General features: G+C 73.6%; 89 protein-coding genes and 1 tRNA gene. 50 read left to right on the forward strand and 40 right to left on the reverse strand.

Going from position 1 to position 88,254, the window contains the following annotated elements; genetic code table 11:
• Positions 1 to 629: 629 nt before the first annotated feature.
• Both ACFQQJ_RS03430 and ACFQQJ_RS03435 read left to right on the forward strand, forming a co-directional pair.
• Complete coding sequence (locus ACFQQJ_RS03430; RefSeq protein ID WP_377104130.1) at positions 630 to 1,142, forward strand: PH domain-containing protein; 513 nt, start codon at positions 630 to 632, stop codon at positions 1,140 to 1,142.
• The gene (locus ACFQQJ_RS03435; protein ID WP_377104132.1) at positions 1,139 to 1,567 is read left to right on the forward strand and encodes a GtrA family protein; all 429 of its coding nucleotides are present in this window, start codon (positions 1,139 to 1,141) and stop codon (positions 1,565 to 1,567) included. Before ACFQQJ_RS03430 ends, ACFQQJ_RS03435 begins: the two co-directional genes overlap by 4 nt.
• A 13-nt stretch (positions 1,568 to 1,580) precedes the next feature.
• Here the strand turns inward: ACFQQJ_RS03435 and ACFQQJ_RS03440 are convergent, their stop codons facing one another.
• Entirely contained in the window at positions 1,581 to 2,903 is a 1,323-nt protein-coding gene (locus ACFQQJ_RS03440) for a hypothetical protein (protein WP_377104134.1), read from the reverse strand.
• Positions 2,904 to 3,079: 176 nt separating this feature from the next.
• On the opposite strand from ACFQQJ_RS03440, the gene ACFQQJ_RS03445 reads away from it, so the two are divergent.
• Positions 3,080 to 3,727 (forward strand): cation transporter, encoded by a 648-nt coding sequence (locus ACFQQJ_RS03445; RefSeq protein ID WP_377104136.1) that lies wholly within the window; start codon positions 3,080 to 3,082, stop codon positions 3,725 to 3,727.
• 35 nt (positions 3,728 to 3,762) lie between these two features.
• On the opposite strand, the gene ACFQQJ_RS03450 is transcribed toward ACFQQJ_RS03445, so the two are convergent.
• Positions 3,763 to 4,479 carry a Type 1 glutamine amidotransferase-like domain-containing protein gene (locus ACFQQJ_RS03450; protein ID WP_377104138.1) on the reverse strand — a complete coding sequence of 239 codons (717 nt, stop codon included), beginning with the start codon at positions 4,477 to 4,479 and terminating at the stop codon, positions 3,763 to 3,765.
• Here ACFQQJ_RS03450 and ACFQQJ_RS03455 point away from each other — a divergent pair.
• The gene (locus ACFQQJ_RS03455) at positions 4,478 to 5,686 is read left to right on the forward strand and encodes a 5-(carboxyamino)imidazole ribonucleotide synthase (protein ID WP_377104140.1); all 1,209 of its coding nucleotides are present in this window, start codon (positions 4,478 to 4,480) and stop codon (positions 5,684 to 5,686) included. The genes ACFQQJ_RS03450 and ACFQQJ_RS03455 overlap by 2 nt on opposite strands.
• A complete protein-coding gene (gene purE / locus ACFQQJ_RS03460; protein ID WP_377104142.1) occupies positions 5,679 to 6,170 on the forward strand; it encodes a 5-(carboxyamino)imidazole ribonucleotide mutase in 492 nt (163 codons plus the stop codon). Before ACFQQJ_RS03455 ends, purE begins: the two co-directional genes overlap by 8 nt.
• Positions 6,171 to 6,220: 50 nt before the next feature.
• On the opposite strand, the gene ACFQQJ_RS03465 is transcribed toward purE, so the two are convergent.
• Positions 6,221 to 6,649 (reverse strand): Lrp/AsnC family transcriptional regulator, encoded by a 429-nt coding sequence (locus ACFQQJ_RS03465; protein WP_377104144.1) that lies wholly within the window; start codon positions 6,647 to 6,649, stop codon positions 6,221 to 6,223.
• A 69-nt stretch (positions 6,650 to 6,718) separates the two neighbouring features.
• Between ACFQQJ_RS03465 and ACFQQJ_RS03470 the strand changes: the two genes are divergently transcribed.
• From ACFQQJ_RS03470 to ACFQQJ_RS03480, 3 genes are all read left to right on the forward strand, one after another.
• Complete coding sequence (locus ACFQQJ_RS03470; protein ID WP_377104146.1) at positions 6,719 to 7,345, forward strand: LysE family transporter; 627 nt, start codon at positions 6,719 to 6,721, stop codon at positions 7,343 to 7,345.
• Positions 7,346 to 7,470: 125 nt separating this feature from the next.
• Positions 7,471 to 9,222, forward strand: a complete 1,752-nt coding sequence (locus ACFQQJ_RS03475; protein WP_377104148.1) for a LamG domain-containing protein — start codon at positions 7,471 to 7,473, stop codon at positions 9,220 to 9,222.
• A gap of 151 nt (positions 9,223 to 9,373) precedes the next feature.
• Positions 9,374 to 10,318, forward strand: coding sequence for a M23 family metallopeptidase (locus ACFQQJ_RS03480; protein ID WP_377104150.1), 945 nt, complete (start codon positions 9,374 to 9,376; stop codon positions 10,316 to 10,318).
• 3 nt (positions 10,319 to 10,321) lie between these two features.
• On the opposite strand, the gene ACFQQJ_RS03485 is transcribed toward ACFQQJ_RS03480, so the two are convergent.
• Genes ACFQQJ_RS03485 through ACFQQJ_RS03550 form a run of 14 tightly spaced genes read right to left on the reverse strand, consistent with a single transcriptional unit; the run spans position 10,322 to position 22,874 of the window.
• Positions 10,322 to 11,089 carry a hypothetical protein gene (locus tag ACFQQJ_RS03485; protein WP_377104152.1) on the reverse strand — a complete coding sequence of 256 codons (768 nt, stop codon included), beginning with the start codon at positions 11,087 to 11,089 and terminating at the stop codon, positions 10,322 to 10,324.
• On the reverse strand, positions 11,089 to 11,550 hold the full coding sequence (locus tag ACFQQJ_RS03490) for a hypothetical protein (protein WP_377104154.1): 462 nt from the start codon (positions 11,548 to 11,550) through the stop codon (positions 11,089 to 11,091). The genes ACFQQJ_RS03485 and ACFQQJ_RS03490 overlap by 1 nt, the downstream gene beginning before the upstream one ends.
• Positions 11,551 to 11,603: 53 nt before the next feature.
• Complete coding sequence (locus ACFQQJ_RS03495; protein ID WP_377104156.1) at positions 11,604 to 12,380, reverse strand: hypothetical protein; 777 nt, start codon at positions 12,378 to 12,380, stop codon at positions 11,604 to 11,606.
• 3 nt (positions 12,381 to 12,383) lie between these two features.
• Complete coding sequence (locus ACFQQJ_RS03500) at positions 12,384 to 13,196, reverse strand: NEW3 domain-containing protein (protein WP_377104158.1); 813 nt, start codon at positions 13,194 to 13,196, stop codon at positions 12,384 to 12,386.
• Positions 13,193 to 13,879, reverse strand: a complete 687-nt coding sequence (locus ACFQQJ_RS03505; RefSeq protein WP_377104160.1) for a hypothetical protein — start codon at positions 13,877 to 13,879, stop codon at positions 13,193 to 13,195. Before ACFQQJ_RS03505 ends, ACFQQJ_RS03500 begins: the two co-directional genes overlap by 4 nt.
• Positions 13,872 to 16,448, reverse strand: a complete 2,577-nt coding sequence (locus ACFQQJ_RS03510; RefSeq protein ID WP_377104162.1) for a baseplate J/gp47 family protein — start codon at positions 16,446 to 16,448, stop codon at positions 13,872 to 13,874. The genes ACFQQJ_RS03505 and ACFQQJ_RS03510 overlap by 8 nt, the downstream gene beginning before the upstream one ends.
• Positions 16,445 to 16,873 (reverse strand): GPW/gp25 family protein, encoded by a 429-nt coding sequence (locus ACFQQJ_RS03515; protein ID WP_377104163.1) that lies wholly within the window; start codon positions 16,871 to 16,873, stop codon positions 16,445 to 16,447. The genes ACFQQJ_RS03510 and ACFQQJ_RS03515 overlap by 4 nt, the downstream gene beginning before the upstream one ends.
• Positions 16,870 to 17,202, reverse strand: a complete 333-nt coding sequence (locus ACFQQJ_RS03520; RefSeq protein WP_377104165.1) for a hypothetical protein — start codon at positions 17,200 to 17,202, stop codon at positions 16,870 to 16,872. The genes ACFQQJ_RS03515 and ACFQQJ_RS03520 overlap by 4 nt, the downstream gene beginning before the upstream one ends.
• Positions 17,199 to 18,755, reverse strand: a complete 1,557-nt coding sequence (locus ACFQQJ_RS03525) for a phage baseplate assembly protein V (protein ID WP_377104167.1) — start codon at positions 18,753 to 18,755, stop codon at positions 17,199 to 17,201. The genes ACFQQJ_RS03520 and ACFQQJ_RS03525 overlap by 4 nt, the downstream gene beginning before the upstream one ends.
• Positions 18,752 to 19,492, reverse strand: a complete 741-nt coding sequence (locus ACFQQJ_RS03530) for a hypothetical protein (protein WP_377104169.1) — start codon at positions 19,490 to 19,492, stop codon at positions 18,752 to 18,754. Before ACFQQJ_RS03530 ends, ACFQQJ_RS03525 begins: the two co-directional genes overlap by 4 nt.
• Position 19,493: 1 nt before the next feature.
• Positions 19,494 to 20,525 (reverse strand): hypothetical protein, encoded by a 1,032-nt coding sequence (locus tag ACFQQJ_RS03535; protein WP_377104171.1) that lies wholly within the window; start codon positions 20,523 to 20,525, stop codon positions 19,494 to 19,496.
• On the reverse strand, positions 20,500 to 21,012 hold the full coding sequence (locus tag ACFQQJ_RS03540; protein ID WP_377104173.1) for a phage tail protein: 513 nt from the start codon (positions 21,010 to 21,012) through the stop codon (positions 20,500 to 20,502). The genes ACFQQJ_RS03535 and ACFQQJ_RS03540 overlap by 26 nt, the downstream gene beginning before the upstream one ends.
• Positions 21,009 to 22,232: a phage tail sheath family protein gene (locus ACFQQJ_RS03545; protein ID WP_377104175.1), complete on the reverse strand. Its 1,224-nt coding sequence runs from the start codon at positions 22,230 to 22,232 to the stop codon at positions 21,009 to 21,011. Before ACFQQJ_RS03545 ends, ACFQQJ_RS03540 begins: the two co-directional genes overlap by 4 nt.
• Positions 22,233 to 22,235: 3 nt before the next feature.
• On the reverse strand, positions 22,236 to 22,874 hold the full coding sequence (locus tag ACFQQJ_RS03550; RefSeq protein WP_377104177.1) for a carboxypeptidase-like regulatory domain-containing protein: 639 nt from the start codon (positions 22,872 to 22,874) through the stop codon (positions 22,236 to 22,238).
• 250 nt (positions 22,875 to 23,124) lie between these two features.
• Here ACFQQJ_RS03550 and ACFQQJ_RS03555 point away from each other — a divergent pair, with 250 nt between their 5' ends.
• Positions 23,125 to 24,507, forward strand: a complete 1,383-nt coding sequence (locus tag ACFQQJ_RS03555; RefSeq protein WP_377104178.1) for a D-alanyl-D-alanine carboxypeptidase/D-alanyl-D-alanine-endopeptidase — start codon at positions 23,125 to 23,127, stop codon at positions 24,505 to 24,507.
• A gap of 40 nt (positions 24,508 to 24,547) precedes the next feature.
• On the opposite strand, the gene ACFQQJ_RS03560 is transcribed toward ACFQQJ_RS03555, so the two are convergent.
• On the reverse strand, positions 24,548 to 24,844 hold the full coding sequence (locus ACFQQJ_RS03560; protein ID WP_377104180.1) for a hypothetical protein: 297 nt from the start codon (positions 24,842 to 24,844) through the stop codon (positions 24,548 to 24,550).
• Positions 24,845 to 25,965: 1,121 nt separating this feature from the next.
• On the opposite strand from ACFQQJ_RS03560, the gene ACFQQJ_RS03565 reads away from it, so the two are divergent.
• The gene (locus ACFQQJ_RS03565) at positions 25,966 to 27,453 is read left to right on the forward strand and encodes an LCP family protein (protein ID WP_377104182.1); all 1,488 of its coding nucleotides are present in this window, start codon (positions 25,966 to 25,968) and stop codon (positions 27,451 to 27,453) included.
• A 36-nt stretch (positions 27,454 to 27,489) separates the two neighbouring features.
• On the opposite strand, the gene ACFQQJ_RS03570 is transcribed toward ACFQQJ_RS03565, so the two are convergent.
• Complete coding sequence (locus ACFQQJ_RS03570; protein WP_377104184.1) at positions 27,490 to 28,344, reverse strand: serine hydrolase; 855 nt, start codon at positions 28,342 to 28,344, stop codon at positions 27,490 to 27,492.
• Between the two features lie 35 nt (positions 28,345 to 28,379).
• On the reverse strand, positions 28,380 to 29,099 hold the full coding sequence (locus ACFQQJ_RS03575; RefSeq protein WP_377104186.1) for a TIGR03089 family protein: 720 nt from the start codon (positions 29,097 to 29,099) through the stop codon (positions 28,380 to 28,382).
• Between the two features lie 33 nt (positions 29,100 to 29,132).
• On the opposite strand from ACFQQJ_RS03575, the gene ACFQQJ_RS03580 reads away from it, so the two are divergent.
• From ACFQQJ_RS03580 to ACFQQJ_RS03600, 5 genes are all read left to right on the forward strand, one after another.
• Positions 29,133 to 30,209, forward strand: a complete 1,077-nt coding sequence (locus tag ACFQQJ_RS03580) for a mannose-1-phosphate guanylyltransferase (protein ID WP_377104188.1) — start codon at positions 29,133 to 29,135, stop codon at positions 30,207 to 30,209.
• An 87-nt stretch (positions 30,210 to 30,296) separates the two neighbouring features.
• The gene (locus ACFQQJ_RS03585) at positions 30,297 to 30,977 is read left to right on the forward strand and encodes a hypothetical protein (RefSeq protein WP_377104189.1); all 681 of its coding nucleotides are present in this window, start codon (positions 30,297 to 30,299) and stop codon (positions 30,975 to 30,977) included.
• Positions 30,978 to 31,125: 148 nt separating this feature from the next.
• Positions 31,126 to 31,386 (forward strand): WhiB family transcriptional regulator, encoded by a 261-nt coding sequence (locus tag ACFQQJ_RS03590; RefSeq protein WP_377104191.1) that lies wholly within the window; start codon positions 31,126 to 31,128, stop codon positions 31,384 to 31,386.
• Between the two features lie 76 nt (positions 31,387 to 31,462).
• Positions 31,463 to 34,411: a hypothetical protein gene (locus ACFQQJ_RS03595; RefSeq protein ID WP_377104193.1), complete on the forward strand. Its 2,949-nt coding sequence runs from the start codon at positions 31,463 to 31,465 to the stop codon at positions 34,409 to 34,411.
• Positions 34,408 to 35,775 (forward strand): DUF5719 family protein, encoded by a 1,368-nt coding sequence (locus ACFQQJ_RS03600; protein WP_377104195.1) that lies wholly within the window; start codon positions 34,408 to 34,410, stop codon positions 35,773 to 35,775. Before ACFQQJ_RS03595 ends, ACFQQJ_RS03600 begins: the two co-directional genes overlap by 4 nt.
• 21 nt (positions 35,776 to 35,796) lie before the next feature.
• Here the strand turns inward: ACFQQJ_RS03600 and ACFQQJ_RS03605 are convergent, their stop codons facing one another.
• Positions 35,797 to 36,237: a metallopeptidase family protein gene (locus ACFQQJ_RS03605; RefSeq protein WP_377104197.1), complete on the reverse strand. Its 441-nt coding sequence runs from the start codon at positions 36,235 to 36,237 to the stop codon at positions 35,797 to 35,799.
• A 99-nt stretch (positions 36,238 to 36,336) separates the two neighbouring features.
• Here ACFQQJ_RS03605 and ACFQQJ_RS03610 point away from each other — a divergent pair, with 99 nt between their 5' ends.
• From ACFQQJ_RS03610 to ahcY, 6 genes are all read left to right on the forward strand, one after another.
• The gene (locus ACFQQJ_RS03610) at positions 36,337 to 36,690 is read left to right on the forward strand and encodes a DUF3499 domain-containing protein (protein WP_377104199.1); all 354 of its coding nucleotides are present in this window, start codon (positions 36,337 to 36,339) and stop codon (positions 36,688 to 36,690) included.
• A gap of 70 nt (positions 36,691 to 36,760) precedes the next feature.
• The gene (gene manB / locus ACFQQJ_RS03615) at positions 36,761 to 38,116 is read left to right on the forward strand and encodes a phosphomannomutase/phosphoglucomutase (RefSeq protein WP_377104201.1); all 1,356 of its coding nucleotides are present in this window, start codon (positions 36,761 to 36,763) and stop codon (positions 38,114 to 38,116) included.
• Positions 38,113 to 38,301, forward strand: a complete 189-nt coding sequence (locus tag ACFQQJ_RS03620; RefSeq protein WP_377104204.1) for a Trm112 family protein — start codon at positions 38,113 to 38,115, stop codon at positions 38,299 to 38,301. Before manB ends, ACFQQJ_RS03620 begins: the two co-directional genes overlap by 4 nt.
• A 5-nt stretch (positions 38,302 to 38,306) precedes the next feature.
• A complete protein-coding gene (locus ACFQQJ_RS03625; RefSeq protein WP_377104206.1) occupies positions 38,307 to 39,317 on the forward strand; it encodes a hypothetical protein in 1,011 nt (336 codons plus the stop codon).
• Positions 39,318 to 39,389: 72 nt separating this feature from the next.
• On the forward strand, positions 39,390 to 40,367 hold the full coding sequence (locus ACFQQJ_RS03630) for a cation diffusion facilitator family transporter (RefSeq protein ID WP_377104208.1): 978 nt from the start codon (positions 39,390 to 39,392) through the stop codon (positions 40,365 to 40,367).
• Between the two features lie 66 nt (positions 40,368 to 40,433).
• Complete coding sequence (ahcY, locus tag ACFQQJ_RS03635; protein ID WP_377104210.1) at positions 40,434 to 41,849, forward strand: adenosylhomocysteinase; 1,416 nt, start codon at positions 40,434 to 40,436, stop codon at positions 41,847 to 41,849.
• Between the two features lie 9 nt (positions 41,850 to 41,858).
• On the opposite strand, the gene ACFQQJ_RS03640 is transcribed toward ahcY, so the two are convergent.
• Entirely contained in the window at positions 41,859 to 42,356 is a 498-nt protein-coding gene (locus ACFQQJ_RS03640; protein ID WP_377104212.1) for a SixA phosphatase family protein, read from the reverse strand.
• Positions 42,357 to 42,445: 89 nt separating this feature from the next.
• Here ACFQQJ_RS03640 and ACFQQJ_RS03645 point away from each other — a divergent pair, with 89 nt between their 5' ends.
• Positions 42,446 to 44,173 carry an NAD-dependent malic enzyme gene (locus ACFQQJ_RS03645; RefSeq protein ID WP_377104214.1) on the forward strand — a complete coding sequence of 576 codons (1,728 nt, stop codon included), beginning with the start codon at positions 42,446 to 42,448 and terminating at the stop codon, positions 44,171 to 44,173.
• Positions 44,174 to 44,179: 6 nt separating this feature from the next.
• On the opposite strand, the gene ACFQQJ_RS03650 is transcribed toward ACFQQJ_RS03645, so the two are convergent.
• On the reverse strand, positions 44,180 to 44,449 hold the full coding sequence (locus ACFQQJ_RS03650) for a DUF3039 domain-containing protein (RefSeq protein ID WP_377104216.1): 270 nt from the start codon (positions 44,447 to 44,449) through the stop codon (positions 44,180 to 44,182).
• A gap of 113 nt (positions 44,450 to 44,562) precedes the next feature.
• On the opposite strand from ACFQQJ_RS03650, the gene ACFQQJ_RS03655 reads away from it, so the two are divergent.
• The 3 genes from ACFQQJ_RS03655 (at position 44,563) to malQ (ending at position 48,727) form a co-directional block, all read left to right on the forward strand.
• Positions 44,563 to 45,945 (forward strand): MFS transporter, encoded by a 1,383-nt coding sequence (locus ACFQQJ_RS03655; RefSeq protein WP_377104298.1) that lies wholly within the window; start codon positions 44,563 to 44,565, stop codon positions 45,943 to 45,945.
• A gap of 66 nt (positions 45,946 to 46,011) precedes the next feature.
• Positions 46,012 to 46,503, forward strand: a complete 492-nt coding sequence (locus tag ACFQQJ_RS03660) for a MarR family winged helix-turn-helix transcriptional regulator (RefSeq protein ID WP_377104218.1) — start codon at positions 46,012 to 46,014, stop codon at positions 46,501 to 46,503.
• 58 nt (positions 46,504 to 46,561) lie between these two features.
• Positions 46,562 to 48,727 carry a 4-alpha-glucanotransferase gene (malQ, locus tag ACFQQJ_RS03665; RefSeq protein WP_377104220.1) on the forward strand — a complete coding sequence of 722 codons (2,166 nt, stop codon included), beginning with the start codon at positions 46,562 to 46,564 and terminating at the stop codon, positions 48,725 to 48,727.
• 175 nt (positions 48,728 to 48,902) lie between these two features.
• Here malQ and ACFQQJ_RS03670 read toward each other — a convergent pair whose 3' ends face one another.
• A complete protein-coding gene (locus tag ACFQQJ_RS03670; protein ID WP_377104222.1) occupies positions 48,903 to 49,493 on the reverse strand; it encodes a TetR/AcrR family transcriptional regulator in 591 nt (196 codons plus the stop codon).
• Positions 49,494 to 49,579: 86 nt separating this feature from the next.
• Between ACFQQJ_RS03670 and ACFQQJ_RS03675 the strand changes: the two genes are divergently transcribed.
• Positions 49,580 to 50,020: a DUF2871 domain-containing protein gene (locus ACFQQJ_RS03675; RefSeq protein ID WP_377104224.1), complete on the forward strand. Its 441-nt coding sequence runs from the start codon at positions 49,580 to 49,582 to the stop codon at positions 50,018 to 50,020.
• A gap of 16 nt (positions 50,021 to 50,036) precedes the next feature.
• Here ACFQQJ_RS03675 and ACFQQJ_RS03680 read toward each other — a convergent pair whose 3' ends face one another.
• Positions 50,037 to 50,447 carry a pilus assembly protein CpaE gene (locus tag ACFQQJ_RS03680; protein WP_377104226.1) on the reverse strand — a complete coding sequence of 137 codons (411 nt, stop codon included), beginning with the start codon at positions 50,445 to 50,447 and terminating at the stop codon, positions 50,037 to 50,039.
• 7 nt (positions 50,448 to 50,454) lie between these two features.
• On the reverse strand, positions 50,455 to 51,525 hold the full coding sequence (locus tag ACFQQJ_RS03685; RefSeq protein ID WP_377104228.1) for a glutamate--cysteine ligase: 1,071 nt from the start codon (positions 51,523 to 51,525) through the stop codon (positions 50,455 to 50,457).
• Positions 51,526 to 51,649: 124 nt separating this feature from the next.
• Between ACFQQJ_RS03685 and ACFQQJ_RS03690 the strand changes: the two genes are divergently transcribed.
• From ACFQQJ_RS03690 to ACFQQJ_RS03700, 3 genes are all read left to right on the forward strand, one after another.
• Positions 51,650 to 52,480 carry a hypothetical protein gene (locus tag ACFQQJ_RS03690; RefSeq protein WP_377104230.1) on the forward strand — a complete coding sequence of 277 codons (831 nt, stop codon included), beginning with the start codon at positions 51,650 to 51,652 and terminating at the stop codon, positions 52,478 to 52,480.
• 92 nt (positions 52,481 to 52,572) lie between these two features.
• Positions 52,573 to 52,929, forward strand: coding sequence for a VOC family protein (locus tag ACFQQJ_RS03695; RefSeq protein ID WP_377104232.1), 357 nt, complete (start codon positions 52,573 to 52,575; stop codon positions 52,927 to 52,929).
• A gap of 85 nt (positions 52,930 to 53,014) precedes the next feature.
• On the forward strand, positions 53,015 to 53,491 hold the full coding sequence (locus ACFQQJ_RS03700; protein ID WP_377104233.1) for a glutathione peroxidase: 477 nt from the start codon (positions 53,015 to 53,017) through the stop codon (positions 53,489 to 53,491).
• 28 nt (positions 53,492 to 53,519) lie between these two features.
• On the opposite strand, the gene ACFQQJ_RS03705 is transcribed toward ACFQQJ_RS03700, so the two are convergent.
• Positions 53,520 to 53,918, reverse strand: coding sequence for a VOC family protein (locus ACFQQJ_RS03705; RefSeq protein ID WP_377104235.1), 399 nt, complete (start codon positions 53,916 to 53,918; stop codon positions 53,520 to 53,522).
• Between the two features lie 175 nt (positions 53,919 to 54,093).
• Here ACFQQJ_RS03705 and ACFQQJ_RS03710 point away from each other — a divergent pair, with 175 nt between their 5' ends.
• Genes ACFQQJ_RS03710 through ACFQQJ_RS03720 form a run of 3 tightly spaced genes read left to right on the forward strand, consistent with a single transcriptional unit; the run spans position 54,094 to position 56,928 of the window.
• A complete protein-coding gene (locus tag ACFQQJ_RS03710) occupies positions 54,094 to 54,783 on the forward strand; it encodes an META domain-containing protein (protein ID WP_377104237.1) in 690 nt (229 codons plus the stop codon).
• A gap of 58 nt (positions 54,784 to 54,841) precedes the next feature.
• Entirely contained in the window at positions 54,842 to 56,164 is a 1,323-nt protein-coding gene (locus ACFQQJ_RS03715; RefSeq protein WP_377104239.1) for a GH25 family lysozyme, read from the forward strand.
• Between the two features lie 41 nt (positions 56,165 to 56,205).
• A complete protein-coding gene (locus ACFQQJ_RS03720) occupies positions 56,206 to 56,928 on the forward strand; it encodes a maleylpyruvate isomerase family mycothiol-dependent enzyme (protein WP_377104241.1) in 723 nt (240 codons plus the stop codon).
• A gap of 24 nt (positions 56,929 to 56,952) precedes the next feature.
• Here ACFQQJ_RS03720 and ACFQQJ_RS03725 read toward each other — a convergent pair whose 3' ends face one another.
• The 4 genes from ACFQQJ_RS03725 to ACFQQJ_RS03740 form a co-directional block, all read right to left on the reverse strand.
• Positions 56,953 to 58,092, reverse strand: coding sequence for an isochorismatase family protein (locus tag ACFQQJ_RS03725; protein ID WP_377104243.1), 1,140 nt, complete (start codon positions 58,090 to 58,092; stop codon positions 56,953 to 56,955).
• Between the two features lie 135 nt (positions 58,093 to 58,227).
• The gene (locus ACFQQJ_RS03730) at positions 58,228 to 58,671 is read right to left on the reverse strand and encodes a PTS sugar transporter subunit IIA (protein WP_377104245.1); all 444 of its coding nucleotides are present in this window, start codon (positions 58,669 to 58,671) and stop codon (positions 58,228 to 58,230) included.
• Between the two features lie 64 nt (positions 58,672 to 58,735).
• On the reverse strand, positions 58,736 to 60,241 hold the full coding sequence (locus tag ACFQQJ_RS03735) for a PTS mannitol transporter subunit IICB (RefSeq protein WP_377104247.1): 1,506 nt from the start codon (positions 60,239 to 60,241) through the stop codon (positions 58,736 to 58,738).
• Between the two features lie 87 nt (positions 60,242 to 60,328).
• Positions 60,329 to 60,643 carry a PTS sugar transporter subunit IIB gene (locus ACFQQJ_RS03740; protein ID WP_377104249.1) on the reverse strand — a complete coding sequence of 105 codons (315 nt, stop codon included), beginning with the start codon at positions 60,641 to 60,643 and terminating at the stop codon, positions 60,329 to 60,331.
• Between the two features lie 255 nt (positions 60,644 to 60,898).
• On the opposite strand from ACFQQJ_RS03740, the gene ACFQQJ_RS03745 reads away from it, so the two are divergent.
• Complete coding sequence (locus ACFQQJ_RS03745) at positions 60,899 to 62,824, forward strand: BglG family transcription antiterminator (RefSeq protein WP_377104251.1); 1,926 nt, start codon at positions 60,899 to 60,901, stop codon at positions 62,822 to 62,824.
• Positions 62,825 to 62,832: 8 nt separating this feature from the next.
• Here the strand turns inward: ACFQQJ_RS03745 and ACFQQJ_RS03750 are convergent, their stop codons facing one another.
• Positions 62,833 to 64,206 carry a nicotinate phosphoribosyltransferase gene (locus tag ACFQQJ_RS03750; RefSeq protein WP_377104253.1) on the reverse strand — a complete coding sequence of 458 codons (1,374 nt, stop codon included), beginning with the start codon at positions 64,204 to 64,206 and terminating at the stop codon, positions 62,833 to 62,835.
• Positions 64,207 to 64,317: 111 nt separating this feature from the next.
• Here ACFQQJ_RS03750 and clpS point away from each other — a divergent pair, with 111 nt between their 5' ends.
• The 5 genes from clpS to ACFQQJ_RS03775 all read left to right on the forward strand — a co-directional run bounded on the left by clpS (position 64,318) and on the right by ACFQQJ_RS03775 (position 67,763).
• Positions 64,318 to 64,575: an ATP-dependent Clp protease adapter ClpS gene (gene clpS, locus ACFQQJ_RS03755; RefSeq protein WP_377104300.1), complete on the forward strand. Its 258-nt coding sequence runs from the start codon at positions 64,318 to 64,320 to the stop codon at positions 64,573 to 64,575.
• Positions 64,575 to 65,132 (forward strand): DUF2017 family protein, encoded by a 558-nt coding sequence (locus ACFQQJ_RS03760; protein WP_377104255.1) that lies wholly within the window; start codon positions 64,575 to 64,577, stop codon positions 65,130 to 65,132. Before clpS ends, ACFQQJ_RS03760 begins: the two co-directional genes overlap by 1 nt.
• Before the next feature lie 62 nt (positions 65,133 to 65,194).
• Positions 65,195 to 65,431: a ferrous iron transport protein A gene (locus ACFQQJ_RS03765; RefSeq protein ID WP_377104257.1), complete on the forward strand. Its 237-nt coding sequence runs from the start codon at positions 65,195 to 65,197 to the stop codon at positions 65,429 to 65,431.
• A complete protein-coding gene (feoB, locus tag ACFQQJ_RS03770; RefSeq protein WP_377104259.1) occupies positions 65,431 to 67,464 on the forward strand; it encodes a ferrous iron transport protein B in 2,034 nt (677 codons plus the stop codon). The genes ACFQQJ_RS03765 and feoB overlap by 1 nt, the downstream gene beginning before the upstream one ends.
• Positions 67,461 to 67,763 carry a hypothetical protein gene (locus tag ACFQQJ_RS03775; protein ID WP_377104261.1) on the forward strand — a complete coding sequence of 101 codons (303 nt, stop codon included), beginning with the start codon at positions 67,461 to 67,463 and terminating at the stop codon, positions 67,761 to 67,763. Before feoB ends, ACFQQJ_RS03775 begins: the two co-directional genes overlap by 4 nt.
• 481 nt (positions 67,764 to 68,244) lie before the next feature.
• Here ACFQQJ_RS03775 and ACFQQJ_RS03780 read toward each other — a convergent pair whose 3' ends face one another.
• On the reverse strand, positions 68,245 to 68,412 hold the full coding sequence (locus tag ACFQQJ_RS03780; protein WP_377104263.1) for a hypothetical protein: 168 nt from the start codon (positions 68,410 to 68,412) through the stop codon (positions 68,245 to 68,247).
• A 194-nt stretch (positions 68,413 to 68,606) separates the two neighbouring features.
• Here ACFQQJ_RS03780 and murI point away from each other — a divergent pair, with 194 nt between their 5' ends.
• On the forward strand, positions 68,607 to 69,416 hold the full coding sequence (gene murI, locus ACFQQJ_RS03785) for a glutamate racemase (protein WP_377104265.1): 810 nt from the start codon (positions 68,607 to 68,609) through the stop codon (positions 69,414 to 69,416).
• Between the two features lie 43 nt (positions 69,417 to 69,459).
• Here the strand turns inward: murI and ACFQQJ_RS03790 are convergent, their stop codons facing one another.
• The 4 genes from ACFQQJ_RS03790 to ACFQQJ_RS03805 all read right to left on the reverse strand — a co-directional run bounded on the left by ACFQQJ_RS03790 (position 69,460) and on the right by ACFQQJ_RS03805 (position 72,692).
• A complete protein-coding gene (locus ACFQQJ_RS03790) occupies positions 69,460 to 69,891 on the reverse strand; it encodes a rhodanese-like domain-containing protein (RefSeq protein ID WP_377104266.1) in 432 nt (143 codons plus the stop codon).
• Positions 69,888 to 70,067, reverse strand: a complete 180-nt coding sequence (locus ACFQQJ_RS03795) for a hypothetical protein (protein WP_377104268.1) — start codon at positions 70,065 to 70,067, stop codon at positions 69,888 to 69,890. Before ACFQQJ_RS03795 ends, ACFQQJ_RS03790 begins: the two co-directional genes overlap by 4 nt.
• 103 nt (positions 70,068 to 70,170) lie before the next feature.
• Positions 70,171 to 71,532, reverse strand: coding sequence for an AAA family ATPase (locus ACFQQJ_RS03800; protein ID WP_377104270.1), 1,362 nt, complete (start codon positions 71,530 to 71,532; stop codon positions 70,171 to 70,173).
• Positions 71,529 to 72,692 carry an AAA family ATPase gene (locus ACFQQJ_RS03805; RefSeq protein WP_377104272.1) on the reverse strand — a complete coding sequence of 388 codons (1,164 nt, stop codon included), beginning with the start codon at positions 72,690 to 72,692 and terminating at the stop codon, positions 71,529 to 71,531. Before ACFQQJ_RS03805 ends, ACFQQJ_RS03800 begins: the two co-directional genes overlap by 4 nt.
• A gap of 112 nt (positions 72,693 to 72,804) precedes the next feature.
• On the opposite strand from ACFQQJ_RS03805, the gene rph reads away from it, so the two are divergent.
• From rph to ACFQQJ_RS03820, 3 genes are read left to right on the forward strand one after another with little or no spacing between them, the layout of a single operon-like run.
• On the forward strand, positions 72,805 to 73,539 hold the full coding sequence (gene rph / locus ACFQQJ_RS03810) for a ribonuclease PH (RefSeq protein WP_377104274.1): 735 nt from the start codon (positions 72,805 to 72,807) through the stop codon (positions 73,537 to 73,539).
• On the forward strand, positions 73,536 to 74,144 hold the full coding sequence (gene rdgB, locus ACFQQJ_RS03815) for an RdgB/HAM1 family non-canonical purine NTP pyrophosphatase (protein ID WP_377104277.1): 609 nt from the start codon (positions 73,536 to 73,538) through the stop codon (positions 74,142 to 74,144). The genes rph and rdgB overlap by 4 nt, the downstream gene beginning before the upstream one ends.
• On the forward strand, positions 74,144 to 74,938 hold the full coding sequence (locus ACFQQJ_RS03820) for a thymidylate synthase (protein WP_377104279.1): 795 nt from the start codon (positions 74,144 to 74,146) through the stop codon (positions 74,936 to 74,938). Before rdgB ends, ACFQQJ_RS03820 begins: the two co-directional genes overlap by 1 nt.
• A 2-nt stretch (positions 74,939 to 74,940) precedes the next feature.
• On the opposite strand, the gene ACFQQJ_RS03825 is transcribed toward ACFQQJ_RS03820, so the two are convergent.
• Complete coding sequence (locus tag ACFQQJ_RS03825) at positions 74,941 to 78,030, reverse strand: PKD domain-containing protein (protein ID WP_377104280.1); 3,090 nt, start codon at positions 78,028 to 78,030, stop codon at positions 74,941 to 74,943.
• Positions 78,031 to 78,203: 173 nt separating this feature from the next.
• On the opposite strand from ACFQQJ_RS03825, the gene ACFQQJ_RS03830 reads away from it, so the two are divergent.
• The 6 genes from ACFQQJ_RS03830 to ACFQQJ_RS03855 all read left to right on the forward strand — a co-directional run bounded on the left by ACFQQJ_RS03830 (position 78,204) and on the right by ACFQQJ_RS03855 (position 84,925).
• Positions 78,204 to 78,689: a dihydrofolate reductase gene (locus tag ACFQQJ_RS03830; RefSeq protein WP_377104281.1), complete on the forward strand. Its 486-nt coding sequence runs from the start codon at positions 78,204 to 78,206 to the stop codon at positions 78,687 to 78,689.
• Positions 78,689 to 79,312 carry a hypothetical protein gene (locus ACFQQJ_RS03835; protein WP_377104282.1) on the forward strand — a complete coding sequence of 208 codons (624 nt, stop codon included), beginning with the start codon at positions 78,689 to 78,691 and terminating at the stop codon, positions 79,310 to 79,312. Before ACFQQJ_RS03830 ends, ACFQQJ_RS03835 begins: the two co-directional genes overlap by 1 nt.
• 3 nt (positions 79,313 to 79,315) lie before the next feature.
• Positions 79,316 to 80,662 carry a DNA polymerase IV gene (locus tag ACFQQJ_RS03840; RefSeq protein WP_377104284.1) on the forward strand — a complete coding sequence of 449 codons (1,347 nt, stop codon included), beginning with the start codon at positions 79,316 to 79,318 and terminating at the stop codon, positions 80,660 to 80,662.
• 355 nt (positions 80,663 to 81,017) lie between these two features.
• Positions 81,018 to 81,099, forward strand: a tRNA-Leu gene (locus ACFQQJ_RS03845).
• 218 nt (positions 81,100 to 81,317) lie between these two features.
• Positions 81,318 to 82,703 (forward strand): FAD-binding oxidoreductase, encoded by a 1,386-nt coding sequence (locus ACFQQJ_RS03850; RefSeq protein ID WP_377104286.1) that lies wholly within the window; start codon positions 81,318 to 81,320, stop codon positions 82,701 to 82,703.
• A gap of 287 nt (positions 82,704 to 82,990) precedes the next feature.
• Entirely contained in the window at positions 82,991 to 84,925 is a 1,935-nt protein-coding gene (locus ACFQQJ_RS03855) for a response regulator transcription factor (RefSeq protein WP_377104288.1), read from the forward strand.
• Positions 84,926 to 84,941: 16 nt separating this feature from the next.
• Here ACFQQJ_RS03855 and ACFQQJ_RS03860 read toward each other — a convergent pair whose 3' ends face one another.
• Together ACFQQJ_RS03860 and ACFQQJ_RS03865 are read right to left on the reverse strand one after the other, a co-directional pair.
• Positions 84,942 to 86,216 (reverse strand): HAMP domain-containing protein, encoded by a 1,275-nt coding sequence (locus ACFQQJ_RS03860; RefSeq protein ID WP_377104290.1) that lies wholly within the window; start codon positions 86,214 to 86,216, stop codon positions 84,942 to 84,944.
• Entirely contained in the window at positions 86,216 to 86,908 is a 693-nt protein-coding gene (locus ACFQQJ_RS03865; protein ID WP_377104292.1) for a response regulator transcription factor, read from the reverse strand. Before ACFQQJ_RS03865 ends, ACFQQJ_RS03860 begins: the two co-directional genes overlap by 1 nt.
• Positions 86,909 to 86,957: 49 nt before the next feature.
• On the opposite strand from ACFQQJ_RS03865, the gene ACFQQJ_RS03870 reads away from it, so the two are divergent.
• The gene (locus ACFQQJ_RS03870) at positions 86,958 to 87,359 is read left to right on the forward strand and encodes a hypothetical protein (RefSeq protein WP_377104294.1); all 402 of its coding nucleotides are present in this window, start codon (positions 86,958 to 86,960) and stop codon (positions 87,357 to 87,359) included.
• A 68-nt stretch (positions 87,360 to 87,427) separates the two neighbouring features.
• Positions 87,428 to 88,237 carry a cytochrome b5 domain-containing protein gene (locus tag ACFQQJ_RS03875; RefSeq protein ID WP_377104296.1) on the forward strand — a complete coding sequence of 270 codons (810 nt, stop codon included), beginning with the start codon at positions 87,428 to 87,430 and terminating at the stop codon, positions 88,235 to 88,237.
• Positions 88,238 to 88,254 lie beyond the last annotated feature (17 nt).

Genomic DNA, 88,254 nt, shown 5'->3' on the forward strand with positions numbered 1-88,254 from the left:
CCCTCCCGCCGCCCCGCTCCGCCCCTCCCTTCCGTTCCTGCCCCCGATCGCAACTCTCGCTACCGGAATTCCGGTAGCGAGAGTTGCGATCGGCAGCGAACGCGGGTTGGGGGTGCCGCTGGCGGCCCTCTCCCCCGCCGGCGGGTCGTCCGTCCCGTTCCTCCGGCCTGACGGACGCCGCCGCCAGTACCTGTGGTTCCTGCCCCCGAGTGCAACGCCCGCTACCGGAATTCCGGTAGCGCGGGTTGCGATCGGCAGCGAACGCGGGGACGGGGTCCCGTGGGTGGCCGGCCGCGCGTCACGTCAGCGCCGGGCGGCGTCCCGACGGGCCCGTCGCCGTCCGCCGGGCGCTCGGGTGACCGTTCGTCCGGCGCCGGGTTCGCCCGCTCGTCGGCGCCGCGGTCCGCCCCGTCCTCCGGCACCGGATCGTGGCGCGTCCGCCCGTTCCCGTGGATCCCGCTGCCGAGTGCAACGCCTGCTACCGGAATTCCGGTAGCGGGAGTTGCGATCGGCAGCAAACGCGGGGGACGGGGCGGGACTCGGCGGGGGACGGGGCGAGCGGGGGGACCACGAGCGGCGAAGCGGGGACGTCCCGTCGACGCCACCGGTGGTGTGGGACCATGGATGCCATGGGTCTGGATCCGCAACTTCTGGGTGCCGGCGAGGTCGAGGTGCTGCACCTGCGCACCCACGGCAAGGCGCTCATCATGCCGGTCGTCTCGCTGCTGCTCATCGCGGTGGCCAGCGGGCTCGGCTACGCGCTGCCGCCGGCCTCCTGGCAGCCGGTCACGAACTGGATCGTCACCGTGCTCATGCTGATCGCGCTCGGCACGTGGGTGGTGGCGCCCTTCCTGCGCTGGATCTCGTCCACCTACACGTTCACCGACCGCCGGATCATCACCCGCCGCGGCATCATCACCCAGACCGGGCACGACCTGCCGCTCACCCGGATCGTCAACGTGGCCTACGAGCGGGGGGTCATCGACCGCATGCTCGGCTGCGGGACGCTCATCCTCACGACGGCCGCCGACCAGCCGGTGACGCTGGAGGACATCCCGGACGTGGAGCGCGTGCACGTGATGATGACCGAACTGCTGTTCGGCAAGGACGGCAAGGCGTCCGGCCCCGAGGCCACCGCTTGAGCGCGCAGGACGCCGGCGGCGTGCCGGAGCGGCTCGCGCTGCGCACCCAGCTGGTGCGGTTCGTCCTGACCGGTGGGCTGTCGGCCGTCGTCGACCTGGGACTGCTGGTCGTGCTGATGAACCTCGCCGGACTCGAGCACACCCCGGCCAAGGCCCTGTCGTTCGTCGCGGGCACCACCACCGCCTACCTGATCAACCGCCGCTGGACGTTCCGCTCAGACGGCTCGAAGCGCAAGTTCGCCGCCGTCATGCTGCTGTACGGGCTCACGTTCGTGCTCCAGGTGGGACTGTTCGCCGTGCTCTACCCCTGGATCCTCGCCGCTTCGGCGAGCCAGACCGTCGCGCAGGTGGTCGGCTTCGTGATCGCCCAGGGCGTGGCCACCACGGTGAACTTCGTGGTGCAGCGCCACCTGATCTTCCGCTGAACGGCGCCCGTCGCTAGTCGAGGAGCTCCCGGCCGAGCTGTCCGTTCGCGTCCTGCGCCGGCAGGAAGAGGTTGACCAGGTGCCTGTCCGTGCGGGCCAGGACGTGCAGGGTCGTGCCGCGCCGACAGGCGCTCGAGACGGCGTCCACGCCGGCGGCCAGGTAGCTCCAGTCGTTCCACCCGGGCTCCTTGCCGGCGACGGCGAACTCCTGCTCTTCAGCCTGCACGAGGTTCGCGCCGACGGCCTGGGCGAACAGGTGGAAGCGGCTTCCGTCGAACACCGCGGACAGGCTTCCCGAGTCGAGTTCCAGCAGAGGCGAGGGGGCGATGCCCACCGGGGACCAGCCCGACCATCCGGCGTCGGTGCGTCGGGCTCGCCAGACGGCCGAGTCGGACCGCACGGTGAACAGGTCGACGATGCCCGGCCCCGGTGAGGCGGCCGCGATCATGAGCGGGTTGGCCGCCGTGCCGAGCACGTCCAGGTGCGTCCACTGCGACCAGGCGCCGCGGGCATGTGCCAGGTGCACGATCGAACCGGCGTCGGTCACGGCGAGGACGTCGATGTCGCCGGTCCGGCTGGACGCAACCGCGAGCGGGCCGGCGAGGTCCTCGCCGCCCAGGTCGTCCCACCGTCCCCAGCCCGGCCCGCCTCCGTCGTACCAGACGTGCTCGAGGTGGCCGCCGGCGACGCCGAAGGCGTCCAGCCGGTCCGCTCCCCACGCAACGGCGTGCCAGCGCGGGACCAGGTGGGCGGCCTGCCGGCGCGTGGGCGGCATCGAGATCGTCTCCCAGCCCGACCAGCCCACGCCGTCCCGGTACCAGCGGTGGAGGAGGTCGGGGCTCCCGGTCGTCGAGACCAGATCGAGCCGGTCGGGCCCCCAGCTGGCACAACCCGGGCCGTGGTAGCCGGAGAAGCTTCCGCCGGGGGTCAGGGTGGCCGCGCTGTACGCCGGGTTGTCCACGACATTCACGACCCAGCGGGCATCATCGATCTTCCGGATATCCGCCGCGAACGGGCAGTCGTCCTCGCCGCCGCCGTGCAGCGCGCTGAAGAAGGCGTCGCACTCGTCCTCGCCGACAACGGGACAACTCCACTGGACCACGAGCTCCCTGGCCTCCCGCACGACGCCCTGCGACGGGTCGGTGCTCGTCGTCGTGCGGTAGCGGACCGTCCCGCTGGTGCCTGCCCAGTCGGTGACCCCCTCGAAGGAGCCCTGCTCGCCGGGAGTGAGCCGCCCCGGCGGCTGCCGTCCCCAGTTCCCCCAGTTCCGGTGCGCTTCGGTCAACTCCAGCGCCGACACCGTGAAGTTGTGGAGGATGACTGTCGCGGTTCCCATGGCAGGCTCGCTTCCGGCCGGTCGACGGTGTGCCGGCGTGGACACACCATGGCGCGGTCGCGACAGGCCCGCCCAGTCGGAGAATTGCGCCGCAGGGACGGTCCCGCGCCGCCGGCACGGGCCGGCCAGCCAGCCGTCCGCACGACCGCCGCGGTCGGAGGGTTAGGGTGTCGGCCGTGGCTGAGTCGGTGTCCGGTGTGCCCTCGCCCGCGGACGGGAGCGGTGCCGCGCGCCTGCGACGGGTCGTCCTCGTCGTGGCCGGGCTGAACCTCGCCTACTTCTTCGTCGAGTTCGTCGTCGCGCTCGGTGCCGGGTCGGTGGCGCTGCTCGCCGACAGCGTGGACTTCCTCGAGGACGCCGCGGTCAACCTGCTGATCTTCATCGCCCTGGGCTGGCCGCTGGTCCGGCGGGCGGTGGTGGGCAAGCTGATGGCGGCCGTTCTCCTGGGTCCAGCGGCGCTCGCGGGCTGGGAGGCGATCGAGCGGTTCTCGGCCCCGGTCCCGCCACGGGTGGTTCCGTTGGTGCTCGCCTCGATCGGCGCGATCGTGGTGAACGGGTTCAGCGCGTGGCTGCTGAACCGGGTGCGCCACCACGGCGGGTCGCTCAGCAGGGCGGCGTTCCTTTCGGCCCGCAACGACGTGCTGGTGAATCTGGCCATCATCGCGATGGGCATCGTGACCGCCTGGACCGGCTCTGGCTGGCCCGACCTGGTCCTGGGCTGCTTCATCATCGCGCTCGCCCTGCGCGCCGCCGCCGAGGTCTGGGAGGCGAGCGAGGAGGAGCGCCTCGCCGCGAAGGCCCTCGCCGGGGAGCCGCTCGACTGACGGCGGCGCCCGCGGGCCGGGTCAGGGGACGGCGCTCAGAGCACCGTCATCTGCTGCGGTTCCACGAGGACGCCGCTCGCGGTCGGCAGGTCGGACGGCATCACGCGGTAGACGCGCTGGCCGGTCGCCTCGGCGACGAAGTTCGTCGGCACCCCGTCGACGTAGTGGACGCCGGCGCCGTCGTCGGCGCCGTACCCGCCGGGCAGGTCACCGGTGGCGACCGCGTCGGTGTAGGACGGCGCACGCTCGGCCTCGCCGTCGAAGTGCGGGCAGAAGCTGCCGGGCACCAGGCCCAGCCCGCCCCGCCAGGGACGGAAGTCGCCGAAGGAGTCGGTGATGCAGCCGGTGTACCAGGCCGATCCGCCGGCCGAGACGCCGGCCAGCACCACGTCGCCGGCCGCGTACCGCGACCGGATCGCCGCGTCCACCCCGTGCGCCTGCCACAGCGCCATCAGGTTCACCGTGTGCCCGCCGCCGACCAGCAGCAGGTCCGCATCGGCGAGGCGGGCCACCGACCCGGCCGACCCGCCCTCCCACAGCGTCAGCACCATCGTGCGCACGCCGAGGGTTCCGTAGGCGAGCAGGAACTTGTTGATGTACTGCGGGTCGTCGGCCGACGCGGTGGGCGCGAAGCACACCAGCGGGGACGGCTTCCCGGTGAGCTCGACCAGGTAGCGGTCGAGGTTGGTGGGGGCTCCGAAGGGTGACATCGAGAAGCCGCCGCCACCCATCGCGACGATGTGCGCAGTCATGTCCCCATCTTGGCAGAACCCCGGGCCGGCGCGGCGGGCGGTTATCCTCACGCGGGTGAGGACTCCCGCAGCGACCATCGGCGTCATCGGCGGCGGCCAGCTGGCCCGCATGATGCACGCCGCGTCCATCGGGCTCGGGCTGCGGCTGCGGCTGCTGGCCGAGGGCCCGGACGTCTCCGCGGCCCAGGTCGTGCACGACGTGGCGGTCGGCGACTACACCGACCCCGGCACCGTCGCGGGGTTCGCGGCCGGCTGCGACGTGGTGACCTTCGACCACGAGCACGTACCGACCGCGATCCTGCACGACCTCGTCGACGCCGGCATCGCCGTCCGGCCCGGCCCCGAGGCCCTCGTCCACGCCCAGGACAAGGCGGTGATGCGCGCGCGCCTCGCCGCCCTCGGCGTCCCGTGCCCGCGCAACCGCGTGGTCGCCGGCCCGGACGACCTCGCCGCCGTCGCCGAGGAGCTCGGCTGGCCGGTGATCGCCAAGACCTCCCGTGGTGGCTACGACGGCAAGGGCGTGTGGAAGCTGGACGGACCCGAGCAGGCTGGCGTCCCCTTCGAGGGGCTCCGCGCCGACGCCGTCATCATCGCCGAGGAGTTCATCGACTTCACCCGCGAGCTCAGCGTCCTCGTGGTCCGGCGCCCCGGCGGCCAGGCCGTCGCCTACCCGGTGAGCGAGACCGCGCAGCGCGACGGCATCTGCGTCGCGACCGTCACCCCCGCGCCGGGGCTGCGTCCCGACCAGGTGCGCGACCTCCAGGCGATGGGCCTTCGGATCGCGGAGGAGCTGGGCGTCGTCGGTGTGCTCGCGGTCGAACTGATGGAGGCGGCCGACGGCACGGTGGTGGTCAACGAGCTGGCGATGCGGCCGCACAACACGGGGCACTGGAGCATCGACGGCGCGGTCACCAGCCAGTTCGAGAACCACCTGCGCGCGGTCGCCGATCTCCCGCTGGGTTCCACGGCGCCCGTCGCCCCGGTCACGGTCATGGTCAACGTGCTCGGCGGGAGCCGTACCGACCTGCTCGCCGGCCTCTCCGAGGTGATGGCCGCCGACCCGGGCCTGAAGGTGCAGCTCTACGGCAAGGACGTGGTGCCCGGGCGCAAGGTCGGCCACGTCACCGCCGTCGGAGACGACCTCGATGCGACGATGGGACGGGCGTGGCGCGCGGCCCGGCGCCTGAGGGGAGACACCGATGAGTGAGCAGCCGCTGGTCGGCATCGTGATGGGGTCGGACTCGGACTGGCCGGTGATGTCCGCGGCCGCCGACGCCTGCGCCGAGTTCGGCGTGCCCTACGAGGCGGACGTGGTCTCCGCCCACCGCATGCCCGAGGACATGGTGGCCTACGGCCGTGCCGCCCACACCCGGGGGCTGAAGGTGATCATCGCCGGCGCCGGCGGTGCCGCCCACCTGCCCGGCATGCTGGCCGCCCTCACCCCGCTCCCGGTGGTCGGCGTCCCGGTACCCCTGAAGTACCTCGACGGGATGGACTCACTGCTGTCGATCGTGCAGATGCCCGCGGGTGTGCCGGTGGCGACGGTGGCGATCGGCAACGCCCGCAATGCCGGCCTGCTGGCCGTGCGGATCCTGGCCGCCTCCGACCCGGTGCTCGCAGACAAGATGGTCGCCTTCCAGGAGGAGTTGCGCCGCTCGGCGCTGGCCAAGGGCGCCGCCGTCCGCGGCTGAGCCGCGGCGCCCGCGCGACGGGCGAGCCTGTGCGCCGACCGGGCAGGTGTTCAGCGTGGGGAGCGCAGTGCCAGCCGGGTCTGGCTCTGGCTCACGCCGCCGCCGGCCTTCAGGCGGCGCAGGAACCGGTCGAGTTCTGTCGTGTCCCGCACCACCACGCGCAGCAGGTAGTCGTACGGTCCGGTCACGTGGACGGCGTCCCGCACCGCCGGCTCCCTGCTCACCCAGCCCAGGAACGCCTCGGAGTCCTGCTCGGGGCGCAGGCGGACGTCGATGAACGTCTCGATCCCGGTGTCCCCGGACGGCGCCTCCGCGGCGAGCACCGCGCGGTAGCCCAGGATCACCCCCGCCGACTCCAGCTTGCGGACGCGGGCGGCCGCGGCGTTGGTGCTCAGCCCGACCCGGCGTCCCAGCTCACTGAAGGATGCGCGGCCGTCGCGGGACAGGATGTTCACGATCTGCTCGTCGAGGGCGTCCACACCGCCAATCTATCCGTCCGGAAGCGAGATTGGCAGCGCTGCGGCCCGGCGCATGGCAGGGTGCCTGCCGTGGACGTCCTCCCTGCCCTGGCCAGCGGGCTGCTCGCCGGCATCGGCATCGCCATGCCGCTGGGGGCGATCAGCGTGCTGCTGATCGGTGAGGGCATCGCCCGCGGGTTCCGCGGAGCGGCCCCCGGGGCCCTGGCCGTGGGCGTCGTGGACACCCTGTACTGCACGGCCGCGGTCGTCCTCGGCGCGGTGGCGGCGCCGGTCATCGTCGCCTGGGGCGCGTGGCCAGCCGTCGCCGGCGGGGTGGCCCTGGTGGCCATCGCCGCACTGGGGCTCCGGCGGGCGCTGGCGCGCCCGGTCGATGGGCAGGAGGCCACCGCCGTCGCCGGACGCGGTCGGCACCGGTTCGCGCTCTTCCTTGGTCTCACCGCGATCAACCCGGCGACGCTGGTCTACTTCGCCGCGATCACCGTCGGGCTCGGCGACGTACTGCACAGCGTGCCGGCAGCGATCGCCTTCGTGGCCGGCGTCGGCGCGGCGTCGCTGGCCTGGCAGCTGAGCCTGGTCGCAATTGCCGGCGCGGTCGGCCACCGCGCCACCCCGCGCGCTCGCAGGGCCACGGCCGTGGTGGGCAACCTGATCGTCGCTGGGCTGGGCCTGGCGATGCTCGCCCGAACGCTGTTCTAGGAGTCCTGCTGCGCATATCCGGCGAACCGCCTTGCCATCGCCACGTCTGTGAGTAGCATTAATGCCGAGCGATCTGCCGTGGAGCCACGGCGAGGGGGGTCGCGAACACACCTGGATCGGAACTCATGACCCCCCGCATGCTCCGGTGCCGGCTTCTCGCCGCCGGCATCCTGCCCCTCCTTCTCGTGCCCGCCGTCGGCGTGAACGCTTCGGCCACCAGCCTGTCCGGGACGGACTCCCGTCCCAGCACCCCGAGGATCTTCTCCCCGACCTCGCCGCTGTACCAGAAGCTGCCGGCCAAGACTCCGGCAGCGTCGAACTCGGCCAAGCTCGTCGCGAGCCTCAACAAGCAGGCCCACGAGTTCTACGGCACGAAGTCCATGGCCAACGTCGGCGTCAACACCAACCGCTTCACCCCGGCGCTCTACGTGGCGTACGACAGCGACCCCGCCTACGACGTCACCGGGTGGAACTGCCAGGGCAAGTGGCCCGGCTGGGACGCGGAGCTGAACCGCATGCTCCGTGGCGTCCACATTCCCGACGACCTCCAGCCCGACCCGTCCTCCGACGGCTCGGTGTCGATCTACAACGCCGACACCCAGGACGTCGTCGAGCTGTGGAAGGCGCGCAAGGTCGACGGGGCCTGGCAGGCGTGCTGGGGCGGACGGATCACCGACGCCGCCTCGGCGCGCGGCACCTTCCCGCACGGCTACGGCGCCTCCGCCAGCGGGCTGTCGCTGTGGGGCACCACGATCCGGCAGCAGGAACTGCTGGACGGCCACATCGACCACGTGATCAGCCTCGCCCTCCCGCGCACGAAGAAGGGGACGGTCTCCTGGCCCGCCAACCGCACGGACGGGTGGGCCTCCGGCACCCAGCTGGCGATCGGCCAGATGCTGCGGCTGCCCGCCTCCCTCGACCTGTCGAGGATGAAGCTCTCCCCGGCCGCCCGCACCATCGCCCGGGCCGCGCAGGAGTACGGGATCATCGTCGTCGACACGGCCGGCTCCGTCGTCTTCTCCGCCGAGAACCCGATCGCGCTCGCCGCCAACCGCTACGACGAGGTGTTCCGGGGACGGTGGCCCTTCCTGGAGATGCACGGCGACCGTGGGCGCGGTGAGGTGGCCTTCCCGCTCGACAAGCTGGTCGCTCTGCCGCTGAACTACCAGGTGCCGCCGGCTCCCGCCGTGGCGGCCGTGCCGAACACCGCCTACGCCGCAGCGGTGAAGAAGGCGAAGCCGAAGACCTACTGGCGGCTCGACGACACCGGCTCGACCGCCGTCGACAGCAGCGGCAGGAAGCGCGCGGGCACGCTGCGGGGGGTCACCCGGTACGTGGAGGGCGCCATCCCGGGCAGCCGCGCGATCGAGACCACCGGAGACGCGTCCTCAGGGGTGTACGCGTCCGCCAGGACGACGCCGGCGAAGAGCTTCACCGTCCAGGTCTGGTTCCGCACCGCCACCACGCGGGGTGGCAAGCTCCTCGGCTTCGAGAGCACCACGACCGGCAAGGGGGCCCGCGCGGACCGCTCGCTGTACCTCACCGACGACGGACGCCTGGTCTTCGGCACCTACAGCACCGTGATGCAGAAGGTGGTCAGCCCCGCGTCCTACAACGACGGCGCCTGGCACCGCGCGACGGTGACCCAGGGCCCCACCGGCACCCGGCTCTACGTGGACGGGGAACAGGTCGCCACCGGGACGGCGACGAAGGCCCAGGCGGGCTCGGGCTACTGGCGCCTCGGGGGCGGCAACCTGGACGCGTGGCCGCTCCAGCCGACCAGCGGCTGGGTCGCGGGAGCACTGGACGAGTTCGCCTACTACGAGTCCGTCCTCGCCCCGGAGGTGATCGCGGCACAATACCGGGCCGCGTCCTAGGGCGGGTGCGACGCCGGCGGGCCCCGTCCACGCGAGGCGGGCGCCGGTCCGGCTCGCGCAATTCTTCGCCTTGCCGGTCGTCGGCGCGCGTCGCTTGACTGGCCGTGGGCAGGCGCCCGGGCGGGCGCCCCCGGCCGGACGAGGTGGTGTGATGATCGCCGCGAACCTGATCCTGCTCGGCCTCGCCGTCGGCTTCCTCGTGGTGGCCGGCATCGGCCTGCGGGGGGCGTGGCCGATGATGCTGGCCGGCTTCCTCACCCTCGCCGCCTGGGTGGTGGTCGCGGTGTGGGCGGTGGTCAACCTGCTCCAGCTGTTCTCCGGCGACGACGCGGACGACGCGATCCGGAGCATGGTGGCCTACGTCATGGTGGCGGCGCCGGTGACCGGCCTCGGCCTGGCCTTCCTCGCCTTCGTGAAGTGCGGCCCGGTCGTCGTCCCCCGCGCCCTGCACGCGCTCGGGCTGACGACCCTGGTCGCCGGCGTGGTCGTGGTGGCCCTCGACTGGGAGGACGCGTCCCTGCTGGCGAAGGTGCTCGCCGTCGCGGTCCCTCCGCTGTGGGGCCTGGCCTGGCTGATCCCCTACCTCCTGCTGCGCGGCAGCGTGGACGAGGCCGCGTACGCCGCGGCCCCCACCGTCCTGCTCCCGTTCCCCGGGGGAGAGCGGACCTGGGTCATCCAGGGCAACGGCAGCGCGCTGAACCACAACACCGCCCACTTCACCCAGGCGTTCGCCTGGGACTTCCGCCGGCCCTGTGGCACGCCGGTCCTCGCCGCGCTGGGGGGACGGGTGGTCTCGGTCATCGACGCCAACGACGGCATCGGCGGGCCCAACAACGAGGTGGAGGTGGAGCACGCCGACGGATCGGTCGCGTCCTACCTGCACGTGCAGAAGGGCAGCGCACAGGTGGCGGTCGGGGCGACGGTCGCCCAGGGCGACCGGCTGGCGTCCGTGGGCAGCGTGGGCAACAGCCTCACCGGGCACATCCACTTCCAGGTGCGTTCGGGCGGCAGCACGGTGCCGGTGCGGTTCGCCGACGTCACCCGGCACGCGGGGATCCCACGGGGGTTCCGGTTCTACACCTCGGGGAACCGCTGAGGCTCACTGCTCCCGGGAGAACGACACCCGGATCGCGTTGACCACGGCCGGGATCGACCACACGAACGCCCAGACCGCCCCGAGCAGGCTGACGATGGCGAACACCAGCGCCAGCAGCTGGTCGCCCAGGCTCACCACCACGCCGGGCAGCCAGCCGTGGACGATGCCGAGCACGAGCTGGAGCACGAAGGACGTGGCGACGTGGATCATCAGCGCGACGGCCTTGAGGAACTTCTGCTGCGCGGCCACCAGCAGCACGAGGAACACGATCTTCAGCAGCAGCAGCAGGCCGAGGACGGCCGCGGACTCCCCGACGGGGAAGAACCCCCAGATCGCCAGGTAGGCGATGGTGCCGAAGGGCACGGAGACGAACAGGCCGAACATCACCATCAGCAGCACGAACGCGCCGAGGGCCATCACGAAGCTGAGGATGATCCAGCAGAAGGACACGACCAGCGTCACGATGCCCTGGACCCGCCCGTAGGCGCGCTGGCTGAGCAGGAAGCTGAGCGCGAGCATGACCACGGAGAACAGCAGGTAGCCGTCGACCAGCGCCAGGTACCCGATGCCGTTGCCGGGCGGGCTGTCCGCGTCCACCCCGTTCACCATGTCGGGCTCGACGCCGGGGATGCCGCCGGCCAGCGACGCGACCGGTCCGGCGCTGCCGCCCCCCAGTGCCAGCGACGAGCCGGTCTCGACCAGCACCGCAAGGAGCAGGGCGAACGCTGCCAGGAAGAAGAGCGGGCGGCGCACCTCGCCCAGGACGGGCATCAGGTGTCCTTGCGCAGGACGACGGCGCAGCCCGTGGCGGAGCCGCACTGCAGGACGAAGGTGCCGCCCTCCCGGGTGTAGGTGAGGCGGACGTCCTCGCCGGGGTCGAGCTCGTGGCTCAGGGTCCGCCCGGCGAGGGTGACCGTGAGGCCGACCGGTTGCGACCCGGTGGTGAGGATGGCGCGGCGGGTCGCGCGCTCCCAGCCGAAGCCGCCGGTGACCTCGCGCACGGCCACGGCGCAGGTGCCGGTGAAGGCGATCGTCGTGCCCTCCACGTCGCAGCCCGGGCCGCCGTCGAGGTCCGCGGCGGTGAGCGGGTCGCCGGCGGCCCGGTCCGGGGAGGCCCAGTCCGGCCACGACCCGCCGGATCCACCGCCGGGCCCGAGGACGCCGAGCAGGTACAGGAGCATGGCGGCCACCACGAGCGCGCCGAGGACCACCAGGGGCTTGCGGTCAGCCATCGGTCGGTCCTGTCACGGGTCGGGAGCGCAGCGGGGGGAGATAGGGGTGGGGCCTAGGGCGTCCCCTCCGGATGGCCCTGGTTCTCCCAGTAGCTGCGGGTGCGCGTGGAGCCGGGCACGCAGGTGGTGTCCCCGTCGAACGCCTCGCGCCACACGTAGCCCTGCACGCACGTCTCCGGGCCGTACGGGCCGGTCGGGTCCTTGCGCGCCTTCTGGAGCCCCGGGTCGTTGTCGGCTTTCGCCTCGGCCGCGCTGAGCACGGTGACGCAGGTGTTGTCGCCCGGCCGGGCCAGCCGCGGCACGTAGGGTGCCGGGCACGGGTTCGTGGGGGTCGGGGACGCGGTCGGCGTGGGCGAAGGGGAGGGCTCGGCGGGCGTCGGGCCCGGCCGCAGCAGGAACCACGCCACGACGCCGACCACGACGACCAGCGCAGCCGCGGCCACCCACACCCACCAGGGCAGTCCCGACGGCGCGGCCGCGGCCGGTGCGGCCGGCACGACCACCTCGAGGTGCTGCGCCTGGTCGCTGTACTCCTCCGGCGGCCGGTCGGCGTCGTAGGCGATGAACCGCACCGTGTACTGGCCGGCCGCCGTCCCCGGGGGTGGGGTGAGGGTCACCGTGTACTGCTCGGTGGTGCCCGGGGCGATCACCCGCAGGGGCTCGGCGATCTGCGCCCACGCCTTCGCGTCGGGCCCGGAGGCCGGGGCGAAGGCACCGAGCACGATCCGCGCGGGGACCGTCGCGGAGTTCGTCACCGCGGCGGTCACGGTGAGCGGGCCGCTGCCCGCGGTCAGCGTCGTGCTGGTCAGGGCCAGGGTGATGGCGCTCATCGGTCATCGCCTCTCGGTGAAGGTGTCGGGGTACTCGGAGTCGTTGAACATGTGCTCGGTGTAGCCGGGCTGGTTCTCGACGTGGGTGCGGTTGGCGGTGTCCTCCCACACGCAGACGAGGTCGTCGGGGAAGGCCAGGCGCGGCACGTAGGGGATCTGGCACTCCGTCGTGCCGGGGATCACCCGGTTGCGCTGCACGTCCGACCGGTTGTCCCACTGGGCCTCCTTCGCGCTGGCCGGCATCACGCAGGTCAGGTCGCCGGGACGGGCCAGCCGGGGGACGAACGGCTCGGGGCAGGGGTTGGACGGGGTGGGCGACGGCGTCGGCTCCGGAGGGGGGACGGGGGCGGGGCGCAGCAGCAGGAATGCCACCACGCCGACCGCCACCACCAGGACCGCGGCCACCGCGTACACCCACCACGGGATGCCCGTGGCGGGCGCCGGTGCCGGGGCCAGCACGACCCGCACCTGCTGGGCCTGGTCGCTGTACTCCTCGGGCGGCCGGTCGGCGTCGTACGCGATCAGTCGCACCACGTGGTCGCCGGCGGCGGCGTCGGCGGGCGGGGTGATCGTCACCGTGTACTGCTCGGTGGCCCCGCCGGCCAGTTCGCGCAGCGGGCGCTCGACGCTCGTCCACCCGGCGGCGCCCGTCGAGGCCGGCCCGGTGGCCACCGTGCCGGCGAGCGGGGGATAGGCGCCGAGGACGACCCGCGCGGGCACCGCCGCGGAGTTGGTGACCGAGGCGGTGAGGGTGCTCGCCATCGCCCGGGTGGCGCGGACGTCGGTGGCGGTGAGGGTGAGGGTGAGGACGCTCATGGTTGCCCTTCGGCTGCGGCGGGGGTGGGCGGGACGGATGGTGGAGCGGGTGGGGTCGCAGGGGGCGCGGGCGGGCCGGGATCCGGGCCGGCGGGCGCGCGGACCGCGGTCGCCCCGACCGGCGCGGACGCCGTCGGGCTCGGCGCCAGCGCGACCTCGCTGATGTCGGTGGCCGGCGCGCCCGCGGCCAGCACCTCCGCGGTGACGTGCGCGGGCTTGGTCGCGGCGACGATCCGCGCCACGGTGTCGGCCAGGTCCTCGCCGCCCTCGGGCAGCCGGACGCGCAGGTGGAAGCCGCCGGCGTCCTCCACGGCGAACCCCGTCCGCCGGGTGGCGACCTCGAGGAAGCGCACGATGCCGCCGACCGTCCCGCGGCGCGCGGCGAGGTCGGCGGACGCGCACAGCAGGTCGCGCAGCGGGGCCGCTCCGCCGGGCAGCGTGCTGCGCGCGCGGGTCGGCGACTCCGGCAGGGTCAGCCAGTCGAGGTCGACCCAGGAGGCGAGGTAGCAGACCATCGCGTCGGGCGCGCGCATCGGGTCGAACCACCCCTCCAGGTGGTCCAGCACGGCACCCACCGGCTGGTGCATGCCGTCGCCCGCAGCCAGGAGCGCCGGCAGGGGACCGGCGCCGGCGCCGGCCACGATCACCTGGGGCAGCGTGTCGCGCAGCGACGTCCTAGCCATGGGCGCGCACCACCTCGACGCGGTGCTCGCCCGAGCAGAACAGCCACGACGGCGGCAGGGTGACGACGTCGTCCACCACGCGCGCGGCGCAGGGACGCCAGCGTTCGCCACCGTCCACCGAGCGGTGGACGCCCGCGGCGCCGGCCGCGAGCACCAGCCGGTCGCCGTTGTCGAGCACGGTGCCGGACACCGAGGACAGCGCGGTGAACCGGCGCCGGTCGCGCAGCGGCAGGCCGCAGTTCACGTCGGGCGCCACCCAGGTGGGGTCGGCCGTCCCCAGTTCCAGGGCGAGGATGCCGCTGCTCTGGCTGGCGGCGAACGCCGTCGTGCCGATCACGCGCACCATCCAGCAACTGCCGCCCGTCCAGCCCTTGGAGAGCTCCTGCCACTGCCCGGACATCGTGGGCACGTCGACAGCGCCGAGCTCGTCGATCGGCAACCGGGCTGCCCCCGTCCCGTCCCCCTCCGGCGCCGCCCGCGGCGCCCACAGGAACACCCGCGGGCCGTCGTACTGCACCGACAGCGAGCGGATCTCCTCACCGGCGGGGCGGACCAGCCGGAACGAGTCCGGGGCGCCCGCGCTGGCCGACAGCCAGACCCCGCCGGCCGCCTCCGCTGCGAGCGCGACGCCCACGCGTCCGCGGACGTCGGTGAACGCTGCGACGGCGTGGAACCCCCGGTCGGGCTGCGTGGGGTCGACGAGGTTCGGTACAGGCACCGCCCCGGGCGCCATCGCGATCTCGTACAGGCCCTTCGTGCCCGCGGCGAGGATCGTCGGCGTGCCGCCGCGGTCGAGCCAGAGCATGTCGTTGATGCCGAAGCCGAGGTCGGCGACGGTGAGCCAGTTCGTGCCTAGGTCGGTGCTCACCCGGATCCGGCAGCCGTCACCGTGGTCGGTGGCGATCGCGACATGCCCGGGCAGGTTGCGCCCGCCCCCGCGCCCGGCGACCGCCTGCGGCCAGGTGGCGACAGAGCGGACGGTCTCCGCCCCGAACACCCCGCACGTCTCCCAGCCCTCGCCGTAGTTCGTGGTGCGGAACAGCCGGGGGCCCTGGGCGACGAACCACGTGCCGGGCTGGCCGTCGGCGCGGACGAGGTCGGTGGCGTCCGCGTCGGGCACCTCCGCGAGCTCCAGGCGGACGCGCTCCACGTACTGCACGCCGGGCTCGGCCTGTTCCAGCGACCGGTAGAGGTTGGACACCCGCAGCGGGCGTCCGAAGCCCGCCCCGGTGTCGTCCCCCGGCTCGGGGACGGGGGTGATCGTGCGGGCCAGGCGGGCGAGGATGCGTTCGCGCACCGCGTCGGCGTTCTCGTCGGGACGCACGACCACGCGGGCGTCCACGGAGACCTGCTTGTAGCTGCCCCAGGTGACGATCGGCACCGCTCCGATGGTGGCCCGCTCGGCCAGGTGGGCGGCCACCTCGCGGCGCACCTCCTCGCGCGCGTTGGCCTCGAGGGCCTCCCGGGTCACCCGTCCCTGGGGACGCTGGGCGTGGGGCACGTGCGGCACGAGCACCACCTCGACCTCGCCCGGCGCGGCGAACGCCCACGCCTCCCTCCGGGTCACGGCGTGCGCCCGCTCCACCCCGCCGTTGCGGGTGGCGAGCACCTCGTAGTCGCGGGCGGTGACGGCGCGGTCCCGCGCCTGGAAGTCGGCCGGGCCGCGGCGCAGGGCACTGCCCAGTTCCTCCGCGTCCCGCCCGCCGGTGGCGGCCTCGTGATTGGCCACCTTGGTGCCGTCGGGCAGCGCGTCCCGCAGCACGGTGAGCGTCCCCGGTCCCACGTTGCCGCGCTCCCCGCCACCGGTGCGGTAGGACGCGATCACGGCCATCCCCGCGCCGGGGACCACCGGCGGCGTCTCCTCCGACGGGTCGTACCAGGCGAAGCTCAGCGTCCCTGACGTCCGGTCCAGCCGGTACACGGCCTCACCCGGGCGGGCGTCGGCGAACACGGCCACCTCGCGACAGATCCGGAACGAGCGGTCGCCGACGACGACCGCCTCGCCGGAGGCCGTCCCCGCGGTGTCGGCGACCTGGATCCCGATGCGCACCCCGGGCCCGGCGACCAGCGGCGCGGACGGCAGGAGGAACGACTGCCCGGGGCCGCCGTTGCCCGTGCCGACCTCCACGTCGTCGTGCAGCAGCACGTCCGCGGCCTCCACCTGCGCGGTGGTCTGGTCGGCGGTGAGGCTCGCGTCGGCGAGCGTGACGAAGACGGGCGTCGGCGCCCCCGGCACCCCCGGCGGGCAGGTGACGCGGGTGCCGCGCGGGATCAGCATCGGTCGCCCGGGCTTGGGGCGCGTGAACTCCAGCACGGTCGAGGCCGCCCCGGGCGGGCCGAGGCTGGTGCCCAGCAGGTTCAGGAACGTGGCGTACAGGCGGTCGGGCACGCGGTTCAGCCGGTACAGCAGCACGTCGGTGAGGTGGGCGAAGGCCTCCACCAGCACGACGCCCGGGTCGTGAACGGTGAGGTCGGTCCAGGCGGGGTCGAGCTGGCGGATCCGGTCCACCGCCTCCGCGACGAGGTCGGTGAAGTTGCGGTCGTCGAGGTTGGGGACGGGGACGCTCATCGCCGTCCGCCCTGGGTCGGCACGGCGACGGCCACCGCGTCGGTGGCGAGCGTGGACTGGATCCGGTAGGTCATGCGAACCTCCAGCAGGGACGGGTCGTCCTCGGGCACCTGCGCGACCACCTCGAGGATCTTCACGCGCTTCTCCCAGGTCTCGACGGCCTGGGTGACGTAGTGGATGGCGAGTCCGGCGGTGGTGTCGTCCGCCCCCTCGAAGGCGAGCCGCCACAGGTGGCAGCCGTACGCCGGCCGGTTCACCCGCTCGCCCGGACGGGTGCTGAGCAGCAGCAGGAGCGCCTGCCGGATGGATGCGGCGTCGTCGACGGTGGCCAGGCGCCCGCGCGGGTCGAGCCGCATGCCGGGAGCCACGTCGTCGTCGAACCCGGGGATCGCGAACGCGACGGCCCGGAAGCGGGGCGCGCTCATCGGTCGGCCCCCACGAACCGCTGGCCGGGCTCACGGACGGTGTAGTGCGTCGGCGGGACCCCGTCCGTCATCCCGTCGATGCTGTCCAGGCACACCTTCGCCCCGCCGATCCGGACGAACTCGGAGTAGCCGCGGATGACGGCGAGGGTGTGGTTGCACTGCTTGGTGTTGGTGCTGATGTTCGGGCACATCGAGATCTCCCGGCCCTCCGGGTCGGTGGCGACAAGCACCGGCTCGGCAGCGATCCGCACCCACTCCTGGCTCGCGGTGTTGGCGACCTTGCCGTCGTGGCCGCAGCGCAGCACGCCGGGAAGGACGAGCATCATCATGGCGCCTCCTCGAAGTCGACGGTGCGGGCCCGCACCCTCAGCGCACGACCGGGTGCTTCGATGAGCACGTCGGTGGCCGCGGTGATACGCACCAGGGCCGGCCCCAGCTCGACCGAGGAGCCGTGGCCGTCGGTGAGGGAGAGGATCCGGTTCGTCCCGTCGAGCACCACCTGCTGCCCGTCCCGGGTGCGCACCAGCGCCGTCGCCCCGCGCTCCGGCGCACCGCCGGCCAGCGCGGGGGCCGCCTGGGCGGAGTTCCTGGGACGCTCCGTGCGCGGCAGCGGCGGGCTGTCGGGGCCGTACAGGCCGCCCAGCACGATGGCGTGCGCCGGGTCGTGGCCGGGCAGCAGCACCAGGACGTGGTCGTCCACCTCCGGTAGCGCGACGACGCCCTTGTCGGCGCCCGCCGCCGGGAGCAGCACCGGGGCCCAGCCGGTCTCCAGGTCGGGGTAGGCCGGCAGCCGGACGCGGACCCGCCCGCGGTCCTCGGGGTCGTCCACGTCGCTCACCACGCCGAGCGTCACCTGGTCGCGCGCCCGCGGCCGTGGCGGGGCCGGCGGGCGGGACGACAGCGTGGTCTCGTAGCCGGTCACGGTGATCTCGTGCGTCGCCTCGGTGACGGGGTACACGCCTTCGACCGCGGAGCGCACGCCCTGGAGCCGCACGCGTCCGCCGGCCTGGAGGGCGGGGTCACCGTCCACCACCAGCACGGCCGTCACCTCGCCCTGGCTGCGGACGTCGAGGTCGGCGCCGGCCAGCGCGGTCGGCTGGGTGAGCGACCCCTGGCGGAGCTCGTCGGCGCGCACCAGGTCGCCGCCGCCGCCGAGGCGGCCCGGCCCCGGGTCGGCGCGCACCTGGGCGACCGGTCCGGACGCCGAGGCGCGGCCGGTGTCGGCCTGCGTGCTCACCGGGTCCCACCAGGTGGCCTCGGCGCCGCGGAAGGCCGGTTCGGCCGACACCTCGATCTCCGCGGCGTGGAGGGTGGAGCCGTACGCGACGGTGGCCGGCTCCCCGTCCCCCGCGGTCGGCACCAGGTGCAGGGTGCCGCCCCGCACGACCGGGTGCCGCCCGTGGCGCCCGGCGACCTCGACGAGCAGGTCGAGGTCGGAGCGGGCCACCTGGTACACCGGGCCGAGCGGGTCGGCGGGCGCTTCCACCGCCAGGCCGGTGCCGGCGGCCAGCGCCTCGGTGAGCGCGCGCAGGTCGGTGTCCTCCAGCAGCCGCGTCGACTGCCTCTTCCGCAGCCGGTGCAGGGCGTCGTAGGCGCGCACCCGCACCTGGCGGCCGGTGTCGGCGCGGTAGCTGTACTCCACGACGGTCACCTCGCCGCTGAACAGCGGCGTCCGGCGTCCGCCGAGCTCGATGCGCAGCGCGTCCCCGGTGTCTGGGGACACTCCCAGCGCGTCCTCCGCTGCCCACGCCACCTGGCACTGGGTCGGCTGCCCGAGCGCGGAGTGCACCAGGATCCGGACGATCCGGGCGGTGTCGGCCGCTGCGAGGCGCTGGCCGCCGAGGGTGACGATCAGCTCCGGGAGCCCCTGCACCTGCCTCATCGCGGACCCTCCCCGCTGGGCGGCACCGCGAGCGGCCCGACGAAGTCGAGGGGGTCGTCGATGTCGTTGTAGAGCAGCAGTTCCTTCCACTGGAAGGGGTTGCCGAAGGCCTCGAGCGAGAACAGCCCGAGCCGGGTCGGGCTGATGGTGGCCTCCCCCTCCTCCACGGACGGGCTGCCCTCGTCCACCACGTCGAGGGCGGCGACGGCGGGCGCGGACAGGTCGATGGCCGGCAGCCGCTGGGCGAGCTCCCAGGCCTCACCGCCCTCCTCGTCCGCGGCCGTGCCGACGCGCACGAAGGTCAGCCGGAGCCAGGAGCGCAGCGGCGAGCCGTCCGTGGCGAACCGGTCGAACCGCTCGGCGACCTCGGTGATGATGCCGGGGATCGACCAGGCCTGCCCCCACAGCACCCGCACCAGCGGGGGCCGGCGCTGACGCTGCACCTCCGCGGAGTTCTCGGCCAGCGCCCAGATCCTGCGCGTGAGCTGGCGGACGTCGGAGGCCTCGAGGTTGACCGGCAGCAGGTCGATGTCGAACAGCAGGTCGAGCTTCAGCTCGGTGCGCCCGCCGCCGGTGAACAGCAGCGGGTCGTCGGCCAGCCCCGACCCGGTGAGCCGCCCGCCGGAGGACTGCCGTGCCTCCACGCCCGCGGTGCGCGTCATCACCACGGTCTCGGGGTTGAGGAGGCAGAAGATCTGCTCCCCGGTCTCCTCGACGAGGAAGGCGATCGTCTCCATGTCAGGTCGCCGCCTGTTCCGCGGTCAGCCGGACGCGGCGCTCCAGCGCCGGCACGGGGTCCGGGACGGCCGGGGCGGGCGCGCGCCGCGTGGGCAGCGGGGGCCACAGGTGTTCGGGGAGGACGCCCGGCAGGTCGGGGACGGACTGTCCCGGGCCGGGTCGGACCGGCGGCGGCACGGGGAGGGGCGTGGCGTCCGATGCCGGCTGCTCCGCCACCTCCGGCGAGGGCCACGCCCTCGGCCGGACGGGCCCGGCTGCCTGCTCTGGCGGGCCGGGCAGGTCCTGCGGCGGGACGGAGCCGGTCCCGCGATCGTGTGGTGGCGCGGCGTCGCCGGGGCGGTGACCGACCTCCTGCGGGCCGGCGGTGTGTCGCGCGTCCGGACGGACCGCCGGGGCAGCCGAGGCCCGCGGGCGGACCAGGGGCGCGAACCCCGCGCCCGGCTCCGGGGCAGCGGGTGGCGCCTGCGAGGGACGCTGCGCGACTGGTACCGCCCGGGATGCGGGCGGGTCGGGGCGGCGCAGGCCGCGCGGACGCACCCACGCCCCGGCCTCCTCGCGACGCGGTCGCACGACCGGCGCGGCCGGCTCACGGGCGGCCTGTGCGGCGCCCTCCTCGCTGCCGGGACGGAGCGGGGCGGCCGGGTCGTCGGTGTGCCGGTGTGGCCCCCGTGCGCGCGGCGGGCCGGCGGGCCGGGGCGGCTCCGGGACGCTCCGGGTGTCCCGAGTGTCTCCGGCCGGCCGGGCGGGCGCGGGCCTCATGGGACGGCCGGGTGCCGGGGCCGGCGGCGCGACGGTGTCCCGCGGCGGTGCAGCCGCGGACCCGGACGGCGGCTCGGTGTCCCCGAACCGCCAGCGGCGCATCCGGTAGGTGCGCCCCTCACGGCCCGCCCGACGTGCCGCTGCGCGGACGCGCTCGGCCCAGAAGTCGGGGGCGCCGTCCAGGACGACGCCCTCGGGGGCGGGGTCGAGCGTCTCGGCGAACCCCCTCAGCCAGCCGGCGAGCCGGCTACGCCATGGGGGTTGCCGGAGCACTCGTGGGTGCTGCCGAGGCATCGTCCAGCTCCAACCGGTCGTAGGCGAGCGTCAGGGACTCGATGGCGATCTCGTTGCCGCCGGCGTCGAGGTCGGGCGCGAACAGTGCGCACGGCCAGGAGCCGATCAGGTTCAGCCGCCGCACCTCCCGCGAGCCGGAGTCGTCGAGCATCGCGATCGAGACGTTCTCTCGGCGCACGCGGCCCTCGATGGCCTCGAACAGCCAGCGGATCATCGCCGTGGAGTCGGTCAGCCCGTACCTCAGCGTGACCGGCAGGTACTCCACCCGTCCGGGGATCGCCCGCACCTGGGCGTGCTCGCCGCCGGCCCGGTAGAGGATGCGCTCGAGCTTCACGCCGAGGCCCTCGATCTTCACGAAGTGGGCCTGCACCGTCCCCTGGAACTCGAACTTGAAGTTGTAGGCGCGGTACGGGTCCTGCGGTGCCCCCGGAGCGGCCTGCGGCTGGGGCTGGGGCTGGATGGTCATCTCACTCCCGTCGACTGGACGGCGGCCAGGTCGGCCGACTGGCTCAACTGGAACACCACGAACTCGGCCGGCTTCACCGGCGCGATCCCGATGAGGGTGACCACCCGGCCGGCGTCACGGACCTCGGGCGGGTTGGTCTCCGCGTCGCACTTGACGAAGAACGCCTGCTGCGGTGTCTCCCCGACCAGGGCCCCGTCGCGCCACACGTTGGTGAGGAACGCGGTGACGTCCCTGCGCAGCGCCGCCCACAGCGGGTGGTGGTTGGGCTCGAACACGGCCCAGCGCGTGCTCTTCAGCACGGTCTCCTTGATCATGTTCGTGAGTCGCCGCACGTTGATGTAGCGGAACTCGCTCGACTCGGCGGCGAGCGTCCGACCGCCCCAGACCAGGAGGCCCTCGCCCGGGAAGAACCGGATGCAGTTGATGCCGGCGGGGTTGAGCACCTCCTGCTCGCCCTTCGACACCGGGCGGACGATCCCCAGCGCCCCCGCGATCGGGGTGTTGGCCGGCGCCTTGTGGACGCCGCGGGTGGCGTCCGTGCGGGCCCACACGCCGGCGAGGTGCCCCGACGGCGGTGCGGTGACCTGCTTGCCCGAGACCGGGTCGTTCACGATCAGCCACGGGAAGTAGGCCGCCGCGTACCCGCCCGGCGAGATCGGCGGACGCAGCCCGCGCCCGGCCGGCGCGGCGGAGGCAGCGTCCCCGCCGCCCGAGGCCGCCGGGGCGGTCACCGTCCCCACCTCGGTGAGCTGGTTGACGTCGTCCACCTGCTCGACGGTGTCGAGGATCGCCACCCGGTCCTGGCGGAGCTCGTGCTCGCAGTGGGTGATCAGCGCGTCGTAGGACGCCGGGTCGGTGTAGCCGGGGGCGGCCACGATCGCGACGTCGTCCACGGCCTCCAGCAGGGTGAGCCCGGTCGGGCGCTTGGCGGTACCCGTGAGGCTGCCGCCCGTCCCGACGTTGACGACGTAGGCCCGGGTGCCGCCGTTGGAGAAGAACCCGTACACGGCCGTGCTCAGCGGTGTGCCCTCCGTGGCGTCGCCGACGAACGTCCTGACGAACTGGGTCCAGTTGTCGATCGGCACCACGACGTCCTTGGGGGCGTCCTTGCCGGGCGCGACCCCGACCACCCCCAGGCTGCTGGTCCCGACTCTCCCGAACGGTCTGGTACCGCCCGGCACCTCTTCGACGTACACCCCTGGCGCGCGGTAGTCCGGCATGGGTCAACCCCCTTCGTGGTTGGGTAGGACGAGACGGAGCCCGGTGGGTGACGCGGGCACCTCGACGGTGGCCCGGCGGGCCCCGCGGGAAACGGTGAGCGTGGTGGGGCGCGACAGCCCGGGCAGGCTGAACGCGCCGGCCGCGTCGGTCGTGACCCGCTGCCGGGTGAGCCCGGAACTCACCTCCGCGCCGGGGACGGCGGCGCCGTCCGGGTCGACGACGGTGCCGGTGAGCGCGACCAGCGGCTGGAGGTCGACGACCACCTGCTCCACCGGCGGCGCTGTCGGCTCGGGGACGGCCACGCTGACCGGCAGCCCGATCAGGAACCCGAAGCCGGGGCGGTCCTTGGGCAGGGACTCGAGCCGGGTGTGCGTCACCGACTCCGCGGCCAGCAGGAGCGCCTCGGTGAGCCCGAGGACGTCGTCTCCGGAGGTCTCGACGGCCACCCGCAACTCGAGGTCGAGCAGGGCGCCCGCGCGGCGTGACCGCCCGACGCGGTCCAGCGCGAGCGGCGTGACGAGGACGGCGGGCCGGGGGCCGTCGTGCGGCTGGCCCGGCCGGACGAGCTGGAGCCCGGCCGTCCCGGACGCCGCGGTCAGGACCGTGACGAGGCCGTCCAGAGCCTCCTGGGTGGCGCTCATGGCGACCCCAGCACGGGAGTGCTCGCGTGTTCCACGGCGATGTCCTCACACGGTGGGCGTTTCGGACAGTAGAGCGGCACGCGAGGCGGGCGATAGGTGTGCGGCGGCGGTAGTAATGCCCAACCACCGCAGGTATCACCCGGCCCGTGAGACGCTCCGGGCGCGCGGCCTCAGCCGGGGGTCGAGGCTCCGGGGCTTCGGTGGGGCCGGCTTCTGGCGTGTCCCCGCGCGGCAGGGGAGAATGCGTCCCATGTCCCCCCGGCATCGCACGTCCCCCTCGTCCCGTCACGCCCGGCGCTGGCTGGGCGGCGCCGTGGCCGCCGGTCTGGTCGTGCTCTGCGGGCCGGGGGTCGCGCCGTCGGTCGCCGTCGTGCCGCCCGCCGCGCCCCTGGCCGCGCCGCGCGCCGTGCCAGCGCCCGCTGTCGCACCGGCGGCACCGCTCGCCGTCCCGCTCGCCGCGGACGCCCCGCTGCCGGATCCCGCCATCCTGACCGCGCGGCTGAAGAAGGTCTCCACGAAGGGCATCCAGAAGGTGGGGGTGGTGGTCACGACCACAGACGGGCAGGTGCTCGCCGACCGTTCGTCGGGCACGCCGCTCACGCCGGCCTCGACGATGAAGCTCTTCACCACGATGGCCGCCCTCGACGCGCTGGGGCCCGAGCGCACCTTCGCCACGCGGGTGGTCGACGCGGACGGCAAGCGGATCGTCCTGGTGGGCGGCGGCGACCCGCTGCTCACCGACAAGACGTCCACCTCCTCGTACAAGACGGCCTCGCTGCAGAAGCTCGCCGCGGCGACCGTTGCCGCGCTCAGGGCAGCCGGACGCACCAGCGTCGGCCTGCGCTACGACGCCTCGTTGTTCACCGGGCCCACCTTCAGCCCCGACTGGAAGTCGAAGTGGCTGGGCTGGGAGGCCCGCGTCGCCGCGCTGGAGATCAACTCCGGCAAGGTGTCGGGTGGACGGGCCGCGTCCAACCCGCCGAAGACCGCGGCCAAGGCCTTCGCCGCGCGGTTGCGCGCCGCGGGCATCACCGTCACCTCCATCCTGCCCGCCACCGCGCCCGCGGGGGCGACAGAGCTGGCTCGGGTCACGTCCACCACCACCGCCCGGATCGTCCACCGCACCCTGCTGCTCAGCGACAACGTCGCCGCGGAGACGCTCTCGCGGCACGCCGCGCTCGCCAACGGGCGGGCGGGGAGCTTCGCCGGGGCCGCGGCGAACGTCACGGCGTGGGCGGCGGACAACGGCCTGTGGGTCACCGGGCAAAGGATCCTGGACGGCAGCGGGCTCGCTCCGGGCAGCCGGCTCGCGCCCGCGGCGCTGGCGGCCGCCGTCCGGCTCGCGCTCGCGGAGGACCGGTTCGCCCCGGTCATCGGCGGACTGCCGGTGGCCGCGGAGTCCGGCACCCTCAAGTACAGGTTCGATGACCGGTCCGAGGCCGCCGGGCGGCACGTCGTCCACGCCAAGACAGGGACGCTGAGCGGGCTCGCCGGGCTCGCCGGCTACGTGACCACCGCGGACGGCGCGCTGCTGGTGTTCGCCGAGCTGGGGAACAAGGCCACCAGCTACTACCGGGTCTACGACTGGCTCGACCGTGAGGCGGCCGTGATCGCCGGGTGCGGCTGCCGCTGAACCCTGGAGCGCGGCTGGGCCCGCGCGCGGCGTCCGGGGGTCAGGCGGTGAGCCGGACGCCGACCGGACGGGCGTCCTCTGCGCTCCACAGCGACGCGCCGGCCGTCCGGTTGGTCCACGTGGGCCGCCAGTCCTCGACGCTGGCCTCGGCATCGTCGGACTCGTACACCACGACGCCCTGGAACTCGGGGTGGAACCTCAGGAGGTGCTCCACGCCCTGGAGGCGGGTGTGGAAGCGGTCGTCGCAGCCGCCGCAGACGTAGCGGGTGTCGGGCTCGACGAGCTGGTCGAGCCAGTTCTCGAGGCGGCTCAGCAGGCGCTCGGTGATCGTGCTCATCTCTGGTCCTCCAGTCGGGGGTGGTGGAGGTGTAGGCGGCCCCGCCGCGACGGCAGTGTGCAGCGGGGCCGGTGTACCACACCGAAGTGTGGCCGGAGTCGGAGGGGGGACGGCTCCGGCCGATCTGGCCCGGGTGGGGGGTCCTGCCCGGGGTCCTGCCCGCCGCGCCCGTGGGGGTCCGGGACGTCGTCGCCGGGGGAGTGCGACGACGCGTGCGACGGAGTACTTCGCCTCTTGAGTTGTGCCGCCTCTGCGGCGCACCACCAGATTCACCCATCCCCGAGCGCCGATCCAGCCCCGACGGCCGCTTGGTCCCGCTGTTGGTTACCCAAATAGCCGCGCCCTTGGTCATCCCGGCCGCGCGCGTCCCCACGCTCCGCCCGCCCTCCCCTCGCCCCCGGTTTGCTCCCGAACGCAACTCCTGCCGCCGAAAAACCGGCAGCGAGCGTTGCGTTCGGAAGCGAACGCAACGCGTGCGGCTGCTGGTACGGCGGCTGCCCAGCCCTGGGGCGCGGCTACCAGGGTCGGTCTGTGGCACGCCGCTCGCGGGTGCCCGCCTGGCTTCGCCTCGCCCTCCTCCCCGTTGCACCCGAATGTCACTCTTGCCGCCGGAATTCCGGTAGCGGGAGTTGCTTTCGGGAGCGAGCGCGGCGGGTGGGGCTGGTGGGATGGGGGCGCGGGGAGCGGCGCGGCCTGCGTCCCTCTCGGTTGGCGCTCCCGATTGTCACTCTTGCCGCCGGAATTCCGGTAGCGGGAGTTGCTCTCGGGAGCGAGCGCGGCGGGTGGGGCGGGTGGGACGCGGGCGTGTCAGTGGTGGACGGGCTGGTGGGACGGCGTGGGCGCCGCGGGACGCGTCCCTCCCGGTTTGCCCCCGAATGCCACTCTCGCCGCCGGAATTCCGGTAGCGGGAGTTGCTTTCGGGAGCGAGCGCGGCGGGTGGGGCTGGTGGGACGGGGGAGCGGCACGGCGTGGGCTGGTGGGACGGGGGAGGGGGAGCGGCGGCGCCCCCGGGCGGCGGACCGGGCGGCCGGAAGAGGCGGCTCGGCGGCGCGGCTCACGGGAGCGCTGGGTGGGGCCGGTAATACTGGACGGAGCCCGCTCGCCTTCCCCGCAGGAGTTCCATGGCCACGACAGCACAGCCCGGCGTGGCACTGCCGTCCCCGCTGCGTCGCAGCCAGGGCGTCGCATTGCGCCGCTCCCTCGTGCTGATGGGCATGACGGTCGTGCTGCCGGGCTCCGCCCAGCTGGCGGTCGGCAAGCGCCGCCTCGGCCGTGTCGCGGTCCGCACCTGGCTGGCGATCGTGGTCGCGGTGCTGGTGCTCGCGCTGCTCCTGCTCACGCCCGCTCGCGCGCTGCTCATCGGCCTCTACGCCAACCCGGTCACGCTCACCGTCCTGAAGTGGGTCGCCCCCGTGCTCGGTGCCGGCTGGATCCTGCTGCTCCTGGACGCGTGGTGGCTGGCCAACCCACGCCACCTGTCGACGGCCGGACGGTGGGTCTCTGGCATCGTGGCCCTCGCGCTCGCGATCACCAGCGGCACGATCGCCTGGACGGCGTCCTCCGCGTTCGGCACCCAGGCCAAGCTCTTCGGCAACGTGTTCGGTGGCGGCGGCACGTCCCAGGTGCAGAACGGACGGATCAACGTCCTGCTGCTCGGCGGGGACGCGGGCGCCGACCGCACCGGCCTCCGCCCGGACTCCATGACGGTCGCCAGCATCGACGCGGAGACCGGCCGGACGGTGCTGTTCAGCCTCCCGCGCAACATGCAGCACGCGCCGTTCCCGGCGGACTCCCCGCTGCACGCGAAGTACCCGAACGGCTACTTCTGCCACGTCAAGAACCTCGCCGACGCGTGCATGCTGAACGGCGTCTACACCCTCGCCGTGCAGAACAAGAAGCTGTTCCCCGGAGTGAAGTACCCCGGCGTCGAGGCCACCAGGGGCGTGATCGAGGAGACCCTCGGACTGAAGATCAACTACTGGGCGATGATCGACCTGAAGGGCTTCCAGCAGCTGATCAACGCTGTCGGCGGCATCCGGCTCGACATCGGCAAGCGCGTGCCGATCGGCAGCCTGCACGGCCCGAAGGGCGTCTACGACTGGATCGAGCCCGGCAAGAACGTCAAGCTCGACGGCTTCCACGCCCTCTGGTTCGCCCGCTCGCGGGAGTACTCCACCGACTACGAGCGGATGATCCGCCAGAAGTGCGTGATGAACGCCATGCTGCGCCAGCTCAACCCGACGACGGTGCTCACCAAGTTCCAGGACATCGCCGCGGCCGGCGAGCAGATCGTCGCGACCAACGTTCCGACCTCGGAGCTGGGCACGCTGCTCGACCTCGCCGTGAAGGGCAAGAGCCTGCCGATGGCCTCTGTCAGCTTCACCCCGCCACTGGTCGTCCCGATGGACCCCGACTTCGCCAAGATCCGCACCGTGGTGAAGGACCGGATCGCCGAGTCCGAGGCCGCGGACGCCGCGCCGACCGCGTCCGCGTCCACCTCCGCGCCGGCTGATGGCACCGCGTCACCGAAGCCGACAGGGACGAAGAGCGGCAAGCCCAGCAAGACCAACACCGACAACCTCGACAGCGTCTGCAAGGTCAGCGGCTGACCCGCCCCGGCCCGCGGCCCGGGAAGCGGGGCAGGCTCAGAGCTTGCCCGATCCCAGGATCGAGAACACCCAGGTGCCGACCTCGCTGGTGACCTCGCGGCCGGTCGGGAAGTCGGTCACCCGGGTCATCACGGCCATCCGGTAGTCGCGGCCGTCGCCCTGGACGCCGCCCATCGAGTTCACCGCCCACAGGTTGTCGGTGGACTGGAACTGGACCCAGCCGTTCTTGAGGTGGGCCGACACGGTCGCGGACCGGGGCTTGCCGATTCCCCAGGCCTGGTCGTCCTGCACCTGGCCCATGAGGTCCCACACGAACCGGCACTCGTCGTCGGTCAGGGCCGTGGAGCCGCCCGTGGCGAGGGTCCGCGCGAGCAGCACCTGGTCCTGCGGGGTCGTCCAGGTCCAGCTCCACTGGTCGGACTTCTTCTCGTCCAGGTGGGTGTGGGTCATGCCGAGCTCGTCGGCCAGCGACTGGTAGCCCTGGTAGCCGGCGTAGGTCCACAGCGCCGTGGCCGCGTCGTTGTCGGAGTTGCGGATGGCCTTCTGCGCGTGCTCGACGTTCTCGGGGCTCAGCGTGCCGCCGTCGGCGCGCGCCTTGCGCAGCGCCATGCACACGATCATCGGCTTGGCCATGGACGCGCTCTGGCTGGCGTAGTCGCCGTGGAAGCTGTAGGTGCCGCCGCTGCGGACGTCCTCGACGTACACCCCGAACGCCTGGTTGCCGTCGGCGATCGTGGCGAGCACGTCGTCCAGCTGCTCGGGCAGGGATCCGGTCGGGGAGGCGGTCGGGCGGGCAATGGACGGCCCGCCGCAGGCGGCGAGCAGGGACGCGGCGCCCGCGCCGGCGGTCGCCAGCCCCACGCGGGTGAGCAGGGTGCGGCGCGAGAGCATGCGGCCTCCGTCGGGTAGGGGAGTGGCGCTGGCCATCATGCCACCGGGCCCGTGGTCCGCTCGGCAGCGACGATCCGTGCCAGCGCTTCCGGCTCCACCGGGCCCTCCACCACGACCGCGGAGCCGCCGCCGAGCACCGGCCCGAGGAGCGCGGAGGCCAGCGTCTCCCACGCGGTCGACGGGCGCACCAGCACGCGTCCGGCCCGCGGCGCGACGAGGCCGGTGTCGCCGTGGCTGCGGGCACTCCCGTCGCCGGACCAGGCGAGGGCGGACGCGGGCACGGCCACGGCGGCGTGCGCGTCGGGCTGGGCGAGTGCCTCCGTGCTGAAGTCGAGGACGCCGTCTCCGAGCCCGCGCAGACCCAGCCCGAGGGGGTGCAGCGAGCAGGCGAGGGTGGTCAGCCCGGCGTGTGCGCGGGGGTCCTCGGGGCCGGTGACCACCACCTCGCACGTGGCGTCCGGCGCTCCGGCGACGTACGCCAGCCCCCGCTGCCAGGCCGCCAGCGGCCACACCAGGCTCATCCAGTGGCCGGGGTGGGCTGCGCTCACCGGGCCGGCGACCGCACGCTCCGCACCGAGCTCCTCCAGGAGGTTGGCCGTCTTGTCCACCCAGTTGGCGACCGTGCGCACGCTCAGCTCGGTGCGCGCGCCGGTCTCGGGGCGGTACCAGGTGAGCAGCGGGTCGGCGCCGCCTCCCCTCGCCCGTCGGGAGAGCGCGCTGACCACGGGATTCTCACCAACCGGAGTACCTGCCACCCGGTCATGGTAGGCGTGCCCTACCCTCGAGGCGTGCGATATGTCGTGATCATGGCCGGTGGGTCCGGGACGCGGTTGTGGCCGCTGTCCCGGCAGGGAACGCCCAAGCAACTGCTGCCGCTGGTCGGCGGGAAGAGCCTGCTGCGGCTCGCGTTCGAGCGCTCGCTGGCCTCCGTCCCCGCCGAGCGGGTGTGGGTGGTCACCGGGGCTGCGTACGCCGACGTGGTCGCCGCGCAACTGCCGGAACTGCCCGCGGGCAACATCCTCGGCGAGCCGGTGGGACGCGACTCGCTCAACGCCGTCGCCTGGCCCGCGGCCGTCCTGCACCGGCTCGACCCGGACGCGGTGATCGCGCAGGTCTCCGCCGACCAGGTGATCGAGCCGGTGGACGTGTTCGCCGGCTGCCTCGGCACCGCCTACGCCGTGGCCGAGGCGGACCCGTCCGTGCTGGTCACCCTCGGCGTGGTGCCGACCAGCCCGCACACCGGCTACGGCTACCTGCACCGCGGGGCGGCCCTTCCCGGCTTCGAGGGTGCCCATGCCGTGCTCGACTTCGCGGAGAAGCCCGCGCGCGAGGTGGCAGAGGGGTACCTCGCCTCCGGCGAGTACTGGTGGAACTCCGGCATGTTCGTGTGGCGTGCGGCCACCCTGCTGGAGCAGCTGCGACTGCTGCTCCCCGCCACCCACGCGTCGATCACGGAGCTCGCCGAGCACCCCGACCGGCTCGCGCAGATCTTCCCCGGCCTCGCCAGGACCTCCGTCGACTACGGCGTGATGGAGCCGGTGTCGGCCGGCCACGGCAGCGCGCACGTCGCAGCGGTCGCGCTGCCGGTCTCCTGGCGTGACGTCGGCGGCTACCAGAGCCTGGCCGAGATCCTCGGCACCGACGCCGCGGGCAACGCCGTGTCGGGGCTGAGCGTGTCGATCGACGCAGCGGACAACGTCGTGGTCAACGACGACGACGGCTCGGTGGTCGCGCTGCTCGGCGTGAGCGGGCTCGTGGTCGTGCGGACGCCGTCCGCGACGCTGGTGGCACGCGCGGAGGACGCCGAGCGGATCAAGGAACTGGTCGCCGCGGTCACGCTGCAGGCCGGGCCGCAGTTCGCGTGAGCGCGACGTCCCGCCGGTAGCGGGCGGCGCCACCGCAGGCGCCCGGCTGGCTAGGCTGGCCGGTGCACCCCTGGGAGGAACCTGAGCATGATCGAGAACCTGAAGCGGATCCGCGAGCCCCTGGCCTGGATCCTGATCGCGCTCGTCGCCGCCAACCTGGTCCTCGGGATCGTTCAGCTGGTGCTCCAGGTGCAGCAGGCCGTCCCGCCGTTCGAGGCGTTCCAGGCCATCGGCGGCTCGCTGATGAACATCTCGCTGCTGGTCGCCGTGATCGTCGTCGTCTGCACCTGCTTCTTCATCGCCCCCGCGACCCGGCACGCCCGCACGCTCACCCTGGTGGCGGCGTGGGTGCTCACCATCGGGGTGATTCTGACGCTGGTCAGCTACGCGCTCGGCGCGGCGGCCGCGGACAACGCGCTGGGGCGCGTGCTGGAGATCGTGGGCGCGCTGCTCGACCTGATCCTGAAGGGCATCGCCGCGGGCTCGCTGTGGGTGCTGCTGAGCGGGGTGAACGCGGGGCGCATCGACACCGCGCCGCTCGCGCTGCCTGCGCCCGAGGAGGCGGAGGACACGGCCGGCGAGCTCCCCTCGGAGACCGAACCGCGCACCACCTGGCAGCGTGGCGAGGCCGCCGGCGCCGTGTGGCGGACCGCGGACGAGGCGGCCGCCGGCGCGCCGGGGGCGACCCGGATGCCGTCCGGCCAGGAGGCCCCGATCTTCCGCGACGAGGCCGCGTCGGCGGCCCGGGACGAGCCCGCGGGGCAGTGAAGGCCGCCGGGGTCCCCCGTTCGGGGGACCGGGCGACCGGGGGCCGAATGGTAGCCCACCGGGGTTGACTTATCGCGAATGACAGGCGTGTAATTCTCTTCAAGTAGTTCGCGCTTTTTCGGGCGGGCTGGGTCGAGGAGTTGGTCGCATGCAGGAACTGTTCCTGGTCACGGAGCCGGACGCCGAGGGCGTCCTCGGCTGGCAGGACCGCGCTCTCTGCGCCCAGACGGATCCGGAGGCCTTCTTCCCCGAGAAGGGCGGTTCCACGCGGGAGGCCAAGAAGGTCTGCCTCTCCTGCGACGTCCGGTCCGAGTGCCTCGAGTACGCCCTGTCCAACGATGAGCGGTTCGGCATCTGGGGCGGGCTCAGCGAGCGCGAGCGCCGCCGCCTCAAGAAGCGCGCGATCTGACCCGTCCCCGGGGCGTGTCCGTGCCCCGGCGGTAGGCTGTGCCTCCGGTCGAGCCGATCTTCCGGAAAGGGTGTGCGTGAGCGAGGGCAGTGTCGAGTCCGGTGAGGACCCCTGGGCCTGGTTGCACACCATCGACCACGAGGCTCCCGCCGACTACAGCGCCTTCCACGTCGTGGCGGCGATCCTCCCCGTCGCCGGTGAGCCGTCCGCGGCCCGCTGCCGGGCAGCGGTGGAGGCCTCGGACGTCGTCGTCGAGGACGTGGTGGACGACCTCGCCCCCGATGCGGACGGCGACTGGTTCTGGCTCCTCCCGGACGAGACCGAGCCCGCTCCCGGCGCCCTCGCCGCCCTGCTCGAGCGCGTGCGGCGCGATCCGTCGGCCGCCGTCGTGGGGGCGTTGCTGATCGAGCCGCGGCGTCGTGGGGCGGGGACGCTGGTGCGCGACTGGGCCCAGACCATCAGCGGCAGCGGGCGGCTGCGTCCGCTGACCGAGCCCGGCGAGCTCTACCAGGGCCAGCTCGGCGCGGTGCCCGCGCTCGGCGTCCCGCTGGGCGGGCTGCTGGTGCGTGGGGACGCGTGGCGCTTCCTCGGCGGGCTCAATCCGGAGCTTCCCCGCAGCCACCAGGGTCTGGACCTCGGCTGGCGGGCGAACCTCGCCGGCTACCGCGTGCTGGCCGACCCGGAGGCGCATGTGGTGGACCACTCCCGCGCCGACGACCCGGCGGACGAGCGTGCCGCGGGTCTCGCGCTCGTCGCGGGCAACACACGCGCGGCGCGGCGCTGGCTCACCTCCGCGCGCCTGGTCGTGGTGACCCTGCTCACCGCCCTCGGCTACCTGCTCGGCAAGGACCCGGAACGGGCCTCCGAAGAGGTGCGGGGTCTCGGTCGCTGGCTGGGGGGTCGCAGCCTGCGGCACTCGGTGACCGACCGGCTGGCCGCCCTGCCGATCACGCCCGCGGCCCGCCAGGCGACCCGACGGCTGCGTCCCGGCCGGTGGGCCGGGGTGCAGCGGGGGGCCGAGCAGGTCGCCGCGCGCCTCGTGGAGTGGGTGCAGACCTTCACCGGTCGCGGCAGCGGGGTGAGCCTGGACGAGATGACCGGCGACGACTTCGCCGCGACCGGCGACGTGCGCTACCGGCTGCCGCTCGCCGCCACCGGCGTCCTGGTTCTCTGCGCCGCAGCGCTCGTGGCTGCCCGGACGGTGTTCGGCACGGGCTCGCTCACCGGGCCGCAGCTGCTCGCAGCGCCGGACGACTGGACCGGCCTGCTGGCCTCCTACCTGTCCCCGGTTCCCGGGTCGGCGCACGTCTCGGGCGCGCCGTGGGCCGGCCTGGCGTCGTTGTTCTCGCTGGTCACCCTCGGGCGCCCGGAGTGGCTGGTAACCGCCACGTTCCTGCTGGCCGTGCCGCTGGCCTGGCTGATGGCCTTCCGGCTGCTGCGACAGGTGGTCGCCGACCGGAGGCTCGCCGGTCTCGGCGCGCTCGGGTACGCGCTCGCGCCGGCCCTCCTCGGCGGGCTCAACGCCGGCGCGTTCGGGCTGGCCGCCACCTCCGTCCTGCTGCCCATGCTGGGGTACGGCTGCTGGCTGTGGCTCGCGGACGGTGGGTGGAGCTGGCGTCGCGCCGGCGCGGTCGCCTTCTGGATGCTGCTGGCCTGTGCCCTCGTCCCGGCGTTCTGGGCGGTGGGGCTCGCCGCAGCACTCCTCACCGCGCTTCCTGCGCGCCGCGCCCGGGCGTGGGCGCAGTGGGGCGTGGTGCTCGCCGCGCCGCTGCTGCTGCTCGTCGGCCCGTGGGGGCCCACCGTCCTGCGCTACCCGGGACGCCTGCTCACCGGCATCGAGGCCCAGCTCGCGCCGTCCGCGGCGGTGGAGCCGTGGGACGTCCTGCTCGGCCGCACCCTGGCCGGTTCGCCGCCGCTGTGGCTCTCCCTCGCCTTCGTCACCGTCTTGTGGATCGCGGCCGTTGCCGGCGCCGTCCGCAGTCCCGGGATCTCGGGCCGGGCACTGCTGGGGGCGGGCGCTGCCGGCCTCGTGGCGCTCGGCCTCACCCGGCTGGTCGTCGAGGTGCCGCCCGGCGCCTGGGTGCGCCCGCAGGCGCTGGAGTGGCAGCTGGCCCTGGTGGGGGCGCTGGTGCTGGCCGCCAGCGCCGGTCTCGACGGGATCGCCACCGAACTCCAGGGCCACGACCTCGGCGTCCGCCACCTGGCCAGCCTCGGGCTCGCGGTCGTGTGCGTCGCGGCGATGCTGCTCGGTGGCGGCTGGTGGGTGGTCGCGGGACAGGTGGGGGTGACGCGCCAGCCGGTCGGCGGCGTGCCGGCCTTCGTCCGCAACGCCCAGCTCTCCGACACCCCGGGTCGCACGCTCGCCCTCGTCGCCGGGGAGGGGACGGTGCGCTGGGCCCTGCTCGAGGGCGACTTCGCCCGGCTCGGCGACGCCGAGCGCGGCACGGCCTTCGGCGGAGACCCTGCCGCCAAGCAGCTGGCCGCCTCGGTGGCCGCGCGGCTCGTCGGCGACAGCGCGGACGACCAGCTGCTGCCCGACCTCGTCACGCTCGGCGTGTCGTACGTGACCCTCACCGGCGGGGACGCCGGCCAGCGGCTGGCGATCAACAGCGTGCCCGGCCTCGGCCTGGGCACCGGTGACGCCACCCAGTTCGTGTGGCCGGTGCCCGACTCCGCGATCGCGGTCGTCAGCGGCCAGGAGTCGAGGGTGCCGGTGGGGCAGGGCGCGGTGATCGCGCCGGGTGCCCCCGACCGGCTGTTGCGCCTCGCCGAGCCCCCGGACGACCGGTGGGAGGTGAGCGTCGGCGCCGGCCGCCTGGAGCGGGCCCCCGGCGGCGAGCCGGGGACGCAGTTCGCCGTGGGCGCCGCGTCCGGCCCCCTGGACTACCGGCTGCGCGACGGCGCGGCGTGGTGGCTGTGGGTGCAACTGGCCGGCCTCGTCCTGCTGGCGATCATGGCCGCGCCGTCGGTGCGGCGCCGGAGTGAGGACAGCGGCCCGCGCCGCGCCGCGGGAGGTGCGTCGTGAACCGCTGGATCGGGCCCGGCGCCGTCGTGGCCGTCCTCGCCGTGGCGACGGCCGCCTCGGCGCTCGCCGGCCCCCCGCCGCTTCCGGAGACGCCGTTCGCGGCGACCGAGACGCGCTCGTCCGTCGTCTGCCCGGGCTTCGCGTCGGCGACGGGCGCGGTGCGGGTCGCCGCCACGGCGACCGGGCCCGGCCTGCGCACCGCCCCGGTCACCGACCCGGGGAAGGCCACGGACGCCTCCGGCCTGCACGTGGTGGACGCCCCCGGTGCCCCCGTGCGCGTGTCGGCGCTGTTGCCGGCGCCCTTCGGCGCCACCACGGTCGTCGCCGCGGCCACGGGTCCCGACCGCGGGCTCTCGGCCGCGGCCTGCCTCGCGCCGGCGACCGACCACTGGTTCGCCGGGGCGGACATCCGCACCATCGCGCAGTCGGAGGTCGTGGTCGCCAACCTCGACGGCTCCCAGGCGTCGGTGGACGTGCTCGCCTACGGGGCCGACGGACGGATCACGGCCCCCCGCGGCGTGCTGGTGGACGGTAACGCCGTCGAGACGATCTCGCTGGGCGGCCTCGACCGCGTCTCCGGGCCGATCACGCTGCGGGTGAGCAGCGGCGACGGTCGCGTCGCCGCCTTCGTCCGACAGCGCACCTGGCAGCTGGACGTGCCGCTCGGCGCCGACTGGCTCCCCGCGACCGTGGCACCGGCCACCGACCTGGTCGTGCCCGGGATCCCCTCGGGCGAGGGCACCCGCTCGCTGGTGCTGACGAACCCGGGCGACCGCACCGCGACCGTCGCCGTCAGCAGCCTCACCACCGACGGCCCGGCAGACCTCGTCGGCGTCGAGCAGGTGGAGGTGCCGCCGGAGACGACGCGCACCGTCGACCTCCAGGCGGGCCTGGACGCGCGCCCGGCGGCGCTGCGGATCACCGCGACGCAGCCGGTGGCCGCGGCGGTGTGGCTCGACACCGGTGGCGGCGACGCCCGCCGCGACCCCGCCTACACCGCGGCGCTGCCGCCGCTGCCGCAGGACTCCGTGTGGCCGGTCGCGCTGGGACGCGGAGCGGCCACCGTCCTCCAGCTCGCCAACCCGGGGGCGTCCGACGCCGTGGTGACGCTCGCCACGGGAACCGGAGCGGAGCCCGGCGCCCCGACGGACGTCACGGTCCCCGCCGGCGCGATCCTCGAGGTGCCGCTTCCGAAGGCGGCCGCGACGGTGGTGCGCGTGCAGACGGCGGCCGGCGACCTGCGCGGGGCGATCGTCAGCACCGAGAAGCTGGGCAAGGTCCGCGGCCTGGCCGTGCTGGACCTCGCGGCCGGGGGCAACCGTACGGAGGTGCCGGTGGTCTTCGACCCGCACGCGGGCAGCTGACCCCCGGGCCGACCGGTGAGGTCAGTCCTCGTCGTCCGGGTCACCGGCGGACGGGTCGAGCTCGTCCACGGGGATGCCGGTGAGCGCCGACAGCTGCTCCAGAAGTGCCCGGTGCACCAGCCGGCGCAGCTCCGAGCGCGACGTCGCCCGGTGCTCCAGCGGACGGCGGAACAGCACCACCTGGCCGTTGCGGCCGGGGCCGGCCGGCACGGCTGCGGCGAGCGGCACACGGGCGCTCTGCCAGCCGTCGAGGTTGCCCGGCACCTCCTCGAAGCCGACGTCGATCCCGACGAGCGACCGCGGGCACGACCGTGCGGTGCGGGCGACGGACGCGCGCACGCAGGCGGTGAAGAACTCCGCACCGCGCGTGTGCTGCCGCAGCGGGACGGGCGCCCCGGTGAACGGATTGGGGGCGGCCAGGGGGCCGCGCAGGCCGCGTCCGTGTCGCTCCCGTCGCCTCATGGGGCCACCCTACCCAGCTGCGGGGCGGCCGGTGGCGGGCGGGTCGCCACACCGCCGCGGCTCCCGGGAACCGCGTTGGCCCGACGGTAACGTTGCGCCGTGATCAACCGGCGCTGCTCGCGGACCGCGTGCACCGAGGCCGCCGTGGCCACGCTGACCTTCGTCTACGCGGACTCCACGGCCGTGGTCGGGCCCCTGGCCCTGCGCACCGAGCCGGGCACCTACGACCTGTGCCGCACCCACTCCCGCGGGCTCAGCGTGCCCCGTGGCTGGGAGGTGATCCGGCTCCCGGGCGACCTGGACAGCCCGCGCGCGTCCACGGACGACCTGATGGCACTGGCCGACGCCGTGCGCCGCGCGGGGCTGGCCGACAGCCCGCCCGAACCGGTGCAGCCCGCGGTCACCCGGCGCAAGGGACACCTGGCCGTGCTCGCCGACCCCGAGGACGACTGAGCCTCCCCCTGCCAGTGTCCGGCGCGCGAGCGAGCGGCCCGCCGGGACGCCGGCAGGTAGGCTCACCAGCGTGATCCAGCCCCAGGTATTCAAGGCCAACGACATCCGCGGAGTCATCAGCGGCGAGCATCCGGAGTGGGACCTCGACGGTGCCCGCGCCATCGGCGCGGCCTTCGCCGCAGCCTTCGGGCTCGAGGGACGCGAGTTCGTGATGGGCCGCGACATGCGTGCCGGCGGCCGGGAACTCAGCCTCGCCTTCGCCGAGGGGGCCCGCGGCCAGGGTGCGAGCGTCCTCGACGTCGGGCTGGCCAGCACCGACGGCCTGTGGTTCGCCTCGGGGCACACCCACCTCCCGGGCGTGCAGTTCACCGCGTCCCACAACCCCGCCGCGTACAACGGCGTGAAGTTCTGCCTGCCGGACGCGGCGCCGATCACCCCGGAGCTGATGGCCCGGATCACCGAGTTGTCCTACGTTGAACTACCCCCCGTCGCCCGGCCCGGCGGGTATCGTGAGGACGACCTGCTCGGCGCCTACGCCGCCCACCTGCACGGCCTGGTCGACCTGTCCGGCCTGCGGCGCCTCACCGTGGTGGTGGACGCGGGCAACGGCATGGCCGGCTACACCACCCCCGCTGTGCTCGGCCCGCTGGACGTGGAGATCATCGGGCTCTACACCGACCTCGACGGCAGCTTCCCGAACCATCCGCCGAACCCGCTCGAGCCGGAGAACCTGGTGGACGCGCAGCGCGCCGTCCGCGAGCACGGCGCCGACCTCGCCCTCGTCTTCGACGGCGACGCCGACCGCTGCTTCATCATCGACGAGCGGGGAGAGGTCGTGAGCCCCTCCGTGGTCACCGCGCTGATCGCCCGGGCCGAGCTCGCGCGCGAGCCCGGCGGGACGATCGTGGTGAACACCATCACCTCCCGGACGGTCGGCGAAGTGGTGGCCGCCGCCGGCGGGGCACTCGCAACGAGCGCCGTCGGCCACACGAAGATGAAGGCGGTGATGGCCGCCCACCACGCGATTTTCGGCGGTGAGCACTCCGCGCACTACTACTTTCGCGACTTCTGGGGCGCCGACACCGGCATGCTGGCCGCGCTCCACGTGCTCGCGCTGGTGGGCCGGTCGGGACGCCCGATGTCCGCCCTCGCCGCCGAGCTGCCGCAGTACGAGGCGTCCGGCGAGATCAACAGCACGGTCAGCGACCCGAAGGCCGCCATGGCCGAGGTCGCGGAGGCGTTCGCCGGGCGCGGGGAGGTGAGCTGGGTGGACGGGCTGCTGGTCACCAGCGTTGACTGGTGGGTGAGCGTCCGCGAGTCCAACACCGAGCCGCTGCTGCGGCTCAACGTCGAGGCAAGGGACGCCGGTACCGTCGCGGCCCTGCGTGACGAAGCACTGTCGATCATCCGAAAGGACCGGTCATGAGCGACCTGCCCGCAGAAGTCCTCGAGCTTCTGGTCTGCCCCGCCTGCCACGCCACCCTCGCCTGGGACTACGAGGCCTCCGAGCTGGCCTGCACCGGCCCCGACTGCGGGCTGGCCTACCCGGTGCGCGACGGCATCCCGATCCTCCTCGTCGACGAGGCCCGGCGGCCCGGCACCGCCGGCTGAGCGCGATGTACGAGTTCGATGACTCCCGGCTGGAGGACCCCGACGCCCTCCGGGCCGCCGACCACCTGCTGCGACCGCTGGCGGAGGCCGGGGCGCGGGTGCGTCGCGAGTCCGTGTCCGCGGAGGGCCCCCTGGCCGCGCTGGACGCCGACGAGCGTCCCCGCGCCCTGATCACCTTCGGGCCGGAGGCGCGCCTGCTGCGCGCCGTCCTCGAACCCACCTGCCCGGTGCCGCTGGTGGCCTGGCCGCGCCTGGGCCTGCCGGGCTGGGTCGGCCCGCTCGACATCGTCGTGGTGATGGGCGGGGGCGACAAGGTGAGCCTCGCCGCGGCCTTCGAGGCCGTCCGCCGCGGGTGCCGGCTGCTGGTGGTGTGCCCCCAGGACTCGGTGCTCGCCCGCCAGTCCGCGTCGGCGTCCACCACGCTGCTGCCCACGGTCACCGGCGATCCGCTCGCCGCGGCCGTCGTCGCGCTCGTCGCGCTGCACCGGCTGGGCCTCGGCCCCTCGGTCAACCCCGAGGGGGTGGCCGACGCCCTCGACCAGGTGGCGACCGACTCCTCGCTCGCGCTCGACGCGACCCAGAACCCCGCCAAGGCCGTGGCGCTGGAACTCGCCGACGCCAAGCCGATGGTGTGGGGCGGCTCGATCCTCGCCGCGCGGGCCAGCCGCCGCATCGCGGAGGCCCTGCGCTCGGCGAGCGGCCGCATCGTGCTCTCCGCGGACGCCGGCGCGCTGCTCCCGCTGCTGACCGAGGTGCCGCCGCGCGACCCGTTCGCGGACCCCTTCGAGGAGACCGGCGCCGAGCAGCGCCCCGGCCTGGTGCTGGTGGACGACGGCATGGACGACGAGCACGCCGCAGAGGAGCGCGTACGGCTGCGCTCCACCGCGCTCGCCCAGGACGTGCTGGTGTCGAACCTGTCCCACCAGGCGGGGACGGCGGTCGAGCGGTACGCGACCGTGCTCCAGCAGGGCCTGTTCGCCGCGGCGTACCTGCAGGTGGGCCTCGGCCGGGCGTGAGCCTGCGCCCCCGCGCACCGAACGGTGCGAGACGGTGGGCCCCCGCCCACCTCTCTGGCAGGATGTGACCCCGTGAGCAGTCATGGCGGGACAAGGGCGATCATCGCGGCCCTGACGGCGAATGCCTTCATCGCGGCCACCAAGTTCGGCGCCTGGGCACTGACCGGTGCCGCGTCGATGCTCGCCGAGGGCGTGCACTCCGTCGCCGACACCGGCAACCAGATCCTGCTGCTCCGCGGGGGCAGGGTGGCCCAGCGCGAGGCCACAGAGGAGCACCCGTTCGGCTACGGGCGGGCCCCGTTCATCAGCGCGTTCCTCGTGTCGGTGATCCTGTTCAGCCTGGGCGGCCTGTTCGCCCTCTACGAGGCCTTCCACAAGCTCGAGGAAGTCCTGCACGGCGTCCCCAACGAGCTGCTGGAGGGCGGCTGGTGGTGGGTGCCGCTGGTGGTGCTGGGCGCGGCCATCGTCGCGGAGGGGTTCAGCTTCCGCACCGCCATCCGGGAGTCCCTGCCGCTGAAGGGGACGCAGTCCTGGCCGCGGTTCATCCGGACGTCGAAGTCGCCCGACCTGCCGGTGATCCTGCTGGAGGACTTCGCCGCGCTGCTCGGCCTGCTCTTCGCCCTCTTCGGCGTCGGACTCACGCTCGTCACCCACAACGGTGTCTGGGACGTCGTCGGCACCTCGCTGATCGGCGTCCTGCTGATCATCGTGGCGATCACCCTCGCGATCGAGACCCGTTCCCTGCTGCTGGGGGAGTCGGCCACGCCCGAGGCCGTGTCGGCGATCACCGCGTCGCTGGCCTCCGCGGCCGGCGTCCAGCGGGTGATCCACCTCAAGACCCTGCACCTGGGGCCGGACGAGGTGCTGGTGGCGGCGAAGATCGCCGTCGAGCCCACGGAGTCCGCCGCCCGCGTGGCCGAGGTGATCGACAACGCGGAGGTGGCGATCCGCGCGGCGAACCCCCAGGTGACCGCGCTGTACCTGGAACCGGACATCGACCGGGGCACCCCGGGGGACGCCGCGCCGGCCACCGGCACGAGCGCCGGCTGACCCGGGGGGCTCCCCGGGAAGGGCCGGTTGTGGGCCCTTCGCGGGCGTCGCGTAGTCTGACCCCTCGTGGACTACACGGTTGCTGACCTGAACCTGGCCGCCTTCGGGCGTGAGCAGATCACCCTCGCCGAGCACGAGATGCCCGGCCTGATGGCGCTGCGGCGGCGCTACGGCGACAGCCGGCCGCTGCGCGGCGCCCGGATCGCCGGCTCCCTGCACATGACCGTCCAGACGGCTGTGCTGATCGAGACGCTGGTCGCCCTCGGTGCGGAGGTGCGCTGGGCGTCCTGCAACATCTTCTCCACCCAGGACGAGGCGGCCGCGGCGGTCGTCGTGGGTCCGGACGGCACCCCCGACGACCCCAGGGGCGTGCCCGTGTTCGCCTGGAAGGGCGAGACGCTGTCGGAGTACTGGGCGGCCACGGAGCGGATCCTCGACTGGGGCGACCGCCGGCCCAACATGATCCTCGACGACGGCGGCGACGCCACGCTCCTGGTGCACAAGGGCGTCGAGTTCGCCAAGGCCGGCGCCGTGCCGGAGGCGTCCGCGTCCGACTCGGCCGAGTACCAGGTGGTGCTGGCCACGCTGCGCCAGTCCCAGCTCGACTGGGTGGGCATCGCCAACAGCATCTTCGGGGTGACGGAGGAGACCACCACCGGCGTCCACCGCCTCTACGAGATGGCCCGCAACAACTCGCTGCTGTTCCCGGCCATCAACGTCAACGACTCGGTCACCAAGAGCAAGTTCGACAACCGCTACGGCATCCGGCACTCCCTCATCGACGGCATCAACCGCGCCACCGACGTGCTGATCGGCGGCAAGCTCGCCGTCGTGTGCGGCTACGGCGACGTCGGGAAGGGCTGCGCGGCCGCGCTGTCCGGGCAGGGTGCCCGGGTCGTCGTGACCGAGGTCGACCCGATCTGCGCGCTCCAGGCGTCCATGGACGGCTACCAGGTCGCGACGCTGGAGGACGTGATCGGCACCGCGGACATCTTCATCACGGCCACCGGCTGCGTCCACGTGATCACCGCGGACCAGATGTCGCGGATGAAGCACCTGGCGATCGTGGGCAACATCGGCCACTTCGACAACGAGATCGACATGGCCGGGCTGGAGGCGCTCGAGGGCGTCACCCGGACGCCGGTCAAGCCGCAGGTCGACCGCTGGAACTTCCCGGACGGCCACGCGATCATCGTGCTCAGCGAGGGGCGCCTGCTGAACCTCGGCAACGCCACCGGGCACCCGAGCTTCGTGATGAGCACGTCGTTCACCAACCAGGTCCTGGCGCAGCTGGAGCTCTTCACCCGGCCCGAGACCTACCCGGTGGGCGTGTACACGCTGCCCAAGCAGCTTGACGAGTACGTCGCCCGGCTGCACCTCGACGCCCTGGGGGTGCGCCTCACCGAGTTGTCGCCGGAGCAGGCCGACTACCTCGGCGTGCCGGCAGAGGGCCCGTTCAAGGCGGAGAACTACCGGTACTGAAGCCCGGGCTCAGCCCCGGGGCACCTCGAAGCGCTTCAGGGTGGCCTTGCCGTCGGCGAGGGTCTTCCACGCGCCGCGGTAGGTGAGCACGGCCAGCCCGGCCGTCGGGTACTTGGCCTGCACGCGCTCGGCCAGGGCCGACGGCTTGGCGAGGCTGGTCACCAGGTCGCCGAGCGTGGGCTGGTGACCGATCAGCAGCGCGGTGTGGACGGTCTCGTCCAGCTCGCGCAGCTCCGAGAGGAGTTCCCCGGGCCAGGCGTGGTAGATGAGTTCGGAGACCCGGACGTCCGCACAGCTGGCGCCGCCGTCCACCGCCCCCGCCCAGGTCTGCTGGACCCGGGTCGCGGTCGAGGCCAGGACGACGTCGAGGTCGTACCCGGCGAGGACCTTGCCCGCGGCCACGGCGTCCCGCTCGCCGCGCTCGGAGAGCGGGCGGCGCAGGTCGGCCTCCGCGGTCTGCCAGGACGACTTGGCGTGCCGCAGGACGATCAGCGTCTTCGATGCCATGCCCACATCCTAGGGGTGACGCGGACGCACCTCCCGCGGCCCAGGCCCTAGGCTGCCCCTGGCAGGGATCCGCCGCGGAAGGGGCCAGCATGCGACAGCTCGACTTCACCCTCGACACCACGTCGCGGGAGGCGGTGCTCCAGGTCAGCGCGCGCGGCCGGCTGATCCTGGTGCACCCGATGGCCAACCGGGGCACAGCGTTCACGATCCAGGAGCGGGAGCAGCTGGGACTCTCCGGGCTCCTGCCGAGCCGCGTGACCACGATCGAGGAGCAGATGCGCCGCTCCTACGCGCAGTACCTGCGCTCCCCGTCGCCGCTGGCCAAGTTCATCCAGCTCGCCCAGTTGCGCGACCGCAACGAGGTGCTGTTCTACCGGCTCCTCAGCGAGCACCTGGAGGAGATGCTGCCGATCATCTACACCCCGACGATCGGCGAGGCGATCGAGCGGTTCAGCCACGAGTACACCGGCGCCCGCGGGGTCTTCCTCTCCATCGACCACCCCGAGCAGGTCGAGCGGTCGCTGATGGACTTCGAGATGGACGCCGACGACGTCGACCTGGTGGTGGTGACCGACTCCGAGGGCATCCTCGGCATCGGCGACCAGGGCATCGGCGGCTTCCAGATCGCCGTCGGCAAGCTGGGCGTGTACACCGCGGCCGCGGGCATCCACCCGCGCCGCGCGATCCCGGTCGTGCTCGACGTGGGCACCGACAACCTCGGCCTGCTGAACAGCGACCTGTACCTCGGCGAGCGGCACGCGCGGGTGCGCGGGGAGCGCTACGACGAGTTCATCGAGCTGTTCGTGCAGACCGTCACCCGGCTCTTCCCGAACGCGATGCTGCACTGGGAGGACTTCGGGGCCGGCAACGCGCACCGCATCCTCCAGCGCTACTCCGGCAGCATCTGCACCTTCAACGACGACATCCAGGGCACGGCCGCGGTCGTCCTCGCCGCGGTCCTTGCCGCCGTCCGGCTGACCGGCGTGCCGCTGCCGGAGCACCGGGTGGTGATCCACGGTGCCGGCACGGCGGGGGTCGGGATCGCCGACCTGATCCGGGAGGCGATGGCGCGGGCCGGGACGCCGCCGGAGGACACCCACGCCGCGTTCTACACCCTGAACAGCCGGGGACTGGTGGTCGAGGACAGCGAGGGCGTGCGCGACTTCCAGCGTCCGTACGCGCGCACCCGCGCGGAGGTGGCGGGCTGGACCGTCGCCGACCCCCACCGGATCACGCTGGAGGAGGTCGTCCGCGAGGTGCGGCCCACCATCCTGATCGGCACCTCCGCCCGCCACGGCGCCTTCAGCGAGGAGGTCGTGACCACGATGGCCGCGCACTGCGAGCGGCCGATCATCATGCCGTTGTCGAACCCGACCAGCCGCAGCGAGGCCCACCCGGCCGACGTACTGGCCTGGACCGACGGGCGCGCCCTGATCGCCACCGGCAGCCCGTTCGGCACCATCCGGCACGGCGAGACCTACCACACCATCGCGCAGGCCAACAACGCGCTGATCTTCCCCGGGCTGGGCCTGGGGGTCTCCGTGGTGCGGGCGACCCGGGTGACGGACGAGATGATCTACGCCGCGGCCGACGCCCTGGCGGGCCTGATGAACGAATACCGGCCAGGGGCGTCCCTGCTGCCCTCGATGAGCGACCTGCGGGTGGTGGCGGCCACGGTGGCGAAGGCGGTCGCGGAGACCGCGGAGCGCCAGGGGCTGGCGCGCCGGCCGATGACCAACCCGATCAACGACATCTACCAGCGCATGTGGAAGCCGGAGTACCCCCGGCTGGAGATCCTCCCCGCCAGGGAGCCCTGAGCGGGGCTACTCCTCGCCGTCGCCGCCGGGACGCAGCGACTGCCAGATCTCCTTGCACTCCGGGCAGACCGGGTAGCGGTCGGGGTTGCGGGAGGGCACCCACACCTTGCCGCACAGGGCGATCACCGGCGTGCCCATCACCATCGCCTCGGTCAGCTTGGCCTTCGGCACGTAGTGGGAGAAGCGCTCGTGGTCGCCCTCCTCGGGCCGCAGGTCCGGGCGCACATCGGTGCGCTCCTTGACGATCGTGGTCACCTGCGGGTTCTCGGTGGTCATGGGGCCCTCCTCGTGACAGCTTCCGCTACGTCCCAACCTACCCAAGGCCGGCACGGTCGCGCCCCCGGCGGTTCGTGAGAGACTGGTCCGCTGTTCGGCAGGAGGGCGTGGCGATGGGTGAGGCGGAGCGGGTGGCGGACGCGCCGGCGCGCACGTCCCGCCGCGGGCTCACCGTCGGGCTGCTGCTCAGCGTGGGCGCGGTCGCGTTCGAGGCGATGGCGGTGGCCACGGCGATGCCGGCCGCCGCTGCCGACCTCGGCGACCTCGACCTGTACGCGTGGACCTTCAGCGCCTTCATGCTGGCGAGTACCTTCGCCACGGTGGCGGCAGGGCGCTTCAGCGACCGCTTCGGTCCCAAGCCGCCGATGGTGGTGGGCTTCGCGGTGTTCGCCGTCGGGCTGGTGGTGTCCGCGCTGGCGCCCACGATGCCGGTGCTGCTGGCCGGACGGTTCATCCAGGGCCTCGGTGGAGGCACCATGAACCTCACCGTGATGGTCCTCGTCGCCCGCGTGTTCGACGAGCGCGAGCGCGCCCTGGTGATCACCGGCTTCTCCGCTGCCTGGATGGTGCCGTCCTTCGTCGGGCCGCCGGTCGCGGCGTGGCTGACCACCGCCCTGTCGTGGCACTGGGTGTTCTGGTCGGTGCTGCCGCTGATGGCGATCGGCGGCGGCCTGATGGCCGGACCCCTGCGCAGGGTGCACCTGCCGCCCCACCACGGCGCCGGCTCCGCCCCTCGGCTCCTGCTCTGGGCCGCGCTGGCCGCTGCGGGGGCGGGCGCCCTCCAGCTCGCAGGGCAGCGCATCGACGTGTGGTCGCTGCTGTGGCTGGCCCTCGGCGCCGGCCTGTTGTGGTGGGCGCTGCCCCCGCTGCTCCCGGCCGGGTTCCGCCCGGCGGGACGCGGCCTGGACGCGGTCCTCGGCGTCCGAGCGCTGAGCGCGGGGGCGTTCGCGGGCGGGCAGGCGTTCCTCCCGCTCATGCTGGTGCAGGCAGAGCACCTTCCCCTGGACTGGGCCGGTTCGGTGCTGATCGTCGGCTCGGTCGGCTGGATGGCCGGTGCCTGGCTCCAGTCGCGGCCGTGGCTGCGGCTGCGGCGCGACCGGATCATCCTCGCCGGGACGCTGAGCACGACCGCGGGCCTGCTGCTGGTTGCCGCGTCCGGCTGGCTGCCCGGACGGCTCCTGATGGCCGCCGTCGCGGGCTGGTTGTTCGGCGGGCTGGGCATGGGCCTCGCGCTGTCGAGCACGTCGCTGGCCGTCATGCAGTTGTCGGAGCCGGTCGCCATCGGGCGCAACACCTCGTCCCTCCAGGTCAGCGAGGCGCTCGGCAACAGCATCGGCGCCGGCCTGGCCGGCACCCTGTTCGTCCTCGGGCTGACCTCCGGCAACAGCGCCCTCGGCTTCGGTGGGGCGCTCACCGCGATGGCGCTGCTCGCCGCCACCTCGGTCGCAACGTCCGTGCGCATCGGACCGGTGGAGAACCACTCCACGACCCGCTGAACGGACCGGTGTGCGACGCGCCCACAGGCGATAAAGTCTCGATGTCGAGATACCCGAGGGGGTGCGGTGGCTGACGAGGTCGACCTGATCCTCGCCGCGTGGGCGCGGGAGCTGCCCGGCGTGGACGTCACGCCGCTGGGCAGCCTGTCGCGGCTGAGCCGCCTCGCCAAGCACCTCGACCGCGCGCGCAGCGAGGCGTTCGGCGCCCACGGGCTCGAGGGGTGGGAGTTCGACGTGCTGGCCGCGCTGCGGCGCCAGGGGCGTCCCTACGAGCTGTCGCCGGGCGAGCTGATCCGGGCCACCTTGTCGACGTCCGGCACGATGACCAACCGGGTGAACCGGCTCGAGGCCCGCGGGCTGGTGGTGCGCCAGCCCAACGCCGACGACCGGCGGGGCGTGCTGGTGCGGCTCACCGATGAGGGACGCGAGCGCGTCGAGGGCGCGCTGGCCGACCTGCTGGCCTTCGAGCGCAGGGTGCTGGCGGTCGTCGAACCGGCCGAGCGCGACGCCCTCGCCGGACTGCTGCGGCGGCTGCTCGCGCCGTTCGAGGGGAGCTGAGCGGCGGGGCAGTATCGTTAACCGACCCGTCCGCTCCCACGAAGGCGTGCCGCACGACATGGCTCTCTCCAATCCGTTCCTGGCCGAACTCGCGGCCGCTTTCGGGATCGCCACCGAGTTCTGGGACTGGAAGGGCCGTCACACCGAGGTGACGGACGAGACGGTGATCGCCATCCTCGCCGCCATGGACGTGGACGCGTCCGACCCCGAGCACGCCAGGACCTCGCTGGAGGCCCTGCGCCAGCGCCCGTGGACCCGCCTGCTGCCGCCCTGCGTGGTGATGGAGCAGGGCACGCCGCGCACCGTGCAGGTGCACCTGCCCGAGGGCAACTGGGTGCGGGTCGCGGTGCGCCTGGAGGAGGGCGGCTTCCGCGACGTGCCGCAGGTGCGCGACGACGAGCCGCCACGCTGGATCGACGGCGTGCTCACCGGGCAGGCGTCCTTCGAACTGCCCGCGGACCTCCCCCTGGGCTACCACCGGCTCCAGGCCACCACGGAGGCGGGGCAGTCGGAATCGACGCTCGTGGTCAGCCCCGCGTTCCTCGGCTTCCCCCCGTCGATGGGGGAGAAGCGGGCGTGGGGCTACGCCGCGCAGCTGTACAGCGTCACCTCGGCCGACTCCTGGGGAGTCGGCGACCTCGCGGACCTCGCCGACCTGGCGACCTGGTCGGCCACCCAGCAGTTCGCCGGCTTCGTGCTGGTGAACCCGCTGCACGCCGCCCAGCCGGAGCCGCCGCTCGAGGCGTCGCCGTACCTGCCGACCTCTCGGCGCTACGTGAACCCGCTCTACATCCGTCCGGAGCTGATCCCGGAGTTCGCCGAGCTGGACGAGAAGTCGCGGGCCCGGATCGCGCACCTGAAGAGCCGGCTGAGGAAGGACCTGGCGGGCGAGAGCCTGATCTGTCGCAACGAGGTGTGGGAGGCGAAGATCGAGGCCCTGCGGGTCATCTACGAGCACGGCCTGCGTCCCGTCCGCCGGATGGCGTTCAACGACTTCTGGCGTCGCGAGGGACGCAGCCTCACCCAGTTCGCCACGTGGTCGGCGCTGGTCACCCGCTTCGGTGGGGACTGGCGCGAGTGGCCGGCAGAACTGCGGCGTCCGTCCTCCCCGACGGTGGCGCTGTTCGCCCAGCAGCACGTCGACCAGATCATCTTCTACGCCTGGCTCCAGTGGGTCGCGGACAACCAGCTGCGCGCGGCGCAGTCGGCGGCGACGGACGCCGGCATGCGCATCGGGATCATGAACGACCTCGCGGTGGGCGTGAGCCCGTGGAGCGCGGAGGCCTGGACCTTCGGCAACCTGTTCGCCGACGGCATCGGCGTGGGGGCTCCGCCGGACCCGTTCAACCAGGCGGGCCAGGACTGGGGGCAGGCGCCGTGGCGTCCGGACCGTCTCGACGACCTGTCCTACGCGCCGTTCCGCAACATGGTGGCCGGCATCCTCCGGCACTCCGGGGGCATCCGGGTCGACCACATCATGGGGATGTTCCGGCTGTGGTGGATCCCCAAGGGCCTCGGCCCGGGCCAGGGTGCCTACGTCCGGTACAACCACGAGGCGATGGTCGGCATCCTCGCGCTGGAGGCCCACCGGGCCGGCGCGCTGGTGGTGGGTGAGGACCTCGGCGTGGTCGAGCCGTGGGTGCGCACGTACCTGCGTGATCGCGGCATCCTCGGCACGTCGATCGCGTGGTTCGAGCGTGACGAGGGCGGTCGTCCGCTGGCGCCCGAGGAGTGGCGCGAGTACTGCCTGGCGTCCGTGACCACCCACGACCTGCCGCCCACGGCGGGCTACCTGGCCGGGGACCACATCCGTCTCCAGCACGAGCTGGGGCTGCTCACCGAGTCGCTGGAGACCGAGCTGGCGGCGGCGGAGCACGACCGTGCGACCTACATCCGGACCCTGCGCGAGCGCGGCTTCCTCACCGCGGACCCGGCCACGACGGAGGACATCGTCCAGGCGCTGCACCGCTACCTCGTCGCCACGCCGTCGCGGGTGCTCTGCGCGTCCCTCACCGACGCGGTGGGCGATCGCCGGACGCAGAACCAGCCCGGCACGAGTACCGAGTACCCGAACTGGCGGATCCCCCTGTCCGGCCCGGACGGCCGGCCGATGAGCCTCGAGCAGCTGTACACCGACGAGCGCGCCTTCCGGCTCGCCGGCATCATGAACGACTTCAGCGGCCCGATCCTCCTCCCGCGCTCGGAGACCGAACTGGTGGTGTAGCCCGCCGCGGGTTTCCGGCCGCACCCGGGTCCCCGTCGGGCCGTCCGCGCTGTCACCGCGGGTTTCGGAGCGCTCCGGCCCCCAATTCGGGCCTCTGGACGCGCCGAAACCCGCACCGAGAGGCAGGCCCACCGGGCAGGTCACGTCCAGCGAGCCGAAACCCGCGGTGGGGAGCTCAGGCGCCGGTGGACGGGAGGGGCAGCCCGTTGACCAGGAGGTCGTGGACGCGGTGTGCCGCCCGTCGGGCATCCTCGCCCCGGGACACCCGGGCCATGGCCGTGCTGATCAGGGCCTGGACGTAGGGGGTGACCCCGGCCGGGTCGTCCACCCCTGCGTCGGCGAGGATGGCCGCCAGCGGCTCCTGGAGGGCGTCGTGGAGCGCGGCGACCTCCTCCGCGCGGTGAGCGCCGAGGTCGGCGAACCGCAGGGTGGTGGCCAGCCCGTGCCGCCCGTCCGCGGCCATCTCCATCGTCGCCTCGATGTAGCGCCGAAGCCGGGGCAGCCCGGCAGGCACGCCGTCGAGGGACGCCGCAAGGTCACGGCTCCACCCTTCGAAGGCATCGAGGGCGACGGCCACGAGCAGGTCCTCGCGCGTGTTGAAGTAGTCGTACACGCTGGTGCGCGCCATGCCGGCGCGCTCGGCGACGGCGGTCGGCGTGACCGCGGCCACGCCGCCGGACTCGACCAGCCCGGCCGCCGCGCGCAGCAGGGCGCGGCGCTGGGTCGCGCGGTGCTCCGCGACGGTCGCGGCCGAGATCCGTGGCACCCGGCAAGTATGACCCCTCCTTGGTTTTCGACACAGTGTCGGTAACATGGCGGTGTTCCCGGCCCACGTCGACCAGAAGGACCTCCATGCGCAAGCTGTTCATCGCCGCCGCCACCTACCTCGCCGCCGGACTCGCGTCCGGGCTGTTCTACCGGGAGTTCACCAAGCTCAACGGCTTCCCGGAGGGCACCGCGACCCAGCTCGGCTTCGTGCACACCCACCTGCTCGCGCTGGGCACGCTGGTGATGCTCATCGTGCTGGCCCTGGAGAAGACGATGGGGCTGTCGGCCGACCGTCGCTTCACCTGGTTCTTCTGGACGTACAACGCCGGCGTGGCGCTCACCGCGGCGATGATGACCTGGCACGGCATCCTCACGGTGCTCGGCCAGCCCTCGTCGGCCGCCATCGCCGGCGTCGCGGGCCTCGGGCACATGCTGGTGACCGCCGGCTTCGTGCTCCTCTTCCTCGCCCTCGGTTCGGCGGTCCGCCGCCACAGCGTGGTCGAGGCGGCGGAGACCACCGCCTGAGCAGAGGCCGCCGGCGCTACAACGCGGCGCGCACCAGCGCGAGCACCGCGGCGGCGTAGGCGTCGGAGGCATCGCCGGCGACGAAGAGCCGCTCGGGCCCGCCCGGGATCTGCGCGAGCACCTGGTACTCCCCTGTGACCGCGCGGGCCAGGCTGAGGAACGCCGCCCCGAGCAGCTCCCTCAGCTGGTCCTCCCGCGGTAGCCACAGCGCCTGGTCGAGCTGGACGGAATCCAGCGCCCACTCGGTGGTGCCGTTGAAGGCGAGCAGCGTCCCGGTGGGGTACTCCCGGGCCTCCACGACCATGTCGGCGACCGTGAAGACCTCCCCGCGCACCTCTGCGGTGCGCAGGGTGAACCGGTCGCCGGCGCGCGGACGCCACCGCAGCCCGGCGCGGTCGAGGCTCTGGGCGAGCGAGATCGAGATCACGTTCGCATTATCCGCGCCCGCTCCCAACCAGGGTGGCCTCCGCCGCCTGCGAGACCACCTCGGCCAGTCCGGCGGGCGCCCTACGCCGCTGTTCGTCCGAGCCTGTCCCGCGCAGTCGCAGCTCCGACCACAGTTCGCGGACGAGGTCCCACTCACCCTGCTCGGCGAGCACGGGGCGCACGTGGACGAGCAGGGCCTCCACCACCGCCGCTGCCGCGGCGGTCCGTCCGGTGGCCGGTGACACGAGGGTGTCGCCGAGCCCGTGGCGGCCGGCCCGCCACGACGCCGCGCGCAGCAGTTCGAGCCGGGTGCCGGGCGCGGCGGTTCCCGCGAGGGCGTCCCTCGCCGCCGTCTCGACGAGGGCACGGACGAGGACGGCCAGCAGCAGCGCGTCGGCCTGCCGCAGGCAGACGTCGGCGATCCGCACCTCCACGGTGGGGTAATTGCGCGACAGGCGCGCGTCGAAGTAGACCATGGCGGGGTCGAGGGCTGCCCCGGTTGCCAGCAGGCCGTCCACGGTATCGGCGTAGGCCCGCGCCGAGCCGAACGGGCCGGCCGGTCCGGCGGTGGGCCACCGGCGCCACACCTGTGAGCGGTAGCTGGCGTAGCCGGTGTCGATGCCCTGCCAGAAGGGGGAGTTCGCGCTGAGCGCGAGCAGGCACGGCAGCCACGGGCCGAGCCGGTCGATGACGGCCACGCCCTCGTCGTCGTCGGACACCCCGACGTGCACATGGCACCCGCAGGTCAGCTGCTCGCGCGCGGTCAGGCCGAAGGCCTCGGTCATCCGCTCGTAGCGGGGGTTCGGGGTGATCGTCGGCGCACCGGGCAGCGGGGACGTGCCGACGGCCACCAGCCGGGCTCCGACCTCGGTGGCGGCCAGCGCTGCCGACCGGCGGCGGTGGGCGAGCTGCCCGGCCAGGTCGCCGGCGGCGAGGCACGGCTGGGTGCCGGTCTCCAGCATCTGCTGCATCAGCTCCAGCTCCACCGGAGCCGCCTCCGCCGCGGCCGTCGCCACCCCGACCGGCACACCGGCCAGGTCGACCAGCAGGAACTCCTCCTCGACACCCACGGTGCGCATCGCGTCTCCCTCCGCCTGGGACCGCCCCGCGGCACTCCGCTGTTACCCCGCGGACGTGCCGACTCGAACATAACCCCGGCTCCGGCCGCCGCGCACCGTGGGCGGGGGAGGGCATGATGGGCGGGTGAGCGAGGCGACCGGGCCGGACGAGGCGGCCGAGGAGCTGTACGCCGGACCGCCGGCGGAGTTCGTCGCCCGCCGCGACGCGCTCGCCGCGCAGGCACGCACCCGGGGAGACCGGGCCGCGGCGGCGCGGATCAAGGCGCTGCGGCGACCCACGGTGGGCGCGTGGTACCTCAACACCGGCGCCCGGGCGGACCTGCCGTCCCTGGGTGCCGTGCTCGAGCTCGGCGGGCTGCTGCGCCGTGCGCAGGCCGACGGCGACGTCCCCGCCCTCCGCGACCTGGCGCGCCGTCGGGGTCCCCTGGTCGCGGAGGTGGTCCGCGACCTGACCGCGCTGATGGCCGGGCAGGGGACGGTGGCCACGCCTGCGGCCCTGGACGAGGTGCGCACCACCCTTGCCGCGGCGTTGGCCGACCCTACGGTCGCGGCGCTGGTCGAGCAGGGACGCGTGGACCGGCCCTACTCCTACGGCGGGTTCGGTGACGTCCCGCCCGCTGCCGCGCCTCCCGAGCCGCCGGGCGGGTCCGGTGACGCGCCGGTCGACCTGGCCGCGGCCCGGCGCGCCCGCGAGGAGGCCGAGCGGGTCCGCAGGGAGGCGGCGGAGCAGGAGTGGGCGGACGCGTCCGCGGCGAGCGGGGCGGCCACCGCCCGGCGCGCGGCGGCCGAATCCACGGTGGGCGAGTCGCGGGCGAGGATCGAGGGGCTGGAAGCCGCGCTCACCGCGGCGCGGCGTGAACTCGCCGCGGCCGAGGACGGCCTTGCGGACGCCGCCGCGCAGGAGCGGGCCGCGACCGCGCGGCTCGACCGGGCGCGTCGCGCGTTGCCGTCCTGACCTGGTCGCGGACCCACGGGCGCCGGCACGACGGTGCAGGCTGCGGTGCCGCGCCCGGGGTCATGTCAGGGGGCGCGCCTACGCTCTTGGGCATGGCTATCGGACGCTATCCCAGTGTGGTGATCGACTGTCCCGACCCCGAACGGCTGGCGGGGTTCTACGGGGCGGTCCTGGACTGGCCGGTCCAGGCGGAGCCCGGTTGGGCGGAGGTGAGGGCGGACTACGGGCAGGTGATCTGCTTCCAGCAGGTCGAGGAGTACCGGGCCCCGCAGTGGCCCGGCCAGGAGCAGCCCCAGCAGTCCCACCTCGACATCATGGTCGACGACCTCGACGAGGGGGAGCAGGCGGTGCTCGCGCTCGGGGCGACGCTCGCCGGGCACCAGCCGGGCGAGACGTTCCGGGTCTTCCTCGACCCGGCGGGGCACCCCTTCTGCCTCTGCGTGGGCTGAGCCCGCGCCCCCCGCGCCGGGAATACCGGGTGGCCGGGCCGGGTTGGGTGGGGCGAGCACCCACTCGCACGCAAACGGAGGTTCCGTGACCACCCTGCAGGACTTCGAAGCCCGCACCATCACCGGCCAGGACCAGCGCCTGGCCGAATACCTCGGCAAGGTGGTTCTGGTCGTGAACACCGCGTCGAAGTGCGGGCTGACACCGCAGTTCACCGGGCTGGAGCGCCTCTACGACGAGTACCGGGACCGCGGCCTCGTGGTGCTCGGGTTCCCGTGCGACCAGTTCGCGAACCAGGAGTTCGACGACGACGCGCAGACCGCGGAGTTCTGCCAGCTGAACTACGGCGTCAGCTTCCCGATGTTCTCGAAGGTGGACGTGAACGGCCCGGCGGCCCACCCGCTGTTCACCTGGCTGCGCTCCGAGAAGGGCGGCCTGCTCGGCGACCTGATCACCTGGAACTTCACCAAGTTCCTGGTCGACCGCGAGGGCAGGGTCGTCCGGCGCTACGCCCCCACGGTGATCCCCGAGGACATCGCGGCCGACATCCGCGCGCTGCTGTAGCGTCCGCCGGCCGGGGTCGCGGGTCCGCTCAGGGCTCGAAGCCGATCAGCCAGTGCAGCCCGTAGCGGTCGACGACCTGGCCGTCCCACGCTCCCCACGGCCGTTCCTGGAGGTCGTCCACCACCCGGCCGCCGCGCGCGAGGCCGGCGAACCAGGCCCGGAGCGTGGCCGGCTCGGTCGTGCCCAGCAGCGACAGCATGAGGCCCTCGCACCGCAGCGGGCGCTCCTCGCCCGCGGCGTCCGCGCAGAACAGGGTGACCGGCCCCCCTGTCAGCCCGCCGTGCGCGACCGCGTCCGCGGGGCCGTCCGTGCGGCCGAACTCGGCGAAGGTGTTGAGCTCGACCTCGCCGCCGAAGACTCCGGCGTAGAAGCCGAGGGCGTCGCGGGCGGTGCCCGGGAAGTGCACGTACGGGGTGGGAGCGACCATCCGGCGATGCTAGGCGGCCGGGGTTCCCCCGGCAATCCCCGCCGGGCTGCAACGAAACCGCCCCCACCGGACGTCTTGAGGGTGTGCGACGGCGATCCACGCGGGCGCACCGCCGTCCGGCACGGGTCAGCCCCGGTCCGGTTCCGGCGGTCGGGCGGTGAGGAGGAGGGCAACGATGGACGACGCTGAGCAGGGCCTCCGGGACGCGTGGCGCCACGTCGACACGATGACGTTGCCCGCGCCGTCGGGGACACCGATCGCTCCGGCCCCCCGGCAGCGACGGGGCGCGTACCGCTGGCTCGCCGCCGCGGCCGCGCTGCTGCTCGCCGGTGGCCTGGGGGCGTGGGCGCTCGCCGGGCGCGGCGGGAGCGTCCCGTCCGAGCCGGCACGACCCGCAGGGGCGCCGACCACCGTCCTGGCGGCTGCCACCGCCGCCGATCTCGCCGGACCGCGCTGGAACGCGCTGTGGCTGCGCGGCGTCCCGGCGAGGCCGGCACCCGACGCGGTGCCCCACCTGGCCTTCGCCGAGGACGGCAGCTTCTCCGGCGGCGACCCGTGCAACGGCCTGCGCGGCACGTGGGTGGCGGACGGCGACCGGCTCGCCCTCACGATCGGCGCGATGACGGAGATCGGCTGTGACGTCGACCAGCAACGGGCCTTCACCACCGCCCTCGACGACACCCGCCGGTTCGACATCCACGACGGCCTGCTCGAGCTCCGTACCGCCGACGGTCTGCTGCTGGCCCGGTTCGCCGCGGCCGAGGGCGAGGAGCCCACGCCGGTCACGCCGAGCGGCACGGACCCGGATGAGCCGGTGAGTGCCAAGGAGGGGACGGGCGACGCCTCCGGGCGGCCCTCCCGCTGACGCCGGGGACCACCGGTTACCATGGCAGCGCCCGCCTTCCCCGGACGAAAGCCGTGCCGTGACCGCAGCAACGAAGCGCCTGTCCCTGGCCGTCGCCGTCGGCGTGGCCGCCCTCACGGTGGCCGCGTGCGCGCTCGTCGCCCCTTCCGGTGCCGCCAGCGAGCCGGCCGGCACCCGCGCGCCCCAGGCGGTCACTCCCGCTGCGCCGGTGACGACGGCCATCCTCACCGGTCCGGCGGACGCCGCGATCGGCCGCTACGGCACCCGGACGTCGGCCACCTTCGCTGTCGTGGCGCAGGGCAGCAAGCTGTCCTACGCCTGGCAGCAGCGAGCGGGCTCCTCCGGAACCTGGAAGGCGATCGCCAAGGCGACGAAGTCCACCTACGTGGCGAAGGCGGCCACCTGGAAGAGCGGGACCCAGTTCCGGGTGGTGGTCCGCGGCAGCCTCGGCTCTGCGACGTCCGCCCCGGCCACGCTCACCGTCCTCCTGCCCACGAAGACCCCGGCCAGGGACGCGGAGACCGCCTTCGGGCTCACCGGCCTGCGGCAGGGCGTCGACATGTCGGCCTACCAGTACACGCCGGCCGGGCGCGTGAAGACCTCCGCGATCGCAGCCTGGGCGGGAACTGACGGCTTCGCCCTGCTGCGCAACGGCAGCGGCGCCCGTCCGATCCGGCAGACCTACACCGACGCGTGCACCAACAAGACGAGGAAGACCGGGGCCAAGCCGGTGACGCAGGACTGCGCGTACGCCGTGCTCGCGGACAAGCTGTCGGCCGGGAAGCTCTCGCTGGGCCACTACTGGTTCAACGGCTGGATCGACGCGATCGACACGACGAAGGCCGACCTGTTCGCCGGCGGCTACACCCCGGCCGCCTCCGCACGGCAGTTCGTCACCTGGCTGAAGCGTGACGGCCACTACACGACGTCCAGGACCGACCCGCTGGTGCTCGACGTGGAGAAGGGCCACGCCTGGACCAAGACGTCCAAGGGCAAGACCTACACCGTGAAGCTCCGCGCGTGGAGACCGGCGGAGGCCGCCGAGTTCCTGACCACGGTGAAGTCCCTGCTGACCAAGGACGGTTACCACGCCAACCTCTACGTCTACATGAGCGCGAACGCCACCATGAAGGTCGACCCCGACACGGGCAGCTTCGTCTGGACGCCCGTCGCCGGGATCGCGCGCCTGTGGGTCGCCTCGTGGGGCACGAACAACGGGCGCATCCCGCCGTCCCTGCCGAAGGTCGGCCCGTGGGAGGGGTACGACGGCTGGTCGATCTGGCAGTACACCAGCAATGCCCGGATCGCCGGGGACGGCCTGCCCGGCGGCCTGGACGCCGACATCGCCACGGCGGACGCCTGGACCCCGCGGGCGTCCTGACCACCCCGGGCACGGGGGGCGGCGCGTCCTAGGATCGGGCCATGCCGGCGCCCATCGACCACCTCGCCGCCCTGCGCGCGTTCCAGGACGTCTTCGCCTCGACCATCCCGCTGGCGGACCCGGCCACGCCGGTTCCCTGGTGCGGGCGCTGGTGCGTGCATGACCTCGTGGTCCACCTCGCCCGCGTGCACCACTGGGCAGCGGCGCAGGCCCGGCGCACCCGTGAGGTGCCGCTCGGGCGGGGTCCGTTCGACCTGGCGGAGCTCTACGACGAGTGCGCGGCCGAACTGCGCGGGACGCTGGCCGGCCTCGACCCGGACGCCCGGGCCTGGACCCTCCTCGACGACGGCGTCCCCCGGGCGGAGCAGGCCGGGACGGTCCGCTTCTGGCACCGGCGCCAGGCCCTCGAGACCCTGGTGCACGCCTGGGACCTGCGCACGGCGTGCGGCCTGGGCTTCGACCCCGGGCCGGCGGCCTGGCTGGACTGCCTCGACGAGGTGGTCACGGTCATGCACCCGCGCCAGGTGCGGCTGGGGCGGATCGGGCCGCCGCCGGTGCGGGTGGTCCTCACCGCCACCGAGGACGGCGTGGCGCACGAGCTCTCCGGCGCGCCGGACGGTGTCGGGACGGTGGCCGTCCACGGGCCGGCGCAGAGCCTGGCCCTGCTGGCGTGGGGGCGGACGGGATCGGCAGACCCCGCCCTCACCGTCGACGGCGACCGCGCAGCGCTGGACGCCGTCCTGTCGGCGGGGCTGACGCCGTAGCCGCGCGCGGGTCCCGCCGGGGCGTCAGTGCAGGGACGCGTCCGCGTCCGTCAGGCGCCAGTCGAGGAAGCGCGCGGTGAAGCCCGCGCGGGTCGGGGCGCACAGGAACGGTCCCGCGGACGCCGGGCCGGCAGGGAAGGGGGCGACGCGCACGAGCCGGAACGGCTCGTCGTCCACGCGGGCCCGCACGACCAGCGCGTCCTCGCCGCGACTGACCCGCACGGTCACGCGCCGCCCGTTCCACTCCACGGGCGCCACCGACCAGTCGGAGCGCCCGAGCGTGACCACGGCACCCAGGTTGAGCGCGCCGTCGGCGAACTCGAGCCCGGCCTTCATCCACGTCTCGTCGTCGGCACGGACGAAGACGCCGGCCTGGTCGAACTCCCCGGTGAAGGTCGTCTCGACCACGACCTCGACCGCCTCGCCCACCTCCAGCGGGGCGAGCAGGGCGTGCTCGTCGTCGTGCACGAAGCCGTAGGCCGTGTGCCGCCAGGCGTCGGAGCCCTCCACTGCGGTCACCGCAAGGGCGTCACCGTCGGACTCGACGGCCACCGGCGGGTGCGTCCAGGCGCCCTCCGTCCACGCCACGCGGCGCGCGCCGGAGCCGTCGCCGCGGCGCACCACGACCCCGGCCCCGCGGAGCTCGTCGAGCACGGCGGGCAGGCGGTCCGGGCTCACGGCAGCGGTGAGGTCGACCAGGACGCGGGTGGCGAAGCCGTCCCGCACGGCGTCCAGGGCCGTGGCCCGCACGCAGTGGTCGGTCGCGATGCCGACGACGTCGACGGCGGTGACCCTGCGGTCGACCAGCCAGTCGGCGAGCGAGACGCCGCCGGCGGCACCCTCGAACCCGGAGTAGGCGGCCGCGTACTCGCCCTTGTCGAACACCGCGTCGAACCGGGTGCCGGCGAGGGCGGGGTGGAGGTCGGCGCCCGGGGTGCCGGCGACGCAGTGGGCGGGCCAGGAGTCGACGTAGTCGGGGGTGGCGGAGAAGTGGGTGCCCGGGTCGATGTGGTGGTCCCGGGTGGCGACGACCACACCGTAGCCGTGGTCGCCGGCGAGGAGCCCGGCGATCCGTCCGGCGACAGCGGCGCCACCGGCGACGGCCAGCGAGCCGCCTTCGCAGAAGTCGTTCTGGACGTCGACGACGATCAGTGCCGTGCTCATGGTCGTACCGCCTTGTACGGGTTGTCGGTCGGGCTGCGCGGCGTGGCCGGGAAAGCGATCCGGGGCAGCCGGCCCGCCCTGGCCCATCTTAGGGCCGGGCGGCGGCTGCCCCGGAAGGGGGTGAGGCGACCGGTGTCAGGCTGCGCCGGCCGCGGCGATCAGGGAGAACAGTTGCTCGGGGGTCGCTGCTGCCCTGAGCTTCTCCACCTCGGCGTCGTCGGAGAAGAGGATGGCGATCTGGGAGAGGATCTCCAGGTGCTCGCCCCCCTTCCCGGCGATGCCGACGACGAAGGTCGCGGGCTGTCCGTTCCAGTCGACGCCCCCGTCGTAGCGGACGAACGTCAGCGCGGAGCCGAGCACCGTGTCCTTGGCGTCGTTGGTGCCGTGGGGGATGGCGAGCCCGTTCCCCATGAACGTCGACACGGTCCGCTCGCGGTCCTGCATCGCGTCGTAGTAGGCGGGGGTCACCGCGCCGGCGGCCACGAGGAGGTCGGTGGCCTCCCGCATCGCCTCCTCGCGAGTGGCCGATCCGGGGTGGATCCGCACCATCTCGGGCGTGAGGACGTTGTTGGTCTCCATCAGTGTCAGGCCTTTCCTGTCCGGGGGTGGCGGCAGGGCGCGGCGCCGCCCTGCCGCCGGGGGATCACGCCTTCTCCGCCGCCGGGGAGGAGACCATCTCGACGACCTCGTCGTACCTCGGCGAGTTCATGAAGTTCTCGACCGAGACGTGGATCGCGTCCGGCGCCTGGTGCCTGGCCCGGTCGGTCAGCTGGGACTGGGTGATCACCAGGTCGGCCTTCGGGTCGAGGTTGGCGATCGCCTGGTTGACCACGGTGACGCCCTCGATTCCGGCGGCCTTGATCTTGTTGCGGAGGACGGAGGCGCCCATCGCGGAGGAACCCATGCCGGCGTCGCAGGCGAACACGATGTTCTTGATCGCGCCGGCCGGGGCGGTGGTGCCGGTCAGGAAGCCGGAGACCGAGGACTTCTTGCCCTTGAGGGCCTCCATCTCTGCGGTGGCCGCGGCCAGGTCGTCGTCCTCGCCGTCCTTCTTCTTGCCGAAGCCGAGCAGCAGGGAGGCGACCACCATGCTGACGGCTGCGGAGCCGAGCATGGCGAGGGTGACGCCGAGGTAGCTGTCGGTGGCGGTCTGGATGTAGACGGCGAAGACGGAGCCGGGGGCGGCGGGGGCGCGCAGGCCGACGCCGAACAGGACGTTGATGAACACCCCGGTCATGCCGCCGGCGATCATGGCCAGGATCAGGATCGGCTTCATCAGCACGTAGGGGAAGTAGATCTCGTGGATGCCGCCGAAGAAGTGGATGATCGCCGCGCCGGGGGCGGAGGCCTTGGCCGCGCCCTTGCCGAAGAACATGTAGGCCAGCAGCAGGCCCAGGCCGGGGCCGGGGTTGGCCTCGAGCAGGAACAGCACCGACTTGCCCACCTCGGCCACCTGCTGGGTGCCCAACGGGGTCAGGATGCCGTGGTTGATCGCGTTGTTCAGGAACAGCACCTTGGCCGGCTCGATCAGGATCGAGGTCAACGGCAGCAGCCCGGTGTTCACCAGGAAGCCCACCGCGGCACCGGCGGCGTTGGAGATCGCGGTGACGATCGGGCTCATGAAGAAGAAGCCGAAGATCGCCAGGATGCCGGCCCAGATGCCGGCGGAGAAGTTGTTGACCAGCATCTCGAAGCCGGGACGGATCTTGTGCTCCCACAAGGCGTCGAGCTTCTTCATCGTCCAGCCGCCCAGCGGGCCCATGATCATCGCACCCATGAACATCGGGATGCTGGTGCCGGTGATCACACCCATCGTCGCGATCGCACCCACCACACCACCACGGGTGCCGTAGACGTTCTTGCCGCCGGTGTAGCCGATCAGGATCGGCAGCAGGTAGGTGATCGTCGGCCCGACGATGCCCTTGCCGTCGAACGCACCCCAGCCACCCAGCGCCGCCACCCAGCCGTCCTCCGGCTGCGGCGACAACACATTGATCCAGCCGACCTTGATGAAGATCGCGGTGATCAGGCCCCACGCGATGAACGCGCCGATGTTGGGCATCACCATGTTCGACAGGAAGGTGCCGAACCGCTGCACGGCGACGCGGGCCCCTCCCGTCGCGGGTGTCGATGGGCTGATTGCGGTCATGGTCGATTCCTCTCGTTGGAACAGGTCGGGGAGTTCCGCATCGGTGCGGCCCGGTGGGTGTGGTCGGTGGGTGGTCGGCAGCGGTGGTCAGGCGTTGCCGGCGTCGACCTCCGCCTCGATGCGGGCCAGCGTCCTGGTGCCGTCGAGATCGGAGAAGACGGTCGCGTCGAGCAGGACGACGCCGACGCCGTGCGGGGCGGCGAGGTCGCGGATCTGCTCGAAGCGGGGGGCGAGGTGAGGGCCGAGGAGGACCAGGTCGGCGGACGGCAGTCCGGCCTCCAGGGCCGCCTCGTTGGTCGCCGTCGCGGAGTGGCCCAGGTTCCGGGCCCGCGCCGCGCTGTTGACCCGCATCGCGACGAACGTGCTGGACGCCCCTGCGCCGCACACCACCAGGATCCTCATCGATGCCTCCCTCGCCCCCAATGATGGGGAGGCGTGCACGGGCCCCTCAACCACGCGATTTTCCGGGAGGGCGGAAGGAACGATCAGCGGGGTCGCACGGGCGTGGGGCCGCCGCTCGCGGCCGGGGGGCGGCAAGATTGCCGGGACGGGCCGCGGCGGGGGTGGGTGTCCGCGCCGACCCGGACATGCTTGACTGTGGTGAACGCAGGGCCGCGTCGACGCCTGCAGGCATCTCGGCTCAGGAAGGTCGGAACGTTGTCGAGGTCGCGACAGAACAGGCTCCTCACCCACCTGGTGAGGGTCGAGGACTGGGTGACCGCTGCCTCGCTCGCCGACTATCTGGGAGTCACGCCGCGTTCGGTGCGCACCTACGTCGCCGCGCTCAACGCCCGCGTCCCCGACGGCGTCGTCGTCGAGTCGGGGGCGCAGGGTTACCGGGCCGGGCCGGCCGCGCGGGCCGCGCAGCGCGAAGGCTCCGTCGAGCCCGGCACGCCCCGCGACCGCTTCCACCAGCTCGTCCGACGGCTGCTGGAGAGCGAGACCCCGCTCGACGTGCACGACACCGCGGACGAGATCTACGTGAGTTCCGCCACCATCGAGGCCGACCTCGCCCGGGTGCGCAGCTTCATCGGCGGCAGCGGGCTCAGCCTGGAGCGGCAGGGTTCACGGGTGTGGCTCCAGGGCTCAGAGCTGGCGCACCGGCGGCTGCTGAGCCGGCTGGTGCACGACCAGACCGAGATGGAGTCGCTGGACTTCCCGGCGCTGATGCGGGTGCTCGGCGAGGGCTCGATCGGGGCGGACGTCTACGCGCGGTTCAAGACCGACCTCGTGGACGCCCTCGGCGGGCTGGGGTACTTCGTCAACGAGTACGCGATCGCCGACGTGCTGATGCACGTGGCGATCGCCGCCGACCGCATCGCCCGCGGGCGCACGGTGGCGACCGGCAGCGGCCAGCCGCGCGAGGACGAGGTCGTCATCGGCGGCGTGCTGGACGAACTCGCGCAGCGGCACCTGGGCCTGCGCTTCGGCGACGGTGACCGTGAGTTCCTGACCGCCGTGGTGCTCAGCCGGGTCGTCGCGCCCAGGGGCGACTCGGTGCAGGCGCTCGCACGGCAGCGCGTCTCGCCGGAGGTCGAGCAGGCGGTGCTGGACGCCTGCGCCGCTGCCGCGGCGGAGTTCCTGATCGACCTGTCGGGGGAGGACTTCACCTGGCGGCTGATCCTCCACGTGCAGAACCTGGTCGAGCGGGTGGCGAACGCCGCCTGGTCGCGCAACCCGCTCACCCGCACGCTGAAGGCGTCCTACCCGATGATCTTCGAGGTGGCGGTGTACATCGCGACTCGGCTGCGCGACCGGCTGGGGATCCCCCTGGTCGACGAGGAGATCGCCTACATCGCCATGCACGTCGGGGCGCGGCTGGAGGCCAGCCGGACCGACGACGCGCCGCCCACGGCCACCATCGTCTGCCCGGGCTACCACGACCTGCACAGCCTGCTCCGCTCGAGCGTGGACCGCTCACTGGGCAAGTCCATCCAGGTCGTGCGGGTGGAGACGCGCGCGGACCCCGACTGGGACGCGATGGACTCCGACCTGATCCTCACCACGATCGCGCCGCCCCGGCGCAGCGACCGGATCGTCTCGATCCCGCTGTTCCTGACCGACGCCGACGTCGAGCGTGTGCACGCCGCGGCGATGCGGGTGCGGCGGACGCGGCGCCTCGCCCGGCTGCGCGCGGAACTGGAGAAGTACTTCGCGCCGCGCTCCTTCGTCCGCGACCTCGATGCGGACGCGGGCGAGGAGGCGATCATCCGGCGGCTCGGTGCGCTGCTCGTCGCCGAGGGCGTGATCGACGACGGCTACGTCGAGGCGAGCATCGAGCGCGAGCGGATGTCGTCGACAGCGTTCACCGAGTCACTGGCCGTCCCGCACTCGCTGAGCATGACGGCGACCAGGACGGCCATCGCGGTCGGCATGGCCGACCGGCCGATCCCGTGGGGGGAGTGGCGGGTGCAGGTGGTCGTGATGGTGGCGTTCTCCGAGAGCGACCGGGCGGCCTTCCAGACGGTCTTCGAGCAGCTCGTCGAGGTGTTCAGCGAGCGCGACAGCGTCCAGCGGCTCGTGCACCGCGGCACCGACCTGCCTGCCTTCCTCGACGAACTCGTGGCCGTCATCGACGGCTGAGCCGCCGCTCAGGAACGGACGGCCTCGTACGGGTTGTCGGTCGGCGCGCCCTCGTGGTCGAGCAGGACGGTCGGCAGGGCCGGCTCGCCCTTGCTCATCTTCAGCGCCGAGAGCGGCAGTTCCGACCGGACGCGCTGGTGGCGCTCCCTGGCCGCGGCCAGCGGCTCCCGCGCCACGGCCTTGCCCTTGACCATGATCGGCACGAGGAGCGGGCGGTCGTTGCCGTCGTCGGCCGGGGGCGCGCCGATCCCGATCACCTCTGCCTCGGCCCGGCCCTTCGCGTCGAACCGGCGCAGGGCATACTTGCGTCCGCCGACGGACACCTTGTCGATGCTCTTCTTGGCCACCGGGAGCAGCTCCGCGTCCTTCTTGTCCGACGATGCGCGCGCGACCAGCTTGTAGACGAACCCGCAGGTCGGCGCGCCCGAGCCGGTGACCAGCGACGTGCCCACGCCGAAGCCGTCCACCGGGGCGCCGCGCAGGGCGGCGATCTGGAACTCGTCGAGGTCGGAGGTGACGACGATCCGGGTCTGGGTCGCACCGAGGGAGTCGAGGAGCTTGCGGACGTCGGCCGCCTGCTCGGCCAGGTCACCGGAGTCGAGCCGGATCGCGCCGAGCCTGCCCTTGCTGAGCCGGACGCCGGTGCGGACCGCCTCCTCGATGTCGTAGGTGTCGACGAGCAGCGTGGTGCCCCTGCCGAGGGTCTTCAGCTGGGCCTTGAAGGCCTCCTCCTCGCTGTCGTGCAGGAGGGTGAACGAGTGCGCCGCCGTGCCGGTGGTCGGGATCCCGTAACGGTGGCCGGCCTCGAGGTTGGAGGTGGAGGCGAAGCCCGCGATGTAAGCGGCGCGCGCGGCCGCGACCGCCGCGTACTCGTTCGTGCGGCGCGAGCCCATCTCGATGCAGGGACGCTCGCCGGCCATCGCGGTCATCCGGGACGCGGCGGAGGCGACCGCGCAGTCGTAGTTGTAGATGCTCAGCAGGAGCGTCTCGAGGATGCACGCCTCGGCGAACGTCCCCTCGACGATGAGCAGCGGCGAGCCCGGGAAGTACACCTCTCCCTCGGGGTAGCCCCAGATGTTGCCCTTGAACTTGTAGCGGCTGAGCCAGTCGGCCAGGTCGGTGTCGATCACGTTCTGCTCGAGCAGGTAGTTGAGCGTCACCTCGTCGAACCGGAACGCCTGGATCGCGTCCAGGGCCCGGCCCACGCCGGCCACCACGCCGTAGCGGCGTCCCTCCGGCAGGCGCCGGGCGAACAGCTCGAACACACTACGACGGAACGCCGTCTGGGACCGCAGCGCGGCCCGCACCATCGTGAGTTCGTAGTGGTCGGTCAGCAGCGCCGTGCTCGCCAGGGCGCCCGACGGCGACGTCAGAAGGCTCATGCGGCCAGACTAACCACTGCCGCACCGCTCGGCGGCGCACCGCGGCGCGCGTGCCAGAATGGCCGGGTGCCAGGGGAGAACGAGCCGGTCCAGCCGGGCGGGGTCACCGCCGTGTCGGAGCGTCCGGCGGAGTCCGCGCTGACCGGGTGGGTCACCATCGTGTGGGACGACCCGGTGAACCTGATGAGCTACGTGACGCACGTGTTCACCAGCTACTTCGGCTACGCGGAGGCGAAGGCGACCGAGTTGATGCTCCAGGTGCACAACAACGGCAAGGCGGTCGTGTCGGGCGGCAGCAGGGAGCAGATGGAGACCGACGTGGACGCGATGCACGGCTACGGCCTGTGGGCCACGCTGGAGCAGGGCTGATGCGCGACTTCGCGCGGTCGGGCCCGACCATCCTGATGAAGCTCACCGACTACGAGGCGACGCTCCTTGAATCGCTGGTGGAGCAGTTCTCCGGCCTGCTGGAGTCCGACGGCGAGGAGGCCCCCGAGGTTGGCGACTCGTTCGCCCGCTGGCAGGCCGAGCTCGCCGAGCCCGACCTGCTCGACCACTCCGACCCGGTCATCCGGCGGCTGTTCCCGGACGCCTATGCCGGTGACGCGGAGGCGTCGGGGGAGTTCCGGCGGCTCACCCAGTCGCGGCAGCGATCGGAGCGGCTCGCCCAGGCGGAGGTGGTGATGTCCGCGCTGCGCGACAGCGAAGCGGGCACCCACCGGGTGCAGGTGCGGGTGATCGAGCTGGACGCCTGGCTGAAGACGCTCACCGCCCTGCGGCTGAGCCTGGCCGTGAGGCTCGGCATCGAGACGCCCGCGGACGCCGAGGAGCTGGACGCGCTGGACGAGGACGACCCGCGCAGCTACATCTACCGCGTCTACGAGTGGATCGCCTACCTCACCGAGAACCTGCTCGGCCTGCGCTGACCTCCTCGCACGTTTTGCGGGACGAGGTGCGTTCGTTATTCGGTTAGGCTAACCTTACGCACATGTACGTAGGTACGGACCTCGCTCGCGCCCCGCTGGGCACCCACCTCACCCTGCTCGACTCGCCGGCGCCCGAGAGCGTGTGCCAGCGCCTGTCCTCGCTCGGGCTGAGGGTCGGCACCCGGTTCTCCCTGCTGCAGAAGACGGCCGGCGGCGGCCGCGTGGCACTGGTGAACGGGTCCCGGATCGCGCTGGGCGCCGACCTGCTCGGCCAGCTCCGCGCAGAGGTCGCCCGCTGATGGCGACCGCGGAGCAGCAGCGCCCGCGCGTCCTCGACCTGCTGGTGCCCGCGCCGTCGGTGAAGGCCTGCTGCCACACCGGGGGCGGCGTGGGGGCCGGGCCGGAAGCGCCGGTCGTTGCCCTCGTCGGGGCGCCCAACACCGGCAAGTCGACGCTCTTCAACGCCCTGACCGGGGCGAGGGTCACGATGGGCAACTGGCCGGGCACCACGGTCGAGGTGTCGCGCGGGCTGTGGAAGACCACCACGGCGGCCGCGACGTGCACCTGCGACGAGTGCACCTGTGACGACGCGGAGCAGCGCCTCGACACCACCCTCGTCGACCTCCCCGGGGCCTACTCCCTCGACCCGCACTCCCCGGACGAGGAGCTCACCCGGCAGCTGCTCGTGGGCGTCCCGGACGACGAGCGTCCCGACCTGTGCGTGGTGGCCTGCGATGCGTCCCGGCTGGCCAACAGCCTCTACCTCGTCGCGCAGCTGCGGGAGCGACGCCTGCCGATCCTCGTCGCGCTGACGATGGTGGACGTCGCGGCCAAGCGCGGCATCGCCGTCGACCCGGCAACCCTGGCGCAGGCCCTGGGCTGCCCGGTGGTGGCGATCGACCCGCGGCGGCGCGCCGGGCTGGAGGCGCTCGCCGCCGCCGTCCGCGACGGCCTGGGCGGGCCGGAGCCCGCGCCGCGTCCCGTGCCGTCGACCACCGACCAGCTCGAACTGGACGACGACCGCTTCGGCTGGATCGCCGGTGCCGTCGCTGCCGGCACGTCCGCCCCGGCCGAGCACGCCCGGACCTTCTCCGACACGGTGGACCGCTGGGTGACCGCCCCCGTGCTCGGGCCGCTGATCTTCCTCGGGGTGATGTGGCTGGTGTTCCAGATCACGACCGCCGTGGCAGCGCCCCTGCAGGACCTGCTCGACGGGCTGTTCGCCGGCCCGGTCAGCGACGCAGCGACGTGGCTGCTGGGCAGCCTCGGCCTCGGCGGGAGCTGGGTCGAGGGGCTGGTGGTGGACGGGCTGATCGCCGGCGTCGGCATGCTGCTGACCTTCGTCCCGCTGATGACCCTGATGTTCGTCCTGCTCGCGCTGCTGGAGGACTCCGGCTACCTGGCCCGCGCCGCCGTCGTGACCGACCGGCTGATGCGGGCGATCGGGCTGCCGGGGCGGGCCTTCCTCCCGCTGATCGTCGGCTTCGGCTGCAACGTCCCCGCCATCTCCGCCACCCGCATCCTGCCCAGCGCGCGGCAGCGCGTGCTGACCGCGCTGCTCGTGCCGTTCACCTCGTGCACCGCCCGGCTCACCGTGTTCGTGATGCTCGGCAGCGTGTTCTTCGGGCCGTACGCGGGCACCGCCGTGTTCGCGATGTACGTGGTGTCGATCCACCTCGTGGTGCTCGCCGGCCTCGTGCTGCGCCGCACGCTGTGGCGCACGATGGGCACCGACCCCCTGATCATCGACCTGCCCGCCTACCAGGTGCCGACGCTGCGGCTGACCGCGTCCGTGACCTGGGTGCGGCTGAAGGGCTTCCTGCAGACGGCGTCCGGCATCATCGTCGCGACGGTGTGCGCGGTCTGGCTGTTCCAGTCGATCCCGACCCAGCCCGGGCAGGCCTTCGGCGAGGTGCCGGTGGCCCAGTCGGCGTACGGCGTCGCCGCGCAGGCGATCACGCCGGTGTTCGCGCCGGCCGGGTTCGCCCAGTGGCAGACGACGTCCGCGCTGGTCGTCGGGTTCGTGGCGAAGGAGGCTGTGGTCTCGGCCTGGGCCCAGACCTACGCCCTCGAGGAGCCGTCCGGCGCGGACCCGGGCTCGCTCGGCGAGCGGGTCCGCTCCGACTTCGAGGCCTCCTCGGGCGGGCACCCCGTCCCGGCGGCACTGGCCTTCATGGTGTTCCTGCTTGCCTACACGCCGTGCGTGGCGACGCTGGCCGCCCAGTGGCGGGAGATCGGGCCGAAGTGGACGCTGTTCGGCGTCGCGATGCAGCTGGCGACGGCCTGGCTGCTCGCCGTCGCGGTCTTCCAGGTGGGAAGGCTGTTCTGGTGAGCGCGGCGCCGGCCACCCGGGGGCCGCTGAGCCTCGTGCTCGCCGAGGTGCGCGCGGGGACGCCGACCGTCGCGGGCATCGCGCTGCGCAGCGGGCTGGACGAGTCGGTCGTCCGCGCGGCCGTCGACCACCTCGTCCGGTCCGGCCGCATCGAGTCGCGCGAGCTCTCGATCGGCTGCCCCCCGTCCGGCTGCGGCGGATGCGCGTCCGCCACCGACGGCGCCCCCGGCTGCGGCCTGCCCGCCCCCGTCCCCGGACGCCGCCCCGGCCTGGTCACCCTCACCCTGTCCCGCCGCTGAGTCGCCCGTGAGGGCTCGCCGTCCTGCGTGACGGCCAGCCGTCCGGCGTGACGGCCGCCCCCCCGTGGTGAGGGCCAGCCCCCACGGGTGAGGGCCAGCCCCCACGGGTGAGGGCCAGCCTTCGCGCCGAGGGCTCGCTCCTGTGTGCTGGCCCTCGGCAGGAAGGCTGGCCCTCGGCGTGCTCGGAGCGCCGATCGGAGAGGACGTGGGTGGCGCGCCGGCTCGCCGTCGGCCGCGGGTCCCTGGAGCCACGAACAGCATCGTGGAACGGCGCGCGTCGACGAGCCTGGCGCGTCCCACGGCGTAGCACACGGCCCGTAGGTGCCGCCTCCGGTGGTGAGAGCCAGCACTCCCGTTCGAGGGCCAGCCTTGATGTCGAGGGCTCGTCCCTGTGTGCTGGCCCTCGGCCGGAAGGCTGGCCCTCAGTGTGGGGCCGCCGGGTGCGGGCACGCCGGGTCGACCCCGGGTGGCCGGGACGGGGCTACCAGATGTCGGGTGGCTGGCGCCGATCGGACGGGGGCTGCGCGTCGTCGGGCCGGGCAGGGGACGTCCACTCCCGCCACTGCTTCTCGACGGCACGGCGTCCGTCGTCGAGCGCCCGGAGCGTGCGCAGTGCGATCCGGGTGAAGTCGATCGGCTCCGATGCCATCGGCACGCCTCCTCCTCGTCGTCCGCCTGTGGGCCCACGGCTCTCGCCACCCGTCGTCCGCCCCCTGGCCTCCGCAGCTTCCCTGCGCGTGGTTCGTCGCGCTGCCCGAACTCGCGTAGCGCCGTGAACTGCGCGTAGCGAAGCGGTGGGGGCCGATTGGTCTCCAGTGTGCCGCGCCCCTAGAGTCGGTGCACGTGACCACCCCCGACGCCCCGATCGGAGTCTTCGACTCCGGCTTCGGCGGGCTGACGGTGGCCCGGGCGCTGCTCGACCAGCTTCCGAACGAGGACATGATCTACCTCGGCGACACCGCGCGGGCCCCCTACGGCACGAAGTCGATCCCCGAGGTCCGCGAGTACGCGCTGGAGTGCCTCGACTACCTGGCCGACTCGGGGGTCAAGGCGCTGGTGATCGCGTGCAACTCCGCCTCGTCCGCCGTGCTGCGGGACGCACGGGAGCGCTACGACGTGCCGGTGGTGGACGTGATCCTGCCCGCGGCGCGACGCGCGGTGCGCGCCAGCAGGACGGGCCGCATCGGCCTCATCTGCACCGAGGCGACCGCCACGTCCGGAAGCTACGACGACGCGCTGGCCGCCGTTCCCGGCGTGCAGCTCGTGACGACACCCTGCCCGCTGTTCGTGGACTTCGTCGAGGCCGGTGTCACCGGCGGGGACGCGTTGCTGCGCGCCGCGCAGGACTACCTGCTGCCGCTGCGCGAGGCGGGGATCGACACCCTCATCCTCGGCTGCACGCACTACCCGCTCCTCGCGGGCGTGATCTCCTACGTGATCGGCGACGACGTGACGCTGGTCTCCTCGGCGGAGGAGTGTGCCAAGGAGGTCTTCGCGACACTCACCGACCAGGGCCTGGTCCACCACGGGCCCCGGGAGCCGAGCCTCCGGTTCCTCACCACGGGCAGCCCCGAGTTGTTCGCCGGGATCGGCCGCCGCCTGATGGGTGGCTTCGTCGACCGGGTGGAGCAGGTCTACACCGTCGCCGGCTAGGGAGCCGGCCGGCGACGGTGCGGCCGGGGGGGACGGGCAGGTCCTAGGTCGTGGTCGCGCCGCCGGCGGAGGTCCACGCGTTGATGCCGCCGGCCAGGTCGAACAGCTGGGTGAAGCCGGCCTGCTGCATGGCGGACATGGCCACCTTCGACCGGTTGCCGCTGCGGCAGTACACGGCGTACGTGGCCGCCTTGTCGAGCGAGGCGATCTTCTGCGGGAAGTCGGCCGACTCGACGTCGATGTTGGTAGCGCCGGGCAGGTGGCCGGCCGCGAACTCCTGCGGAGTGCGCACGTCGAGCACGACCGTGTTCGGCAGCTTGGCCGCCGCGGCGAAGTCCGCGGGGCCGAGGGACGAGCCGGCAGCGGGGACGGCGGCGGCCGTCGGGCCCGCGCTCACGCTGGGCGCGGTGCCCGAGCAGCCCGCCAGGAGGGTCGCCGCGGCCACCAGGGCCGCGGCGAGGGGGGCGGACCTCACCGGCCGAAGATGCCGAACATGCCGCCGCGGGGCTTGGCCGCAGCCATGTCCTCGGCGCTGTGCTGGCCACCGCACCACTGGGACGCGGGCACCATGGACTTGACCGACGCGACATGCTGGCCGCAACCGGCCCAGGTGGTCTTGCCGCAGACGTTGCAGCTCACGGGACGACACATCTTGGGGACTCCTCTACGTTTCCGGGTGTGGCTCCAATATACCCCGGGGGGTATCCAACGATCAAATCCGGCGGTCCGCTCCGTGGACGCGGCGCGAGGCGGCTCATGCCGCCCCCGACCCTTCGCCGCCCACGGCGGCCGGGCCACGTCCCGCCCGCGCGGACGGCTCCTCGACCAGGGCGCGGAGCTCGAGCGGCACCCGCAGGCGCGCCTCCGCCGAGCCCTCCAGCGCCGCGGTGACGGTGGCGAGCAGGCCGGCGGCCTCGTCCGTCCCCACCTCTGTACCCAGCCGGACGGCGGCGCGCGCGGTGGCGGGGCCCCGGGCGCGCCCCACCTCGAAGTACTCGCGCAGCAGGGACGCGACCAGCGTGACCGCACCCAGCTCGCCGGCCCGGTAGGCGACGTGGTGCCGCAGCAGCGGCTCGCGCAGCTGGTACCAGGTGCGGCGCTGGTCGCCGCGGGGCAGCTTGTCGGCCACGACCCAGCGGTTCGCCGCGAGGCCGCGCACGATCTTCGACACCTGCGGCTGCCCGATCCCGGTCGCCGCCGCGAGCTCGGAGACCGTCAGGGCCGCGTAGCGCCCGGTCGACAGGGCCTCGACCACCACCTGCTCCCCGGGGGGCAGGTCCCACAACAACTGCTGGTAGGCGGGGACGAGCTCCTCCAGCAGCTCGTGGACGGCCGGCACGAGCGCGTCCAGGCTCTCCGGTGTCACGCAGCCGGACAGGATCGTCCACACCCTCGGTGAGCCCCCGGTCAGCTCGGCCAGTGCCCGGACGCGTGCCCGCCCGCGGGGGGTGCGCAGGTGCTCGGCGAGGGCACTGTCCCCGTGCTGGCCGGCCAGGCGGAGCAGCAGCTCGTGACCCTCGCGGGGGGTCAGCGGCGGAACGGCGATCGTCGCGAACGCGCCGTACCACGGCTTGTCCCTGTCCTGCACGCCGGCGAACAGCAGTGGCGTGCTGGCCAGCAGGAGCACGTCGCCGGAGGTCTCCACCCACGAGCGCAGGTCACGCTGCCCACCCGGGCCGAGGGCGCGCATCACGCGGTCGAGGTTCTCCGCCACCAGGAGCAGCACGCGGCCACCGAGAGCCACGTGGATCGCCTGCTGCTGCGCGGCGAGGCTCGCCGGCGGCGACCGCACGCCGAGGTCGGCGCAGACGAGCGCGGTGACGCGCTCGATGCCCACCAGCCCCATCGCGTCCTCGGGCAGCCGGACGACGGCGAAGCGCGACGCCAGCGCCGCGTCCTGGCGCAGCGCGTACAGCGCGACCTCGATCACATGGCTCTTCCCGCTGCCGCGCGGGCCGACGAGCAGGGTGTGGTTGCGGTTGGCCTTGGTGGCCGCGGAGCGGAAGCTGCGCTGGAGGGACGCGAGCAGGCGCTCCCTGCCCACCGTTCGGGCCGCCAGGACGGCGGGATCCTCCCGCTGCGGGGTGTAGGGCCGGCTGCGCTCCACAGAGGTCATCCGCGCCGCCGGCGGAGTCGGGTCCAGATCCTGCCGAGCAGCGCGGTCTCCAGCCGGTAGGCGCCGTCGGCGTAGGTGAGGTAGTTGTCGAGGCGCATCCGGTTCAGTACCTCGCCGACCGCCGCCACGCCGGGCGGGTCCTCGAAGAACTGGTTGCGCAGGGTGGCGGCGAGCTCGTCCCTCGTCGCGGCCTCGCGGTGGCTCAGCTCGTCCAGGACGGCGACCACCAGCTCCTCCTCGCCCGGGTAGTACTTGGCGATCCGGTCGTAATAGTGGTCGGTGTCCCAGGTGTTCTCGTCGAGCGCCTGGTCCACCAGCCCGTCGACGTCGGCGGACGCCACGTCCGCGCCGCGCTGGTCCAGCGCCCCGACGAGGCTGTGGATGTAGTACGGAATGCCGGCGACGGCCCCGGCGATGCGGGACGCGACCGCGGGGTGCGGGTCGCCGAACACCGCCAGCAGCAGGCGTTGGGCGAGTTCGTCGGCCTCGGCAGGCGGGAGGGGTCCGATCTCGATCCGCGGCAGGTCGTTCAGCGGGTCCTTCTCCGCGACGGCGTGGTGGAGCCCGACCGAGCCGGCCAGCACGATCGCCGTCCGTGGCCGCTCTGCCTGGCGGAGGCGCCGCAGCGTCCGGAGGAACTCCGCTCCCGCTCCCTGCTCCTGCGCGGCCAGGTGGAAGGCGAGCTGGGCCACCTCGTCGACGACCAGCACGAAGGACGGGGCGCCCGCCCGCTCCGCGGCGCGCGCGCACAGCACGAACACGTCGCGCTCGGGGTCCGCGCCCCGGCTGGCCGCGCCCTGGAGGCGCAGGGACTGCCCGAGGAAGCCGAGGGTCACCTCGCCCTCGAACGAGCGGCGCCAGGTGCGCCAGGACGGCCCGAGCACCGGGTGCGCGCGGATGGCCTCCGCGACGGCGTCCTCGAACTTGCGCAGGGTGTCGGTCTCCGCCGAGACGTACAGCACGACGTGGCCGGACGCCTCGAGCTCGCGACGGGCCTTGCGGAGCACGGAGGTCTTGCCCATGCGCCGGTCGCCGACCAGGTACGCCCCGCCGTGGGCCACGGCCCGCTCGAGGCGCCGCAGCTCGTCGCGACGGCCCACGAGGTCGTCGGGGTCGACGACACCGCCGAGGACGGGCTCGATCGGCTGGAGGACACTCATGGAAAGAACATACCCGAAGAGATATATGCCTGAGTAGGCATCTATCTCGGGACGGGACGGTGTCCAGAAGGGCCACTGGGGGGTGTCGGCGGGTCCCGCTAGGGTGAGCGGCGTGAACAGAGCTGATGGCCGTGGCCCGTCCGACCTGCGCCCGGTGCGCATCACCCGCAACTGGCTCGACCACGCCGAGGGCTCGGTGCTCGTGGAGTTCGGCGCCACCCGCGTGCTCGTGGCCGCGTCGGTCACCGAGGGCGTCCCGCGCTGGCGCAAGGGGAGCGGGCTGGGCTGGGTGACCAGCGAGTACGCCATGCTTCCGCGTTCCACCCACACCCGCAGCGACCGGGAGTCGGTGAAGGGCCGCATCGGCGGCCGCACCCACGAGATCAGCCGGCTGATCGGACGGAGCCTGCGCGCGGTCATCGACTACCAGGCGCTGGGCGAGAACACGATCGTGCTCGACTGCGACGTGCTCCAGGCCGACGGCGGCACGCGCACGGCGTCCATCACCGGCGCCTACGTGGCGCTCGTCGACGCGGTGGAGTGGCTCCGCGCGCGCGGAGCCCTCGCCGGCGAGCCGCTCACGGGGAGCGTCGCCGCCGTCAGCGTGGGCGTCGTCGGAGGCACCCCGATGCTCGACCTGTGCTACAGCGAGGACTCCGGTGCGGAGGTCGACCTGAACGTCGTCGCCACCGGCGCCGGGGAGTTCGTCGAGGTGCAGGGCACGGCAGAGGGCAGGCCGTTCGGGCGTGCGGTGCTCGACGAACTGCTCGATCTCGGCCTGGCCGGCTGCGCGGAGCTGACGCTGCGGCAGCACGAGGCACTGGCGCAGCCGGTGGTCCGCGCATGAGCGTCGTTGTCGTCGCCACCCACAACGCCAAGAAGGCCGCAGAACTGCACCGCGTCCTCGCCGCGGCGGGGGTGGACGCCGACGTGCGCGGCCTGGACGCCTTCCCTGCCTACCCGGAGCCCGCGGAGACCGAGCGCACGTTCGAGGGCAACGCCCTGCTCAAGGCGCGTGCCGCGGTCGCGGCCACCGGACACATCGCGGTCGCCGACGACTCCGGGCTCGAGGTCGACCTGCTCAACGGCATGCCCGGCGTCCGTTCGGCCCGCTGGTCCGGTCCCGAGGCCACCGACAGCCGCAACCTCGACCTGCTGATCGCCCAGCTCACCGACACCGCGGACGCCGACCGGACCGCACGCTTCGTCTGCGCGATGGCGCTGGTCACCCCCGACGGCGGCGAGCACCTGGTGCGCGGGGTGATGGAGGGCCGTCTGGTGCTCGAGCCGCGGGGCGGCAACGGTTTCGGGTACGACCCGATCTTCGTCGCCGACGGCAACACCGTCACCAACGCGGAACTCACCCCGGAGCAGAAGGACGCGATCAGCCACCGCGGCCAGGCCGTGCGCGCGATCGTCCCGGTACTCTCCGACCTCCTGAAGGAGCGCTGATGAAGCAGTACCTCGACCTGCTCGACCACGTGCTCACCCACGGGGTGGTGAAGTCCGACCGCACGGGCACCGGCACCCGCAGCGTGTTCGGCCACCAGATGCGGTTCGACCTCTCCCGGGGGTTCCCGCTGCTCACCACGAAGAAGCTGCACACCCGCAGCATCTTCGGCGAGCTGCTGTGGTTCCTGCGCGGCTCGACCAACGTCGGCTGGCTCCACGAGAACGGCATCACGATCTGGGACGAGTGGGCCGACGCCAACGGCGACCTGGGCCCGATCTACGGCTACCAGTGGCGCTCGTGGCCCACGCCGGACGGCGGCCACGTCGACCAGATCAAGGGCGTGATCGAGTCGATCCGCACCAATCCCGACAGCCGGCGTCACATCGTCAGCGCGTGGAACGTGGGGCAGCTCGGCCAGATGGCTCTCCCGCCGTGCCACGCCTTCTTCCAGTTCTACGTGGCGGACGGCCGCCTGAGCTGCCAGCTCTACCAGCGCTCGGCGGACATCTTCCTCGGCGTCCCGTTCAACATCGCGTCCTACGCGCTGCTCACCCACCTCGTCGCGCAGGTGACCGGGCTCGAGGCCGGTGACTTCGTGCACACCCTGGGTGACGCCCACGTGTACTCCAACCACGTCGAGCAGGCGCGCCTGCAGCTCACCCGCGAGCCGCGCCCGCTGCCGCGGCTCGTGCTGAACCCTGCCGTCACCGAGATCGACGCCTTCGAGCTGGCCGACATCCAGGTCGTCGACTACGACCCGCACCCCGGGATCAAGGCGCCGATCGCGGTGTGAGCTCAGCCGGCGGCCGGGGTGACCCGGAAGCCGGCGACGCTGACCTTCACCGGCAGGCTCGTGAGGGCGGAGCTGGTGTACGACTTCACGCCCAGCGCCCCGGAACCCTGCAGGGCGGCCGTGCCGTCGGTGGCGCTCACCTGGTCCGCGGACGGTTCACTCGCCGAGGCGCGCCACGCCCGGCCGCCGAGAGTGGTGGTCCCGGTGCCGGACACGTCCAGCCGCAGCTTCACGCGGTCGCCGGCGGCGTAGGCGAAGCTGCCCAGCGTCACCGACTTCAGTTGCGTCTCGACCCCGGAGACCAGCCGCGACAGGTACAGCTGGAGCGAACCGTTGGTGTTCACCCGCGCGGTGAGCTGGTAGTAGGTGGTCGTGCCGCTCATCCGTGCCAGCAGCGAGTGGCTGTACGCGCCGCCGGTCGGCACCTTGTCGATCGCGAAGTCGGTGACCACCGAGACGTCCCGCGCGGTGGCGGAGGCGAGGTAGGCGACCGGCCCCTTGCCCCCGGCCGGGATCGTGACCAGGCCCTGCGAGCCGTTCACCGAGAACATGGTGGTCGAGGTGATCGTCCAGGAGCCGCCGGTGTCGGCCGTCCCCCACGTGGACGCCAGTGTGCGCGCGAAGGCGTCCGAGGCGATCACCGTGGTCGTGGGTGCCGCGACACTCACTTGCCGGTCGGTGCTCGCCGTCCGCCCGGTGTCGTCTGTCACGGTCAGCGTGATGGTGTAGGTGCCGTCGGCGGCGTAGGTGTGCGACGCCGTGCGGCCCGTCCCGTGGGCGCCGTCGCCGAAGTCCCAGGCGTACCCGGCGACGGCCCCGTCGTCGCTCGAGGCGGAGGCGTCCACCGCCACGGACAGCCCGGTGGCGTTCGCGGTGAACGAGGCCGTCGGTGCCGCGTTCGTCACGACCACCTGCCGGGTCGCCGAGGTGGACGCGCCCTGGTTGTCGGTGACCGTGAGCTTCACGGTGTAGGTGCCGTCGGCGGTGTAGTCGTGGGTGGCCGTGCGGCCCGTGCCGGTACCGCCGTCGCCGAAGTCCCAGGCGTAGCCGGTGATCGTCCCGTCGTCGGTGGAGCCCGAGGCGTCCACGTCCACCTGCCACGCGCCGGTGGTGGCGGTGAACGCGGCCACCGGCGGCTGGTTGGCGGGCGGGGTGCCGCCGTAGGGCAGCACCTGGATGGCGTCGACGCTGGCCCGGGTGGGCAGGCTCGTGGTGCCCGAGCCGGTGTAGAAGCGCAGGCCCACCGCGCCTGCGGACTGGAGGCCGGCCGTCGCGTCCGTCGTCGCCACCATCGGCGCGGGCGGCTCGGTGCCCGAGGCGCGCCACACCTTTCCCTCCAGCGTGGTGGGTCCCTGGCCCAGGACGTCGAAACGGACCTTCAGCCGCTCGCCGGCGGCGTAGCCGAAGCCGTTGACGACGACGGTCTTCAGCTGGGTCTCCGCTCCGGAGACCACGCGGGAGAGGTAGAGCCGCAGGGCGCCCGACGTCTCGATCCGGGTGTTGAGTGTGTAGGAGGTGGTGCCGTTCACCCTGGCCATGGTCGTGTGCAGGAACGCCCCGCCGGTCGGGACCGCGGCCAGCGCCACGTCCGTGGTGAGGGTGATGTCCCTCGCCGATACCGACGGGAGCGTCGCGGAGGGCCCGGAGCCGGCACGGGACACGGTCACCTGCCCGTAGGTGCCGTCGGTGGCGAAGTAGGCGGCGCCGGAGTCGGTCCACGAGCCGCCGACGTCCGCGGCGCCCCACCGGGAGCCGACGCGGGCGAACGCGTCCGAGGCGAGCGGGGCCACCGTTCCGGGAGTGGTCACCGTCCACGTGTTCGAGGTGGCGGTGGTGGTTCCGTCGTCGGCGACCGCCCGCCACTCATACGTCGCACCGGCGTCCAGCCCCGTCCAGGGAACGGTCGCCGTGGCCCCGGAGGTGACGGTCGCGGTGCCGATCGGGGCGAAGGCCGTCGGCTCGTCCGGCAGCACGAAGGGAACCGTGAACTGCGAGTTGTCGTCGGTCTCGAACTGGTTGAGGCTCGTCGACCAGGTGCGGGCGCTCATCGTGTCAGCGACGGGGTCGAAGGTGTAGTAGCGCAGCCAGCCGTCGCCACCGTTCGGGCGGTCCTGGTAGTTGGAGAGCACCTGGTGGACGGTGTCGCCGCAGGAGTTCAGGTCGGAGCGCCGGGCCTCGCCGGTGCTGTTGTGGTAGTGCCCGTTGAGCACCAGCCGCACCGTGCAGTGGGTCCTGACCAGGTTGGTCCAGATGGTCTCCGGTGGCGTCGCCCCGGGGCGCTCGGTGATGGGGGAGCGGTTGCCGTTCTCCGCGACGAAGGCGTGGGTGGCGATGATCGCGAGCCGGTCGGGGTAGGCGTCGAGCACCTTCGCCGCCCAGTCCATCGCATAGTCGGGGGCCTCCCACTCCAGGTTCAGCACGAGCCAGTCGATCCCGCCCGCGCTGAACAGGGCGAAGTTGTCCATGTTGCGACGGTCGACCGGGTCGGCCCCGAACAGGTTCTGCCCCAGGTAGCCGCCGTAGCGTGCGGTGGACGGCGCCCACGTCGCCGTGGCGTAGCGGGACGGCGGGAAGGCGGCGTCGTAGGCGGCGAAGGCGCCGGTGGTGGTGTCGAAGTCGTGGTTGCCCCCGACGACCGTGTACGGCACCGCCGCGGCGTCCAGGATCCCGAACGCGTCGGAGATGACCTGCCACTGGCTGGCCACGGCGGGGTTGCTGACGAGGTCGCCGAGCTGGGCCACGAACGCGGTGTTGAGCTGCGTCCGGCTGTCGGCGACCCACTGGATGTGCTGGTTGAGCAGCGCCGTCCGGCCGTTGTAGGTGTAGTTCTGCGTGTCCGGGACGGCGACGATCGTGAACGGCTCCCCGGCCTGCGTGGCGTCGGCGCGGCGTCCCTCGAAGCGGACGTCGAGCGGGCCGCCGTCCGGGTCGGAGGCGGAGACGGACAGCGACAGCGAGGTGCCCGCGGCGGTGCTCCCGTTGGCGGGCGCGACCAGGACGGGGACGTCGGGCGTGGCCGCCTGCGCCGGTGTGGGGGCAAGGAAGGCCAGGAACAGTGCTGCGGCGGTGATCGCCGGACGTCGGGATCTCATCGTGTCCTCCCCGGCCCGCGAACGGGCGACAGTGCCCCGAGCGGCGGGGGTGGGCCGCACTGCCAGTCTCTGGCGGGCGGGTAGGCGTGTCAATGGCGACTTCGACGCCCCCTCGACCGGAGTCCCGCTGCGTCGGCGCCTGCGGCTACGATCGCCGCGGAGGAGGCAAGCCCGTGTCACTGATCGCCATCGCCATCGTCGACGCCCACGGCGTCATCGGGGACGGGGAGCACCAGCCGTTCGAGATCGCCGAGGACTGGGCCCGCTTCAAGCGGGTGACCAGCGGGCACGTGCTGGTGATGGGGCGTCGCACGCACGACGCCATCGGCCGCTGGCTGCCCGGGCGCACCACCATCGTCGTCACCCGGAGCCCCGGCTCGGTGGTCCTGCCCACCGACGGACGGGCGGAGGGGCGCGCGGCCGGCTCCCTGGAGGAGGCGCTCGCCCTGGCCGCGGGCATCGACGACCAGGTGTACGTGGCCGGCGGCGGCACCATCTACGAGCAGGCCTGGCCACTGCTGACCGACCTCGACCTGACCGAGGTGCACGCGGTCGCGGAGGGGTCGGTCCGGCTGCCGGCGATCGACCCCGCAGAGTGGGTCGAGGTGTCGCGTGAGCCGCGCGCGGGCTTCGACTTCGTGCACTACCGGCGGCGCTGATGCTGCTGCCTGCCCGGATCGCACAGGGGGTTCGTGAGGGCACCGTCACGCTGGCGTTCCGCCGGTGGGAGGAGCCACGGGTCCGGGTCGGCGGCACGCAACTGACCAGCGCAGGCATCGTGGCGTTCGACGCCGTCGAGGAGGTGCCGGGGCCCGGAGACCTGACCGAGCAGGATGCCCGCGCGGCCGGGTTCGCCGACCTGGCTGCGCTTCGTCGCCAGCTCTTCCCCGCAGTGGCCCCGGTGGCGCCGGTGCGCCGCGGCCCGCGCTCCGGCAAGGGCGGCGATCACGTGTACCGCGTCCGGCTGTCCTGGGTGGGGGAGGACCCCCGGGTGGCATTGCGCGAGGACGTCCCCTCTGTCGGCGAGCTGGCCGTCCTCGCAAAGGCCGTGGACCGGCTCGACGCGGGCCGGCGCACCGGACCCTGGACCCGGGTGATCCTGGAGTGGATCCGCGACAACCCGGGCGTGATCTCGACGGAACTGGCAGCCCTGCTCGAACGGGAGGTGCCACCGATGAAGGCCGACATCCGCCGGCTCAAGGCGCTCGGGCTCACCGAGAGCCTGCGGGTGGGCTACCGCCTCTCACCCCGCGGCCGGGCCTACCTGGACTCGCTGGGCTGACCCGTGCGGTCCCACGCCTCGGTGATGCACCTCGACCTCGACGCCTTCTTCGCCGCGGTCGAGCAGCGCGACAAGCCCTCGCTGCGGGGCAAGCCCGTGATCGTCGGGGGGGTCGGGCTGCGCGGCGTGGTGTCGACCGCCTCCTACGAGGCGCGCCGGTTCGGAGTGGGCTCGGCCATGGCGATGAGCGAGGCGCGGCGCCGGTGCCCGCACGCCGCCTTCCTCGCCGGGCGCTTCGACGCCTACCGCGCGGCGAGCCGGATCGTCATGGGGCTCCTGCGCGAGCTGTCGCCGCTGGTCGAGCCGCTCAGCCTGGACGAGGCGTTCGTCGACCTGGCCGCGGGGCCGGAGCGCTCGCTCGCCGAGCCCGACCTGCTCGCGCTGGCCGCCGGCCTGCGCGCCCGCCTCACAGAGGAGACCGGCGGGCTGACCGCCTCCGTCGGCCTGGGCAGCTCGAAGTTCATCGCGAAGGTCGCCAGCGAGCTGGCCAAGCCGGACGGCGTCCGCCTGGTGGCGCCCGGCACCGAGGTGGCGACGATCGCCCCGCTGCCGGCCCGGGCGATCCCCGGCGTGGGTCCGGCGACGATGGACCGGCTGGCGCGGCTCGGCGTCCGCACCGTCGCGGACCTCCAGGGACTCTCCGAGGCCGAGCTCGTGCGCGAACTGGGGCGGTCCGGGGGAGAGCACCTGCACCGCCTGGCCTTCGCCGACGACGACCGGGCGATCGAACCGGAGCGTGAGACGAAGTCGATCTCGGTCGAGGACACCTTCGAGCGCGACCTGTCCGACCCCGGCGTGCTCGCCGGCATCGCCGACCGCCAGGCCACCCAGGTGGCCCAGCGGCTGGGCAGGGCGGGCCTGTTCGCCCGCACGGTGACGGTCAAGGTGCGCTGGCCCGACTTCTCCTCCGTGACGCGCTCGCGCACCCTCGACGGGGCGACCGACCGGGTCGAGGTGGTCGCCCAGGTCGCCCGCACGCTGCTGGACGGGCTGGAGACCAGCCAGGGGGTCCGCCTGCTGGGCGTGGGGGTGTCGGGTCTGGTCGAGGTGGCGCAGGAGCCCCTGTTCGACCTGGAGACGACCGGCTCCGGGCGGGTTGTCGAGGAGGCGGAGGCGCCGCTGACGAGGCGTCCGTCCGGCTGGCTCCCTGGCGCGGACGTGTGGCACCGGCGTCACGGTGCGGGCTGGGTGTGGGGCTCGGGCCTGGGCCGGGTGACCGTGCGCTTCGAGACGGCGGAGTCGGGACCCGGCCCGGTGCGCACCTTCGCCGTCGACGACCCGGAGCTGTCCCCCGCGGCCGACCGTGACGCCGACGACGGAGGCGGTGGGACCGACCCGCACGGCGAATGAGTCGAGGCCGCCGATTCCCGGGTCGGGGGGTCCCGGGTGTCGACGGCCTCGGCTTCCGGCTGGGCGCGCGGGGCGCCAGCGTCGTCCCGCGAGGGACGGCCGATGCGGGGGCCGGTGGCTCCGGAGGGGGACGGAGGGGGTGGCCATCCGCTCCCGCATCTGAGGTCTGGGAGAACGCCGCCTCTGGGTCTGGACGCTTCGAAGTGGTGTTCCCGGATCGAGTCTGGCAAGCGCGGACGGCCTCCGGAAGGGGTGGCACCGCGTTTACTCGCGTCCTTGGTGCGCTGAACCACCACCGGCTTGGTACACCCCGGCCTCACGGCGGGCGCGCCACAGTAGACTCCCCCGGTCTGGGGCCGGAGTGGTGGAACTGGCAGACACGCAGGATTTAGGTTCCTGTGCCTTCGGGCGTGAGGGTTCAAGTCCCTTCTCCGGCACGTCCCGCTGAGCTGCCTGCCGAGAGGACGCCACGAGGGTGGACTCCCGCCACGAAGGCGCGGTCCTCCCGCACGGCGTGCAACCAAGCCCCTGACCAAGTCCTGCACCAAGTGCAGGATGGCTCTGGACCGCGCGGGCTGGAGGGACGCACGGTTGTCGGGTGCGCGGGGACGCCAGCCGCCACCGCTCCGCCCGACCACCAGGTGAGGAGACCAGTGTGACCTCCGCCCCGACCGGGACCACCCCCCAGGCCCGCACCTTCCAGGCGCTGCTCGGCGGTGGTCTGGTGCTGCTTCCCGGCCATCCCGGCTACGAGCGGGGCCGCCTCCCGTGGAACCTCGCCGTCGACCAGCGGCCCGCCGCCATCGCCGTCGCCTCGAGCGCTGCGGACGTGGTCGCCGTCGTGCGGGCCGCAACGGCCGCGGGGCTGAGGGTCGTGCCCCAGGCCGGCGGCCACAACGCCGGTCCGCTCACCGGCCGCATGGACGACGCCGTGCTGCTGAAGCTGTCGGGCCTCACGGGTGTCGCCGTCGACCCCGCCCGTCGCGTCGTGCGGGTGCTCGGCGCCACGCCCTGGGCCGACGTGGTGGACGCCGCCGCTGCCCACGACCTCGCCGTCACCCACGGCAGCGGACCGGACGTCTCCGTCGTCGGCTACACCCTCGGCGGCGGGCTGTCCTGGTACGCCCGCGCCCACGGCCTCGCGTGCAACCAGGTGGTCGCGGCCGAGGTCGTGCTCGCCGACGGCACGCTGCACCGCGTGCACGCCGGCAGCGAGCCGGACCTGTTCTGGGCGCTGCGCGGCGGCGGCGGCAACCTCGGGGTGGTGACCGCGCTCGAACTCGCCCTGCTGCCGGTCAGCGAGGTGTTCGCGGGCGTGCTGCTGTGGGAGGGCTCGCGGGCCCGCGAGGTGTGTCGCGCCTGGGCCCGCTGGACCCGGGACCTGCCCGAGACCGCCACCACGGCGCTGCGCCTGCTCGGCAGCCCGCGGCGCCCGGACGCGCACCGCCTCTTCCCCGGGCGGCAGATGGTGGTCGTCGACGGAGCCGTCCTGGGTGACCCGGAGGCCGCAGCGCGCCTCATCGCCCCGCTGCGCGCGCTGCGTCCGAGCGTCGACACCTTCGGGCCGACCCCGGTGCAGGCGGTCACCCGCATGCACTTCGACCCGGAACTCCCCACGGCATCGGTGTCCGGCCACACGCTCCTCGACTCCTTCGACGCCGCCGCGGCCGACGCGCTGGTCGAGAGCGCCGGACCGGACGCGCCGACCTCGCTGCTGAGCGCAGAGGTCCGCCACCTCGGCGGTGCCCTGGGACGACCGCACCCCGGCGGCGGCGCCCTGGACAGGGTCCCCGGCGCGTACGCCGCCTACGTCCTCGCCGGCGCCTCGAGCGCCGAGCTCCAGCAGCAGGGACGGGCCGACGCGGCCCGCGCTGTCGAGGCGCTCCGGCCGTGGTCCCGGGGGCGCCGCTTCCTCAACTTCACCGAGCAGCCGGCAGACGCCGCCGCCGCGTTCGCCCCGGACGCCCTCGAGCGGCTGCGCGCCGTGCGCCGTCAGGTCGATCCGGACGGTGTCTTCGTCGCCAACCACCCCCTCGACTGAGCCGGGAGCGCCGGAGCACCTTCGAATCACGGCGCGGTCCCGGCCGGGCGGGTGACCCCGGCCTGTGCGACCCACGCGCGAGCGCGGATGCGTGGATGTACGTAGATCCATTCACCGCACGTCGGATTGCCGATGCCCTTGTCAGAGGCAGAAGATGCAATTACCGGCAGGTTGCCGGTCCTCGTGTACGGGCGCGGCTGCGCCGGGAGGATCAGCCTGCGAAGATCCGCCGCGACGGAAGGCTGCCCATGACAGGTGCGGAATTGCCGCTATCAATTCCCCGCCAATTGAGAGATGAGCACACCGACCCTGCGGAATCCGCACTCGAGATCCCTGCGCCGCTGGGGCGATGGGTGGCGGTGCTGACGCTGTGGCCGGTGGTCGACCAGCACTACCACCAGCTCGCCGCACGGTGTTTCGGCGACGGGCTCGCCATGGAGTGGAAGGCGTTCGCCCTCGTGGTCAGCCGCACGGGGATCGCCGAACCCGGACCGCGGCCGGACACCTTCGTCTTCCGTCCCGAATGGGCCGCGGCGCTGGAGTCGGAGCTGGAGGGCCTCGGCGGCGGCCAGGCCATCTGCACCCGACTGGTCGAGGCGTGGGCCGAGGAGCCCGACCTGCACCTGGTGGACGAGATCACCGCCTGGGCGCGGGGGCTGTCGCGCTGGGACCTCTTCGAGCGCGTCTGGCTGCTCCTGGGCGAGCAGACCACCGGGCTCTCGCGGCCAACGCTCGAGGTGTTCCGCGACCTGCCGCTCGAGGCCCGCTACCTGCACCCGATCCTGACCTGGGCGTCCGGGGCCGCTGCGTCCCTGCTGGCCGGAACCCCGCGCCAGGAGTCGGAGGCGGTGCTGCAGCGACTGATGCTCGACTCCGCCATGCTGCACGCGGACTGGTCGGTGCGCGAGCACAGCGACGAGGCGGTCAGCGCCGGCACGTTCCGCATGATCGGGGAGCGTCGGCTGCCGTCCACCCGTGTGGGCCAGTCGCTGGAGGCCGCCTGGCGCACCAAGCAGGAGATCGACGCGTTCATCGACGCGAGGTCGCGCCAGGGGCGCAGCCCGGGTCGGACGCCGCAGGCGATCTTCCGCGCCTTCTCCGCCCGGCTCGCGCTGTTCCGGCACGACCCGCTCGGGGCGGTCGAGGAGGCGCGCTGGGCCACGATCCTCGCCGACTGGGAGCCGGTGGCCGTCATCGCGTCCGGCGTCGACGCCCTCGCGCGCAGCCTCTCCTCCGACGACGAGCCGTCAGGGCTGCGCGCGGCACCGGCCGCGCTCGACGACGGGCTGGGCGTGCGCGGGCTGCGCGGCATGGGGCAGGTCTACGCGCTGCTCGCCCGCGGCAACCACGCGGTGCGGCGCCTGGACCGTGACGCGCTCGAGGACGTCCTGGCCCTGGTCTCGGCGGAGGAGTCCGCGCTGGCGGGGGTGTGGTCGGTGCGCGCGGCGCTCGTCGCGTGGCAGTCCGCCCTGTGGGGCGACCCGGAGCTGGGGGTCAGCACGCTGGCCGCCGAGGTCCAGCGCCTCTCGATGCTGGGCCGCGAGCAGGACGAACCGCTGGGCGAGGCGCTGCTCGCCCGCGCCCGCGTCGGGCTGCTCACCAGAGCCGGGGCCTTCGGCGCCGCCACCCAGGTGGTCGAGGCCATGCCGGCGCACCTTCGCCTGGCGTCCCGGGCCCTCGTCCACGTGTGGGCGGGGCAGTACGCGCAGGCCGTCCGGCTCGCCGACGCCGGGCCGTATGAGGACGGCCTTGAGACGACCGACCGGCACCGGCTGGCGCTGCTGCGCTCCGGTGCGGCCCTCCTGGACGGCAGCGCCGACGACGCCATGCGCAGGGACGCGCTCCGCGAGCTGAACCGGTTGCTCGCCACCAGCTCGTTCGCCCACCTCGCCCTACTGCCGACGGCCGCGAGGGAGGCCCTGCTCACCGCGTGCGGGCCGGAGCTGGACACCGCCGACCCCAGGCTCGGGGTGCTCCGCGAGCGGCTCGCCGGGCTCAACGACTCCCGGGACGGCGGCGCGCGGCCCCTGCACCTCACCGAGCGGGAGACCGTCCTGCTGCCCCTGCTGGCCACGGACGAGTCGGTGCCCGACATCGCCCGCCGGCTGCACGTGTCGGTCAACACCGTCCGCAAGCAGGTGGTGACGCTGAGGGAGAAGTTCCAGGCGGACTCCCGGGCGGAGCTCGTCCGGCGGGCACGCACCTACGGCGCGCTGCCCTGAGGCCGGCGTCCGCTCCTCAGGCCGTGCCCAGCGGCATCCTGATCCGCACTTCTCCGCCGGGGGTCCCCGCGGGAGACGTCTCGAGGATGCCGCGCGCGCGCCCGACGAGCCGGCGGGCGATCTCCAGCCCCATGCCGGAGGTGCCCTGCCGCGCCGCGGGACGCACGGTGGGGAAGCCCGGGCCCTCGTCGGAGAGGACGAGCACCACCTCTTCGCCCACCCGGGACAGTGCGACGCCGAACGCGGTGCCCTCCGGGGTGTGGGCGAAGATGTTGTCGATGCCGATGTCCACGACGTCGGAGAGTTCGAGCTCGCTCAGCCCCACCCGGAGGGGGCCGGACGGGAGGGAGACCGCGACGGCCCGTCCCTGATCCTCCGCGAGCGGGCGCCAGTAGTCGATCCGGGCGGCCACGACCGCGGTGGCGTCACACGCCCCCGGGAGGTCCTCCCGGAGGGGGCGCTGCGCGTCCCGCACGACGCCGTCGATGGACGCCTGCAGCTGCCCGACGAGCTCGGCCAGCTCGGCCCGGCCCACCGGGTCCTCGACCTGCTCGGCCTCCAGCCGCAGCGCGGTCACCGGGGTGCGCAGCCGGTGCGCGAGGGAGCGGACATTCTCCCGCTCGGCCGCCAGCAGCTGCTCGATGCGGTCGGCCAGCCCGTTCAGCGCCGAGCCCAGCTCGACGGTTTCGGGCGGCCCGGCCAGTGGTGCCCGGGCGCCGAGGTCGCCCTCGCGCAGGCGGTGCGCGGTGTCGGCGACGGCGAGAAGCGGCCGGCTCACGCCGCGTCCCACCCGTGCCGCGACCAGCACGGAGACCTCGGTGAGCAGCAGGCCGAGCGCGATCACGCTCACCCACGCCAGCGGGACACCCTCGGCCAGCTGGGCGGCGGTCATGGTGGCGCGAGTGACCGCGACCCCCCCGTCGGCGAGCACCGGCACGTAGACGCGGCCGCCGGCGGCGTCGCGCACCGAGAAGGCCGCGCCGAGCCGCGCGCGCTGGTACTCGGGGTCGGCGGCCGCGTCCGGCCAGGGCGCGCCGAGCACCGTGCCGTCGGCGAGCACGACGCTGGTGCGGGCCGGGGAGTTGGTCAGTGTGGGCTGAAGGACGTCGGCCAGCCGCGGGTTCTCGTGCAGCCCGGACACCAGGACGGCCACGATGTTCGCCTGCTGGCTGGCGATCGCCATGCCCCGGTCCTCGGCGAGGGTCTGCACCAGCAGCAGCAGCGGGATCACGAAGGACGCCACGATCGCCGCACTGATCGCGGCGACCAGCAGGCTGACCTGGCGACGCATCAGTCGTCCGACCCGGGGGCCGCGAGCCGGATGCCCACCCCGCGCACGGTGTGCAGGTAGCGCGGTTCCGCAGCGGTCTCCCCGAGCTTGCGGCGCAGCCAGCTGAGGTGCACGTCCACCGTCCGGTCACCGCCGCCGAAGGGGAGCCCCCACACGTCCGCGAGCAGCTCGCGCTTGGTGACGACCTCACCGGGCCGGGTGGCCAGCAGCCAGAGCATGTCGAACTCCTTGCGGGAGAGCTCGACCGGCTCGCCGCCGAGGCGCACCTGATGTCGGGCCGGGTCGATCTCGAGCTCGCCGATGCGCACGGTGGGGTCCCCGGCACCGGACGGCGCGGAGCGGCGCAGCACGGCCCGGATCCGGGCGGCCAGCTGCTCGCTGCCGAACGGCTTCACCAGGTAGTCGTCCGCGCCGGCGTCGAGGGCCTGCACGACGGTGCGGTCGTCGTCCTGGGCGGTGACCACGATCACCGGGACCTGGCTGATCGCCCGCAGCATCCGCAGCACCTGGCGTCCGTCGAGGTCCGGCAGCCCCAGGTCGAGCAGCACGACGTCCGGTTGCTCGTTGAGCGCGAGGGAGAGTCCCGACGCGCCGTCCGACGCGACCGTCACCACGTTCCCCAGGTCGGTCAGCGTCCGGCGCAGGAGGCGGCCGATCGCCGGGTCGTCCTCGACCACCAGCACGCGCGTCATGCCCCGTAAGGTACTCCGGCCGGGGGTCGGCGGGTGCCATGATGGGCCGGTGCGAGGACGGAGGCTGGCGCTGGCGGCGCTGCTGTGGGTCGCCACGGTCGCGGGCGCCTCGACCCTCACCTGGGTGGTGATCTCCTCCGTCGGCGCGCGCGTCGGACAGCCCGTCGTCGTCACCACGCCCGACGAGACCCCGAGCGCCGCCCCCGGGCAGGCGGTGACGTCCTGGAGCGGGAAGGTGGGCAAGATCACCGCGGCCTGCACCGGCGATGCCATCCGGCTGGAGACGGCCGTCCCGAGCCTCGGCTACCGGGTGGAGGTCTACGAGCACGGGCCGGAGCGGCTGCACGTCGAGTTCGAGGCCAACGAGGCCGAGGACGAGGAGGGGGAGGGCAAGGAGGTCCGGATCCTGGCCACCTGCGTCGACGGCAGTCCCGAGTTCACCCGCGCCTGAGCGGACTTCGGGCAGGCTTGCCCCGCCCTTGAGGTTCGCTTGAGGTGGGCCCGCCTACCGTCGTGGTCATGCTGACGCCACTCGAGTCCGTCTTCGACGCCATCGCCGGACTTCCCGTCCACCCTCTCGTCGTCCACTTCGCCGTCGTGCTGCTGCCGCTCGCTGCGCTCGGACTCATCGTCCTGGTCATCGTGCCGTCGTGGGCGGACCGGTTCGGGTGGCTGACCCTGGGAACCCTGGTCGTCGGCACGGGTGCGGCGTTCGTGGCCAAGGAGTCCGGCGAGGCCCTCGCCGCCCGGGTCGGCGAGCCTGAGGCCCACGCGGCCTGGGGTGACCTGCTGCCGATCCTGGCCGTCGCGCTCGTCGCGGTCGCCGGCATCTGGTTCTTCCTGCACCGGCGCTCGGGCGGCGCCGGTCGCCCGCGCTCGCTGGCCACCACCGCGTCCGGTCTGATCGCCGCCGTCCTGGCCGTCGTCGTCACCGGCGTCACCGTGCTGGTGGGCCACTCCGGAGCACAGGCCGCGTGGGCCGGCGTCGTGACCAGCGCCAACGACCACCCGACGGCTGCCGAGCCGTCGGCGTCAGGCTCCTCGACCCCGTCCGGCTCCTCGACCCCCTCGTCGTCCGGCAGCACCGGCGCAGCCACGAGCTACACGATGGCCGACGTCGCCTCGCACGCGAAGCGGTCGTCCTGCTGGGCGGCGGTGGACGGCAACGTCTACGACCTCACCACCTGGATCGACGCGCACCCCGGTGGCCCGCAGCGCATCATCGCCCTGTGCGGCACCGACGCCACGGCTGCCTTCACGGCCGAGCACGGCAACCAGAAGCGCCCCGCCCAGGCCCTGCGCCAGTACCTCCTGGGCCCCCTCTCCTAACCCGCCCGCCCCCCTCC

The sequence above is a fragment of the Propionicimonas sp. T2.31MG-18 genome (genome assembly GCF_964266745.1).
In the GTDB taxonomy this organism is placed as follows: Bacteria; Actinomycetota; Actinomycetes; order Propionibacteriales; family Propionibacteriaceae; genus Propionicimonas.

What these genes read in the sequence shown, in the direction of transcription:
- ACFQQJ_RS03430 (WP_377104130.1), top strand. Translation starts at nt 630, where the DNA reads ATGGGTCTGGATCCGCAACTTCTGGGTGCCGGCGAGGTCGAGGTGCTG.
- ACFQQJ_RS03440 (WP_377104134.1), bottom strand. Translation starts at nt 2,903, where the DNA reads ATGGGAACCGCGACAGTCATCCTCCACAACTTCACGGTGTCGGCGCTG.
- ACFQQJ_RS03455 (WP_377104140.1), top strand. Translation starts at nt 4,478, where the DNA reads ATGTCCCCATCTTGGCAGAACCCCGGGCCGGCGCGGCGGGCGGTTATC.
- ACFQQJ_RS03450 (WP_377104138.1), bottom strand. Translation starts at nt 4,479, where the DNA reads ATGACTGCGCACATCGTCGCGATGGGTGGCGGCGGCTTCTCGATGTCA.
- purE (WP_377104142.1), top strand. Translation starts at nt 5,679, where the DNA reads ATGAGTGAGCAGCCGCTGGTCGGCATCGTGATGGGGTCGGACTCGGAC.
- ACFQQJ_RS03475 (WP_377104148.1), top strand. Translation starts at nt 7,471, where the DNA reads ATGACCCCCCGCATGCTCCGGTGCCGGCTTCTCGCCGCCGGCATCCTG.
- ACFQQJ_RS03480 (WP_377104150.1), top strand. Translation starts at nt 9,374, where the DNA reads ATGATCGCCGCGAACCTGATCCTGCTCGGCCTCGCCGTCGGCTTCCTC.
- ACFQQJ_RS03485 (WP_377104152.1), bottom strand. Translation starts at nt 11,089, where the DNA reads ATGCCCGTCCTGGGCGAGGTGCGCCGCCCGCTCTTCTTCCTGGCAGCG.
- ACFQQJ_RS03490 (WP_377104154.1), bottom strand. Translation starts at nt 11,550, where the DNA reads ATGGCTGACCGCAAGCCCCTGGTGGTCCTCGGCGCGCTCGTGGTGGCC.
- ACFQQJ_RS03495 (WP_377104156.1), bottom strand. Translation starts at nt 12,380, where the DNA reads ATGAGCGCCATCACCCTGGCCCTGACCAGCACGACGCTGACCGCGGGC.
- ACFQQJ_RS03500 (WP_377104158.1), bottom strand. Translation starts at nt 13,196, where the DNA reads ATGAGCGTCCTCACCCTCACCCTCACCGCCACCGACGTCCGCGCCACC.
- ACFQQJ_RS03505 (WP_377104160.1), bottom strand. Translation starts at nt 13,879, where the DNA reads ATGGCTAGGACGTCGCTGCGCGACACGCTGCCCCAGGTGATCGTGGCC.
- ACFQQJ_RS03510 (WP_377104162.1), bottom strand. Translation starts at nt 16,448, where the DNA reads ATGAGCGTCCCCGTCCCCAACCTCGACGACCGCAACTTCACCGACCTC.
- ACFQQJ_RS03515 (WP_377104163.1), bottom strand. Translation starts at nt 16,873, where the DNA reads ATGAGCGCGCCCCGCTTCCGGGCCGTCGCGTTCGCGATCCCCGGGTTC.
- ACFQQJ_RS03520 (WP_377104165.1), bottom strand. Translation starts at nt 17,202, where the DNA reads ATGATGATGCTCGTCCTTCCCGGCGTGCTGCGCTGCGGCCACGACGGC.
- ACFQQJ_RS03525 (WP_377104167.1), bottom strand. Translation starts at nt 18,755, where the DNA reads ATGAGGCAGGTGCAGGGGCTCCCGGAGCTGATCGTCACCCTCGGCGGC.
- ACFQQJ_RS03530 (WP_377104169.1), bottom strand. Translation starts at nt 19,492, where the DNA reads ATGGAGACGATCGCCTTCCTCGTCGAGGAGACCGGGGAGCAGATCTTC.
- ACFQQJ_RS03540 (WP_377104173.1), bottom strand. Translation starts at nt 21,012, where the DNA reads ATGACCATCCAGCCCCAGCCCCAGCCGCAGGCCGCTCCGGGGGCACCG.
- ACFQQJ_RS03545 (WP_377104175.1), bottom strand. Translation starts at nt 22,232, where the DNA reads ATGCCGGACTACCGCGCGCCAGGGGTGTACGTCGAAGAGGTGCCGGGC.
- ACFQQJ_RS03550 (WP_377104177.1), bottom strand. Translation starts at nt 22,874, where the DNA reads ATGAGCGCCACCCAGGAGGCTCTGGACGGCCTCGTCACGGTCCTGACC.
- ACFQQJ_RS03555 (WP_377104178.1), top strand. Translation starts at nt 23,125, where the DNA reads ATGTCCCCCCGGCATCGCACGTCCCCCTCGTCCCGTCACGCCCGGCGC.
- ACFQQJ_RS03560 (WP_377104180.1), bottom strand. Translation starts at nt 24,844, where the DNA reads ATGAGCACGATCACCGAGCGCCTGCTGAGCCGCCTCGAGAACTGGCTC.
- ACFQQJ_RS03565 (WP_377104182.1), top strand. Translation starts at nt 25,966, where the DNA reads ATGGCCACGACAGCACAGCCCGGCGTGGCACTGCCGTCCCCGCTGCGT.
- ACFQQJ_RS03570 (WP_377104184.1), bottom strand. Translation starts at nt 28,344, where the DNA reads ATGCTCTCGCGCCGCACCCTGCTCACCCGCGTGGGGCTGGCGACCGCC.
- ACFQQJ_RS03585 (WP_377104189.1), top strand. Translation starts at nt 30,297, where the DNA reads ATGATCGAGAACCTGAAGCGGATCCGCGAGCCCCTGGCCTGGATCCTG.
- ACFQQJ_RS03590 (WP_377104191.1), top strand. Translation starts at nt 31,126, where the DNA reads ATGCAGGAACTGTTCCTGGTCACGGAGCCGGACGCCGAGGGCGTCCTC.
- ACFQQJ_RS03605 (WP_377104197.1), bottom strand. Translation starts at nt 36,237, where the DNA reads ATGAGGCGACGGGAGCGACACGGACGCGGCCTGCGCGGCCCCCTGGCC.
- ACFQQJ_RS03620 (WP_377104204.1), top strand. Translation starts at nt 38,113, where the DNA reads ATGAGCGACCTGCCCGCAGAAGTCCTCGAGCTTCTGGTCTGCCCCGCC.
- ACFQQJ_RS03625 (WP_377104206.1), top strand. Translation starts at nt 38,307, where the DNA reads ATGTACGAGTTCGATGACTCCCGGCTGGAGGACCCCGACGCCCTCCGG.
- ACFQQJ_RS03640 (WP_377104212.1), bottom strand. Translation starts at nt 42,356, where the DNA reads ATGGCATCGAAGACGCTGATCGTCCTGCGGCACGCCAAGTCGTCCTGG.
- ACFQQJ_RS03645 (WP_377104214.1), top strand. Translation starts at nt 42,446, where the DNA reads ATGCGACAGCTCGACTTCACCCTCGACACCACGTCGCGGGAGGCGGTG.
- ACFQQJ_RS03650 (WP_377104216.1), bottom strand. Translation starts at nt 44,449, where the DNA reads ATGACCACCGAGAACCCGCAGGTGACCACGATCGTCAAGGAGCGCACC.
- ACFQQJ_RS03655 (WP_377104298.1), top strand. Translation starts at nt 44,563, where the DNA reads ATGGGTGAGGCGGAGCGGGTGGCGGACGCGCCGGCGCGCACGTCCCGC.
- malQ (WP_377104220.1), top strand. Translation starts at nt 46,562, where the DNA reads ATGGCTCTCTCCAATCCGTTCCTGGCCGAACTCGCGGCCGCTTTCGGG.
- ACFQQJ_RS03675 (WP_377104224.1), top strand. Translation starts at nt 49,580, where the DNA reads ATGCGCAAGCTGTTCATCGCCGCCGCCACCTACCTCGCCGCCGGACTC.
- ACFQQJ_RS03685 (WP_377104228.1), bottom strand. Translation starts at nt 51,525, where the DNA reads ATGCGCACCGTGGGTGTCGAGGAGGAGTTCCTGCTGGTCGACCTGGCC.
- ACFQQJ_RS03695 (WP_377104232.1), top strand. Translation starts at nt 52,573, where the DNA reads ATGGCTATCGGACGCTATCCCAGTGTGGTGATCGACTGTCCCGACCCC.
- ACFQQJ_RS03705 (WP_377104235.1), bottom strand. Translation starts at nt 53,918, where the DNA reads ATGGTCGCTCCCACCCCGTACGTGCACTTCCCGGGCACCGCCCGCGAC.
- ACFQQJ_RS03710 (WP_377104237.1), top strand. Translation starts at nt 54,094, where the DNA reads ATGGACGACGCTGAGCAGGGCCTCCGGGACGCGTGGCGCCACGTCGAC.
- ACFQQJ_RS03720 (WP_377104241.1), top strand. Translation starts at nt 56,206, where the DNA reads ATGCCGGCGCCCATCGACCACCTCGCCGCCCTGCGCGCGTTCCAGGAC.
- ACFQQJ_RS03725 (WP_377104243.1), bottom strand. Translation starts at nt 58,092, where the DNA reads ATGAGCACGGCACTGATCGTCGTCGACGTCCAGAACGACTTCTGCGAA.
- ACFQQJ_RS03730 (WP_377104245.1), bottom strand. Translation starts at nt 58,671, where the DNA reads ATGGAGACCAACAACGTCCTCACGCCCGAGATGGTGCGGATCCACCCC.
- ACFQQJ_RS03735 (WP_377104247.1), bottom strand. Translation starts at nt 60,241, where the DNA reads ATGACCGCAATCAGCCCATCGACACCCGCGACGGGAGGGGCCCGCGTC.
- ACFQQJ_RS03740 (WP_377104249.1), bottom strand. Translation starts at nt 60,643, where the DNA reads ATGAGGATCCTGGTGGTGTGCGGCGCAGGGGCGTCCAGCACGTTCGTC.
- ACFQQJ_RS03750 (WP_377104253.1), bottom strand. Translation starts at nt 64,206, where the DNA reads ATGAGCCTTCTGACGTCGCCGTCGGGCGCCCTGGCGAGCACGGCGCTG.
- ACFQQJ_RS03760 (WP_377104255.1), top strand. Translation starts at nt 64,575, where the DNA reads ATGCGCGACTTCGCGCGGTCGGGCCCGACCATCCTGATGAAGCTCACC.
- ACFQQJ_RS03765 (WP_377104257.1), top strand. Translation starts at nt 65,195, where the DNA reads ATGTACGTAGGTACGGACCTCGCTCGCGCCCCGCTGGGCACCCACCTC.
- feoB (WP_377104259.1), top strand. Translation starts at nt 65,431, where the DNA reads ATGGCGACCGCGGAGCAGCAGCGCCCGCGCGTCCTCGACCTGCTGGTG.
- ACFQQJ_RS03780 (WP_377104263.1), bottom strand. Translation starts at nt 68,412, where the DNA reads ATGGCATCGGAGCCGATCGACTTCACCCGGATCGCACTGCGCACGCTC.
- ACFQQJ_RS03795 (WP_377104268.1), bottom strand. Translation starts at nt 70,067, where the DNA reads ATGTGTCGTCCCGTGAGCTGCAACGTCTGCGGCAAGACCACCTGGGCC.
- ACFQQJ_RS03800 (WP_377104270.1), bottom strand. Translation starts at nt 71,532, where the DNA reads ATGACCTCTGTGGAGCGCAGCCGGCCCTACACCCCGCAGCGGGAGGAT.
- ACFQQJ_RS03805 (WP_377104272.1), bottom strand. Translation starts at nt 72,692, where the DNA reads ATGAGTGTCCTCCAGCCGATCGAGCCCGTCCTCGGCGGTGTCGTCGAC.
- rdgB (WP_377104277.1), top strand. Translation starts at nt 73,536, where the DNA reads ATGAGCGTCGTTGTCGTCGCCACCCACAACGCCAAGAAGGCCGCAGAA.
- ACFQQJ_RS03820 (WP_377104279.1), top strand. Translation starts at nt 74,144, where the DNA reads ATGAAGCAGTACCTCGACCTGCTCGACCACGTGCTCACCCACGGGGTG.
- ACFQQJ_RS03825 (WP_377104280.1), bottom strand. Translation starts at nt 78,030, where the DNA reads ATGAGATCCCGACGTCCGGCGATCACCGCCGCAGCACTGTTCCTGGCC.
- ACFQQJ_RS03835 (WP_377104282.1), top strand. Translation starts at nt 78,689, where the DNA reads ATGCTGCTGCCTGCCCGGATCGCACAGGGGGTTCGTGAGGGCACCGTC.
- ACFQQJ_RS03860 (WP_377104290.1), bottom strand. Translation starts at nt 86,216, where the DNA reads ATGCGTCGCCAGGTCAGCCTGCTGGTCGCCGCGATCAGTGCGGCGATC.
- ACFQQJ_RS03865 (WP_377104292.1), bottom strand. Translation starts at nt 86,908, where the DNA reads ATGACGCGCGTGCTGGTGGTCGAGGACGACCCGGCGATCGGCCGCCTC.
- ACFQQJ_RS03875 (WP_377104296.1), top strand. Translation starts at nt 87,428, where the DNA reads ATGCTGACGCCACTCGAGTCCGTCTTCGACGCCATCGCCGGACTTCCC.